Origin of the sequence: Stappia sp. MMSF_3263, assembly GCF_030733745.1 — a bacterium.
In the GTDB taxonomy this organism is placed as follows: domain Bacteria; phylum Pseudomonadota; class Alphaproteobacteria; order Rhizobiales; family Stappiaceae; genus Stappia.
On sequence record NZ_JASHIK010000012.1, the window covers coordinates 57,672 to 161,903 of the forward strand.

General features: G+C 65.7%; 94 protein-coding genes and 1 riboswitch. Of the genes, 48 read left to right on the plus strand and 46 right to left on the minus strand.

Annotated elements, in window-relative coordinates:
- The first annotated feature begins 171 nt into the window (after positions 1 to 171).
- The 6 genes from RBB46_RS14190 to RBB46_RS14215 all read left to right on the plus strand — a co-directional run bounded on the left by RBB46_RS14190 (position 172) and on the right by RBB46_RS14215 (position 5,278).
- Entirely contained in the window at positions 172 to 1,338 is a 1,167-nt protein-coding gene (locus tag RBB46_RS14190; protein WP_306029663.1) for an ABC transporter substrate-binding protein, read from the plus strand.
- A 94-nt stretch (positions 1,339 to 1,432) separates the two neighbouring features.
- Entirely contained in the window at positions 1,433 to 2,356 is a 924-nt protein-coding gene (locus RBB46_RS14195) for a branched-chain amino acid ABC transporter permease (RefSeq protein WP_306029664.1), read from the plus strand.
- Between the two features lie 76 nt (positions 2,357 to 2,432).
- Entirely contained in the window at positions 2,433 to 3,404 is a 972-nt protein-coding gene (locus tag RBB46_RS14200) for a branched-chain amino acid ABC transporter permease (protein WP_306029665.1), read from the plus strand.
- Positions 3,397 to 4,152: an ABC transporter ATP-binding protein gene (locus tag RBB46_RS14205; protein WP_306029667.1), complete on the plus strand. Its 756-nt coding sequence runs from the start codon at positions 3,397 to 3,399 to the stop codon at positions 4,150 to 4,152. The genes RBB46_RS14200 and RBB46_RS14205 overlap by 8 nt, the downstream gene beginning before the upstream one ends.
- Complete coding sequence (locus tag RBB46_RS14210; protein ID WP_306029668.1) at positions 4,149 to 4,859, plus strand: ABC transporter ATP-binding protein; 711 nt, start codon at positions 4,149 to 4,151, stop codon at positions 4,857 to 4,859. The genes RBB46_RS14205 and RBB46_RS14210 overlap by 4 nt, the downstream gene beginning before the upstream one ends.
- A 41-nt stretch (positions 4,860 to 4,900) precedes the next feature.
- Complete coding sequence (locus tag RBB46_RS14215; protein ID WP_306029669.1) at positions 4,901 to 5,278, plus strand: DUF1636 domain-containing protein; 378 nt, start codon at positions 4,901 to 4,903, stop codon at positions 5,276 to 5,278.
- A 13-nt stretch (positions 5,279 to 5,291) separates the two neighbouring features.
- Here the strand turns inward: RBB46_RS14215 and RBB46_RS14220 are convergent, their stop codons facing one another.
- The 3 genes from RBB46_RS14220 to RBB46_RS14230 form a co-directional block, all read right to left on the minus strand.
- Complete coding sequence (locus tag RBB46_RS14220) at positions 5,292 to 5,813, minus strand: hypothetical protein (protein WP_306029670.1); 522 nt, start codon at positions 5,811 to 5,813, stop codon at positions 5,292 to 5,294.
- A gap of 98 nt (positions 5,814 to 5,911) precedes the next feature.
- On the minus strand, positions 5,912 to 6,613 hold the full coding sequence (locus tag RBB46_RS14225) for a CbtA family protein (RefSeq protein ID WP_306029671.1): 702 nt from the start codon (positions 6,611 to 6,613) through the stop codon (positions 5,912 to 5,914).
- A 3-nt stretch (positions 6,614 to 6,616) separates the two neighbouring features.
- A complete protein-coding gene (locus RBB46_RS14230) occupies positions 6,617 to 6,790 on the minus strand; it encodes a CbtB domain-containing protein (protein ID WP_306029672.1) in 174 nt (57 codons plus the stop codon).
- A 33-nt stretch (positions 6,791 to 6,823) separates the two neighbouring features.
- A riboswitch (cobalamin riboswitch) is annotated at positions 6,824 to 7,043 on the minus strand.
- A gap of 200 nt (positions 7,044 to 7,243) precedes the next feature.
- Here RBB46_RS14230 and ilvD point away from each other — a divergent pair.
- Together ilvD and RBB46_RS14240 are read left to right on the plus strand one after the other, a co-directional pair.
- A complete protein-coding gene (gene ilvD, locus RBB46_RS14235) occupies positions 7,244 to 9,088 on the plus strand; it encodes a dihydroxy-acid dehydratase (RefSeq protein WP_306029673.1) in 1,845 nt (614 codons plus the stop codon).
- Positions 9,089 to 9,274: 186 nt separating this feature from the next.
- A complete protein-coding gene (locus RBB46_RS14240; protein ID WP_306029674.1) occupies positions 9,275 to 9,421 on the plus strand; it encodes a hypothetical protein in 147 nt (48 codons plus the stop codon).
- 284 nt (positions 9,422 to 9,705) lie between these two features.
- Here the strand turns inward: RBB46_RS14240 and RBB46_RS14245 are convergent, their stop codons facing one another.
- Together RBB46_RS14245 and RBB46_RS14250 are read right to left on the minus strand one after the other, a co-directional pair.
- A complete protein-coding gene (locus tag RBB46_RS14245) occupies positions 9,706 to 10,179 on the minus strand; it encodes a DUF1203 domain-containing protein (RefSeq protein ID WP_306029675.1) in 474 nt (157 codons plus the stop codon).
- 100 nt (positions 10,180 to 10,279) lie between these two features.
- Positions 10,280 to 12,619 (minus strand): bifunctional salicylyl-CoA 5-hydroxylase/oxidoreductase, encoded by a 2,340-nt coding sequence (locus RBB46_RS14250; RefSeq protein WP_306029676.1) that lies wholly within the window; start codon positions 12,617 to 12,619, stop codon positions 10,280 to 10,282.
- A 203-nt stretch (positions 12,620 to 12,822) separates the two neighbouring features.
- On the opposite strand from RBB46_RS14250, the gene RBB46_RS14255 reads away from it, so the two are divergent.
- The 7 genes from RBB46_RS14255 to RBB46_RS14285 all read left to right on the plus strand — a co-directional run bounded on the left by RBB46_RS14255 (position 12,823) and on the right by RBB46_RS14285 (position 19,231).
- The gene (locus RBB46_RS14255; protein WP_306029677.1) at positions 12,823 to 13,596 is read left to right on the plus strand and encodes an SDR family NAD(P)-dependent oxidoreductase; all 774 of its coding nucleotides are present in this window, start codon (positions 12,823 to 12,825) and stop codon (positions 13,594 to 13,596) included.
- A gap of 7 nt (positions 13,597 to 13,603) precedes the next feature.
- Positions 13,604 to 14,203: a MarR family winged helix-turn-helix transcriptional regulator gene (locus tag RBB46_RS14260; protein WP_306029678.1), complete on the plus strand. Its 600-nt coding sequence runs from the start codon at positions 13,604 to 13,606 to the stop codon at positions 14,201 to 14,203.
- Positions 14,196 to 15,062, plus strand: a complete 867-nt coding sequence (locus RBB46_RS14265) for an enoyl-CoA hydratase family protein (RefSeq protein WP_306029679.1) — start codon at positions 14,196 to 14,198, stop codon at positions 15,060 to 15,062. The genes RBB46_RS14260 and RBB46_RS14265 overlap by 8 nt, the downstream gene beginning before the upstream one ends.
- 7 nt (positions 15,063 to 15,069) lie before the next feature.
- Positions 15,070 to 16,269: an acyl-CoA dehydrogenase family protein gene (locus RBB46_RS14270; RefSeq protein ID WP_306029680.1), complete on the plus strand. Its 1,200-nt coding sequence runs from the start codon at positions 15,070 to 15,072 to the stop codon at positions 16,267 to 16,269.
- Positions 16,270 to 16,325: 56 nt separating this feature from the next.
- Positions 16,326 to 17,978, plus strand: a complete 1,653-nt coding sequence (locus RBB46_RS14275; protein WP_306029681.1) for a benzoate-CoA ligase family protein — start codon at positions 16,326 to 16,328, stop codon at positions 17,976 to 17,978.
- A 33-nt stretch (positions 17,979 to 18,011) separates the two neighbouring features.
- Entirely contained in the window at positions 18,012 to 18,449 is a 438-nt protein-coding gene (locus RBB46_RS14280) for a RidA family protein (RefSeq protein WP_306029682.1), read from the plus strand.
- Between the two features lie 92 nt (positions 18,450 to 18,541).
- On the plus strand, positions 18,542 to 19,231 hold the full coding sequence (locus RBB46_RS14285) for a nitroreductase (RefSeq protein ID WP_306029683.1): 690 nt from the start codon (positions 18,542 to 18,544) through the stop codon (positions 19,229 to 19,231).
- A 48-nt stretch (positions 19,232 to 19,279) separates the two neighbouring features.
- On the opposite strand, the gene RBB46_RS14290 is transcribed toward RBB46_RS14285, so the two are convergent.
- Complete coding sequence (locus tag RBB46_RS14290) at positions 19,280 to 19,498, minus strand: hypothetical protein (RefSeq protein WP_306029684.1); 219 nt, start codon at positions 19,496 to 19,498, stop codon at positions 19,280 to 19,282.
- A gap of 240 nt (positions 19,499 to 19,738) precedes the next feature.
- Between RBB46_RS14290 and RBB46_RS14295 the strand changes: the two genes are divergently transcribed.
- A complete protein-coding gene (locus tag RBB46_RS14295) occupies positions 19,739 to 21,523 on the plus strand; it encodes a hypothetical protein (protein ID WP_306029685.1) in 1,785 nt (594 codons plus the stop codon).
- A 13-nt stretch (positions 21,524 to 21,536) separates the two neighbouring features.
- On the opposite strand, the gene RBB46_RS14300 is transcribed toward RBB46_RS14295, so the two are convergent.
- The 3 genes from RBB46_RS14300 to gstA all read right to left on the minus strand — a co-directional run bounded on the left by RBB46_RS14300 (position 21,537) and on the right by gstA (position 22,855).
- The gene (locus RBB46_RS14300; protein WP_306029686.1) at positions 21,537 to 21,755 is read right to left on the minus strand and encodes a 4-oxalocrotonate tautomerase family protein; all 219 of its coding nucleotides are present in this window, start codon (positions 21,753 to 21,755) and stop codon (positions 21,537 to 21,539) included.
- A 30-nt stretch (positions 21,756 to 21,785) separates the two neighbouring features.
- Positions 21,786 to 22,169 (minus strand): nuclear transport factor 2 family protein, encoded by a 384-nt coding sequence (locus RBB46_RS14305; protein ID WP_306029688.1) that lies wholly within the window; start codon positions 22,167 to 22,169, stop codon positions 21,786 to 21,788.
- Positions 22,170 to 22,234: 65 nt separating this feature from the next.
- The gene (gene gstA / locus RBB46_RS14310; RefSeq protein WP_306029689.1) at positions 22,235 to 22,855 is read right to left on the minus strand and encodes a glutathione transferase GstA; all 621 of its coding nucleotides are present in this window, start codon (positions 22,853 to 22,855) and stop codon (positions 22,235 to 22,237) included.
- Positions 22,856 to 23,112: 257 nt separating this feature from the next.
- Between gstA and RBB46_RS14315 the strand changes: the two genes are divergently transcribed.
- The gene (locus RBB46_RS14315; protein ID WP_306029690.1) at positions 23,113 to 23,496 is read left to right on the plus strand and encodes a helix-turn-helix domain-containing protein; all 384 of its coding nucleotides are present in this window, start codon (positions 23,113 to 23,115) and stop codon (positions 23,494 to 23,496) included.
- 40 nt (positions 23,497 to 23,536) lie between these two features.
- On the opposite strand, the gene RBB46_RS14320 is transcribed toward RBB46_RS14315, so the two are convergent.
- From RBB46_RS14320 to RBB46_RS14335, 4 genes are all read right to left on the minus strand, one after another.
- Positions 23,537 to 25,732, minus strand: a complete 2,196-nt coding sequence (locus RBB46_RS14320; RefSeq protein WP_306029691.1) for an anthranilate synthase component I — start codon at positions 25,730 to 25,732, stop codon at positions 23,537 to 23,539.
- A gap of 250 nt (positions 25,733 to 25,982) precedes the next feature.
- On the minus strand, positions 25,983 to 26,954 hold the full coding sequence (locus RBB46_RS14325) for a succinylglutamate desuccinylase/aspartoacylase family protein (protein ID WP_306029692.1): 972 nt from the start codon (positions 26,952 to 26,954) through the stop codon (positions 25,983 to 25,985).
- A gap of 61 nt (positions 26,955 to 27,015) precedes the next feature.
- Positions 27,016 to 28,182, minus strand: a complete 1,167-nt coding sequence (argE, locus tag RBB46_RS14330) for an acetylornithine deacetylase (protein WP_306029693.1) — start codon at positions 28,180 to 28,182, stop codon at positions 27,016 to 27,018.
- Between the two features lie 23 nt (positions 28,183 to 28,205).
- Entirely contained in the window at positions 28,206 to 29,168 is a 963-nt protein-coding gene (locus tag RBB46_RS14335) for a LysR family transcriptional regulator (RefSeq protein WP_306029694.1), read from the minus strand.
- Between the two features lie 179 nt (positions 29,169 to 29,347).
- On the opposite strand from RBB46_RS14335, the gene RBB46_RS14340 reads away from it, so the two are divergent.
- The 7 genes from RBB46_RS14340 to serA all read left to right on the plus strand — a co-directional run bounded on the left by RBB46_RS14340 (position 29,348) and on the right by serA (position 37,198).
- Positions 29,348 to 30,940, plus strand: a complete 1,593-nt coding sequence (locus RBB46_RS14340) for an ABC transporter substrate-binding protein (protein WP_306029695.1) — start codon at positions 29,348 to 29,350, stop codon at positions 30,938 to 30,940.
- A gap of 100 nt (positions 30,941 to 31,040) precedes the next feature.
- Positions 31,041 to 32,018 (plus strand): ABC transporter permease, encoded by a 978-nt coding sequence (locus RBB46_RS14345; protein ID WP_306029696.1) that lies wholly within the window; start codon positions 31,041 to 31,043, stop codon positions 32,016 to 32,018.
- A gap of 7 nt (positions 32,019 to 32,025) precedes the next feature.
- Complete coding sequence (locus RBB46_RS14350) at positions 32,026 to 32,955, plus strand: ABC transporter permease (protein ID WP_306029697.1); 930 nt, start codon at positions 32,026 to 32,028, stop codon at positions 32,953 to 32,955.
- A 7-nt stretch (positions 32,956 to 32,962) separates the two neighbouring features.
- Complete coding sequence (locus RBB46_RS14355; RefSeq protein WP_306029698.1) at positions 32,963 to 33,958, plus strand: ABC transporter ATP-binding protein; 996 nt, start codon at positions 32,963 to 32,965, stop codon at positions 33,956 to 33,958.
- Positions 33,955 to 34,953: an ABC transporter ATP-binding protein gene (locus RBB46_RS14360; protein WP_306029699.1), complete on the plus strand. Its 999-nt coding sequence runs from the start codon at positions 33,955 to 33,957 to the stop codon at positions 34,951 to 34,953. The genes RBB46_RS14355 and RBB46_RS14360 overlap by 4 nt, the downstream gene beginning before the upstream one ends.
- A gap of 7 nt (positions 34,954 to 34,960) precedes the next feature.
- Entirely contained in the window at positions 34,961 to 35,833 is an 873-nt protein-coding gene (locus RBB46_RS14365; RefSeq protein WP_306029700.1) for an N-formylglutamate amidohydrolase, read from the plus strand.
- Between the two features lie 120 nt (positions 35,834 to 35,953).
- Entirely contained in the window at positions 35,954 to 37,198 is a 1,245-nt protein-coding gene (gene serA, locus RBB46_RS14370; RefSeq protein WP_306029701.1) for a phosphoglycerate dehydrogenase, read from the plus strand.
- Between the two features lie 3 nt (positions 37,199 to 37,201).
- Here serA and RBB46_RS14375 read toward each other — a convergent pair whose 3' ends face one another.
- The 5 genes from RBB46_RS14375 to RBB46_RS14395 form a co-directional block, all read right to left on the minus strand.
- Positions 37,202 to 37,795, minus strand: a complete 594-nt coding sequence (locus RBB46_RS14375) for a YceI family protein (RefSeq protein WP_306029702.1) — start codon at positions 37,793 to 37,795, stop codon at positions 37,202 to 37,204.
- 115 nt (positions 37,796 to 37,910) lie between these two features.
- Positions 37,911 to 38,813: an ROK family protein gene (locus RBB46_RS14380; protein WP_306029759.1), complete on the minus strand. Its 903-nt coding sequence runs from the start codon at positions 38,811 to 38,813 to the stop codon at positions 37,911 to 37,913.
- Between the two features lie 25 nt (positions 38,814 to 38,838).
- Complete coding sequence (locus tag RBB46_RS14385) at positions 38,839 to 40,491, minus strand: ABC transporter ATP-binding protein (RefSeq protein WP_306029703.1); 1,653 nt, start codon at positions 40,489 to 40,491, stop codon at positions 38,839 to 38,841.
- On the minus strand, positions 40,488 to 41,348 hold the full coding sequence (locus RBB46_RS14390) for an ABC transporter permease (RefSeq protein ID WP_306029704.1): 861 nt from the start codon (positions 41,346 to 41,348) through the stop codon (positions 40,488 to 40,490). Before RBB46_RS14390 ends, RBB46_RS14385 begins: the two co-directional genes overlap by 4 nt.
- A 4-nt stretch (positions 41,349 to 41,352) precedes the next feature.
- A complete protein-coding gene (locus tag RBB46_RS14395) occupies positions 41,353 to 42,297 on the minus strand; it encodes an ABC transporter permease (protein WP_306029705.1) in 945 nt (314 codons plus the stop codon).
- Positions 42,298 to 42,443: 146 nt separating this feature from the next.
- Between RBB46_RS14395 and RBB46_RS23310 the strand changes: the two genes are divergently transcribed.
- Both RBB46_RS23310 and RBB46_RS14400 read left to right on the plus strand, forming a co-directional pair.
- The gene (locus RBB46_RS23310; RefSeq protein ID WP_369293115.1) at positions 42,444 to 42,665 is read left to right on the plus strand and encodes a transposase; all 222 of its coding nucleotides are present in this window, start codon (positions 42,444 to 42,446) and stop codon (positions 42,663 to 42,665) included.
- 171 nt (positions 42,666 to 42,836) lie between these two features.
- Entirely contained in the window at positions 42,837 to 43,673 is an 837-nt protein-coding gene (locus RBB46_RS14400; protein ID WP_306029706.1) for a hypothetical protein, read from the plus strand.
- A 120-nt stretch (positions 43,674 to 43,793) separates the two neighbouring features.
- On the opposite strand, the gene RBB46_RS14405 is transcribed toward RBB46_RS14400, so the two are convergent.
- Both RBB46_RS14405 and RBB46_RS14410 read right to left on the minus strand, forming a co-directional pair.
- Entirely contained in the window at positions 43,794 to 44,189 is a 396-nt protein-coding gene (locus RBB46_RS14405; protein ID WP_306029707.1) for a VOC family protein, read from the minus strand.
- Between the two features lie 3 nt (positions 44,190 to 44,192).
- Positions 44,193 to 44,492, minus strand: a complete 300-nt coding sequence (locus RBB46_RS14410; protein ID WP_306029708.1) for a helix-turn-helix transcriptional regulator — start codon at positions 44,490 to 44,492, stop codon at positions 44,193 to 44,195.
- Between the two features lie 280 nt (positions 44,493 to 44,772).
- Between RBB46_RS14410 and RBB46_RS14415 the strand changes: the two genes are divergently transcribed.
- Together RBB46_RS14415 and RBB46_RS14420 are read left to right on the plus strand one after the other, a co-directional pair.
- Positions 44,773 to 45,726, plus strand: a complete 954-nt coding sequence (locus tag RBB46_RS14415; RefSeq protein WP_306029709.1) for a TAXI family TRAP transporter solute-binding subunit — start codon at positions 44,773 to 44,775, stop codon at positions 45,724 to 45,726.
- 145 nt (positions 45,727 to 45,871) lie between these two features.
- Positions 45,872 to 47,629 carry a TRAP transporter fused permease subunit gene (locus tag RBB46_RS14420; protein ID WP_306029710.1) on the plus strand — a complete coding sequence of 586 codons (1,758 nt, stop codon included), beginning with the start codon at positions 45,872 to 45,874 and terminating at the stop codon, positions 47,627 to 47,629.
- A gap of 82 nt (positions 47,630 to 47,711) precedes the next feature.
- Here the strand turns inward: RBB46_RS14420 and RBB46_RS14425 are convergent, their stop codons facing one another.
- From RBB46_RS14425 to RBB46_RS14440, 4 genes are all read right to left on the minus strand, one after another.
- Complete coding sequence (locus RBB46_RS14425; protein ID WP_306029711.1) at positions 47,712 to 49,025, minus strand: TadE/TadG family type IV pilus assembly protein; 1,314 nt, start codon at positions 49,023 to 49,025, stop codon at positions 47,712 to 47,714.
- A 551-nt stretch (positions 49,026 to 49,576) separates the two neighbouring features.
- A complete protein-coding gene (locus RBB46_RS14430) occupies positions 49,577 to 50,323 on the minus strand; it encodes a hypothetical protein (protein WP_306029712.1) in 747 nt (248 codons plus the stop codon).
- A gap of 253 nt (positions 50,324 to 50,576) precedes the next feature.
- On the minus strand, positions 50,577 to 52,088 hold the full coding sequence (locus tag RBB46_RS14435) for an ABC transporter substrate-binding protein (RefSeq protein ID WP_306029713.1): 1,512 nt from the start codon (positions 52,086 to 52,088) through the stop codon (positions 50,577 to 50,579).
- 36 nt (positions 52,089 to 52,124) lie between these two features.
- A complete protein-coding gene (locus RBB46_RS14440) occupies positions 52,125 to 53,396 on the minus strand; it encodes an acetylornithine deacetylase/succinyl-diaminopimelate desuccinylase family protein (RefSeq protein WP_306029714.1) in 1,272 nt (423 codons plus the stop codon).
- Positions 53,397 to 53,531: 135 nt separating this feature from the next.
- On the opposite strand from RBB46_RS14440, the gene RBB46_RS14445 reads away from it, so the two are divergent.
- The gene (locus tag RBB46_RS14445) at positions 53,532 to 54,518 is read left to right on the plus strand and encodes a DUF6030 family protein (protein ID WP_306029715.1); all 987 of its coding nucleotides are present in this window, start codon (positions 53,532 to 53,534) and stop codon (positions 54,516 to 54,518) included.
- Here the strand turns inward: RBB46_RS14445 and RBB46_RS14450 are convergent.
- On the minus strand, positions 54,496 to 55,422 hold the full coding sequence (locus RBB46_RS14450; protein ID WP_306029716.1) for a pirin family protein: 927 nt from the start codon (positions 55,420 to 55,422) through the stop codon (positions 54,496 to 54,498). The two genes, RBB46_RS14445 and RBB46_RS14450, sit on opposite strands and share 23 nt — an antisense overlap.
- A 237-nt stretch (positions 55,423 to 55,659) precedes the next feature.
- Between RBB46_RS14450 and RBB46_RS14455 the strand changes: the two genes are divergently transcribed.
- Positions 55,660 to 57,210 carry an alkaline phosphatase family protein gene (locus RBB46_RS14455; RefSeq protein ID WP_306029717.1) on the plus strand — a complete coding sequence of 517 codons (1,551 nt, stop codon included), beginning with the start codon at positions 55,660 to 55,662 and terminating at the stop codon, positions 57,208 to 57,210.
- 109 nt (positions 57,211 to 57,319) lie between these two features.
- Positions 57,320 to 57,580: a hypothetical protein gene (locus tag RBB46_RS14460; RefSeq protein WP_306029718.1), complete on the plus strand. Its 261-nt coding sequence runs from the start codon at positions 57,320 to 57,322 to the stop codon at positions 57,578 to 57,580.
- Positions 57,581 to 58,187: 607 nt separating this feature from the next.
- On the opposite strand, the gene RBB46_RS14465 is transcribed toward RBB46_RS14460, so the two are convergent.
- Positions 58,188 to 59,222, minus strand: coding sequence for a LysR family transcriptional regulator (locus RBB46_RS14465; RefSeq protein ID WP_306029719.1), 1,035 nt, complete (start codon positions 59,220 to 59,222; stop codon positions 58,188 to 58,190).
- 172 nt (positions 59,223 to 59,394) lie between these two features.
- Here RBB46_RS14465 and RBB46_RS14470 point away from each other — a divergent pair, with 172 nt between their 5' ends.
- The 4 genes from RBB46_RS14470 (at position 59,395) to RBB46_RS14485 (ending at position 64,541) form a co-directional block, all read left to right on the plus strand.
- Entirely contained in the window at positions 59,395 to 59,853 is a 459-nt protein-coding gene (locus tag RBB46_RS14470; RefSeq protein ID WP_306029720.1) for a (2Fe-2S)-binding protein, read from the plus strand.
- Between the two features lie 4 nt (positions 59,854 to 59,857).
- Entirely contained in the window at positions 59,858 to 62,077 is a 2,220-nt protein-coding gene (locus tag RBB46_RS14475; protein WP_306029721.1) for a xanthine dehydrogenase family protein molybdopterin-binding subunit, read from the plus strand.
- 357 nt (positions 62,078 to 62,434) lie between these two features.
- Positions 62,435 to 63,082, plus strand: a complete 648-nt coding sequence (locus tag RBB46_RS14480; RefSeq protein ID WP_306029722.1) for a hypothetical protein — start codon at positions 62,435 to 62,437, stop codon at positions 63,080 to 63,082.
- Complete coding sequence (locus tag RBB46_RS14485; protein WP_306029723.1) at positions 63,072 to 64,541, plus strand: DUF4422 domain-containing protein; 1,470 nt, start codon at positions 63,072 to 63,074, stop codon at positions 64,539 to 64,541. Before RBB46_RS14480 ends, RBB46_RS14485 begins: the two co-directional genes overlap by 11 nt.
- Positions 64,542 to 64,612: 71 nt before the next feature.
- Here RBB46_RS14485 and RBB46_RS14490 read toward each other — a convergent pair whose 3' ends face one another.
- Entirely contained in the window at positions 64,613 to 65,020 is a 408-nt protein-coding gene (locus RBB46_RS14490) for a hypothetical protein (protein ID WP_306029724.1), read from the minus strand.
- Between the two features lie 284 nt (positions 65,021 to 65,304).
- Between RBB46_RS14490 and RBB46_RS14495 the strand changes: the two genes are divergently transcribed.
- The 6 genes from RBB46_RS14495 (at position 65,305) to RBB46_RS14520 (ending at position 72,875) form a co-directional block, all read left to right on the plus strand.
- Positions 65,305 to 66,453, plus strand: coding sequence for an iron-containing alcohol dehydrogenase (locus RBB46_RS14495; protein WP_306029725.1), 1,149 nt, complete (start codon positions 65,305 to 65,307; stop codon positions 66,451 to 66,453).
- Between the two features lie 101 nt (positions 66,454 to 66,554).
- Positions 66,555 to 67,502, plus strand: coding sequence for a LysR substrate-binding domain-containing protein (locus RBB46_RS14500; RefSeq protein WP_306029726.1), 948 nt, complete (start codon positions 66,555 to 66,557; stop codon positions 67,500 to 67,502).
- 123 nt (positions 67,503 to 67,625) lie between these two features.
- On the plus strand, positions 67,626 to 68,885 hold the full coding sequence (locus RBB46_RS14505) for a sarcosine oxidase subunit beta family protein (RefSeq protein ID WP_306029727.1): 1,260 nt from the start codon (positions 67,626 to 67,628) through the stop codon (positions 68,883 to 68,885).
- Positions 68,886 to 68,900: 15 nt separating this feature from the next.
- A complete protein-coding gene (locus tag RBB46_RS14510) occupies positions 68,901 to 69,194 on the plus strand; it encodes a sarcosine oxidase subunit delta (protein WP_306029728.1) in 294 nt (97 codons plus the stop codon).
- A complete protein-coding gene (locus RBB46_RS14515; protein WP_306029729.1) occupies positions 69,191 to 72,175 on the plus strand; it encodes a sarcosine oxidase subunit alpha family protein in 2,985 nt (994 codons plus the stop codon). Before RBB46_RS14510 ends, RBB46_RS14515 begins: the two co-directional genes overlap by 4 nt.
- Positions 72,168 to 72,875 carry a sarcosine oxidase subunit gamma gene (locus tag RBB46_RS14520; protein ID WP_306029730.1) on the plus strand — a complete coding sequence of 236 codons (708 nt, stop codon included), beginning with the start codon at positions 72,168 to 72,170 and terminating at the stop codon, positions 72,873 to 72,875. Before RBB46_RS14515 ends, RBB46_RS14520 begins: the two co-directional genes overlap by 8 nt.
- A gap of 49 nt (positions 72,876 to 72,924) precedes the next feature.
- Here the strand turns inward: RBB46_RS14520 and RBB46_RS14525 are convergent, their stop codons facing one another.
- From RBB46_RS14525 to RBB46_RS14560, 8 genes are all read right to left on the minus strand, one after another.
- Positions 72,925 to 74,145, minus strand: a complete 1,221-nt coding sequence (locus RBB46_RS14525) for a M24 family metallopeptidase (protein WP_306029731.1) — start codon at positions 74,143 to 74,145, stop codon at positions 72,925 to 72,927.
- Positions 74,146 to 74,401: 256 nt separating this feature from the next.
- The gene (locus RBB46_RS14530; protein WP_306029732.1) at positions 74,402 to 74,767 is read right to left on the minus strand and encodes a hypothetical protein; all 366 of its coding nucleotides are present in this window, start codon (positions 74,765 to 74,767) and stop codon (positions 74,402 to 74,404) included.
- 107 nt (positions 74,768 to 74,874) lie between these two features.
- On the minus strand, positions 74,875 to 75,729 hold the full coding sequence (locus tag RBB46_RS14535; RefSeq protein ID WP_306029733.1) for an ABC transporter permease: 855 nt from the start codon (positions 75,727 to 75,729) through the stop codon (positions 74,875 to 74,877).
- Between the two features lie 16 nt (positions 75,730 to 75,745).
- Positions 75,746 to 77,047, minus strand: coding sequence for an ABC transporter permease (locus RBB46_RS14540; RefSeq protein ID WP_306029734.1), 1,302 nt, complete (start codon positions 77,045 to 77,047; stop codon positions 75,746 to 75,748).
- Between the two features lie 410 nt (positions 77,048 to 77,457).
- Entirely contained in the window at positions 77,458 to 78,366 is a 909-nt protein-coding gene (locus tag RBB46_RS14545; RefSeq protein WP_306029735.1) for an extracellular solute-binding protein, read from the minus strand.
- Positions 78,367 to 78,464: 98 nt separating this feature from the next.
- Entirely contained in the window at positions 78,465 to 79,559 is a 1,095-nt protein-coding gene (locus RBB46_RS14550) for an ABC transporter ATP-binding protein (protein ID WP_306029736.1), read from the minus strand.
- 322 nt (positions 79,560 to 79,881) lie between these two features.
- The gene (locus RBB46_RS14555; RefSeq protein WP_306029737.1) at positions 79,882 to 81,423 is read right to left on the minus strand and encodes a trimethylamine methyltransferase family protein; all 1,542 of its coding nucleotides are present in this window, start codon (positions 81,421 to 81,423) and stop codon (positions 79,882 to 79,884) included.
- A 210-nt stretch (positions 81,424 to 81,633) separates the two neighbouring features.
- Positions 81,634 to 82,224, minus strand: a complete 591-nt coding sequence (locus RBB46_RS14560) for a hypothetical protein (RefSeq protein ID WP_306029738.1) — start codon at positions 82,222 to 82,224, stop codon at positions 81,634 to 81,636.
- Between the two features lie 248 nt (positions 82,225 to 82,472).
- Here RBB46_RS14560 and RBB46_RS14565 point away from each other — a divergent pair, with 248 nt between their 5' ends.
- From RBB46_RS14565 to RBB46_RS14575, 3 genes are all read left to right on the plus strand, one after another.
- Positions 82,473 to 85,034 carry an FAD-dependent oxidoreductase gene (locus tag RBB46_RS14565; RefSeq protein WP_306029739.1) on the plus strand — a complete coding sequence of 854 codons (2,562 nt, stop codon included), beginning with the start codon at positions 82,473 to 82,475 and terminating at the stop codon, positions 85,032 to 85,034.
- Between the two features lie 12 nt (positions 85,035 to 85,046).
- Entirely contained in the window at positions 85,047 to 86,069 is a 1,023-nt protein-coding gene (gene bmt / locus RBB46_RS14570) for a betaine--homocysteine S-methyltransferase (protein WP_306029740.1), read from the plus strand.
- A 111-nt stretch (positions 86,070 to 86,180) separates the two neighbouring features.
- The gene (locus RBB46_RS14575) at positions 86,181 to 87,713 is read left to right on the plus strand and encodes a leucine-rich repeat domain-containing protein (RefSeq protein ID WP_306029741.1); all 1,533 of its coding nucleotides are present in this window, start codon (positions 86,181 to 86,183) and stop codon (positions 87,711 to 87,713) included.
- On the opposite strand, the gene RBB46_RS14580 is transcribed toward RBB46_RS14575, so the two are convergent.
- From RBB46_RS14580 to RBB46_RS14610, 7 genes are all read right to left on the minus strand, one after another.
- The gene (locus tag RBB46_RS14580; RefSeq protein WP_306029742.1) at positions 87,695 to 88,300 is read right to left on the minus strand and encodes an AAA family ATPase; all 606 of its coding nucleotides are present in this window, start codon (positions 88,298 to 88,300) and stop codon (positions 87,695 to 87,697) included. The genes RBB46_RS14575 and RBB46_RS14580 overlap by 19 nt on opposite strands.
- Before the next feature lie 79 nt (positions 88,301 to 88,379).
- Positions 88,380 to 88,979 carry a hypothetical protein gene (locus RBB46_RS14585; protein WP_306029743.1) on the minus strand — a complete coding sequence of 200 codons (600 nt, stop codon included), beginning with the start codon at positions 88,977 to 88,979 and terminating at the stop codon, positions 88,380 to 88,382.
- A 2-nt stretch (positions 88,980 to 88,981) separates the two neighbouring features.
- Complete coding sequence (locus tag RBB46_RS14590; RefSeq protein ID WP_306029744.1) at positions 88,982 to 89,587, minus strand: hypothetical protein; 606 nt, start codon at positions 89,585 to 89,587, stop codon at positions 88,982 to 88,984.
- Between the two features lie 53 nt (positions 89,588 to 89,640).
- Complete coding sequence (locus tag RBB46_RS14595) at positions 89,641 to 91,185, minus strand: ABC transporter substrate-binding protein (RefSeq protein ID WP_306029745.1); 1,545 nt, start codon at positions 91,183 to 91,185, stop codon at positions 89,641 to 89,643.
- A 1-nt stretch (position 91,186) separates the two neighbouring features.
- Positions 91,187 to 91,987, minus strand: coding sequence for an ABC transporter permease (locus RBB46_RS14600; RefSeq protein WP_306029746.1), 801 nt, complete (start codon positions 91,985 to 91,987; stop codon positions 91,187 to 91,189).
- Between the two features lie 54 nt (positions 91,988 to 92,041).
- Positions 92,042 to 92,980 carry an ABC transporter permease gene (locus RBB46_RS14605; RefSeq protein WP_306029747.1) on the minus strand — a complete coding sequence of 313 codons (939 nt, stop codon included), beginning with the start codon at positions 92,978 to 92,980 and terminating at the stop codon, positions 92,042 to 92,044.
- A gap of 242 nt (positions 92,981 to 93,222) precedes the next feature.
- Positions 93,223 to 94,101, minus strand: a complete 879-nt coding sequence (locus tag RBB46_RS14610) for a LysR substrate-binding domain-containing protein (protein WP_306029748.1) — start codon at positions 94,099 to 94,101, stop codon at positions 93,223 to 93,225.
- A 150-nt stretch (positions 94,102 to 94,251) separates the two neighbouring features.
- Between RBB46_RS14610 and RBB46_RS14615 the strand changes: the two genes are divergently transcribed.
- Positions 94,252 to 95,490 (plus strand): aromatic ring-hydroxylating dioxygenase subunit alpha, encoded by a 1,239-nt coding sequence (locus RBB46_RS14615; protein ID WP_306029749.1) that lies wholly within the window; start codon positions 94,252 to 94,254, stop codon positions 95,488 to 95,490.
- A gap of 4 nt (positions 95,491 to 95,494) precedes the next feature.
- The gene (locus RBB46_RS14620; protein ID WP_306029750.1) at positions 95,495 to 96,556 is read left to right on the plus strand and encodes a hybrid-cluster NAD(P)-dependent oxidoreductase; all 1,062 of its coding nucleotides are present in this window, start codon (positions 95,495 to 95,497) and stop codon (positions 96,554 to 96,556) included.
- Positions 96,557 to 96,616: 60 nt separating this feature from the next.
- On the opposite strand, the gene RBB46_RS14625 is transcribed toward RBB46_RS14620, so the two are convergent.
- From RBB46_RS14625 to RBB46_RS14635, 3 genes are all read right to left on the minus strand, one after another.
- Positions 96,617 to 98,650: a TRAP transporter fused permease subunit gene (locus RBB46_RS14625; protein ID WP_306029751.1), complete on the minus strand. Its 2,034-nt coding sequence runs from the start codon at positions 98,648 to 98,650 to the stop codon at positions 96,617 to 96,619.
- 68 nt (positions 98,651 to 98,718) lie between these two features.
- Positions 98,719 to 99,723: a TAXI family TRAP transporter solute-binding subunit gene (locus RBB46_RS14630; protein ID WP_306029752.1), complete on the minus strand. Its 1,005-nt coding sequence runs from the start codon at positions 99,721 to 99,723 to the stop codon at positions 98,719 to 98,721.
- A 37-nt stretch (positions 99,724 to 99,760) separates the two neighbouring features.
- On the minus strand, positions 99,761 to 100,471 hold the full coding sequence (locus RBB46_RS14635; protein WP_306029753.1) for a GntR family transcriptional regulator: 711 nt from the start codon (positions 100,469 to 100,471) through the stop codon (positions 99,761 to 99,763).
- Between the two features lie 143 nt (positions 100,472 to 100,614).
- Between RBB46_RS14635 and RBB46_RS14640 the strand changes: the two genes are divergently transcribed.
- Complete coding sequence (locus RBB46_RS14640) at positions 100,615 to 101,340, plus strand: SDR family oxidoreductase (RefSeq protein ID WP_306029754.1); 726 nt, start codon at positions 100,615 to 100,617, stop codon at positions 101,338 to 101,340.
- A 67-nt stretch (positions 101,341 to 101,407) separates the two neighbouring features.
- On the opposite strand, the gene RBB46_RS14645 is transcribed toward RBB46_RS14640, so the two are convergent.
- The gene (locus RBB46_RS14645; RefSeq protein ID WP_306029755.1) at positions 101,408 to 102,028 is read right to left on the minus strand and encodes a TetR/AcrR family transcriptional regulator; all 621 of its coding nucleotides are present in this window, start codon (positions 102,026 to 102,028) and stop codon (positions 101,408 to 101,410) included.
- Positions 102,029 to 102,162: 134 nt separating this feature from the next.
- Here RBB46_RS14645 and RBB46_RS14650 point away from each other — a divergent pair, with 134 nt between their 5' ends.
- The gene (locus tag RBB46_RS14650; protein WP_306029756.1) at positions 102,163 to 104,199 is read left to right on the plus strand and encodes an NADH:flavin oxidoreductase; all 2,037 of its coding nucleotides are present in this window, start codon (positions 102,163 to 102,165) and stop codon (positions 104,197 to 104,199) included.
- Positions 104,200 to 104,232: the final 33 nt, after the last annotated feature.

Genomic DNA, 104,232 nt, shown 5'->3' on the forward strand with positions numbered 1-104,232 from the left:
AGGCTGCATGACGGGGCTTCACAGAGGAAATATTTTAGGCTTAAACTATTTCCTGGCCGCCGGGAGAGCGGGGCAGCGCCGCACGGCGCTGCGACAACGACAAGTCAAACTATCCAGATGCGCGTGCCGGGCGACAAGACCGGGCGCGGGCGGTCCTGAGGGGAGAATGCAATGAAGCGTATGGTAACGGCGGCACTGGCCGCGGCGGCTTTCGGCCTTTCCGGCATGGCCGCGCAGGCGGACAGCCTGAAGATCGGTTTCCTCGCCACCTTGTCCGGTCCGCCGGCATCGCTTGGCGTCCACATGCGCGACGGTTTCCTGCTTGGCGTCAAGCAGGCCGGCGGCAAGCTCGGCGGTCTCGACACCGAGGTGCTGGTCGTCGATGACGAGCTGAAGCCGGATGTCGCCCTGACCAAGGTGCGCGGCCTGCTGGAGCGCGACCAGGTCGACATGATGGCCGGCATCGTCTTCTCCAACGTGATGATGGCGGCCTACAAGCCGATCATCGACAGCGAGACGATCTTCGTCGGCGGCAATGCCGGTCCCTCGCCGATCGCCGGCAAGGCCTGCTCGCCCTACTTCTTCACCACGTCCTACCAGAATGACCAGAACCACGAGGCGATGGGCAAATACGCCGAGGACGCCGGCTACAAGCGCATGATCATCATGGCGCCGAACTACCAGGCCGGCAAGGACTCGCTCGCCGGCTTCAAGCGTCACTTCAAGGGCGAGGTCGTGGACGAGATCTACACCAAGCTCGGCCAGCTCGACTTTTCCTCGGAGCTGACCAAGATCGCCGCCGCCAAGCCGGATGCCGTGTTCGTCTTCATGCCCGGCGGCATGGGCGTGAACCTGGTCAAGCAGTACGCCCAGGCCGGCCTGTCCGGCAGCGTGCCGTTCCTGTCCGCCTTCACCGTCGACGAGACGACCCTGCCGGCGACCCAGGACACGGCCCTTGGCCTTCTGTCGGGTGCACAGTGGGCGCCGAACATCGACAACGAGGCCAACAAGGCCTTCGTCGCAGCCTTCGAGGCGGAATACGGCTATGCCCCGTCGATCTACGCCTCGCAGGGCTACGACGCGGCACGTCTCATCGACGGCGCGCTGACGCAGGCCGGCGGCAAGGCCGACAAGGCCAAGCTGATGGCCGCCCTCAAGGACGCGCCCTTCGACAGCGTGCGCGGCGACTTCAAGTTCAACACCAATCACTTCCCGATCCAGGACGTGTATGTGGTGAAGGCGGTGAAGCGCGCCGACGGCAAGTATGTCACCGAAACGGTCGAGAAGGTCTTCGACGACAAGGTCGACGCCTATGTCGGCGAGTGCTCGATGAACTGATGCTGCCCGCCCGCCGGCACCCGCAAAGGGGCCGGCGGGTTTCGCCCGATCACGCCCCCATCGCAAAGCTTGCGCAACCGACGAGGCCGGTCCGTTGAGCGCCACCCTTTTTGCCGTCCAGACGCTGAACGGCCTGCAACTCGGCATCCTGCTGTTCCTGATCGCCGCCGGCCTGACGCTGGTCTTCGGCGTCATGGATTTCATCAACCTGGCGCATGGCGTCCAGTACATGCTCGGCGCCTATCTGGCGGTCGCCGCCTATGCCGTGACCGGCACCTTCTGGGGTGCCCTCGTGCTCGGCCTTGCCGGCGCGCTCGTCATAGGCCTGCTGCTGGAGGTGCTGGTCTTCCGACACCTTTACGACCGGGACCATCTCGACCAGGTGCTCGCCACTTTCGGCATCATCCTGTTCCTCAACGAGGCGGTGAAGGCGATCTGGGGTTCGACGCCGCTGACCCTGCCGATGCCCGAGGTGCTCGACGGCTCGTTCGAGCTGATGGACGGGCTGCTCTATCCCGTCTACCGCATCGCGCTGATCGTCGCCGGCCTTGCCGTTGCCGTGCTGCTCTACGTACTGGTCAGCAAGACAAGGGTCGGCATGCTGGTGCGGGCAGGGGCCACCAACGCGCCCATGGTGGCGGCACTCGGCGTCGACATTCGCCGCCTGTTCATGCTGGTCTTCGGTTTCGGTGCGATGCTCGCCGGTTTCGCCGGCATTCTCGCCGCGCCGATCCTGGTGGTCGAGCCGGGCATGGGCGACAACCTGCTGATCCTTGCGTTCGTCGTCATCGTCATCGGCGGCATCGGGTCGATCCGCGGCGCCTTCCTGGCGGCCCTCATCGTCGGCCTTGTCGACACGCTGGGACGCGGCTTCGCGACGGACATCGCCAAGCTTGCCCTTTCGCCCTCGGCGGCCAATGACGTGGGACCGGCCATCGCCTCGATGCTGATCTACGTGCTGATGGCCGCTGTCTTGTTCTTCCGCCCCTCGGGGCTGTTCCCGGCGCGTGGCGGGTGAGGCGGCAATGACAACGATCCCCCCGAAAACTCCTCCCCAGACGTCCCCGCAGGCGCCCGTTGAGGCCCCGGCCGGGATGGCGACGGCTCCCGTGGCGGCCTCGCGGCGCTGGACGCGCGAGACGCTGATCGCGCTCACGGCCTTTGCGCTCTTCGCCCTGCTGCCGGTTCTGGCCGCCGGTCTCGAAGACACGTTCATGGTGTTCTTCGCCATCCGCGTCATGGTCTTCGCCATTGCCGCCGTCAGCCTGTCGCTGATCCTCGGCTTCGGCGCGCTGGTCAGCTTCGGCCATGCCGCCTATCTTGGCCTTGGCGCCTATTCGGTCGCGATCCTGGCCGAGCACGGCTACTGGGACGTGACGATATCGCTGCCGGTGACGTTGCTCGTCTGCGGCCTTTTCGCCGCGGTCACCGGCGCGATCTGCCTGAAGACGCGCGGCGTCTACTTCATCATGATCACGCTGGCCTTCGGCCAGATGGCCTACTACACGGCGACGTCGCTGTCCGCCTATGGCGGCGATGACGGGCTGACCATGTGGGGCCGCACGGAAATCCTCGGCTCCGGCATGCTCTCCGATCGCACCACCTTCTACTACGTGGTGCTCGGTGTGCTGATCTTCTGCTATGTCCTTGCCCGCATGATCGTCGCCTCGCGCTTCGGCCGGGTGCTGCAGGGCGCCAAGCAGAGCGAGATGCGGCTGCGCGCCATCGGCATCGATCCCTACTGGTACCGGCTTGTCGCCTATGTGATTGCCGGCATGATGGCGGGCCTTGCCGGGGCGCTGCTCGCCAACGCCGCCGAGTTCGTCTCGCCGGCCTACATGACCTGGCACCGCTCGGGCGAACTCATCGTCATGGTCGTGCTCGGCGGTCTCGGCTCGCTCGCCGGCTCGATCATCGGCGCGGCCAGTTTCCTCGTGCTCGAGGAGCTGCTGTCCCATGTCACAGAGCATTGGCGGCTGATCTTCGGACCCTTCCTCGTCCTCGTCGTGCTGTTCGGCAAGGGCGGGCTGATGGCGCTGATCCCGGGAGGCCGCAAGAATGACTGAGCCGATCCTCCAGCTCGACGACCTGACCAAGGCCTATGGCGCCCTCAAGGTGACCGATCACGTCTCGATCGACGTGCTGCCCGGCGAGATCCACGCCGTGATCGGTCCGAACGGCGCAGGCAAGACGACCCTGATCGGGCAGATATCCGGCGCCTTGCGGCCCGATGGCGGGCATGTGCGCTTCGACGGGCGCGATGTCACGGCTTTGCCGATGCATGCCCGTGCCCGTGCGGGTCTTGCCCGCTCCTTCCAGATCACGGAGATCCTGCCGGCCTTCACGGCGCGGGAAAACGTCGCCCTGGCCCTGCAGGCCCGGGCCGGCCATTCGTTCCGCTTCCTGCGCAATGTCTCCCGCGACCGCGATCTCAACGAGCGGGCCGGCCAGTGCCTTGCCGAACTCGGCCTGGCGGAGCGCGCCGACATTCCGGCCGGCATCCTCTCGCATGGCGAAAAGCGGGCTCTGGAGCTTGCCATCGCCATTGCCTGCAAGCCCAAACTGCTGCTGCTCGACGAGCCGATGGCCGGCACGGGGCGGGAGGAGACCGACCGGCTGGTGGAGGTGCTGCAGGCGATGAAGGGACGCTACGCCATGCTGCTCGTCGAGCACGACATGAGCGCCGTCTTCGCGCTCGCCGACCGCATTTCCGTGCTGGTCTATGGCCAGATCGTCGCCACCGGCACGCCGGAGGAGATCCGCTCCAGCGCGCGGGTGCGCGAGGCCTATCTGGGCGAGGAGGCCGCGGCATGAGTGCATTGCTCGAGATCGAGGGGCTGGAAGCCTCCTATGGCGCGGCCCAGGTCCTGTTCGGCATGACGCTTTCCGTCGGCGCCGGCGAGGTCGTCACGCTGATGGGTCGCAACGGCATGGGCAAGACCACCACCATCCGCACGCTGATGGGAATGATGGCGGCTTCCGCCGGCCGTATCCGCTTCGATGGCGAGGACATGACCGGCATGCCCGCCTACCGGATCGCCCAGGCGGGCATCGGCCTGGTGCCGGAGGGGCGCCAGATCTTTCCGACGCTCTCCGTGGAGGAGAATCTCGTCGCCACCTCGGCCAACCGTCGTGCCGCCACGCCCGGCTGGTCGCTGGAGCGCGTCTACGGGTTCTTCCCGCGCTTGAGGGAACGGCGGGGCAACATGGGCAACCAGCTTTCCGGCGGCGAGCAGCAGATGCTGGCCATCGGCCGGGCGCTGATGACCAATCCCAAGCTTGTCATCCTCGACGAGGCGACCGAAGGGCTCGCCCCGCTCATCCGCGCCGAGATATGGGCCTGTCTCGACCGCCTGAAAGGCGAGGGGCAGGCGATCCTGGTCGTCGACAAGAATGTCGACGCGCTGGAGGCACTTGCCGACCATCACGTCGTGGTGGAAAAGGGGCAGGTCGCCTGGACGGGCACCAGCGCCGAGCTGAAGGCCGACGCATCGATCCGGGAGCGCTATCTGAGCGTTTGAGGCCGGTTCGCGGCCGGACGGCGCGAGACCGGGGAGAAGCCATGCGGGAAAGCGCCAGCGAGCGGATGCGGATCGTGGTCTGCGCGACCTGCGCTCCCGACAAGGGCGGCGAGGGGGGCGAGACGTTTCTTCGCACCCTGCGCGAGGCCATTGACCGGGACGGGCTGGGCGATGCCGTCGACCTTGCTTCAGCCGACTGCATGGGCGCCTGCGCCGAGCCGGTCTCGCTCGCCCTGCAGGGCGAGGGGCGGGCCAGCTACCTGTTTTCCGGTGTTTCGCCCATGGAGGATGTCGCCGACATCCTCGCCACCTGCCGGGAATATCTCGCCGCGCCCGGTGGCTGGATTGTCGATGCGCGCCCCTGTGGACGGCTGCGCCTGTGCCTGAAGGGCCGGATCCCGGCCTTGCCGCGCGACTGACGGCAGCGTCCGCCTATTCGACCGTCACTGTTTGTGCCGCCCGCAAAGGCGTGTCGTCGATGGCGAGGGCGCGGTGGTCGTTGGCGTTCAGGCTCACCTCGATGGTGTTCTCGCCGGACGGCAATGCGGCAATGTGGAACCATTCGCTGTAGTGGCGGGCAACCTTCTCACCGTTGACATAGACATGGGCATGGCCCTCGCCGGCGACATGGGCGCCGCTGGCATGTTCGGGCGCGAAGCGGAAATTGCGCGTCCCGATCCGCAGGTTCCAGCCCGACATGGGGTCCGGCATCACCGCGATATCGAGGGCGGGTGCATCCGGTCCGGCGGCCAGGGACAACATCTCGTCGTGGCCGTGCATGCCGTGCCCTCCCGGCATTGCCGCATGCGCTCCGCCTTGCGGGGCTCCGCCGTGATGCGCGGGATCCGAGTGGTCGTGGCCGTCGATGGCGACATTGCTCGTCGCGGCGACGGTGAAGCCGATCCCGGCGCCGAAAAACAGGCCGAGAAGGAGCATGGGGATGGAGCGGTCCATGGCTGCCGTTCAGATGAAGGTCAGTGGGAAGACCGGGCACCGCACGCGGTGAGATGCCCGGTCGCCGGATCGGTTGCACCCGGGTCAGGCCGTCCGTCTCAGGCCGTCCGGGGCACGCTTTCCGTTGCCGTCTGGCTCGACCAGAAATGGCCGGCGAAACAGCCGACCAGGGCCCAGGCGGCCATGCCGACGCCAAACGCGCGCGCGGCGAAGAGCGCGCCGAGCTCGGTCGGAACCGGTCCGGTGAAGACCTCCGGTTCGGGAGCTCCGATCACATGCGGCGCGAGCAGCAGCACCGCGGCGATGCCATAGGACGCCCAGTTCCGCACGAAGGCAATCAGCCACAGGGCGACGCCGGTGGCGGCGACGGTGGAGAACCACCAGACCTGCCGCGCATAAACGTCGGCCGCCGCCACGCCTGGAACTTCCGGCGCCAGTGTGAAGCCGGGCGCGAGATGGACGGCGATGAAGCCGGCGATGCCCCATATGATCCCGGTGCGGGCCGAGATCACGGCACCGCGCGCCTCGGCAAGCGACATCAGCGCGACGAGCATCAAGGCGTAACCGCAATAGACCAGCATGGTGAAGAAGATGCTGAGCCCGTCGCGGACCACGTCGATGCCGCCAAGGTTCTGGATGGCCGAAACCGTGGACTCAGTCCCGAAATGCACCAGGTCGCCGCCCTCGTAGAGTTCGGCATGGAGCAGCACGGGCTGGACGAAATAAAGCTGTAGCAGGGCCGCGATAAGCCCCGCCGCAGCGCCAGCGAACAGGGCGCTGGTCAGGATGCGTGTGAACATGGCTCAGTGGCAGGGGAAGCCGGTGGCGTGACGCACGTCATGCGCCGCGTCATGCAAGGCTCCGGCCTGCACATGGCCCGCGACGAAGATGACGGCAAAGCCGAGCACCAGGGCAATGAGCGCCGGGATCGCCTGAGTCGATACGGACTTGGCCGCAACCTGTGTTCCAGTCGTCATGTGATTCACTCCTTGGCCGTCTCTCCCGACGGTTGGTTGAAGAGTCTTGATGGCAGGTCTCCTGACTTGCGGGTCGTCGCGATCCTGACACCTTCCCGGGCCAGCATGGCCCAGTGGATATCGTCGAGGATGCTCTCCGCCTACAGTTGCGGGGGCAGTCACGGACTCGGCGCCTGTTGGCTACACCTTACCGTGTTCCCTTTTCATCCAGCCTGCCGCCGGCACGGCTGGAACCATCGCCACAGACCGTCTACCCTTGAGGTGCGCCTGTCAAGGACGGCGAAACGTCGGCGACCCCGGGGGAAGGCTGGACGCGGCGCCCGGGCCTGCCTGGCGACGGTCGCCGGGATGCGGCGGCACAGGCCCTCATGCTAAGCAATTTCCTTGCGTCGGCGCGTGCGATCCCGTACCCCATGCTCCGGATAATTGTCATACGAACTGATCGAGGCGAGCATGCCGACTTACCGCTCCAGAACCACCACCCACGGACGCAACATGGCGGGCGCGCGCGGCCTTTGGCGCGCCACCGGCATGAAGGACGGCGATTTCGGCAAGCCGATCATCGCGGTGGTGAATTCCTTCACCCAGTTCGTGCCGGGCCATGTGCACCTGAAGGACCTTGGCCAGCTGGTCGCCCGCGAGATCGAGGCGGCCGGCGGCGTTGCCAAAGAGTTCAACACCATCGCGGTGGACGACGGCATCGCCATGGGCCATGACGGCATGCTCTATTCGCTGCCGTCCCGCGAGATCATCGCCGACAGCGTCGAGTACATGGTCAACGCCCATTGCGCCGACGCCATGGTCTGCATCTCCAACTGCGACAAGATCACGCCCGGAATGCTGATGGCCGCCATGCGTCTCAACATTCCGGCGGTGTTCGTCTCCGGCGGGCCGATGGAGGCCGGCAAGGTCAAGCTCGCCGACGGCACCGAGCGCGCCCTCGACCTCGTCGACGCCATGGTCGCGGCCGCCGACGACAAGATGTCGGAGGAGGACGTTGCGACGATCGAGCGTTCCGCCTGCCCGACCTGCGGCTCCTGCTCGGGCATGTTCACCGCCAACTCGATGAACTGCCTGACCGAGGCGCTCGGCCTGTCGCTGCCGGGCAACGGCTCGACGCTCGCCACCCATGCCGACCGCAAGCGCCTCTTCATCGAGGCCGGCCACCTGATCGTCGATGTCGCCCGCCGCCACTACGAGCAGGACGATGCAAGCGTGCTGCCGCGCGCCATCGCCAACCGCGCCGCGTTCCACAACGCGATGGCGCTCGACATCGCCATGGGTGGCTCGACCAATACCGTGCTGCACCTGCTGGCCGCCGCGCGCGAGGGCGAGATCGACTTCACCATGGCCGACATCGACAAGCTGTCGCGCAAGGTCCCGGTGCTCTGCAAGGTCGCTCCCTCGGTGCCGGACGTGCACATGGAAGATGTCCACCGCGCCGGCGGCATCATGGGCATCCTGGGCGAGCTCGACCGCGCCGGGCTTATCGATAGCAGCCTGCCGATGGTGCACTCGCCGAGCATGGCCGATGCGCTGGACCGCTGGGACATCAAGCGCACGACCAGTGCGAGCGTCCACGATTTCTATCGCGCCGGTCCTGCCGGCATCCCGACGCAGACGGCGTTTTCCCAGGATTGCCGCTATGACAGCGTCGATGACGACCGCGAGAACGGCGTTATCCGGACGAAGGAGAAGGCCTTCTCCCAGGATGGCGGTCTTGCAGTCCTTTATGGCAACATCGCGCGCGACGGCTGCATCGTGAAGACCGCGGGCGTCGACGAATCGATCCTGAAATTCACCGGCCGTGTGCGCATCTTCGAAAGCCAGGACAGCGCCGTCAGCGCCATCCTGACCGGCAAGGTCGTCGCCGGCGACGTGGTGCTGATCCGCTACGAGGGACCGCGCGGCGGGCCGGGCATGCAGGAAATGCTCTATCCGACCAGCTACCTGAAGTCGAAGGGCCTCGGCAAGGCCTGCGCGCTGGTCACGGACGGCCGATTCTCCGGCGGTACTTCGGGTCTCTCGATCGGCCATGTCTCGCCGGAAGCGGCGGAAGGCGGCGAGATCGGCCTTGCCCAGGAAGGCGATATGCTCGAGATCGACATCCCCGGCCGTACCATCCATCTCGCCGTCTCCGACGAGGAGATGGCGGCGCGCCGCGCCGCGATGGAAGCGAAGGGCGAGGGCGCCTGGAAGCCGCTGGAAAAGCGCACCCGCAAGATCACGACGGCGCTCAAGGCGTATGCGCTGCTGACCACGTCGGCAGCCGAAGGAGCGGTGCGCCGCGTCGACTGACCGCCGGACGGGCTTTGCAAATGCATTCGGGCGGCCATTGGCCGCCCGTTTTCTTTGGCGCTGTGCCTGGTTCCCTCCGAAGCTCGCAAACCTTGCGACGTTCGATGGTGCCGTCGCCTTTGCCTTTCGCGGGGAACGGCACTACGGTCGCCGGCCCGTGCATATGCCTATCGAAAGGAATTCAAGGTGAAGCGAAACGGTCTTTACGCGATTATCGCTGTCCTGGCCGTCGTGGCCGGCGTGCTGGGCTACAAGGTCTACCAGGACCAGCAGCGCAGCACCGGCATAGATATCCGGATCGGCGAGCAAGGAGTTTCCGTCGAGACGAACTAGGGTCAGGACCCATTAAGTTGGCGGATATGGTCGGAGCGAATTTGTGCGGAGGCAAGGAGCAAGGCCGAAGGAAGGCTGAAGCCTTTCAAGGGTTTGCGACGCTGACGCCCGTGCAAATTTGCCCGATCCGAAGGACGTTCGATCTGACGGCGATCTGCCGCGTCAAAACTCTCGACCGGGGCCCGACCCCGCTCTTCGAGCCTTTCCTAGCATCTCTTGTCATATCAAACGCCATCTTCTTCAATTTAATGGGTCCTGACCCTAGGGCTTGTCCGCGTGAACGTTCACTCGCGCTCGATACGGCCCTGGTAGCAATTGTTGCGGGCCGAACGCAGGTGCACGTAGGCGATGTCCTCGCGCTTCAGCAACTCGCCGGCGCGCGCCTCGATCTCCGGCGTCTCGACCACGCCGCCGGTGCCGTAGACGATCCGTTCGTCATGGCCGTAGCCACGCACGATCAGGCTGTCCATGTCGGCGAACATGTCCGGCAGCTGCGCGCTTTCCGGGTGCCGCTCGCACGGATCGGCACACAGGAAGATCGGGCCGATCTCGGCATAGGGCTGGGCCTGCGGAAACGGACGGTGGGCGAGGATGAGGAAGGGCATGCCTTCCGGTATCTGCCGCAGGCAGTGCCGGCAGGGAACCCCGCTGCCGCCGGAAATCTTCCGCTCCGGCGTCTGGCCGTTGGCGTCGAGCCCGCCCGCCTGGTAGTGGCGCACGGTGTCGGTGTCGAGGGCAAGGAAGCGAAGCCCGGTCATGGTCTGTCTCCGTCTGGTGATCACTGCACCAGACGGATAACCCTGGCCAGGGCACGCGGACGACCCGATTTGCGAGCCGCCCGCGCTTGACTGCCGGCTTTTACTCCGCTGCTTCGCGCAGGGCCGGATTGTGTGTCTTCGGCTTGGCCTTCAGCTTCAGTTCCTTCAGCTCCTCGCGGGCGCGCTCGGCGTTCCGCAGAAGCTGGAACTTGCCCGGCTGGTACTGTTTCGGCGCGAAGATCTCGCCGGCGCCATAATCGCCCGCCGCCCGCAAGGTGAAGGCCGGATCGGCCAGGTGCGGCCGTCCGAGCGCGATCAGGTCGGCGCGGCCGGCGGCCAGGATCGTGTTCGCCTGGTCGGCCGAGGTGATGGCGCCCACCGCCATTGTAGCAGTGCCCGCTTCGTTGCGGATCTGGTCGGCGAAGGAGGTCTGGAACATGCGGCCGTAGACCGGCGCGCTTTCCGGACTGGTCTGGCCGGTGGAGACGTCGATGAGATCGGCGCCGGCTTCCGCGAAGGCGCGGGCGATGACGACGCTGTCGTCGCCGGTGATGCCGCCGGCGATCCAGTCGGTGGCCGAGACGCGCACCGACATCGGCTTGTCGCCCGGCCAGGCCTCGCGCATCGCCGCAAACACTTCCAGCGGGTAGCGCAGCCGGTTCTCGATCGACCCGCCATATTCGTCGTCACGGGTATTGGTGACCGGCGAGAGGAAGCTCGCCAGCAGGTAGCCATGGGCGCAATGCAGCTCGATCATGTCGAAGCCGCAGGCGATCGCCCGTTTGACACTGGCAACAAAGTCCGCCTTGACCGCGTCCATGTCGGCCCGGTTCATCGCCTTCGGGGTCTGGCTTTCGGGATAATAGGGCAGGGCCGAGGCGGAAAGGATCGGCCAGGCTTCGTCTTTCGGCAGCGGCCGGTCCATCCCCTCCCACATCAGTTTCGAGGCCCCTTTTCGCCCCGCATGGCCGAGCTGCAGGCAGATCTTCGCCTCAGACTGGCCATGGACGAAATCGACGATGCCGCTCCAGGCGGTCTGCTGGTCGTCGTTCCACAGCCCGGTGCAGCCGGGCGTGATGCGTGCCGTCGGCGAGACGCAGGTCATCTCGGTGAAGACGAGCCCGGCGCCGCCCATGGCGCGCGATCCGTAGTGGACCAGGTGGAAGTCCTGCGGCATCCCCTCGACCGCCGAATACATGCACATCGGCGAGACGACGAAGCGGTTGGCAAGTTGCATGTCGCGCAGGCGGAATGGCTGGAAGGCGGGCACGACCGGGTTCTTGACGTCGACGTCGAGGCCTGATGCGCGCACCTTTTCAGCAAAGGCGCGGGTTGCGTCCGCCACGAATTCCGGCGCGCGCAGCTCCAGATTGTCATAGGTGATCGCCTTGGAGCGGGTCATCACCCCGAACGCGAAGGTCACCGGATCCATGTGCCAGTAGCGCTTGACGTGCTCGAACCACACGAGCGAGACGTCGGCTGCGTGCTGGGTCTTTTCTACCTCCTCGCGGCGCGTTTCCTCGAAATCGGAGAGTGCCGCCGGGATGCTCGTCGTGCGCCGAACGCTCTCGTAAAGAGCGATCGCGTCCTCCATGGCAAGCTTTGTGCCCGAGCCGATGGAGAAATGCGCCGTCGACTTGGCATCGCCCAGCAGCACCACGTTGCCCATTGTCGTGCGGGCGTTGCGGATCATCGGGAAGTTGCGCCACATCGACCGGTTGATGAGCAGCTTGTGGCCATCCAGCTCGTCGGCGAAGATCCGCTCCATGTAGTTGGCGGATTCCTGCTCCGACATGGCCCCGATGCCGGCCTTCTCGAAGGTCTCCGGATCTGTTTCCAGCACCCAGGTCGAGCGGCCCGGCTCGTACTGATAGGTGTGGGCGATGAAGATGCCGTGCTCGGTTTCCTTGAAGTAGAAGGTGAAGGCATCGAGCGGCTTGGACGAGCCCATCCATGTGAACTTGTTCGGCCGCAGGTCGACCGACGGCTGGAAATGATCGCGATGCGCCTCGCGCACGGCGGAATTGATGCCGTCGGCGGCGACGATCAGGTCTGCGCCCGCGAACTGCTCGATGCCCTTGATATCCGCCTCGAAATGCATCTCGACGCCGAGCTGGCGGGCGCGCTCCTGCAGGAGCAGCAGCAGGGTGCGCCGCGAGCAGCCGCAAAAGCCGTTGCCGCCGACGCGGAAGCTCGCGTCCTTGTAGTGGATCGCGATGTCGTCCCAATAGGCGAAATTCTCGGTGATCGCCCGATAGCTCTCCCGGTCGTATTTCTCGAAGGTCTCCAGCGTCTGGTCGGAGAAGACCACGCCGAAACCGAACGTATCGTCGGCGCGGTTGCGCTCATGCACCGTGATTTGCGCCCCCGGTTGGGCCTTCTTCATCAGGATGGCGAAATACAGGCCCGCCGGGCCGCCGCCGATCACCTCGATACGCATGACCTGTTCCTTCCCTGTCGTGTCGCTGGGCGGATCGCCCGCGGTGCTGTCGGCACGTCGCGGTCCCCCGTCGGGTCGGTGCCGCTCCCTCTGGCGGGGCGTTCACCCGGGATGCGCGATGGATGCGCTTGCGTCCCTCTCGTAGATATTTTAAGCTTAAAATAATTCGGGACGCAACGCCGTTCTGGCCATCAGGGAGAGGCATGGTGACACAGGGTCCGTTCCACGGTCGTCACGCTCTGGTTACGGGCGGAACGCGCGGCATCGGCCTCGCCATCGCGCGGCGGCTGATCGCGGAAGGTGCGCCGGTCACCATCCTTGGACGCAACGCGGTGCGTGCCGAGCAGACGGCGCGCGAGATCGGTGCCGCGGGCTTTGCCGCCGCCGACGTTACCGACCGCGACGGCTTCATCGCCGCGATACGCGAGGCGGAGGAGCGCCACGGCGGGATCTCGATCCTGGTCAACAATGCCGGCCAGGCGGAGAGCGCCCCCTTCCTCAAGACGGCCCCGGAACAATTCTCGCGCATGTTCTCGGTCAATCTGGAGAGCGTCGTCACGGCCTGCCAGGCCGTGCTTCCCGGCATGGTCGCGGCCGGTTCGGGGCGCATCGTCAACGTCGCCTCCACCGCTGGCCTCAAGGGCTATCGCTATGTCTCGGCCTATGTCGCGGCAAAGCATGCGGTCGTTGGCCTGACCCGTGCGCTGGCGCTGGAGACGGCCGAGACCGGCGTCACGGTCAACGCCGTCTGTCCGGGTTTTGCCGACACCGATCTGGTGCGCGAGAGCGTTGCCCGCATCCGCGAGAAGACCGGGCGCGAGGAGGCGGAAATCATCGCCGACATGGTGCGCGACAATCCGCAGAAGCGCTTGATTGACCCGGACGAGGTGGCCGATGCCGTCGTGTGGCTTGCCGGGGAGGGCGCGCGGTCCGTCACCGGGCAGGCGCTCGCCGTCGCCGGCGGCGAGGTGATGTGAGGACGAGATGAGCGACGAGACCCGGAATGGCGGAACCGGCCGCCCTTCAGCCGGCGCGGATACCGCGTCCATCCTGCTCGATGCGGAAACCCGACTGCATGGCGGCGGTGATCACCGCTCGGAACTGCGCTTGTGGCTGCGCCTGCTGACGCTGACCAATCTGATCGAGAGCGAGATCCGTTCGCATCTGCGGGCCGAGTTCGACGTCACCCTGCCGCGTTTCGACCTGATGGCACAGCTCGAGAAGGCCGCCGAAGGCCTGACGCTGGGCGAGCTCTCCCGTCGCATGATGGTTTCGGCCGGCAATGTCACCGGGCTTGTCGAGCGGCTTGTCCAGGACGGGTTGGTCGAGCGCCGGCCCGCACCGGGCGACCGGCGGTCCGCTCTGGTCAGCCTGACGCCCGCCGGCCGCGCCGGCTTCGAGGCGATGGCCCATGCCCATGGCGACTGGGTCGGCGATCTCTTCTCCGACCTGACGCCGGTCGACATCGAGGCGCTGATGGTGCTGCTTGCCCGCGCCAAGGCGTCCGCCCGCACCTCCGCGCAGCGGCAGGAAGGTGTCTCCGCGACTTCCCACAAACTGTCCAAGGAACCGTCAAATGTCTGACGCCGCCTCCGTTTCCGCCGCAGCGCCGCAGGAAACCTTTTCGATCACGCTGCCGCTGCGCGACTATCGCCCGGTGCATTTCAAGCTCGAGGTGGACGGCAAGACGGCCGTCGTCACGCTGAACCGTCCGGAGCGGAAGAACCCGCTCACCTTCCAGTCCTATGCCGAGCTGCGCGACATGTTCCGCGCGCTGCAGTTCGAGGAGGAGGTGAAGACCGTGGTCGTCACCGGCGCCGGTGGCAATTTCTGCTCCGGCGGCGATGTCTTCGAGATCATCGAGCCGCTGCTGTCGCGCGACATGCCCGGCATCATGCAGTTCACCCGCATGACCGGCGAACTGGTCAAGGCCATGCGCGCCTGCCCGCAGCCCATCGTTGCCGCCATCGACGGCGTGTGCGTCGGCGCCGGCGCCATCATCGCCATGGCCTCGGACCTGCGCATCGGCACGGCCGGCGCCAAGGTCGCCTTCCTCTTCAACAAGGTCGGCCTTGCCGGCTGCGACATGGGCGCCTGCGCCATCCTGCCGAGGATCATCGGCCAGGGACGTGCGTCCGATCTGCTCTACACCGGCCGCGTCATGGGCGGCGAGGAGGCCGAGCGCTGGGGCTTCTTCAACCGCCTGGTTGAGCCGGATGCGGTGCTGGAGCAGGCCCGCGCGCTCGCCGACACGCTGTCGGCCGGTCCCACCTTCGCCAACTCGGTCACCAAGCGCATGCTCCACATGGAGTGGGACATGTCGGTCGACCAGGCGATCGAGGCCGAGGCCATGGCCCAGGCCGTTTGCATGAAGACCGAGGACTACCGGCGCGCCTTCGAGGCCTTCGCCGCCAAGCAGAAGCCGGTCTTCGAGGGCAATTGAGGCGGACATGACCGACAAGAGCTTTCTCGACTGGCCCTTCTTCGAGGATCATCACCGCGCCTTCGCCGCCCGCGTCGAGGCCTTTGCCGCTGCCGAGGTGGCGGGGCTTTCCGACCATCACGATGTCGACGGCTCCTGCCGGGCGCTGGTCGCTGCGCTGGGCAGGTCCGGGCTCCTGAAGGCGGCGGTGCCGGCCTCCCATGGCGGGCTGCACGAACGGCTCGACGTGCGCACCCTGTGCATCGCTCGCGAGACACTGGCCCGTCACGGCGGGCTGGCGGATTTCGCCTTCGCCATGCAGGGGCTCGGCACCGGCTCGATCACGCTTGCCGGCTCCGACGCGCTCAAGGACCGCTACCTGCCGCCGGTGGCGCGCGGCGACAAGATCGCCGCCTTCGCGCTGTCCGAGCCGGAGGCGGGTTCGGATGTCGCAGCGCTCGCGACCCTGGCCGAGCCCGACGGGCCGGATCATGTGCGCATCACCGGCGAGAAGACCTGGATCTCCAACGGCGGCATTGCCGACCACTACGTCGTCTTTGCCCGCACCGGTGAGGCACCGGGCGCGCGCGGTCTTTCCGCCTTCGTCGTAGATGCCGACGCTGCCGGTTTCTCGGTGAAGGAGCGCATCGACACGGTCGCCCCGCACCCGCTGGCAACGCTCGCCTTCGACGCCGTGCGTGTGCCGGTCTCCGCCCGCCTCGGCAAGGGCGGTGAGGGCTTCAAGGTGGCGATGTCAACGCTCGACATCTTCCGCTCAACCGTGGGCGCGGCGGCGCTCGGTTTTGCCCGCCGGGCGCTCGACGAGACGCTGCAGCACACCACCACGCGCCAGCTCTTCGGTGCGCCGCTTGCCGATCTCCAGATGACGCAGGGCGCGCTTGCCGACATGGTCGCCGACGTCGATGCGGCGGCGCTGATGGTCTACCGCGCCGCCTGGACCAAGGACATGGGCGCTCCCCGCGTCACCCGCGAGGCGGCGCTCGCCAAGATGGTGGCGACGGAAAACGCCCAGAAGGTCGTCGACCGCGCCGTGCAGCTGCATGGCGGCAGCGGCGTGCGCGTGGGCACCAAGGTAGAGGAGCTCTACCGCGACGTGCGTGCGCTCCGCATCTACGAGGGCGCCACCGAAATCCAGAAGATCGTGATCGCCCGTCAGGCGATTTCCGACCATGCCGCCCGCCGTTCCTCCTCGGCGGCGGCTGAATGACAAGACCTGAAAACGCGCCGGAAACCGGCCGACCCAACCTTCCAGAGGAGTGCCGCATGGCCCGCTCAGCACATCTCGACACCTTCGCGGCGGACAACCTGCCGCCCCGGGACCTTTGGCCCGAATTCGTCAATCTCGACCGTCTCGGCTATCCCGAGCGGATGAACTGCGCCGTCGAACTGGTCGACCGCAATGTCGAGGAGGGGCGCGGCGACAAACTGGCGCTCGTCTCCCCGTCCGAGCGCTGGACCTATGGCGAGCTTGCAGGGAAAATCAACCGCATCGCCAACGTGCTGGTCGACCGCTTCGGCCTGAAGCCGGGCAACCGGGTGCTGCTGCGCTTCCCCAACACGCCGATGATGACGGCGGTCTATTTCGCGATTCTGAAGGCCGGCGGCATCGTCGTCGCCACCATGCCGCTGCTGCGCGCCAAGGAACTCGCCGTCATCACCGACAAGGCCGAGCTGTCCTTTGCCATTTGCGACCATCGCCTCAAGGAGGAGATGGAACTGACGCGATCGCGCACCTCGCGGCTCGAGACCGTTCTCTATTCGGGCAGTCGTTCGCCGGACGCGCTCGAAGCGTTGATGGAGGCGGCCTCGCCCGAGTTCGCCGCCTGCGACACGGCGGCCGACGATGTCTGCCTGCTCGGCTTCACCTCCGGCACCACCGGCGAGCCGAAGGCGACCATGCATTTCCACCGCGACATGCTGGCGATCTGCGACTGCTATTCGCGCGAGATCCTGCGCCCGGTCGAAAGCGACGTGTTCATCGGCTCGCCGCCGCTGGCCTTCACTTTCGGCCTAGGCGGACTTGTGCTGTTTCCCTTCCGCGTCGGCGCCACTGCGATCCTGCTCGAGCGCGCCGGTCCGGATGACCTCATCAAGGCGATCCCGGAGATGCGCCCCAGCGTCGTCTTCACCGCGCCGACCGCCTATCGCGCCATCCTGGCAAAGCGCGGCGACGCGGACCTGTCCTCCTTGCGCAAATGCGTCTCGGCCGGCGAGGCGCTGCCCAAGGCGACCTGGGACGACTGGCTGGCGGCGACCGGCATCCGCATTCTCGATGGCATCGGCGCCACCGAGATGCTGCATATCTTCATCGCCGCGCGCGAGGAGGACGTGCGTCCCGGCGCGACCGGCAAGCCCGTGCCGGGCTACGAGGCGAAGGTGATCGGTCCTGACGGGAAGGAAGTGCCGGACGGTACGCCCGGTCGTCTTGCCGTGCGCGGGCCGACCGGTTGCCGCTATCTTGCCGACAGCCGCCAGACGAAATACGTCATCGACGGCTGGAACGTCACCGGCGACACTTATATCCGCGATGCCGAGGGCTATTTCTGGTATCAGGCGCGCTCCGACGACATGATCGTCTCCTCCGGCTACAACATCGCCGGGCCCGAGGTCGAGGGCACGCTGCTGGCTCATCCGGCGGTTGCCGAGTGCGGCGTCGTCGGTGCGCCGGACCCGGATCGCGGCCGCATCGTCAAGGCCTATGTGGTGCTGAAGCCGGGCGTCACCGGCGACGCGACGCTGGTCAAGACGCTGCAGGACTATGTCAAGGCCGAGCTTGCGCCTTACAAGTATCCGCGCGCGATCGAGTTCGTGGATATCCTGCCGCGCACGGAGACCGGCAAGCTGCAGCGTTTCGCCCTGCGCGAGATCGCGGCATCCGAAAGCGACACCCGCGCGGCGCCGCCCGCCGCATCGTGACGACAAACTGAAGACCCGGACGTGGAAGACCGAATGACCAAGATCGCCGAAACCGCCGCCCGCGAGGTTCCGCCCTCGCCATTGACCGCTGTTCATCCGGAAGGCTGGCCGGCACCGAAGGGCTATGCCAACGGCATGGCGGGGGAGGGCCGCATGGTGCTCACCGGCGGCCAGATCGGCTGGACGCCGGACGGGGTCTTCCCGGACGACTTTCTCGGACAGGTGCGCCAGACGCTGGACAACGTCGTCGCCGTCGTGCGCGCCGCCGGCGGCGGGCCGGAGCATATCGCCCGGCTGACCTGGTATGTGACGGATATCGAGGCCTATCGCTCCTGCCTGAAGGACCTCGGCCCGGTTTACCGCTCGGTGATGGGGCGCAACTTCCCCTCGATGGCGGTCGTGCAGGTCCTGGCGCTGGTCGAGCGCGAGGCGATGGTCGAGATCGAGGGCACGGCGATCCTGCCGGCCTGACCGGTTGGGTGCCCTCGCACTGACCTCTTGATCGGGACCGAACGTGCGGGCAGGGTGTGCGGCCCTTGCAACAAAGCCGGACCGCCGCCCGCATGCATGTTCTTCACGCGCTCGACAGCCGCTTCTCCTGCCGCGCCTTCCTGCCCGATCCCGTACCGCTGGATACCGTTCGCGCGATCCTGGCCGCCGCGGCCCGGGCTCCGTCCGGCGGCAATCTCCAGCCCTGGCATGTGCATGCGCTTGCCGGCCCCGCGCTCGCGGCGCTTGTTTCCGCTGTCGAGGACCGCATGCGCGACCTGCCGCGCGGCGAGGTGCCGGAATACCGCGTCTATCCGCAGGACCTGAAAAACCCGTACGAGGCACGCCGGCAACGCGTCGGCGAGGCGCTTTATGCGGCGCTCGGCGTGACGCGCGAGGACAAGGCCGGGCGCGGCCGCCAGTTCCGCCGCAACTTCCGCCTGTTCGACGCGCCGGTCGGCCTCTTCGTCTATCTCGACCGGACCATGGGCCCGCCGCAATGGGCCGATTGCGGCATGTTCCTGCAATCGGTGATGCTGGCGGCGCGCGCCCACGGGCTGCATACCTGCGCGCAGGAGGCCTGGGCGCAGTGGCACGGGCTGGTCGGCGAATATCTCTCGCCGCCGCCGGAACACATGCTCTTCTGCGCCATCGCGCTCGGCCACGCCGACATGAGCGCGCCAGTCAACGACTGGCGCAGCGACCGCGCAAGTCTCGACGCGTTCGCGGAATTCAGGGGGTTCGCGGATGAGCAAGGGGCCTGACAGGCGCCCCGCCAGATAGATGGGGGGCGCAGCCGGTGGCGCCGACGATCAGCTCAGTTCGGAGAAGCGCTGGGCGACCTGCTCGCGCAGCCGCTGGCGGCTTTCCGGCTCCAGGCGATACTTCTGGTCTTCGGGCGCGTCGGGGGTCAGCACGTCGGCGAGATAGGCTTCATAGCACTCGGTCAGAAGGTTGATGCCTGCTTCCCGTTTATCGGGCGCGACTTCGCGCTCCAGAGCCCACAGCGCCTCCGATTTCTGGTAGGGCATTTCAAGACTCCAGTAACAAGATCCCGTTCGCTTGCGGTGCGGTAAGATCTTGAAAGGTCAGTGTTGTTGACGCTCGTTGGGAGGGTCCTGACACTATAACCCTCTTTACGGTAGATGGGTATAGCGGAAGTGTCTTTCAATTTCCATCCGTGTTTCTCGTCATGGTGAACATATTCGGGGCTTGCAACCTCTCTGACGCTGCGCCAGTCTGGCTAAAAGATTGGGAAACAGGATTTTTCAGTGAATTCGACCAGCCAGAAAGTCGGGCAGGTGATTGCGACCGTCCTGCCCGGCGGGACAGTGCCCGAGGAATATTGGCGGCAGTATCAGGCGAAGAGGCCCGGCCTCGCGCTTGACGACGAGTCGGCCATGTACGCGCTGCCGCCGATCGTTCCCACCGATCTGTTCGCCGCCGCCGGTTATCTCGCCAGGGTGTCCGGCCTTGTCGCCTTCTTCGACCCTTCGCCCTATTGCCGCGACCGACGGCAGTGCCGTTTCTTCCTCGGCATCGATGACCGGCGCGCGCTTGACCGGGTGGCGGAGAAGTGGCGCGAAAGCCGGCGCGGTGCACCGCCGCGCGAGGTGCGCGATCTCTGGGACATCCTGCGCGCCGCCTGGGATGAGCCGATCACGTCGGGCTCCTACCTGCAAAACGGCGGCGAGGCGCCGGACTGGTGGGTCGCCACCTTCAAGCTGGTGATGCTTGCCGACATGGCGCTGAACAGGCTCCTGCGCGACCCTCTCTCCTCGGAAAAATACGGCGGCGCCGTCTGGGAAAACATCATCCGCACCATGTATCGACGGCCGCCGCGCGAGGACGGCAGTCCGGAGCCGCCGCCGGCCTCGCTCACATACCTCGCCGACAGCAGCGTCGTGTGCGTGCTGCCCAAGGTGCGGGTGGCACCTGTCGGGGCGACCCTGCGCAACGTCACCCGCAACCTGTCCCTGCTGCCGGGACGCGGGGAGGTGCGGTGCTACTGGGACCTGTCGGTCGAGGCGCCGCCGAGCGAGGATCGCGAGACACTGGACATCCTCCTGGTACCCGCACCGGTATCGCTCTCCGGGCGGGATTTCGAGCCAAACATCGAGGACGGTTGTCCTCCGCATGAACTGCATACCTACAAGAAGAACTGGGAGAGTTTCGACCTCAAGCAGAACTGGATCGCGGACGACACGGCGCGGGCCGGCTTCATCCGCGATTGCTGCCGTCTGGTGTCGGAGGCAAAGCGCGAGTCCGGCTGCGTCAACGGCGTCGTCCTGCCGGAATATGCGCTTGACTGGAAGCTGTTCGAGGAACTTTGCGACGCGCTCAAGGAGCACGAGCCGAAGCTGGAATTCGTCATCTCCGGCAGCAGCAACAACTGTTACGACACCCGCGGCAATCACGTCCTGACGAGGGTCTGGTATCACAATGCGGATCCGACGAAACACATCACCAACAGCCGTGGCAAGCACCACCGCTGGCGCATGGACCGCAATCAGGTCGAGACCTACGCGCTCTCCGCCGCGCTCAACCCGAAGATCCGCAACTGGTGGGAAAACACGCCGCTCGGCCGGCGCGAGATTCATTTCCAGCGCTTTCGCAAGAAGTCGGTCTTCTCCGTCCTGATCTGCGAGGAACTGGCTCGCTCCGACCCCTGTCACGAGATCCTGCGCGCGGTGGCGCCGAACCTGATCTTCGCCCTGCTTCTCGACGGGCCGCAGATCCGCAACCGCTGGCCTGCGCAATATGCCTCCAACCTTGCCGACGATCCGGGAAGCTCGGTGTTGACCTTCACTTCATACGGGCTGATCGACCGCTCGAACCGGCAGGGCCGCTTTCCCGCGAACCACTCGATTGCCATGTGGAAGGACGATGGTGGCCATTTCCTCGAGATCCCGATGCCGGCCGGCAAGGGCATGCGCGGCGTGCTCCTGTCGCTCTGGTCGGAGCACGTCGTCGACATGACCATTGTCGGCAAGCAGTCGGAGGCCCGTGCCTGGCGTTATTCCAGCCACTATCCGATCTGCCTGCCGGACGCGTGAAATCGGGGCGGCGTCAGCCCTGCGCCTCTGCCTTCTTGCGGGCGCGGTAGACATCCGTCTGCACGCCGGCGATCCCCCAGTTCTCGATCTCGACCTCGTCGATGACGACGAAGGTCGTCGCCGGATCCTTGTCGAGCACCTCGACCAGCAGGTCGGTGACGCCGGCGATCAGCCGCGCCTTCTGCTCGCGCGTGACGCCTTCGCGGGTCACCTTGATGTTCACATAGGGCATGTCCTTCTCCTCGTATCCTGATCGGCTGGTTCAGCCGGTCGGCCTCGTGACGTAGTCGAAGACCTTGGCAGCGATCAGCCAGGCCCCGCCGATCTTCACCAGCGACAGGAAATCGGTGAAGAAGCGCTCGCCGATGGAACTCTGCACCTGGGCAAGCGCCGCGTTGGGCCCGGCGAAGGTGATGGCGAGAACCCGCCCGTCCGGGGTTTCCCCGCGCGAGGCGGGCGAGGGGCGGTCCTTCACGATCGGCAGGTAGTGGTCCATCGACCAGAAGCGGATATCGCCGTCGGTCGTTGCCGCGTAGAGCGCCTTTTCGTGGAAGAGGCTGCCGAGCAGCTCCGCATCGCTTCTGTGAAGCGCGTCGTGATAGCGGGCGCACAGCGCCAGGATCTCGGTGTAGTCGCTGTCTTGCATGATATGCGTCCTGCTGCCGGTCGGGACCGGGCGGACGTGCCACCCGGCCCCCTGGAAGGCGTCGATCAGGCGGCCTTCAGCAGCCCTTCGGCCGTCAGCGCGGCGCGGGTCGCCGGACGTGCGGCCACACGCGCGACGAAGGCCTTGGCATGCGGGTAGCCGTCGAGCGAAACGCCGACGAAATTCGTCCAGTTGAGCACCGTGAAGAGATAGGCATCGGCGATGGAGAACGTCTCGCCCATCAGATAGGCCCGGCCGTCGGCGAGGATCCGCTCGAAATGCGCGATCTTGCCGGCGATCTTCTCGACGGCGGCCTCGCGCGCGGTGCCTTCCGCGGCCGGCTTGGCGAAGAGCGGCGAGAAGGACTTGTGCAACTCGGCCGAGATGAAGTTGAGGTGACGGTGCAACTGGGTGCGCTCCCACGAGCCTGGTGCCGGTGCAAGGCCCGCATCCGGGTGCGCGTCTGCAAGATACTGCAGGATTGCTGCGCCCTCGGTCAGCACGTTGCCGTCGGCAAGCTCGACCGCCGGCACATAGCCGTCCGGATTGATCTGGAGGAAGTCGCGGCCCGTCGCGGTGGTCTTCGCCGACGTGTCGACGCTCTCGATCTCGAAGGGCAGGTCGAGTTCGTGCAGGACGATGTGGGTGGCGAGCGAGCAGGCGCCGGTCTTGTAGAAGAGTTTCATCGATGTCTCCCGATTGCGTCGGTGACCCCCTTGGGATCGCGACGGTGGTTGCCTTGCGCGGCGATCGCCGCGCTCGGAAGGCATCTAGGATTTCGTGGTTACCTTTGTAAACCTGCAAACCTTATGTTATGTAAGAATGAGATTTCCGATTGGTAACCTCCTGTAACTGGAACGCGCGGGAGGCATATCGCCTTGCGAGGGGGCTCCTTGCAGGTGCGGGCAGGTGCTGCCTTCGAAACAAGCTGGAAGATCGCCGGATGGCATTGAAGATACGCAAGAACCAGAGCCCTCCGCCGCCCAATGGCTGCCCGCTCAGCCACTGCATGGAGATCCTCAAGGGTGCCTGGACGCCCAATGTGATCTGGCATCTCTCGGCCGGACCGCGGCGCTTTTCCGAGCTGCGGCTGGACATCCCGGCCGTTTCCGCCAAGGTTCTGACCGCAAGGCTGAAGGACATGGAGCGCAAGGGGGTCGTCCATCGCGAGGTCCGGCCGACCTCGCCGCCCTCGGTCGAATACTCGCTGACGGATCTTGGCTCCGAGCTTCTGCCGGCGATCAGCGCAATCGTCGAGGTCTCGCACAAGCTGAAGACCCGCATGCATTCCGCTTGCCGCGGCGCGCGGGGCGAGGCGGCGGAATAGCTCCGCCACCTGCCGTGTTCCGTCTATCCCTGTCCGCGCTTCAGCCGGTGGCCGCCGCCGCCGGCAGGGCCGCGCCGCGCGCCTTCACCAGCTTCGTCACCACGTTGTGGATGATCCGGTGGCCGGCATCCTGGTCGAGCGACATGATCGATTCAGGATGGAACTGGACGGCGGCGATGGGCTCGGCCTCGTGCTCGATAGCCATCACCACCCCGTCCTCCGTCTGCGAGGTGACGCGGAAGCCCGCCGGCAGCGCCGCGCGCAGCGCATGCAGCGAATGGTAGCGCCCGACCGTCACTGGTGACGACAATCCCTCGAACAGCATGGAGTCCGCCTCGAAGGCGACCGGCGACGGCTTGCCGTGCATCGGCACGTCGAGCTGGCCCAGCGTGCCGCCAAGGCTTTCGGCCAGCGCCTGCAGGCCCAGGCAGACGCCGAAGATCGGCAGGCCCCGTGCCCGCGCCCGGCCGATGGTCGCGGCGCAGTCGAAATCCTTCGGACTGCCCGGTCCCGGCGACAGCACGACGAGATCGGGTGCGACGTCGTGGAAGACATGGTCGGCGACCGGCGAGCGGTAGGTGACGACCGTGGCGCCCGTCTGGCGGAAATAGTTGGCGAGCGTGTGGACGAAGCTGTCCTCGTGGTCGACCAGCAGGATCTTCAGCCCCTTGCCCGGTTCTGCCTGGCTCGGATCGACGGCCTTCTCGCGCAGGATGCCGGCCTCGCGCACGGCGGCGCGCATCGCCTCCGCCTTCAGCTCGGTCTCGGCCTCTTCCTCTTCGGGGATGCTGTCGTAAAGCAGCGTCGCGCCGGCACGGATCTGGGCGACCCCGTCCTTGATCCGCACGGTCCTGAGCGTCAGTCCGGTGTTCATGTCGCCATTGAACAAAACCGCGCCGATGGCCCCGCCATACCAGGCGCGCGGGCTCTTCTCGTGGCGCTCGATGAAGTCCATGGCCCAGCGCTTCGGCGCGCCGGTAACCGTCACCGCCCAGGTGTGCGAAAGGAAGGCGTCGAGCGCGTCGAGATCGTCGCGCAGGATGCCCTCGATATGGTCGACCGTATGGATCAGCCGCGAATACATCTCGATCTGGCGCCGGCCGATGACCCGCACGGAGCCTGGCACGCAGATGCGGCTCTTGTCGTTGCGGTCGACGTCCGAGCACATGGTCAGCTCGGCCTCGTCCTTGGCCGAATTGAGCAGCTTGCGGATCTGTGCCTCGTCCTCGATGGCGTTCTTGCCGCGCCGGATCGTTCCGGAGATCGGGCAGGTTTCCACCCGCCGTCCGCCCGACACGCGCACATACATTTCCGGGCTGGCGCCGACCAGGTATTCCCCCTTGCCGAGATTGATCAGGAAACCGTAGGGGGAGGGGTTGATCTCCGAAAGCCGCCGGCTGACGGCCGAGGGCGGGGCAGGGCAGGCCTCGTAGAAGACCTGGCCCGGCACGGTCTCGAACAGGTCGCCGCGCCGGAAGTAGTCCTTGGCCTTTTCCACCAGGCGCGCGTATTCGCCCGGCGTGTGATCGCCGCGCCCGGGATCCTCGTTGGCCGGCCGGTAGGCCTGACTGCCGCCATCGCGCGGCATGTCATCGGTGCTCTTGCCCTCGACCTCGAACTCGTAGGCGCGCACATGCGCCTTGCGGCCGTAATGGTCGACCAGCAGGATCTCGTCGGGCATGTACAGAACGACGTCGCGCTGGTCGGCCGGGCGTTCCAGCACCAGCTCGATCGGCTCGAACTGGAAGGCAAGGTCGTAGCCGAAGGCGCCGTAGAGGCCCAGGTGGCCGTCGTCGCAGGCAAACAGCTCGTTGATGGCGCGGATGACGGAGAAGACGGAAGGCTGGCGCGAACGCTCTTCCTCGGCAAAGGCGCGCGAGGGCCGCGCGACGCGCATGGCGAGTTCGTCGCCCCGGCGCGTCAGGCCCTCGATATCGGCAAGGCCGGCAAGGGCCTGTTCGATCACCGGCAGCAGCAGCCGGCCGCGATCGTTCAGCGCCTCGATGCGCACGTCCGCTCCGCGCGATTCCAGCACCAGCGGCGGGTTCACCAGCGCCATGTCCCAGCGCGTGTAACGGCCCGGATACTCGTAGGAGGAGGAGAAGACCGCGCCGCGCTCGCTGTCGAGCCGGTCGATCCAGGGCGAGGTGCCCTTCGCATAATCGGCCGCGTGCGTGGTGACCCTCACCCCGATGCCGCCCCTGGTGACGAAGGCCTGTTCCTGTCCCGTCAGCATTCTTTCTCTCCTCCGCGCGGCCGTCGGGCCCTCCCGGATATGACAAAGCCGCCGGCGGGACCCCGCGGCGGCTTTCCTCATGATCCGGTGACGTCATGTCACGCGCTGTCGGTTGCCGCCTGTTACGAGGGGCGCCACCACCAGCCGTTGTTCGTGACAATCATCTTGCTCATGACAAATTCAGTAGCCCATGCGCGCGGCATCCGCAACGCGGAAAGTGGCGCTGCGGAACCTGCCTGGCACGGCGGCCTCAGGCGCCTTCGACGAAACGTCCGAGCCGCACCGCCGTCAGGCCCTTGCCCGGGCGCCGGTTGGGCATGATCAGCACCGTGTCGTCATGCGGCGTGACCACCGGCTTGCCGCCGTCATGGGCAATCACCGTGCCGGCGCTGGCGATCACTTCCTGGCCGAGGAAATTGTCGGTGAAGCGGAAGTCGTCGGTTGCGATGGTGACCGGCGCGACGATCTCGACAAAGCTTTGCGGGGCGGGGGCGGGGAAGCGCGCCAGTTCGGAGGCGAAGGCATCGGGCGCAACGGCGCCGGTCGCCTGCAGGAAGCGAAGGCTCGTCTCCAGTGCAACATCGGCGCTCGCCTTTTCCCAGTGCTGGCCGCATTCCACCAGCAGCGCGTTTTTCTCGCTCGCCGGATCGCCGAAGCCGGCATAGTCGCGCATCCGCTTGCCGGCCGCGTGTCCCTCGTCGCTGACCACAAGCGCCGGCGTTCCGACCGCGCGTGCCAGCGCCCGGCCCTTGGTCAGCGGCCCGGCGATATAGAGCGGCGCCGTGGCGTTCTGCATCGAATGCAGGTCGAGCAGCAGATCGACGCTGTCGATGAAGGGACGCAGTTCCTTCGCCCGCCGGCGCTCCAGCGTGTCGCCGCCGTTCAGCGTCTCGTCCTGCCACAGCCGGTTCATGTCCTCGTCCGCCCAGCGCGAGGCGAAGGGATCGGCCGGGTCGTAGCGGTCATAGGCATCGAGATTGACGAAGGCGAGCGACAGCTTGCCCCGGACCGGTCGCACGCCCCTGGCGAACAGCCAGTCGAGCGCGATCGGGCCGCACAGCTCGTTGCCGTGAACGATCGCCGTCACAGCCACATGCGGACCGGCGACGCCGCTGTCGAAAGTGGTGACGCCGCGAATGCCCGTATTGCCGGCGAGATAGGGCGTGATGTCGGTTTTCTCCAGCTCGACGGGGGGCACGGGCGGGGTGGCGGCGTCGGTCATGGGTGTGTCTTCCTGCGTGCAATCAATGGTTTGAAACGGGTCTTGCCAGTTCGGCTGCGCATCAGGCCGAGGCTTCCTCGATCAGTCGGTCGAGAAAGGCCTCGCATTTCACCAGTTCGGACACCTCGATGAACTCGTCCGCCTTGTGGGCCTGGCCGATCGAGCCGGGGCCGACGACGACGGTCGGGATTGCGCCGATCTCGACGAAACGCCCGCCTTCCGTGCCATAGGCGACCTTGGCATGGTCGTTGCGCCCGGCGAGCCGTTTGGCCAGCCGGGTCACCTCCGCGTCGGCCGCCGTGTCGAGGCCCGGGAAGCTCGAGATCTGTTCGAAGGCGATCCCGGTCTCCGGCGCGCGCGCCTTCATCTCCGGCTCGATGACCTCACGAGCGAAACGCATCACTTCGTCGACCAGCGCATCGGCGTCCTCGCCGGGCAGCACGCGGAACTCGAAGGAGAGTTCGCAGCGGTCGGGCACGATGTTGAGCGCCGTGCCGCCGGAAACGGTGCCGGTATGCGAGGTTGTCACCGGCACGTCGTAGAGCGGGTCGCTGGGCCCCTGCGCCAGCTCGATTCCCATCTCGCGGATCTTCATGATCAGCCGGGCGGCATGCTCGACCGCGTTGACGCCCTCAGGTGCCAGCGAGGAGTGGCAGGTCCTACCCGTGACGATGGCGCGGTGGGAACGTTTCGCCTTGTGGCCGATCACCACCTGCATCTCGGTCGGCTCGCCGACGAAACAGGCGCGCGGGAGCGGATGGGTGGCGATCAGGTGTTCGATCAGGCTGGGCACGCCCTTGCAGCCCACTTCCTCGTCATAGGAGAAGGCGAAGTGGATCGGCGCCTTGAGATCCGCGGCCAGCATGTCGTCGACCTTGGCCATGATGCAGGCCAGGAAGCCTTTCATATCGCAGGAGCCGCGCCCGTAGAGCCTCCCGTCGCGCAAGGTGAGGGCGAAGGGATCGCTCGCCCAGTCCTGCCCGTCGACGGGCACCACGTCGGTGTGGCCGGACAGCACGAAGCCGGGCACGTCCTTCGGTCCGATCGTGGCGATCAGGTTGGCCTTCTCGCCGGTTTCGTCGGGGATGCGGGTCGTTGCCACGCCGCGCTTTGCGAAGAACGCCTCCACATGGGCGATCAGCGCCAGGTTCGAGTTGCGGCTGGTCGTGTCGAAACCGACCAGGTCCTTGAGGATTTCGGCCGAGCGCGGGGCCGCTGGCTGCAGCATGTCAGGTCCTTTCCTGGATCCGGTCAGGCCGGATGCGAATACGCGTCGGCGGGAACCGCGCGCCTTGCATATTCGATGAAGCGCTGGGCGATCGGGGCGACCGGCCCGGCGGGCACGAAGAATTGCGTCAGATAGTCGACGCGCGGGGTGAAGCGGCGGAAGACGACGCCTTCGAGCGGCCGAAGGCTCACCGGGAACGGGTTGACGAGGCCGATGCCCATGCCCTCGCGCACCAGCTCGCAGATGGCGATGCTGGTCGCCGTCTCGGCGCGGATCTTCCGCTCGATGCCGCGTTCGGCGAAGATCCGGTCAATGACATTGCGCTGGTGGAAGCGCCGGGTCAGCGCGATGAAGGGTTCTCCGGCAAGGTCTTCCGGCGTGATGTCTTCCTTGTCCGCCAGCCGGTGGTCGGCCGGGATCGCCGCATGGGCGATGGCATGGCGGAAGGGATACATGCGCAGCCCGTCATGCCGGGTGCGCGTGTCGCTGATGCCCAGGTCCGCGTTCTCGTCCGCGACCGCCGCCGTGGCATTGATCGACATGCCGATCTCCAGATGCACCGAGGCTTCCGGGTTTTCCTTGAGGAACCCGGCGATCAGTCGGGTCAGCAGCCGGTGCGAGAGGGTCGGCGGCGCGGCGATGCGCAGGCGCTTGGGATTGGTGTCCTCGCTGTCGGTGGCGTCGAGCCGGGCGAGGGTGGCGAAGATCGGCTCGATTTGCTCGTTGAGCGCAAGCCCTTCCGACGTCGGCTGGATCCTGTTTCCGCTGCGGTGGAAAAGCTGCCGGTTGAGCCGCGCTTCGAGCTGCGCGATCGCGCGACTGACCGCCGGTTGGGATATCCCCAGCCTGTGGGCGGCCGCCGTCGTCTTGCCCTCGGTGATGACCGCGCGCAGCACTTCGAGCTCGCGAAGCGTCAGCCCGTTGCGGTTTCCGCTGCTGCCGACTTGCCGGAACCCCGGCTGATCCATAACCTCTGTATTTGTCACGGGAATAGGTCTATGCGTTTAGGTTATCGTTTTTCGTTTGTCGATCATATAAACGCATAATAGCCTTTCCCACAAGCCATGGATGGCGGCAGCCAATCCGCAAAAGGCACCAGACGGGGACCGTGTCGATCCCGCCCCGCCTGCACAAGCTTCCAGGGATCCAGAGGGGAGTTGACCAGATGAAATTCACCAGGACGCCGCTCGTGCGCGCGCTCATGGGGGCGGCGTGCGCCGTTGCCGTGGGCTCCGCTTCCGCGGCCGCCGAGGAGATCGTGATCGGCCTTGATTCCGAGGCGACCTCGATTGATCCGCATTTCCACAATCTGGGGCCGAACAACCAGCTCGGCTTCATGATGTTCGACCGGCTCGCCAATCCGGACGAGCGGCAGAACTTCAAGCCGGGCCTTGCCGTTTCCTGGAAGCCCATCGACAGCACCACCTGGGAATTCAAGCTGCGCGAGGGCGTCAAGTTCCACGACGGCACGGACTTCAATGCCGACGACGTGATCTGCACCTTCGAGCGCGCGCCCAACGTGCCGAACTCGCCGGCCGGCTTCGGCACCTACACCAAGGGCAAGACCTTCGTGAAGGTCGACGATTACACCGTTCACGTGAAGACCGATTCCCCCTATCCGGTGATGGTCAACGATCTCGGCAATGTGGCGATCGTCTCCAACGAGGGCGGCTGCGACGGGGCGACCGAGGACTACAATTCCGGCAAGGCGGCGGCCGGCACCGGACCGTTCAAGTTCGCCGAATACGTACCCGGCGACCGCATCGTCCTGGAAGCCAATGCCGACTACTGGGGCGACAAGCCGATCTGGGACAAGGTCACGCTGAAGCCGATCAAGTCCGGCCCCTCGCGGGTCGCGGCGCTTCTGGCCGGCGATGTCGACATGATCAACGGCGTGCCGACGACCGACATCGAGACGCTCAAGGGCCGCGACAATGTCGTGCTCTCGCAGGGCGTGTCGAACCGCGTCATCTACCTGCATCTCGATCATTTCCGCGAGAACTCGCCCTTCGTGAAGGCGAATGGCGGGGGCGACATCAAGAACCCGCTGATGGACCTCAAGGTTCGCAAGGCGCTGTCGAAGGCGATCTCGCGCGAGCTGATCCGCGACCGCGTCATGGAAGGGCTTTCCATTCCCGCCGGCCAGTTGCTCCCCGAGGGCTTCTTCGGCGTGTCGGACAAGCTCGGGCCGGAGCCCTATGACGCGGAAGGCGCCAAGGCGCTGCTGGCGGAGGCAGGTCTTCCCGACGGGTTCGAGCTGACCATCCACGGGCCGAACGATCGCTATCTCAACGATGCCAAGATCGCCGAGGCCATCGCCCAGATGCTGACGCGCGTCGGTATCAAGACCCAGGTCGAGACGATGCCGCGCTCGGTCTACTTCACCCGTGCCTCGACGGGCGCCGACGGCCTGCCGGAATTCTCGCTCATCCTTGTCGGCTGGGGCGCGGGCTCGGGCGAGGCGTCCTCGCCGCTGCGTGCGCTCATCGCTTCCTATGACAAGGACAAGGGCATGGGCACCGCCAATCGCGGTCGCTATTCCAATCCGGAAGTCGACAAGCTGATCGAGGCGGCGCTGGCCGAGGTCGATGACGAGAAGCGTGCCGGCCTGCTGGCCGAGGCGACCGAGCTTGCCATCGGCGAACTGGCGATCATCCCGATCCACTACCAGGTCAACACCTGGGCGAGCCGTGCCGGCCTCAAGTACATCCCGCGTACGGATGAATACACGGTCGCCTATGGCGTGGTGAAGGAGTAACCCGACACGACATCGGGAGCCGCGGTGATCCCTGCGGCTCCCTCGTCGTCTTTCGTGTCGCGGGCCGGGCAACGGGCCCGGTGAGAACAGGGCACACGCCATGAGCGTCTTTATCCTCCGCCGCCTGCTGCAGAGCGCGCTGGTCATGGTGGCCATGGCGGTGCTGGTCTTTTTCGGTGTCCATCTGGTCGGCGATCCGGTCTACATGTTCATCACCCCGGACATGGATCAGGCCGACATCGAGAACGTCACCCGCGCGCTCGGCCTCGACCGACCGATCTGGGAACAATTCTGGATCTTCATGACCAATGCCGTGCGGGGCAATCTGGGCCAGTCGTTCATCTTCGGCGAGCCGGCGCTGGGCCTGATCTTGCAGCGCATGCCGGCAACGCTCGAGCTTGCCTTCGCGGCGCTTCTGATGGCCGTCGTCATCGGCATTCCGCTCGGTCTTTATGCCGGGCTTTATCCCGACGGAATTCCGGCCAAGACGATCATGGCCGGTTCCATTCTCGGGTTCTCGCTGCCCACCTTCTGGGTTGGCATCATGATGATCATGATCTTCGCGGTGATTCTCGGCTGGCTGCCCTCGACCGGGCGCGGCGACACGGTCGAGGTCTTCGGCCTGCACCTGTCCTTCCTGACGCTCGACGGCTTGCGGCATCTGGCGCTTCCCGCACTCAACCTGGCCCTGCTCAAGATCTCGCTGGTCATCCGCCTGACCCGTGCCGGCACCCGCGAGGCGATGTTCCAGGACTACATCAAGTTCGCCCGGGCCAAGGGCCTGTCGCGTCCGCGCATCGTCGGCGTGCACCTGCTCAAGAACATCCTCATTCCGGTAGTCACCGTGCTTGGCCTGGAGTTCGGTTCGCTGATCGCCTTCTCGGTCGTCACCGAGACGATCTTCGCATGGCCCGGCATGGGCAAGCTCCTGATCGAGGCGATCCAGCAGCTCGACCGGCCCATCATCGTCGCCTACCTGGTGATGATCGTCTTCCTCTTCGTCGTCATCAATCTGGTGGTGGACATCCTCTATTCGATCCTCGATCCGCGCGTGCGGCTCGGCGATCGCGGACAGTGAGCCGGCGATGACCAGTCTCGATCCCGCCTCCAGGGCGGACCCCGTGCCCGCGGTTCCCAAGGCGGCGGAAACGCCGTTGCGCCGCTTCGTCTCCGACTATTGCGACAGCCGGCTCGCCGTCGGTGCGGCCTTGCTGCTCGCCGTCATCGTCCTTGTCGCGCTTCTCGCGCCCTGGATCGCGCCGCAGGACCCGTACGACCTGGCCGTCGTCTCGATCTTCGACGCGCGCCAGCCGCCAGGTGCGCAAAGCATGGACGGCTACACGTTCTGGCTGGGCACGGACGGTGCCGGCCGCGACCTGCTGTCGGCGATCATCTACGGCCTGCGCATCTCGCTTTCCGTCGGCGTCGCCTCCGGCGTCATCGCCATCATCGTCGGCATGACGGTCGGCCTGCTCGCCGCCTATGCGGGCGGGCGCACCGAAAACCTGATCATGCGCGTCGTCGACATCCAGTTGTCGCTTCCCGCCGTCCTGATCGCGCTGATCCTGCTCGCGATTCTCGGCAAGGGAATCGACAAGATCATCATCGCGCTGGTGATCGCCCAGTGGGCCTACTACGCCCGTACGGTCAGGGCCTCGGCGCTGGTCGAGCGACGGCGCGAATATGTGGAGGCGGCCGCCTGTCTCGGCCTCTCGCATGCCCGCATCGTCTTCCGCCACATCCTGCCCAACTGCGTCGCGCCGCTGATCGTCGTGGGCACCGTGCAGACGGCGCATGCCATCGCGCTCGAAGCGACGCTCTCCTTCCTCGGCGTCGGCCTGCCACAGACCGAGCCCTCGCTCGGCCTGCTGATCTCCAACGGGTTCGAATACATGCTTTCGGGCAAGTACTGGATCGCCGTCTTCCCGGGCGTTGCCCTCCTGATCACCATCGTTTCGATCAATATGGTCGGCGACCAACTGCGCGACGTGCTCAACCCGCGCCTGCAGAAATGAGGTCCCGATGATCCGCGAAACCGTGCTCGAGGTCAGCGACCTCAAGACCCATTTCTTCACCAAGGCCGGCGTCGCGAAGGCCGTCGACGGCGTCTCCTTCTCGCTCGGCCGCGGCGAGGTGCTGGGCCTTGTCGGGGAGAGCGGGTCCGGCAAGACGGTCACCGGCTTCTCGCTGATGGGGCTGGTCGACCCGCCCGGGCGCATCGTTTCCGGCTCGATCCGCCTCGGCGGGGAAGAACTCGTCGGCCGGCCGGAGGAGGCCTGGCGCACCCTGCGCGGCCGGCGTATCGCCATGATCTTCCAGGACCCGATGATGACGCTCAATCCGGTCCTGCGCATCGACACGCAGATGATCGAGGCGATCCGCGCGCATGAGGACATCTCCCGCGAGGCGGCGCGCGAGCGGGCCCGCGAGGCGCTGGCCCGCGTCGGCATCCCTTCGCCGGACGAACGGCTCGCCGCCTATCCGCACCAGTTCTCCGGCGGCATGCGCCAGCGCGTCGCCATTGCAATCGCGCTGCTCAACGAGCCGGAGGTGATCGTTGCCGACGAGCCGACAACGGCGCTCGACGTCACCATCCAGGCGCAGATCCTCTACGAGGTGCAGAAACTGTGCGCCGATACCGGGCTTGCGATGATCTGGATAACCCATGACCTTGCCGTCGTCGGCGGCCTCGCCGACCGGGTGGCGGTCATGTATGCCGGTCGTATCGTCGAGCAAGGGCCGGTTGACGCCGTGCTCGATGCGCCCTTCCATCCCTATACGCACGGGTTGATCGGCTCGGTGCCGAGCCACAATCGGCGCGGGCACAGGCTCACGCAGATACCTGGCATGGCGCCCTCGCTCCTGCATCTGCCGCCGGGCTGCAGCTTCGCCGCGCGCTGCCCGCGCGCAGACGCCGCCTGCAACGAGATGCCGGCGCTCACCGAGCTATCGCCCGGACGCGGTGCCCGTTGCCATCATCCGCATCTTGCCGAGACCGCCACCGGAGGTGCCGCATGAGCGACGCGCCGCTGCTTGCGCTTGAAGACGTCTCCAAGCGCTTCGTCCGCCGCCTCGACGCGGCCGAGAAGATCGTCAACCTGCTCGGCGGCAATCGCCGGGAGGAAGTGGTTCACGCGGTCGACAGCGTTTCGCTCGGCATTCGCGAGGGTGAGGTCGTCGGCCTCGTCGGCGAGAGCGGTTGCGGCAAATCGACCCTCGGCCGGGTCGTTGCCGGCGTGCATGCGCCGAGCGCCGGCAAGGTTCTCTGGCGCGGCCGCGATGTTGCCACCATGTCCGGCGCGGAGCGGCGCGATGCGACGCTGAAGATCCAGATGATTTTCCAGGACCCGATGTCCTCGCTCAATCCGCGCATGCGGGTGCGCGACATTGTCGGCGAGGCGCCGCGCGTCCATGGACTGGTGTCGGGGGAAGAGGTTTCCGACTATGTCGACGCCATGCTGCTGCGCGTCGGGCTGGATCCGGCCATCAAGAGCCGCTATCCGCACCAGTTCTCCGGCGGCCAGCGCCAACGCATCGGCATTGCAAGGGCGCTGGCGGTGCGGCCGGACTTTCTTGTCTGCGACGAGAGCATCGCCGCGCTCGACGTCTCCATCCAGGCGCAGGTGCTCAACCTGTTCATGGACCTGCGCGAGGATCTGGGGCTGACCTACCTGTTCATCTCCCACGACCTTGGCGTCGTCGAACACCTCGCCGACCGGGTGGTGATCATGTATCTGGGCCGCGTCGTGGAAAGCGCGCCGGCGGCCGAGCTCTTCGCCGATCCGAACCACCCCTACGCCCGGGCGCTGCTCGACGAGGTGCCGCGCATCGATACGCGGAAACGCATCTTCCAGCCGGTCAAGGGCGAGATCCCGTCGCCCCTTACCCCGCCGACGGGTTGCCATTTCCACCCTCGCTGCCCGCATGCCAAGCCGCGCTGCAGCGCCGAGGCGCCGGCCCTGCGCGAGATCGCCCCGGGGCGCCTGTCCGCTTGCCACATGAACGACGGGTGAGGGCGGCATGACATCGAACGAGGCGGAGAACACAGCCGCTGAGGCGATGATCTCGGTCCTGCGGCCCGGGCGTCTTGCCGCGCCGCTGGTGCTCGACAGCCCCCATTCCGGCACGCTCTACCCTGCCGATTTCGACCCTGCCCAGCCGCCGGAGCGATACCGCCGGGCCGAGGACATGTATGTCGACGAGCTCTTCGGCGACGCGCCCGCCCTCGGTCTGCCGCTGCTGAAGGCACACTTCGGTCGCATCTATTGCGACGTCAACCGTGCCTTCGACGATCTGGACCCCTCGGTGCTCGACGATGCCTCGGGCCTTGCCCTTGCCCCTTCGGCCAAGGCGCGGCTCGGCAAGGGTGTCGTATGGACCGCGACGCCGCCCGACGGCGCGCCCTTGCTGGCAAGAGCGCTGCCGCGCGCCGCCTACGAGGCGCGGCTGGCCCGTTGCTGGCACCCCTATCACGAGGCGCTTGCCCGCCTTCTCAATGAGACGCGTGGTTCGGGTCAGGTCTTCCATCTCGACCTGCATTCGATGCAGCCCGTCGCCAATGCCATGCACGAGGATGCGACCGACTCGCCCCGCCCAGACATCGTCCTGTCCGACCGCGAGGGGACGAGTGCCGCTGCCGGCTTTCTCGATGCGGCGCTGGCAGCGCTCGACGGGTTGGGCTTTTCGGTGGCCATCAACGATCCCTTCAAGGGTGCGGAGATATTGCGCCGCCACGGAAATCCGGCGGCCGGCGTCCACTGCCTCCAGATCGAGGTCAACCGGGCCCTCTACATGGACGTCGAAGCCTATGGAAAGACGGCACAATTCGGCGACACAAGGCGGCATATGGCGGTCTTTCTCGCCCGCCTTCGCGACTGGTGTGCGGGGGCCTGAGCGGTCAACGCCCGGGTGCATTGCAAAAAGCGGCGGTTGAAATTTTCCCCCGGACAGGGCACCAGAGCGACAACGCGGGCGAGACTCGCGCACCCCTTCCTCTGTTTCCGGGATGACCGCATGAAGACCGGCCTGTCGCGCCCCAAGCATCAGATCCGCTGGCTGCTTCTGGAGGGCATCAGCCCGAGCGCGCCGGATGTGCTCGCCCAGGCGGGTTACACGAACGTCACCCAGATGAAGACGGCGCTCGACCGCGCCGCGCTGATCGAGGCATTGCAGGGCGTGCATATCCTCGGCATCCGCTCGCGCACCCAGGTCGACGAGGAAATCCTCAAGGCGGCGGGCACGCTGGTCGCCGTCGGCTGCTTCTCCGTCGGCACCAACCAGGTCGATCTCGTCGGTGCCAACCGGCGCGGCGTGCCGGTCTTCAACGCGCCGTTTTCCAACACCCGCAGCGTTGCCGAACTGACCATCGCCGAGATCGTCATGCTGGTGCGCGGCACCTTCACCAAGTCGATGGCGGCCCATTCCGGACGCTGGCTGAAGACGGCGGCGGGCAGCAACGAGGTGCGCGGCAAGACGCTCGGCATCGTCGGCTACGGCAACATCGGCTCGCAGCTCGCCATGCTCGCCGAGGCGATGGGCATGCGGGTCGTGTTCTACGATCACACCGACAAGCTGCGCCACGGCAATGTCGAGCCGGTCGGGTCGCTCGGCGAGCTTCTTGCCGTCTCCGACGTCGTTTCGCTGCACCTGCCGCAGACGCCGGAAACGCGCGGCATGATCGGCCGCGACGAGATCGCGGCGATGAAGAAGGGTGCCTATCTGATCAACAATGCCCGTGGCACCGTGCTCGACATCGATGCGCTTGCAGATGCGTTGAAATCGGGCCATCTGGCGGGTGCGGCCGTCGATGTCTTCCCGAGCGAGCCGAAATCCAACGACGAGGAATTCGTCTCGCCGCTGCGCGGGCTCGACAACGTCATCCTGACGCCCCATGTCGGCGGTTCGACGGAAGAGGCGCAGGAGCGCATCGGAGAGGAGGTGGCCCGCCGCCTGGTGGAGTATTCCGACGTCGGTTCGACCATCGGCGCGGTCAATTTCCCGCAGGTGCAGCTTCCCAAGGGCACCAGCAACACCCGCTTCATCCAGGTGCAGCGCAATACGCCGGGCGAACTCGGCAAGCTCAACGATCTCTTCGCCGCCCAGAAGATCAACATCGCCGCCCAGCATTACCAGACGGATGGCGAGATCGGTTATGTGGTGCTCGATGCCGACGGGCCGGTGGCAAACTCCGTCGAGGTGCTGGAGGGGATCCGCGATCTGTCCGGTACGATCCGCGCCCGCCTGCTCAACCGCGTGTGAGCGCTACTGCCGGATCGCCTCCAGGTCGATGCGGATCTCCACCTCGTCGCCGACGAGCCCGCCCTCCAGTGCATAGGTCGAGCCGAACTGCGAGCGCTTGAGTGTCGTTCTGGCGCTGATGCCGACCACATGGGTGCCACCGAACGGGTAGGGGCCGATCTTGTTGAGCGTGACGTCGAGCGTTACCGGCCGCGTCACGCCGCGCAGGGTCAGGTCACCGGTGATCTTGCCACGCGTCTCCGTCTCCGGATGTGCCTCCGTCATTTCGAACGTGATCGCCGGGTGTGCCTCCGCCGCGAGGAAGTCGTTCGAGCGCAGGTGTCCGTCGCGCCGCTCGTCGTTGGAAAAGACGCTGGCCGCCTCGATCTCCACCGTGAGGTCCGAGAGCGCCCGCGTGTCCTCGTCGAAGGTGAAATTGCCCTTGCCCTTCAGGAACATGCCCCAGGTTGGCGCGTAGCCGATATGGACGGCATTGAAGACGATGGAGAAATGCGCCGGGTCGATAGCATATTGGCGCGGTTCCGCGCGTGAAGGGCCGGCGCTCGCAAGCATAGCGATCAGGCCGAGCGCGATGGCGGGCAGGGAGGTCTGGCGCATGTCGGTCGTCCTTTCAAACAGAACCGGCGTTCAAACAGAACCGGACCTGCATATAGGCGAAAGCCCGGCCGCAGCGAGGGGCGCGCCGGTCCGCCCCGCTCTTGCCGCCGCCGCGTCAGGCCGCGTCGTTCCAAAGCCAGGCGGCGCCGCGCACGCCGGAACTGTCGCCATGCTTTGCCTTGCGCACCGGCACATCGTACTGGTCGGAAAAGACATGCTTGCGCATCTCGTCCGGCAGTCGCTCGTAGAGCTCGTCGATATTGGACATGCCCCCGCCGAGCACGAAGACGTCCGGGTCGAGGATGTTTGCGACCATCGCCATCGCCCGCCCGAGCCGCGAGACGTAGCGCTCGAACGTCGCCATCGCCTCCGTCTCGCCCGCCCGGGCCCGCGCCATGATCTGCGGGCCGGTCAGCTGCAGTCCTGTCGCCCTGGCATGATCCCACTGGAAGCCGGTGCCCGAGCACAGCCGGTCGATCGTGCCGCGCTTGCCGGTCCAGCACTCGGGACCGGGAAACTCCTCCGCGCTCATCCAGGGCACGGGGATGTTGCCCCATTCTCCGCCGATGCCGTTGGCGCCGCGATGCGCCCGCCCGTTGATGACGATGCCCGAGCCGCAGCCCGTGCCGACGATGATCGCGTGCACGATGGCAGCGCCCGCGCCCGCCCCGTCGGTCGCCTCCGAGACGGCGAGACAGTTGGCATCGTTCTGGATGCGCACGGCACGCGAAAGCGCTCCCTCCAGGTCGCGGTCCAGCGGCTTGCCGTTCATCCAGGTGGAATTTGCGTTCTTGACGAGGCCGGTCGCCGGCGACAGAGAGCCGGGAATGCCGAGGCCGACCGTGCCGCGCGCGCCGGTTGCCTCTTCCGCCGCGGCGACCAGCCCGGCCACCGCGCGGATGCAGCCGTCATAGTCGTCGCGCGGCGTCGCCACGCGCTTGCGGAAGCGCTCGCCGCCGCCGTGATCGAGCGCGATGATCTCCATTTTCGTGCCGCCCCAGTCGATGCCGAGGCGCAGGCCCGGTTCCGCGCTCATTGCCGTTTCATGGTCCTGTTCTTTCGTCCTCGATGGCCGCCCGGATGGCGAGCGCATCGGCAAGCCGGGGTGCGGCCGCGACCAGCATTCGCGTGTAGGGGTGGCGGGGATGATCGAAGACGCGGGCCGTCTTGCCGCGCTCGACGATCTTGCCGCCGTTCATCACCATGACGTCATCGGTGATCGCCCGCACGACGCTGAGGTCATGCGAGATGAACAGGTAGGCGAGCCCGTGCCGGGCCCTGAGGTCGGCGAAGAGATCGAGGATCTGCGCCCGGATCGAGACATCGAGTGCGGAAACCGGCTCGTCCGCGACGATCAGTTTCGGCCGCGTCACCAGCGCCCGTGCAATGGCGACGCGCTGCCGCTGCCCGCCGGAAAATTCGTGCGGGTATTTCGCCATGTCGGCTTCCGAAAGCCCCACCTCGACAAGGGCTTCCGCCACCCGCTCGCGCATTTCGCGCGCGCTGATCTCGCCGCGCAGCAGATGCAGGGGCTCGGCCACCACCCGGCCGATCCGGTGGCGCGGGTTGAAGCTGCCATAGGGGTCCTGGAACACCACCTGCACGGCCCGGTGCACGGCCTCGCGCGTTGCGCCGCGTGCCGCGTTCGGATCCTGCCCCAGCACCTCGATCGTGCCGCCATTGGGGGCCTCGAGGCCGAGCAGGGCGCGTGCCAGGGTCGACTTTCCGCACCCCGATTCCCCGACGAGGCCGACGCTTTGCCCCGCGCGGATCTCGAAGCTCACCTTGTCGACGGCGATGAACGGCTCGGCGGCGCGGAAAATACTCCGCCGCGGCTGCGGATAGCTGCGCACCAGCTCGCGGACGCTCAGGATCGGCAGGGTGCCGTGGCTTGCCGGGGTGCGCGGCGGCCCCTTCGGGCGCTTCGGCACGTGGTTCGACGCGGCCATCAGCGCCTTCGAATAGGGGTGTTGGAGATTGGCGAAAAGCGCGGCGGTCCGGCCGCTCTCGACGATCTCGCCGTCCTTCATGATCGCCACCCTGTCGGCCATTTCCGCGACCACCGCGAGGTCGTGGCTGATCAACAGGCAGCCCATCTTCTCGGTATCCGCGATTTCGCGGATCAGCGACAGGATCTGCGCCTGGATGGTCACGTCGAGCGCCGTCGTCGGCTCGTCGGCGATCAAGAGGTCCGGCCGGCAGGCGATCGCCATGGCGATGACGACGCGCTGCCGCTGGCCGCCGGAGAGCTGGTGCGGAAAGCGCTCGGGCGCGACTTTCGCCCGCGTCAGTCCGACCCGGTCGAGCAGTTGCCGGGCGCGCTCCATGGCGTCGGCCCGCGACAGGCGCAGATGCAGCACCAGCCCTTCGGCGATCTGCTCGCCGATGGTCTTGACCGGGTTGAGGGCTGTCATCGGCTCCTGGAACACCATGCCGATGCGCCGTCCGCGCAGCCGGCACATCGCCGCTTCCGACAGGCTCAGCACGTCCGCCCCGTCGAGCAGGATGCGGCCGCGCGCCTGCGCCCCGTGCGGCAGCAATTGCATCGCGGCAAGCGCCGTCATCGATTTGCCCGAACCGGATTCCCCGACAAGGCCGAATGTCTCGCCGCGCGCGATCTCGAGCGACACGCCCTTCAGGATCGGCGTGCCGTGGATCGCCACATCCAGTCCCTCGATGGCGAAGAGGCCGCTCATGCGACGCGCCTTTTCAGCCGCGGATCGAGCAGGTCGCGCAACCCGTCGCCCATCAGGTTGAGGCCGAGCACGGTGATAACGATGGCAAGTCCGGGATAGAGCGCCAGCGAGGGGGCGAGGGCCATCATCGTCTGCGCTTCGTTGAGCATCCGCCCCCAGGAGGCGAGCGGCGGCTGTGCGCCGAGCCCGACATAGGAAAGGCCGGCTTCGGCGAGAATGCCGAGTGAGAACTGGATCGTGCCCTGGACGATCAGGAGGTTGGCGATGTTGGGCAGGATGTGCTCGGCGATGATGCGGATCTCGCCCTTGCCGGCGACCCGGGCGGCGAGCACGAATTCCCGTGATTTCAGCGACAGCGCCCCGCCGCGCGCCACCCGCGCGAAGACCGGGATGTTGAAGATGCCGATGGCCAGGATCGCGTTGACCGCTCCGGGTCCGAGGATCGCGGTGATCATCACTGCCGAAAGCAGCGCCGGGAAGGCGAAGACGAGGTCGTTTGCCCGCATCAACCCCTCGTCCAGCCAGCCGCCGCGCGCCGCCGCCACCAGTCCGAGCGGCACGCCGACGAGGATGCCGATGCCCACGGCAACCAGCGCCACGGCGATCGATGTGCGCGCCCCGACCATCAGCATCGACAGCATGTCGCGGCCGAACTGGTCGGTGCCGAAGGGATGGGCGAGCGAGGAGCCCTGCAGCCGGTCGGGCACGCTGAGCACGTCGATCGGGTAGGGCGTCCACACCAGCGAGACGAGCGCTGCGGCAAGCACCAGCGCGACGATGGCCATCCCCAGCGCCAGCGCCTTGTGCGTTCTCAAAAAGCCGATCGTTCCCGCGCGCGTGCTGCTTCGTCCCGCCATCGCCTCAGTGCCTCCGCAGCCTGGGGTCGACGAGCGCGTAGGCAAGGTCGACGAGGAAGGTGACGAGAATGACGCTGGCGACGAGCAGCACGACGACGCTCTTCACCACGATCAGGTCGCGCTGGGTGATCGCCTGGAAGATCAGCCGGCCGAGGCCCGGCAGATAGAAGACGTTCTCGATGATGATCGTGCCGGCGATGAGGAAGGAGAACTGCAGGCCCAGGATGGTCAGCACCGGGATCAGCGCGTTGCGCACCGCGTGCCGCCACAGCACGGCCGTGCGCGTCAGTCCCTTGGCGCGGGCGGTGCGCACATAGTCCTCGTGCAGCGCGTCGATGAGGGATGAACGCATCACCCGGGCAAGGATCGCCGCCTGCGGCAGCGCGAGCGCCACCGCCGGCAGCATCAACGCCTTCAGCGCCGGCCAGATGCCCGCCTCCCAGCCGGGAAAGCCCCCCGAGGGCACCAGGCGCAGCGTCACCGCGAAGACGAAGACGAGCAGCATGGCGAACCAGAAATTGGGAATGGCGATGCCCACCTGCGTCAGCGCCATGATGCCGCTGTCCTGCCAATGGCCGCGCTTGGAGGCGGCATAGACGCCGACGGGAATGGCGATGAGCGTGGAAAGCGCCAGCGCCAGCAGGGCCAGCGGCAGCGACACGGTGATGCGCGCCGCGACGAGATCGGCGACAGGCACGGAATAGGTGTAGCTGGTGCCCAGATCCCCGCTGGCAAAGCCCGTGATCCAGTCGAGGTAGCGCAGCCAGGCCGGTCGGTCGAGGCCCATCTGGGAGCGCAGCGCGGCGAGCGTGTCCTCCTGCGCGTTGATCCCCAGCATCACCTGCGCCGGGTCGCCCGGAATGACCTCCAGCACGAGGAACACCAGCGCGGTCGCGACGAGCAGCGTCGCGGCAAGGCCGGCGAAACGTTTGGCGGCATAGACGAGCATCGGGCGCTGGCTGCTCCGGGCGGGAATCTCTTGTGCCGTCAGAGGTTATCGGGGAAGGGCGAAGCGGGGAAGGGGGAGAACTGAGTCCCTGAACCTCCTCCAGATTGTGGGAGCGCCCATCAATCACTCGTCTTGCAAATAGTTTCGTGCCTTCTATTTTCTATATCAATTTGATTGAAGGCGCGTGGTCGCACATCAATCGCCAGTTTTACGGCACCCATCGCTGGATTTCAGACAAGCACCTTGGCCGTTACGTCTCTAAAATGACATGGCGCTACAATCGCTGCGACATAGATGATAGCGTCCCACGAGTGCACTGCTTGGGCAGGTCGAGGGCCGCTTGCGGTATTAAGGAGCTGATCGCATGACCAGCAAGCAAAAAAAGGAAAATCCATTCGCGGAAATGGATTGCGATGAAGCGCTGAGCAGGCTCGCACAGACAGACGAGGGCGAGTTGGAAGAAGAGCTAGCTCATGACATACTCTCGCGGGCTGCCCGCACTAGAAAGCGGGTTCAGGAGGCGAGAGAGGGCATACAGCGTGGCGCGAGAAGTCGACCAAAGAACGACCGATTCCGTCTTTGATTTCCTATATGTGGACCATCGTAAGATCGGATTGTTTCTCTCTCAGTTTTCAGAGTTCGGCGACCTAACTGATATCGTCCATTCCACGAGCGTGACAGACGATTCTAAGCTTGCCGGAGGGCTAAAGGGTCTTGTGAGCGCAGAAAGCAAGACGGGCGAAAAAGAGGCGGTCGAGCGCCGATATCGTGCGCACTGGTCTCAGGCCCTCAATTTTCTTGATGAAGTTCACGCCAGGAAGATGATCGGAAAGGAGATTTCGGCCACTCGCCTAGGTCGGCTCGTCCTCGCGGACGGCGATCTGTTGGTGGCGAGTATGCAACCTTTCGCGAAGACATGGGGGGCAATTGCTCAAAATCAGAACGAACAGCGGCCACAGGGCAATAGGCATGCAAGGAGACGCGCTGGAAAAGCGCAAGACGCTCTTCAGTCAACCGAGGAGAGTAGCCAGGGCCTGAACATTCTTGGCTCCTTGGAGCAGCCTGTTTTCATGGTGCTTAAAGGTGATGGGAAAAAACTATGGTCCACATTGGAGCCTGATTTTTTGATCGGAGGATCCGCAGATCTAAACCTGAAGCATGGTCTTAGGTTGACGGGCAGATGGCACGTTTTGGGCATTCTTGACTGTGAACCTGGTCCGCAGGGAGACGCCGGCCCTGACAGGTTGTGTGGTGGCGGTTACAACGAATTAAGTGACAGTGTGAAGGAAATATGGCGTGAATTCGGGATGGTCTTCGGTCGTCCAGAAGACTGCTACGGCATCACTCCACTCATAATAATGCGTGAAATCAGCTAGGGTCAAATAGATACAAGTTCTTTTTTAAGTGGCCCTTAAGTTTGGCAAATCTTTTGTACTTGGCAAGCTGTGAGTATCGAGAAGGGGCCTTGCCGTCCCCGTCTCGCTTTCCGTTGCCGCTCACGCCGCTTTCGGGAATTCCACGAGCTGGATCAGGTTGCCGCAGGTGTCGTCGAAGACCGCCATGCGGACCGGGCCGGCATCCATCGGCGCCATGGTGAACGCCACCCCGAGTCCTCGCAGACGCGCGCATTCCGCGTCGAGATCCTCGACCTGGAAAGAAGTGGCCGGAATGCCGTCGGCGACAAGGGCGTCCCTGTAGGGGCCGACGGCGGGATGCCCGGCCGGCTCCAGCAGCAGTTCGACCCCGTCGGGATCCTCGGCCGGGACCACGGTCAGCCAGCGGGCGTCACCTGCCGGCACGTCCCTCTTGAGGCGGAACCCCAGCGTTCGCGTGTAGAAATCGAGGGCCTTCGCCTGGTCGTCGACGAAGACGCTGGTCACGTAGAGCCTCACGGTTCAGTCCTCCTGGATGAAGCGCCCGAGCCAGCAGCCGGCTACAAGGCGCAGCGGCGACAGGTCGGCGGTGTGGATTTTGGTCCGGCCTTTCCGGGCCGTGCGCACCAGACCGGCGCGCTCGAGAATGTCGAGATGCTGCGAAATCGTCTGCCGCGACAGACCGCTGCCGTCCTCGGCAAGCGTTGCGGCGCAGACCTCGAACAGTGTCTGGCCGGGATGGTCGTCGAGGCGCTCGATGATGCGCCGCCGTGTCGGGTCGGCCAGGGCCTTGAAGACGAGATCGAGCTCGGCGTCGGTCATCGGGACAAAATGCAGTAAAATGACTGCATGTCAAGCAAGGCAGGCCGGTGCCGCCGTTTCGCCCGCCCCTTCATCCCCACCCTCGTCAATTTCCCCGATCTTTGTCCGTGCAAGACGGGTGCGGGCGGATTAATCTCCCCCTCCCGGCCGGTCACCGATCCGCTGCGCTGGGCAGCCGGCGGTTCGCCTCGCAAGGGACGGACCTTTCCGGCGCCCGCGCGGCGCAACGCGGCGACCGCCCGCATCAGAAGATTTCAACGACGTTCCCCTGGGAGGACACATGACGATCTGGAGCAAACTCGCCATTGCCGGGCTCGCGGCCCTCGTGCCGCTCGCCGCATCCGCCGAGACCCGCGTGACCTACAAGTCCGCCTCGGCCGGCTCCTCCTATTACCAGATGGGCGTGCAGCTTGCCGAAGGCATCAAGGCCGGCACCGAAGGCGGCATCATCGTCACCCTGGAGGAGAGCCAGGGCTCGGTGCAGAACGTGATGGAAGCGGCCGTCCGCCCGGGCAATTACGTCTTCACCACGCCGCCGGCGCTGGTCGGGCTGGCCCAGGCCGGCAAGGCCATGTTCAAGGACAAGGGCAATCCGAAGTTCGACGAGATCCGCGCGCTCTTCCCGATCCCCTCGCTGACCATGCATTTCGTCATGTCGGCGGACAGCGGCGTCACCGATTTCGCCGGCATGGAGGGCAAGACCATCCTCATCGGCAAGGGCTCCTTCGGCGCGACGGAAGGCGCCAAGTATCTCGATCTCTTCGGCCTCAAGGACAAGGTGACGCTCGCCGACGTGGAGCTGTCCAATGCCGGCGCGGCGCTGAAGAACGGCCAGATCGACGGCTTCGTCACCGCCGGGTCCTGGCCGGCGCCGAATGTCATCGAGGCGGCCGCCGGCACGGGCGTGACGCTGCTCTCGCTCACCGACGAGCAGATCGCCGCGACCAAGCGCACGAAGCTCGTCATTCCCGCCGGCACCTATGCGGGCCAGGACAGCGACGTTGCCACCACCTCGCTCGACGTCGTCGCCTACACGACGGCGCAGATGGACGACGACACCGCCTATGCGATGACGAAGACCTTCTGGGAGCAGAAGGAGAAGATGGGCGCCGACGCGCCCTGGTGGAACGGCGTCTCCACCGACATGCTCGCCAGCATCAAGGGCAGGATCCATCCCGGCGCGCAGCGCTACTATGCGGAAAAGGGCGTTGCCCTCACCGACGCGCAGAAGTGATCGGCCTCGCGCGGAGTGCCGGCGACGGTCGCTGACCGCGGCCGGCTCCGCCCCCTGGAACATGCCCGGCCCGGATGATCGCGTCCGGGCCGCGGCATTTCCGTCCCCCCCGCAGGTTTCGACGGTTTCCCGAAGGCAGTACCTGATGTCCCTCACGGCCCGGCTGGTCTGGGCGGCGCTCGGCGCCGTTTCCATCGCCTTTCATCTCTGGCTGGTCTTTTCCGGCCTTGTGCCCAACCTGGTCAGCCGGCCGCTGCACATGGCGCTGGCGCTGCCCTTCGTGCTGATACTGGCCGCGAAAACACCATTCCAGCGCTGGAGCGGACCGCCGCTTGCAGCCCTTGGCGTCGCCGCCTGCCTTTGGGTCGCCTGGAACCATGACATGCTCGGCGACCAGTACGGCTATCTCGCCGGCGATTTCCAGATGGCGGTGGCCCTGCTGCTGCTCTTCGTGACGCTGGAAATGGCGCGCCGCGCCATCGGCTGGCCGCTGCCGCTGGTCGCCGGCCTGGCGCTCGCCTATGCCGTGTGGGGCGAGGCGATCCCGGGGGAGTTCGGCCATCCCGGCCTGCCGATGGCGAGCCTGTTCGGCACGCTGGCGATCGCCGAAGGGGGGCTGTGGGGCAAGCTCACCGGCGTCTCGGTCTCGGTCGTGGCGATCTTCGTCATCTTCGGCGCGGTGCTCAATGCCGGCGAGGCGGGCCAGGGCTTCATGAATGTCGCGGCGGCTGCTGCCGGCCGGCTGCGCGGCGGCGCGGCCAAGGTCTCGGTGCTCTCCTCCGCGCTCTTCGGCTCGATTTCCGGCTCAGCCTCGGCCAATGTCGCCTCCACCGGGGCGATCACCCTGCCGGCGATGACGCGGCTCGGCTATCCGCGCGCGCTTGCCGGCGCGGTCGAGGCGGTTGCCTCCTCGGGCGGACAGATCATGCCGCCGCTAATGGGGGCGGGCGCCTTCGTCATGGTCGAGCTCACCGGCACGCCCTATTCAGACATCATGATGGCGGCGATCCTGCCGGCCTTTCTATACTTCCTCGCCGTGTGGGTCGGCATCGACGCCTTCTCCCTGCGCCATGTGCTGAGGGGGCTTGCGCCGGAGGACCGGCCCGCCGCCCGCATCGTCATCATCACCTCCGGCTTCTTCCTGGTGCCGTTCGGCATCCTGCTCTGGGGCATGTTTGGGTTGGGCGTGACGCCGCAATACGCGGCCTCGCTGGCGATCCTGGCCGGCGCGTTGCTGCTTGCCCTCGATGCCCGGCTGACGCTCGACTGGCGACGCACTGCCCTGCGCGTCGAGGAGGCCTGCACCGGCGCCGGCCGCCAGATCGCCACCATCGCGGCGATCATCCTGTGCGCCTCCATCGTCATCGGCGTGCTCGGCCTGACGGGCCTTGGCGTCAAGATCACCTCGCTGATCCTGTCCGGCTCGGGCGGCTATCTCTGGCCGGCTCTGCTGCTGACCGCGCTTGCCTGCCTGATCCTGGGCATGGAGGTGCCAACGACCGCCGCCTATGTCATCTGCATCTCGGTCGCCGGTCCCGCGCTCACCGCGCTCGGCCTGCCGGTCCTGCAGGCGCATCTCTTCGTCTTCTGGTACGCGCTGCTGTCCACCATCACGCCGCCGGTCTGCGGCGCGGTCTTCATCGCCGCCGGCATGGTCGGCGAGAACTGGCTGAAGGTGGCGCTGTCGGCCATGGCGCTCGGCCTCGGCCTCTATCTCGTGCCGCTCGGCATGATCGCCAATCCCGACGTGATCGCGCTGGCCGCCGAACCGGGAGCCGCGCTCGTCGCCGGCGCCAAGATCGCGGCGGCCCTTTCGGCGATCTCCTTCGGCGTCATCGCGCCGCTCAACCCGCTCCTGCGCGCCGGCCTCGTCGCCGGCGGGGCGGTGCTGCTCTTCGTGTGAGGGGAGGGGGCGCTCCGCCCCCGGCCATTCGTGCGAGACGCTCCCGGCCCGCCGCCCCAGGCATCGTCGTCTTCAACTAGTATCAGTTCGATATTCTTACTCGTGAAGTAACAAACTTCTCCTTGAATTCCAGAAATTTAACCGGAACATCCTCGTGATTTTCCGCCTTGAAGTACCACCCCGGGGAAGCGCAGGACTCCAGCGCCGGACTGATCTTGTTCTTCACGGGTCTGACAGTGACATTGTATACAAAATTGTTCATGAGCTCAGGATACTGAATCTCAATAACAGCCAATTTGAACCCTCTCGATTTTATTTTGTCGCACAGTGAATTATCTATCGGCTTCTGTGAGTAGGAAAAGTCACGAGAGTTGACGCCATCGGTGATCAGAACGATCGTCTTGAGCGGTTCCGCCCTCGATCCGTCACCTTGCCTGCCCAAAAGCCTGGTCAGCCTGTTGAAAACCTGGCTGTAGTCCGTTTCATACCGGTCATGGTCCCGGAAACGTCCTAAAGCGGACTTGATGCTCGATGCGGACGTGGAAAGGCTTGCCAACTGCGTCGCGATGCTGCTGAAACCGATCACGGAAATACGCCGCAATCCACCCTTGGCTGCCGGGTCGGATGGATCCAACAGCAGATCGACCAGTTGATTGAACTGCAGAATGAGTTCGTCTTCCCTAAGCCTGATCCCGGCATCGCGGGCCATCTGATAGATGGTCTTGCCGGATGGTTCCCATCCCTGGCGGCGATGGCAGGCGAACTCGCAGCCTTGTGGCAGGTTATTGCCGAAGGTGGCTCTCATATAGGGGCGCGTCAGTGCCCCCAGTGCGGTACGGTCCCTCGGAGTAGCTCCGACGCCGGTTGAGCTCGAAAGATCGACCGAGAAGTAAATATCGTCATATGCCGGCTTTACGACAACAGATGTCGTAGATATCGGGATCTCGTTTATATGGAAAAATTTCGCGAATGTTGTTTCTAGAGAAAGATATCCTTCGGCTTCAAGTTCCGATCCGTCAAAGGAAATGACCTTTGCCTGAACGGAAGACCTACCGCGATTTTTCTCGTAATTTTCCTCAAGAAAATTTTGAAGAGACCTGCCAATCTCCGAGAGGCTGCTCTGGTGTATGGCAGCCAAAGCCGCTGCATCCAGAGCGTCTTGGAGCTTCTTCTTTGCCGAGACGGCTCTCGCCATGTCTATGGCAGACCCCACCGCGAGTATAATGCATGGGGCGGCAATCGCCGTGAAGATGGCGACGTTGCCGCTTTGATTTCGAAGCAGTCGCGGCACCGGTGTAGTGGCGGTGTCGGCCGTTCGCATGCAGACCTGTATAAACCGCTTCAGGATGCCGCGCAGGCACTGGCGGCATCTCATTAACATCCACAGATACACCACCACACCCTCCGAAAATCGGTATTTATTGTGGTGTTTATGGTATTTCTTGTATATTTAAGAATATATTTCTCGAACAATGAATTTTATGCAAATATAAGTGAAATAAAAACATGCAAATGAATATTTTTCATCGTATATAGAGTCGAGCGTCATTCGATTTTCGATCGGAAGTATATGACGAGCATGAGCAGTCTGGGTCTGCTTCTTGTCGTTATTTTTTGACAAGTGAAGGGCTTGCTGGATTGAGAGCCGTTCTGAATTGGAATTTTCCAATTATGATACCGTTGACGGGGGAAGGCGAGTTCCAGGAAGAAGCCGACATTCTCGGAGCCGCAGATTGCCTTCGTCCTGCCTCAGGACGATGAGGGAACATCGGTCGCTGAAGCGTGCTGCAAGGCCGGTCGGCCCGCCGCCCCACGCATCGTCGTCATTCCCGGCTTGCCCTGAATCCATTGCCGCCCTCGGCCGAACGTGATGGTTCCGGCTGCTTCTCGCTTGCTGGTGGCTTGACCGATGCTGCGGGGCGCAGAACTGGTTGCTTTGACGCAGAGCTACTTTAGTTTTTGAATGATTAACTTCAGCAATCTGATATCAATTTGACTGCTGGCTCCAGGTTTTTCTCTGAAAAATGGAAACATCAGCCACTTCTCGCCATTCCAGTGTTGTGAGAGTATTTTTAAGGCAGTCAGGTCCCTGTGCTTTTTCAGCGCCGCGTCAACCTTACGACGAACGATCCATGGCAGCGTTTCCACCATGTTGGCAGCGGTCTCATCGCGCAAGACGTTCTCGCGTTCCGACCGGCATTCGCCGTTTTCATCCCAGATGTACCACCGCTTCATCGTGGGGCCGATTTTCTCGGTCCATTTGAACTCGTCTTGCTGCTTCTCAGCAAAACCGTTGGCGGCCAATAAATTAGCTGCTCTGTTTAGATTGGGATGGACAGGAAAGCTGCGCCGCCCGCAACTTAAGGCGCTGTCATATGAGACATAGTTTTCGACAAAGGCCGAAAGCAATTCATTGAGCGCCTCCCGGGAAACGGTCTCCAGGCTGTCCATGTGCTGGTGCACGCCATCCACAGGAACAACGACCTTGTACAGTGTAAAGTGCTTTCCTTTTTTGTAGACGCCCACAAGGTTGAGGGCGAGACACCCGGCTTCATAGTTCGACTGCGCGAGATTGTGGACTTCGCCGGCGATTGTGTCGGCGCCGAGGTCTCGCCACATCTTGTCAGCCACGAGGTAGGCAAGCTCAGTTGCCAGCTCGCGCTCGGGAGGGGTGAGGGGAGAGTTGTCGCCCAAGTCGAGCAGCCTTTTCGAGTTCGATTTAGGAACCGGACCAGCCGTTTATGCGCAAGCAATGAGTATCGGTCAGCCTCTTCTGCGCTTGGCACGGCGGACGCGTCGATTGGACCCCGGCGCGGTGGCCGGGGTGACATCCGAGTGCGTTTCGGCGCGTCATTCCGACCTTCCCCTTGCGGAAGTGCCAACAAGGAAGGGCGGAGAACGATCATCCCCGCCCTTCGATTGTCGAACATGATGGTGCGAGGGCGTCCTACTCCCAGTAGACCCCGGTCAGGTCGTTCGCCTGGATCGGCGCGTTGACCCACATGCCCTTCAGGCCGGACGCCCACACACCCGCCTTGGCGAGCTGGAACAGGTACACGTTGACCGCGTCCTCCGTGATGATGCGCTGCGCCTGGCCAAGCAACTCGTAGCGCGCCTCCTGGTCGGCGGTGGTGTCGAGCCTGGCCATCACCTCGTCGAAGGCGGTGCTGTCATACTGGAAATAGTAGTCCTTGCGGCCATAGATGTTGATGTCCATCGGCTCGGTATGGGAGACGATGGTGAAGTCGAAATCCTTGCCCTTGAAGACTTCCGAGAGCCATTGCGCCCATTCAAGCGGCACGATCACCAGCTCGACGCCGATCTTCTTCAGGTCCGAGGCGATCAGTTCCCCGCCGCGCCGTGCATAGGTCGGCGGCGGCAGCTTGATCGTCGCCTTGAAGCCGTCCGGGTAGCCGGCCTCGGCGAGCAGTGCCTTGGCCTTGTCGAGGTCGAGCGGATAGGTGCCGGTCAGGTCCACATAGGCCGGGTGATGCGGGGCGAAATGGGTGCCGATCGGCGTGCCGTTGCCGAACATGGCCCCGTCGATGACCGCCTGCCGGTCGACGGCATGCGAGATCGCCTGGCGCACGCGCTTGTCGGCGAGCGGGCCCTTCTTGTTGTTCATGGCGAGGATCGTCTCGCCCTCGGTCGAGCCGACCGCCACCGTGAAGCGCGGATCCGTCTCGATCATCGGCAGGTTCTCGGTCGCCTGGAAGTTCGGGAAGGCGTCGATGTCTCCGGCCATCAGCGCGGCGAGTTCGGCCGCCGGATCGCCGATGATCTTGAAGGTCGCCTTGTCGAGAGTCGCCGGCTCGCCCCAGTATTCGGGGTTCTTGGCAAGCTCGATGCGGTCGCCCTGCACCCACTGGACGAACTTGAAGGGGCCGGTGCCGATCGGCTTCGACGTGTTGGAAACGGCCGTCTCCTCGGCCACCATCGCCGCATCGCCCCAGCCCAGGTTGAACAGGAAGGCGCCGTTCGGCTTTGTCAGCGTCACCTTCAAGGTCGTGGGATCGACGGCCTCGATCGTGTCGATGCCGGCGAAAAGCTGCTTCTGCGCGTTGGTGCTGAACTCGCCGCGGGCGCGGTCGAGGGCGAATTTCGCATCCGCAGAATCGAACTCCGTGCCGTCATGGAAGGTGACGCCGGATCGCAAGCGGAACGTGTAGGTGAGCCCGTCTTCGGAAACGTCCCAGCTCTCCGCCAGCCAGGGGCCGACCTCGCCGTTCCGGTCGATCCGCGTCAGCCCTTCGAAGATGTTGGCATAGGTGATCTCGTCGATCGCCGCGGCGGCCCCGCCGGTCGGATCGAGATGCGGCGGCTCCAGCCGGACGCCGATATTGACGTCGGTGCGCACGAGCTGTGCCTGTGCGGGCGTCGTCAGGGTGAGGGTTGCCCCCGCGAGCACCGCCGCCAGGGCGGTGCCCAGCACCATGCGCCGGTCGAAACGTTCGTTCATGCCATTGCCTCCATTTGGCAGCGTCTGCGCCGCAGCCTAACGCGTCCCGTTGAGCAGCGCCATTGTCGCCTGTGCCATGACCTTGGCGCTGTCGACCATGTCGTCGATGCCGACGAATTCGTCCGGCCGGTGCGCCATGTCGAGGATGCCGGGACCGTAGGCGATGCAGTCGTGCAGGTGGCCGATGCGGGCGATGTGCTTCTGGTCGTAGCTGCCCGGCGAGATGACGTAGTCCGGGCTTTTCGCCAGCACGTCGCGAATTCCGTCGGCAACGGCCCGAACCACCGGCGCGTCCCGGTCGGTCATCGTCGGGATGACCTCCATCAGGTCGCGGATGCGGTAGTCGAAATTCGGCCGCGTGCTGGCAAGGTGGTCGAGGATCGACATCACCTCCTCCTTGACCTCGGCAAGGTCCTCCTCGATCAGGTAGCGCCGGTCGATGATCATGCGGCAGCTGTCGGGCACGCAAGGGGAGGGCAACCCGTCGAAGCCTTCCGGCTGGCCGCCATGCACGGAGTTGATGTTCAGTGTCGAGGAACGCGCGCCTTCCGGCACGACGGGCATGTCCGTGTGCTTGGCGGCAAGCTTGGGGTAGAGCTCGCTCTCGAACCGGTCGAGCACGGCGCCCATGTGCCGCACGGCACAGTCGCCCAGGAACGGCATCGAGCCATGCGCGATGGAGCCCTTGGTCTCGATCTCCGCCCACCACACGCCGCGATGGCCGAGACAGATGCGGTCCTTGTTCAGCGGTTCGGGAATGATCACGTGGTCGACGCGCGGCTTGGAGAAGAGCCCGAGGCTCGCCAGGTAGGCAACGCCGCCGAAACCGCCGGACTCCTCGTCCACCGTGCCGGAAATCTCGATCGCGCCGGGAAAGTCCGGAAACGCCTCGAGGAGGGCCTCCACCGCGACGATGGAGGCGGCAAGCCCGCCTTTCATGTCGCAGGCGCCGCGCCCGTAGACCTTGCCGTCCTTCACCTCGCCGCCAAAGGGATCGACCGTCCAGCCCTGCCCCGCCTCGACAACGTCGATATGCGAGTTGAAATGGACGCAAGGTCCGGGACGCTTGCCCTCGATGCGGGCCACCACATTGGTGCGCGGGTAGCGGGCGCTGTCGCCCGGCGTGTCCTCGCCGCGCAGATAGCGCACATGGAAGCCGCGCCGCGCCAGCCTGTTGCCGATGAGTTCGGCGCAAGGCGTATACGCCTCGCCCGGTGGATTGACCGTGGGGATGCGGATCAGGTCCCGAGTGAGCTCGACGACATCTGCCCGCTTGTCCTCGACGCGCCGAAAAAGCGCCTCCAGCATGTGGCCTCCCGTGATAGGACTGACCGGAGAACCGGCCTTGGGCGGTCATCGTGCCCCAGCCGTGGTCCGGTTTCCAGCGCATAAGAGACGGATTTTGGTGAGTTTTCGGGCACTCGCCAGGCTCCGGGAGCAGTGATGGCGAAAGACGCTGCGTCACCAGGGCGCAAGAATGTCGGACCGCGCCCGGGCGCGCCCGGGCCTGTTACGGCGTCCGGTCCCGGGGCCTTGGCGCTTGCCGCGCTCAACCGCCGCCGCGCACGCCGCCGGCTGGCGATTCTGGCCGGCGCGGGGCTCGCCGTTGGTGTCGCCGCGGCGCTTGCCTGGATGGTCTCCGCCCCCTTGCCGCCGCCTGCCGAACCCGCTCCGCTCCCGGCCGCGTTGCCGTCGGACCCGCTCGCCGGCCTTGGAGAGGACGCCTTGAACCGGCTTCTGGTGGCGCGTCTCGACCGGCCGGCCGCCTTCAAGCGTGTCTTCGGCGGGCATCCGCGCGATCTGTGCGCGGCGATCGACCGGCTCGGCATTCCGATGGCCGAGTGGAAGCCAGATCCCTTCGTTGCCGGCTTCTGGTACTGCGCCAGCGATCTCGTCACCATCGGGCGGACCGCCGAGGACGGTCGCCGCTCCTCGCTTTTCGTCAACCTGCGCGGACAGGGCGAGGAGACGCTGAACACCGTCAGGATCAAGCTGAACGGCGACAATCCGGCAAGCGCGCCCGCCGCCCGCGCCGCGCTCCTGCGTGTCCTCGACGCCGTTGGCGAGCGCTACGGCTGGCCGTGGCCCGGCGAGGTCCGCACCGCGATCGAGGACAACATGCCGGCGGAGGTCGTCCAGTACGGCATGATCTCGCGGGTCGTCCCGGAAGATCCGCGGCTGACGGGAGACACACCCGATATCGTCCGGCTCAACGTGATCATCGACTTTCCGGTCGTCGACCTGGTCGCCCCGGCCGAGCTTTTCGCGCCCTTCGCATGGGAGGAGGAGGCACCGTCCGCGCGCCGCCGCAACCGGCCGGCCGGGGGCGACACATTGCGCGCCCCGGCCTCCGGCGACATCATCTACAGCACGCCCGACGAGACCCCCGAGACACCCGACCGGTGGCTCAGCGCTCCGGCAGCGGAATGAAATCCTCCGCGTCGCCCGGCACCGTGTCGAAGCGCATCCGCTTCCAGTCGTCCTTGGCCTGTTCGATCCGCTCCTTCGAGGAGGAAACGAAGTTCCACCAGATGTGGCGCGGCCCGTCCATCGGCTCGCCGCCGAGCACGAGGAAGCGCGCCGGAACCTGGCCCACCGCCTTGACGGTGATGTTGTCGCCCGGCTTGAACACCAGCAACTGGCCCTCCTCGAAGCGCTCGCCGGCGATTTCCACCGTGCCGCCGACCGTGTAGAGGGCGCGCTCCTCGTGGCTGGCGTCGACCGGCATCGCGCGGCCCGGCTCCAGCGACACATCCGCGTAGATCGTCTCGGACGCCGTTTCCACCGGCGAGCGGGCGCCGAACATCTCCCCGGCGATCACCCGCACGTTGATGCCGTGATCCTCCAGGAAGGGCAGCGCCTCGCGGCCGACATGCTCGAAGGCGGGAGCATTTTCCTCCGCATGTTTCGGCAGCGCCACCCAGCTCTGGATGCCGAACAGCTTGCGCTTGTGGCCCTTCACCTCGGGGTCCTCGCGCTCGGAATGGACGATGCCGCGTCCGGCGGTCATCCAGTTGAGTTCGCCCGGGCGGATCGCAAGGTCGGAGCCGAGGCTGTCGCGGTGGTGGATCTCGCCCTCGAACAGGTAAGTGACGGTGGCCAGCCCGATATGCGGGTGCGGGCGCACGTCGATGCCGCCGTCATGCAGGAACTCGGCCGGTCCCATCTGGTCGAAAAAGATGAAGGGCCCCACCATCTGCCGCTTGGCCGAGGGCAGGGCGCGGCGCACCTCGAAGCCGCCGAGATCGCGCGCGCGCGGCACGATCACCATGTCGATGAGGTCGCAGGCCCCGGCATCGCCGGGGGCAGGGTCGAGATCGGGCATCCAGGTCATCGCGGGTCTCCCTCTCGGCCCTTCGCGGGCCGTCTTGCGGACCGGCTCGGCATCCGTGCCGGGCTTGCGTCTCGCGTCTGTCATCCGCTACCAACATAATGCGCCGTCGGGAGGCTTCCAGCAAACCCCCGGTCGACGCACTGTTTCCCGATTGTCTACAATCCGGCGAGCGCTCTTGTGATTGTTCGTCCGGTTGCCGCCTGTTTCCCTTCCGCCTTCCGACAGGTTTCGCCCGCCATGCTCAACGTGCTTCTCATCACCGCCGACCAGTGGCGCGGCGACTGCCTCGGCCTTGCCGGCCACCCGCTCGTCAAGACGCCGAACATCGACGCTCTGGCACGCGAGGCGGTGTATTTCTCCCGCCACTACTGCCAGGCGGCGCCCTGCGCGCCGGCCCGCGCCTGCCTCTATACCGGCCTCTACCAGATGACCAACCGGGTGGTGCGCAACGGCACGCCGCTCGATGCCCGCCACGACACGATCGCGCTCGCCGCCCGCCGCGCCGGCTATGACCCGACCCTGTTCGGCTACACCGACCAGGCGGTCGACCCGCGCACCGTCTCGGGCGACGATCCCTGGCTGCGCACCTATGAGGGCATCCTGCCGGGCATGAGCGTGCGGGTGCGCGTGCCCGAGGATCACGGGCCGTGGCTCTCATGGCTCGCCGCGCGCGGCCATGACCTGCCCGATCCGCCGCGCGACATGTGGCTTCCTTCCGAAGGCCCGGCCGATCCGCCGTCCTGCAAGCCCGCCCGCTACGGGGCGGAGGAGACCGAGACCGCCTTCCTCGTCGAGGAGTTCCTGCGCTGGCTCGGCGAGGTAGAGACCGCCCCGCCGGCGCGCGCCAAGGCCGGCGGCCGGCCTTGGTTCGCGCATCTGAGCTTCATTCGCCCGCACCCGCCCTTCATCGTGCCGGAGCCCTACGCCTCCATGTACGACCCGGCCGAGGGGCCGGGCTTCCTCGGCGCCGCCTCGCCGGAAGAGGCGGCCAGCCTGCATCCCTTCCTCGATTATGCGGTCGACGCCCAGGACAAGGCGGACTTCGTCTGGGGGGCGAAGGGCAAGGTGCGCGACTGGGACGAGGCGACCCGCCGCCGCATCCGCGCCACCTATTGGGGCATGGTGTCGGAGGTCGACGCCCAGATCGGCCGCCTCATTGAGGGGCTGAAGGCGCGCGGCCAGTGGGAGAACACGCTGATCGTGCTCACCGCCGACCACGGCGAGATGATGGGCGACCACCAGCTCTTCTCCAAGCTCGGTTTCTACGATCAGGCCTATCACATCCCGCTGATCGTCCGCGATCCGCGCAAGCGGCAGGCGCACGGGCGCAAGGTCGAGGCCTTCACCGAATCCGTCGACGTCATGCCCACCGTGCTCGGCGCCATCGGGACGGAGGCCCCCGGCTGGCTCGACGGGGCGGCGCTGACCCCCTTCCTCGACGGCGAGACGCCGGCCGACTGGCGCGACGCCGCCCATTGGGAGTTCGATTTCCGCGAGGTCGCGACGAAGGAGGCGCAGGACCGGCTCGGCCTGCCGCTCGATGCCTGCTCGATGAGCGTCATCCGCGATGCGGACGTGAAATACGTCCATTTCGCCGGCCTGCCACCGCTGCTCTTCGACCTCGCCGCCGATCCGCACGAGACCCGCAACGTCGCCGACGACCCGGCCTATGCCTCGCTGCGCCTGCACTATGCGGAAAAGATGCTGGCCTGGCGCGCCCGCCATCTCGACCGGCGGCTGACCGGCATCGAACTCACCGAGGACGGCCCCGTCGACGCACGGGCGTAGCGTTGACGGGATGTCCCGGGATGCTTCAGTGTAAGGCGTTTACAAGCGGCCACAGTGCCGGCTTGCGCCAGACGCCGAGGGGTCGGGCGCCGGGAGATATTGCGCGGTCATGGTGGATATACTGACAACGGTTTTCGAGATTTTTGTTTTTCTGTCGAAGATCGCCGTAATTCTGGTTGCACCGGTTGTCTTCACTGTTGATAGCTTCCGGCGCTTCAAGGCTCACTATGGAAAGCGCACGTTTTTCCAATTCTACACGCGCCACGCGCGGTCCGAAACGGAAACGGAAGATCCCACCGGCTTGTTTTTGGCAAAGGGGGCAGCCATGTTGGTTTGGATGGGGTTTTTTATAATAGTGAGTAATATTTGATGATTATGGCAATATTCGTTCCCGTCTTTCTGTTTCTTCTTTTTCTTCCCTTTTTGGCTTGGTGGGGGGTTTCTTTTCTTGCTGCTGTATTCTTTTATTTCGTATATATGTTCAGTAGATTTTTTGCGTCAAGAGTAGAAAATAAGTACATAAGTACTGCGATATTTTTGACGATTTTCACGCTTTTGCCGTTGGCGTTTTCATACTGTCAGGCAAAAAAATTCAGATTAACTATGGGGTCTTCAGGGAATTATGCTTTTTTTGAGGGGGTCATGACGTTGCATGCCGCCATGGAGTTGGCTGCATCCTTTTTTGTTGTCGGGGTATTGGTTTTCCTTGCATCGGAGTTTGTTTTGTTTCTTTCGAGAAAAAGGTGAAAAACGCCAGTCCAAGCACAGCGTTCACCAGATTCTGTCGCCCCGGAAAAGATACGCACAACTCGGGCTCATCTCCTGACCAGAGCTGTGTCCGGGTCGGATTCCCCCTGTTTTCCCTTGGGCCCTGCAAGGGTGTTTATCATCCGGTGCTTGATCCTCGTTGCGGTTCCGGCACGATACGTCGCCGTGCACGGCGGACCCGCCTGCCCCCCCGCCATCCACCGGTCCCCTCACTCTCCGGCGGGGACGGGTGCGCGCCGCTTCTGCGCCGGGGCTTGCGGCGTCGGTTCCGGCAGTGGCTCCGGCGCGCCATCGCCCATCATCGCCCGGCACATCGGCCAATGCACGGTGTCGCCCAGTTCCGTCACCTCGCGCACCACGTCGCTCACCGTCTCGCGCAGCCAGCGATGGGCGGGTTCCGCGTCGTCGCGCCCGTGCCAGATCAGCGAGACGGTGAAATCCGGCACCTCGACCGGCGGGTCGAAGATTTCCAGGTCGAGCATCTGCGCCTTGGCGAGCGCGATGCGCGCCGGCAGGCAGGCGACGAGGTCGGCCTTGGCCACCGCATAGGGCGCCATGATGAATTGCGGCAATGTCAGGAACACCCGGCGGGTCAGGCCCAGGTTGGCCAGTTCCCGGTCGACCACGCCTTCCGGTCCGCTGCGCGGGGTGACCAGGACGTGCTCGGCGGCCACGAAACCCTCGAGGCTCGGCCCGGCGGGGCCGAAACGGCCGCGTTTCGCGACCCCCACGATGCGGTCGGAGTAAAGCGGCAGCGCCCGGTGGCGCGCTTCCAGTTCGCCGGCCACCCCGATCGCCATGTCGATCTCGCCGTCGTCGAGCATCGGCGTCATGCCGGCGGCGCGGGAGTTCTTGATATGCAGGTCGAGCTTCGGCGCCGCCTGGCGGAAGCGGCCGATCAGCGCCTCCAGCAGCACCGCCATGGAATTGTCGGTCATCGCGATGCGCATTTCGCGATCGAGATTGGCCGGGTCGAAGGCAAGCGCCGGGGCGAGTGTCTCCTCGATCCGGCGCAGCGCCTCGGAAACGGGCATCGCCAGCGACTGGGCCCGCGCCGTCGGCTCCATGCCTCTCCCTGAGCGCACGAAAAGCTCGTCGTCGAACAGCGCTCTCAGCCGCGACAAGGCGTTGGACATGGCCGGTTGCGACAGGCCGATGCGGCGCGCGGCGCGTGTGACGTTGCGCTCGCTCATCAACGCGTCGAGCGCCACCAGCAGGTTCAGGTCGATGGACGATATATTCATCGGATCAATTTTCCCGGATATCCAAAATCAATTGGACGATTGTCGGAGCCTGCCCCACCTAAGGCCTTGTGGCAATCTTTCAAGACCGCCCGCGTCTTGCCCGCTGCGGAAGACGCGGCGTCCTGACGGGTCGCCACGCAAGGTTTTGACCCCGTTTTTTCAGGAGGGACGGATGGTTCGTCTGAACATCAATGGCGAGGACCGCGAGATCGATGTCGATCCCGATACCCCGCTGCTCTGGGTCCTGCGGGACGAATTGCAGATGACCGGCACGAAGTTCGGTTGCGGCATCGCCGCCTGCGGTGCGTGCACCGTGCATCTCGACGGCACGCCGGTGCGCTCCTGCCAGACCATGGCGAGCGATGCCGAAGGCATGTCGATCGTCACCATCGAGGGCGTCGATGGCAAGGCGGCAAAGGCCGTGCAGGCCGCCTGGCGCGATCTCGACGTGCCGCAATGCGGCTACTGCCAGTCCGGCCAGATCCTCGCGGCCACCGCGCTTCTTGCCGAGACGCCGAAGCCGAGCGACGAGGACATCGACATGGCGATGAGCGGCAATGTCTGTCGCTGCGCCACCTACACCCGTATTCGCGCCGCGATCCATCGCGCCGCAGAAACGATGGAGGGCTGAGCGCATGCTTCACATGATGCAGAGACTTCAACAGCAGGCGATCCGTCCGACGCGGCGGTCCTTCCTGAAAATGTCGGCGGTTGCCGCCGGCGGGCTCGTCATCGGTTCGCACTTGCCGTTCTCTCCCGCCCGGGCCGCTGCCGGGGCGGGCGACGACATGTTCACCCCCTTCGTGCGCATCTCCACCGACGGCATCGTCACGGTGCTCAACAAGCATCTCGACATGGGGCAGGGCAACGCCACCGGCCTTGCAACGCTTGTTGCCGAGGAGCTGGACGCGGCGCACGGGCAGATGCGGGCGGAGTTCGCGCCCGCCGATGTCGAGCGGTACAAGAACCTCGCCTTCGGCATGCAGGGAACCGGCGGCTCCACCGCGATCGCCAATTCCTTCGAGCAGTACCGCAAGGCCGGGGCCACGGCGCGGGCCATGCTGGTCGCGGCGGCGGCCGAGGCCTGGGGCGTGCCGGTCGCTGAAATCACCGTCTCCGGTGGCCGGATCTCGCACGCATCTGGCAAGTCCGCCGGCTTCGGCGAGTTCGCGGAAGCGGCGGCGAAGCTCGAGGTGCCGGCCGAGGTAACGCTGAAGTCGCCGGACCGGTGGGTCTATATCGGCAAGTCCTTCCCGCGCCTCGACGTGCCCAACAAGACGGTCGGCGCGCCGCGCACCTACGGCATGGACGTCCAGCGCGACAACATGCTGGTTGCGGTGCTGACCCGTCCGCTCGCCTTCGGCGCGAAGGTGAAGTCCTTCGAGGCCTCCGCGGCGAAGGCGGTGAAGGGCGTCGTCGACGTCATCGAGGTGCCGGGTCACGGCGTCGCCGTGCTCGCCACCTCCACATGGCCGGCGATCAAGGCGCGCGACCTCCTCGAAATCGAGTGGGACGAGACCGGCGCGGAGACCCGCTCCTCCGACGCGCTCTATGCCGAATACCGGGAGATGGCCGAGGCCGACGGTCCGGTCTTCCGCGACGACGGCGATGTCGCCGCCGCGCTCGAAGGGGCTGCCACGGTGGTGGAGGAGACTTTCCAGTTCCCCTACCTTGCCCATGGCATGATGGAGCCGATGGTCCTCACCATCCATGTGGAAGGGGACAGGGCGACGCTCTGGTACCCGTCCCAGTTCCAGACTGTCGACCAGGGCACGGCCGCGGCCGTTCTCGGCATCCCGCAGGAAAATGTCACCATCGAGACACTCTATGGCGGCGGCTCCTTCGGCCGGCGCACCTCGCCCGATGCCCGCCATATCGTCGAGCTGGCGACCATTGCCAGGCTCTGGGGCAAGTCGCAGCCGATCAAGCTCGTCTACACCCGCGAGGACGACACCCGCGCCGGCTACTACCGGCCGATGGGCGTCCACAAGGTGCGCGCCGGGCTCGATGCCGACGGCAATCTCGTCGGCTGGCATCACCGCATCGTCCAGCAGTCGCTGATGACCGGCACGCTGTTCGAGCAGTACATGGTCCATGACGGCATCGACGAGACCTCGGTCGAGGGCGTCAAGGATGCGAGCTACGCCATCCCTGCCTTCAAGGGAGAGCTGCACTCGCCGAAAGTCGGTGTGCCGGTGCTGTGGTGGCGTTCGGTCGGCCACACCCAGACCGGCTATGTGGTCGAGGCGATGATCGACAAGGCGGCCCGCGCCGCCAGCGCCGATCCGCTCGCCTTCCGCCGCAGGCATCTGGAGAAGCCATCGGGCGATGCAGCGCGCGACAAGGACAATGTCCGCAAGCTCGGCGTCCTGAACAAGGTGGCGGAGATGGCCGGCTGGTCGGGTCCGGTGAATGGCGACCGCTTCCGCGGCATCGCCGTGCACAAGTCGTTCAACACCTATGTGGCGGAAGTCGCCGAGGTCAGCCGCCGCGACGACGGCACCTTCAAGGTCGAGAACGTCTGGTGTGCGGTCGATTGCGGCATCGCGGTCAACCCGGACAACGTCAAGGCGCAGATGGAAGGGGGCATCGGCTACGGCCTTGCGGCCGTCCTGTTCAGCGAGATCACGCTGACGGACGGTCACGTCGACCAGCTGAACTTCGACACCTACCGGCCGCTGCGCATCGACGAGATGCCGCGTGTCGAGGTCGAGGTCCTGGCTTCGGCCGAGGCGCCGTCCGGTGCCGGCGAGCCCGGTACCCCGCCCGTCGGCCCGGCGGTGGCGAACGCCATCCTCGCCGCCACCGGCGAGGTTCCGGCAACGCTGCCGCTGACCAATCACGGCCTCGCCTGACGAAAACGAAAACGAACCCGGCCCGCTCCCCTTTCGGAGTGGGCCGGGCGTCTTGTGCCGGAAAAAAATCGCGCCGGTGCCCCGGTGCGGTCTTTTGCTTTGCGCCCGTGCATGGAGAGAACTACGCAGGATCTCCTCTCCAAGGGTGTTACCATCCTTGGCGGTCCTGTTGAAACTGCAACACGGCCTCGCCTGTCGGTAGCCTTTGGCAGCTGAATCGGCTTTTATCCCGAACGTGCATTGCGTTTTCCCGGGAAAGGCGAGAGCTCGGATATGCCGGAAGGCCTGAATGTCATCCTGCCGGCCGCGGGTGCCGGTACCCGCCTCGGACTGCCTTATCCCAAGGAACTGCACCGGGTGGAGGAAGGGGGCAGCCTCATCGACTATTCCCTTCGCCACATATGGCAGGCGGGTGAGGCGATCGGCAGTGTTACGCTCACCATCGTGCCGGGCAAGGAGATGGTCGCCGACTATGTCCGTTCCGTTCTTCCGGGAGTTGATGTCCGGACATGCCAGTTCAATCCCGCATACAGTGAGTGGCCGGGCAGCATTCTCTCCTCGGAACAGCTGTTCGCGGGCCGGAATGTCGTCCTTCTGCCGGATTCGGTGATAGTGATGCGCTCTGGCGAAGTCTTGTTCGAACGCTACCGCGAGGCTTTTGAAGCCGGCGAGGAGGTGGTTTTTGCCTACAAGGCCGTTGGACCAGCCGATCCGATCACATCGCTTGGAGCATTGAGGGTCGAGGGGGCATGTGTCACTGATTTCTGCGACAAACCGGATGCGGGTATCGCTTCGGACTTCAACGCGTTCTGGGCCAGCTTTGGCTTCACCGGGCCGGTCGGTCCAGGGCTGCTGGCGATGATGATGCGCTCGGTCGCAAGGGAGCGTGTCGATATCGCCGCCCTCGACGCGCGGGTCGGCGCCTTTCCTGTCGCCGACTATCTCGATCTCGGCACTTGGCCTTCCATTCGGCGGTTCCTGAAGGGACGCGCCGATGCGGACTAAGATATTCATCGCCGACCATCAGGGACGAGGCCGGCTCGCGTCCGAATTGTTTCAGCCGGTGCACATCGGTGCCGCGCTGTATCGGAGCGGAAGTGAGGCGGCAGAACGTGATGACGGATATGCCGGATCGCTTTCGGCACTGGAATCCTACGCCGACCTGCGTTGCCTGAATCACGTTCGTCGCGTGTATTCCGATGATCTGGACATAATCGGAATCCAGCAATACCGACGTGTTTTTCATTTTCCCCCGCATGCGGGAGTGCTGCCGGACGGCGTGCTGGAGGAGGTGCATCGCACCACTCGGCTGCAGCCTTCCTATGAACTGCATGTCTCGCCTCCTGAGTTCGAGATCTGCCTTGATCGACTACGGGAGATGACGTCATCGGACATTGAACGTCTGCTTGACGGTTGCTGCATGGTGGTCAACCGACTGCAGAGCTTGGGTGAGGAAACGCTCGAGAGCCAGTACCTGCGGACGATCTCGGCGATCTATCCCGGCGACATGCGTTATCTCGACGCCTGGTGGGACCTTAAGGAGGTTTTGCGCGAGATGCTGCCAGGGGCGGATGTCGACCTGCTTTGCGATGAACCGACAGGCTATTTCAACAATGTGATGATTGCCCGCCGAGACGAGTTCAACGCCTACTGCGATTTCCTGTTCGCGGCGTTGGCGCGGCTTGATCGCTGGGCAGGCGTCTATCGCCTTTTCGGGTATCTGGGCGAGCGTATCTTCACCCTCTACCTCAAGCATCAACTCGCCATGCGGCCTGACTTCCACTTGCGTGAGTTGCCGGTTCTGGTCGAGACGGAGCACTCTCATCTTGCTCGCTTGCGGGTGCTGCCGTCTCGCCACGGTGCCACCTACGGTCTTGATGGTGCATCTGTGACACTGCACCCGTTGAACGAAGCCGGCCGGGTGCGTCTGAGTTCGGGACGGACACATGCGGTCGTCGATGTCCGGGCCGATACACCCGATCTACCGGCATTGTCGGTGTCCTTCCAGGGGCCGGAACCGGCGCGTGTCTGTTTTCGTCTTTGGTCCACCTGCCCGGGAAAGGATGTTGATGTCGATATCCGGTCTCATGCAGGGCAGCATGCCGTCCGGGTTCTGCCAGGTGCCGGGTATCACGATTTCGCCCTTTGCGCGGCTTCCACGGCGCGGTTTGATATCCGCTTTCGTTTGAGCAGGGCGGGCTCGCCGGAGGAAAGACACACACAGGTGGATATGCAGGTTGTCGGCCTCGACAGGCTGAACATCGTTCCGCAATCCGACCTGCCGCCCGGGCTGCGGGTCGCCACGCTTGCCTCCTTCGATGAGCCGGCATACCTCGCCGCCAACCCGGACTTGGCTGGAGTGTTGGCCACCGATACGACCTTCGACCCTCATCTGCATTTTCGCCAGCACGGCTTTATCGAGGGCCGCGTCCAGTCGGCGCCAGGCCAGCCGTCAGGTTCATGAAGCTCTGATCGGCTCGACCAGCTTTACCGGGAGGCATGTCCGAATGAGGCTTGTCTGCCGCGGGGGGGATCTCAGCCCGGTATCTCGACCCGGATGAACGTTATCTGGCCGCCGCGCGCGAAGATCGACACGTAGACGAGCGCGTCCTGCCGCTCGATGATCCTGGCCTCGTCCGCCGAGACCACGATCAGCGATTCCATCGCCTGCCGGTGTCCCGGGTTGCCGAACCATCGGTCGTTTTCGTCCCCGGCGTGACGGATCCCGAACCGGTGGAAGTTTGCCCGGTCCTGTCTGACGATGGCTGCTGCGCTGGCAAGTCTTGTTCCTCTGGAATTGACCCTGTCCTCGGGACCCAGATAGGCCATGTAGCCGCCAATCATCCTGTCCTGTGCCCCTGCGGTCGCCGGCAACAGCAGGACGCCTGCCACAAATGCGGCAGCCGCGGTTCGGAACTCCGCTTTTCCAAAGAACATGCTCATTCAAACCCCTCGCGTTGGAAGCATTCGCTCCCGGTCTTGTGAAGAATGACCCAAAGTGCCGGAATCATACCGAAATCCGCTCGACGCCGCGAGACGGACAGTGCCGGCCGGTCCCGAGCCTGCCATGTCAGTGCGCCTCGCCAGCGGTTCGTCTCCCGACTTAATCTCATCGGCCGATGGCTTTTTTGCATTTCCGCAAGCACCCGTCCCCGACCTAGCATTGCGGCGGGCGTCCGCCCGCGCCAGCCGGCTGTCGGGCGGAACAGGGCGCTCGCGGAGGGGGAATGCTGTCTTTCACCACCAACCAGGTGCCGCGCATCGTCTCCGGGCCCGGCCGCAGCGCTGAGCTCGGCGCCATCGTCGCGGGCCTTGCCGGGGAGGGGGCCTGCGTCCTGCTCGTCGCCGACAACGGCCTTGGCGCGCTCGGCCTCACCTCCCATGTCGCCGAGGCGCTGAAATCCGGCGGTCACCGCGTCATCACCCATGACGCGATCCTCAGCGATCCGAAGGAGCCCTGCATCGTCGCGGCGGTCGAGGAGGCGCGCACCGAGGGCGTCGAGGCGGTTGTGTGCCTGGGTGGCGGCTCGGCTCTCGACGCCGGCAAGCTGATCGCCGCGATGATCGGGGCTAAGGGGCGTCTTGAGGACTATCGCCTTGCGGCCAACGCGCTTCCCGTTGCCCGGGTGCCGCTCGTCTGCGTGCCGACCACGGCCGGCACCGGCTCGGAGGCGACCGCCGTCTCGGTCATCTCGGATGCCGCCGGCACAAAATACTGGTACTGGGCGCCGGCGCTGAAGCCCGACGTGGCCCTGCTCGACGCGCGGTTGACCACCGGCCTGCCGCCGCAGCTGACCGCCGCCTGCGGGGTCGATGCCATTGTTCACGCCATGGAGGCGGCGACCGGGCGCTCGGCCTTTGCCGAGAATTCCCGCGTCTGCCACGAGGCGATCCGCCTTGCCACCTCCCATATCGACCGCGCCGTCGCCGAGCCGGATGACCTGGAGGCGCGCGGGGCCATGCTGCTTGCCGCGACCTGGGCCGGCGTTGGCATCGACAATGCCGGTACGGGCATGGCCCACAACATCGCCCATGCGCTGGCGAGCCTGGTGCCGATCCATCACGGCCGCGCTGTTGCAATCGGCATGTCCGCCTCTCTCGGCTGGTCCATGGAGGGTCATGAAAAGGACTGGAGCGAGGTCGCCCGTGCCTTCGGCTGTGCCCATTACGGCGAATTGCCGATGGCCTTTTCCGGGCTGGTTCGTCGCCTCGGCATCCGTCTGTCGCTCGCCGCCGATACCAACCGCATCCCGCCGGAGCGCCTCGCCGCCCAGATGGCGGCGGCGCAGAACGCGCCGATGCGCGCGGCCAGCCGCCGCGAGGTCACCGACGAGGATCTGCTGCTGCTCGCCGAGCGAACGCTCGGCTTCTCCTGAAATCGGCCCCGATGGCACCCGACGCCCCTTTCCAGCCGCCTCCCGCCGACGTAGCCTTGCAGCCTTGGACAAGGGACCGCGAGCGCGGCCGGGACGGGCGCATGACCACCAATCCGATCGACCGGCGACGTCTGCCGCTGAACTCCCTGCGTGCCTTCGAGGCGGCGGCGCGGCAGATGAGCTTCACCCGCGCGGCCGAGAGCCTTGGCGTCACCCAGAGCGCCGTCAGTCGCCACGTCCTCAACCTGGAGGAGGTCGTCGGCGCACAGCTGTTCGAGCGCCGCGGCTCGTCGCTGGCGCTTACCCATGCCGGCCAGGACCTGATCGGCAATGTCACCCCGGCGCTCGACCGGCTCCAGGCCGGGCTCAACGCCATCTGCGAGATCGACCGCGGCGGCACGCTGCGCCTTGCCCTGCCGCCGTCCTTTGCCATTCGCATGGCCACCCCGATCATCGAGACTTGCCGGGCCGAGGGCGGCGTCGCCATCGAGATCGACACGCCCTATGTGCTGGAAAGCCTCGACAGCACCGCCCATGACGCGGCGGTCGTCTTCTCCCGCCCGCGCGTCACCGACCAGGTGATGGACCTGCTGTGGATGGAGGAACTGACGCTCTTGTGCCGTCCCGACATGGCCGCGCGTCTGCGCGAGGAGGGGATCGCGGCGGCGCTTTCCCGCGAGACGGTCATCCATATCCGCAACGAGGCGGGCCGCCACACCGCCTGGGCCGAACTGCTGCGCGCCGCCGGCATCGCAGCCACCCTGCCGCAGGGCATCGTCTTCGACACCGCCCACATGGCGCTCGATTTCGCCGCGCGCGAGGGCGGTCTCGTTGTCGCCGACCGCCGGCTTGCAGCGCGCGACATCGCCGAAGGCCGGCTTGCCGCCCCCTTCGACATCTCGGCCGCCTCGGGCTTCGGCTATTTCATGCTCTTCCGCCCGGACGACCTGCAGCGCGAGGCGGTGCAGATCTTCCGCCGCCGCATGCTGACGGAGTTTGCGCCCTCGCTGGAGCCGGCGAGGGTGGCGGCGCAGTCGGGCGTTGCGTGAGACGGCGGACGAGGTCGCATCCGCGACAGCGCCGCGCCGCTTTTCCCCGCTTGGGGGCGGCAGGCGCGCGGGATAGGCTTTGCGGCGCCGGTTCGGCGAAAATTCGGTTGGGGTATCAGCACCGTGCAGAAATATTCGGCCCTTTCGCTCCTGAAGAACGCGTTCAGCGGCCATCGCCACTGGCAGCCGGCCTGGCGCAAGGCGGAGCCGAAGCCGGCCTATGACGCCATCATCGTCGGCGGCGGCGGCCATGGCCTGTCGACCGCCTACTACCTGGCGAAGGAGCATGGCCTTACCAACATCGTTGTGCTGGAAAAGGGCTGGCTCGGTTCCGGCAATATCGGCCGCAACACCACCATCGTGCGCTCCAACTACATGCTGCCCGACAACAACCGCTTCTACGAATGGTCGATGAAGCTGTGGGAGGGCCTGTCGCTCGACCTCAACTACAACGTCATGTTCTCCCAGCGCGGCGTGCTCAATCTGGCCCACACCCCCGCCCAGCTCGACGACTATGCCCGTCGCGGCAATTCGATGCGCCTGGAGGGGATCGACGCCGAACTGCTCGGCCCGTCCGAGATCGCCGCGCTCGTGCCCGGGCTCGATCTTTCCGGCAGCGCCCGTTTTCCTGTCGTCGGCGGGCTCTTGCAGCCGCGTGCCGGCACCGCCCGCCATGACGCGGTCGCCTGGGGCTATGCGCGCGCGGCCGACGCGCGCGGCGTCGACATCGTCGAGAACTGCGAGGTCACCGGCTTCCTGCGCGAGGGAGAGCGCATCGTCGGCGTGACGACCACGCGCGGCGAGATCCGCGCCCCCAAGGTGGGCGTCGCCGTCGCCGGCAGCACATCGCAGGTGCTGGCGCTCGCCGGCGTCTCCCGCCTGCCGATCGAAAGTCACGTGCTGCAGGCCTTCGTCTCCGAGCCGGTCAAGCCCATCCTCGACGGCGTCGTCACCTTCGGCGCCGGCCATCTCTACATCTCCCAGTCGGACAAGGGCGGTCTCGTCTTCGGCGGCGACATCGACAAGTACAATTCCTACGCGCAGCGCGGAAACCTGCCGGTGGTCGAGCATGTCATGTCCGAGGTGACCGCCATGCTGCCCTTCGTCTCGCGGCTGCGGCTGCTCAGGAACTGGGGCGGCATCATGGACATGAGCATGGACGGCAGTCCGATCATCGCGCCCGGCCCGCTGCCCGGCCTCTATCTCAATGCCGGCTGGTGCTACGGCGGCTTCAAGGCGACGCCCGCCTCGGGCTGGTGCTTCGCCTGGACGATGGCGAAGGACGAGCCGCATCCGCTCAACGCCCCTTTCACGCTGGACCGCTTCCGCAACGGCGCCTCGATCGACGAGCGCGGCGCCGGTCCCTATCCCAAGATGCACTGACGAGGACGCCCGCCCATGCGCATCGATTGTCCCTGCTGCGGACCGCGCGGCGTCGCCGAGTTCTCCTATGGCGGCGACGGGACCCTTCGCCGGCCGGATCTTGCGACCCGCGAGGCTGAGCCTTTCTCCGCCTATGTCTATGACCGCGAAAACCCGCGCGGGCCCCATGTCGAGCTCTGGCACCACATTGCCGGCTGCCGCCACTGGCTGCGCGTCACCCGCAACACGCTCACCCACGAGATCCTGGGCGTCGAGATGGCCGGCCGTTTCGCCGGTGATGCAGCCCGTATCGAGGGGCAGGGCGCATGAGCGGCTACCGGCTTCCCCGTGGCGGCGCTCATGTCGAGCGCGACCGCCCTTTTTCCTTCCGCTTCGATGGCGAGCAGATGCATGGCCTTGCCGGCGATACGCTCGCTTCGGCGCTGCTTGCCTCCGGGCGCGTTCTGGTCGGCCGTTCCTTCAAGTATCACCGGCCGCGCGGTGTCATGAGCGCCGGGCCGGAGGAGGCGAACGCGCTGGTCGAGATGCGCGCCGGCGCCCGCCACGAACCCAACACCCGCGCCACCATGGCCGAGCTCTACGAGGGGCTGGAAGCGGCGAGCCAGAACCGCTGGCCCTCGCTCGCCTTCGACATGATGGCAGTCAACGACCGGCTGTCGCCGCTGTTTTCGGCCGGCTTCTACTACAAGACCTTCATGGGCACCGGCCAGGCGACTTGGCATTTCTGCGAGCGCTTCATCCGCAAGGCGGCCGGGCTCGGGCGCGGCACCCATCTCGCCGATCCCGACCGCTACGAGAAGCGCAACGCCTTTTGTGACGTGCTCGTCGTCGGCGCGGGGCCTGCCGGGTTGATGGCAGCGCGTGCCGCCGCCGCCTCCGGCCTCAGGGTCGTCCTTGCCGACGAGAACGCCCGCCCCGGTGGGCGGCTGCACGAGGACGGCGCGAGCCTTGACGGGCGCACCGCCGCCGACTGGATCGCGCATGAACTGCACGAACTGGAACGGCACGGCGTCCGCATCATGCCGCGCACCACGGTCTACGGCTATTTCGACGGCAACGTGCTGGGCGCGGTCGAGCGGGTCGCCGATCACAAGCCTTTGCCGGAACCCCACGAACCGCGCCAGCGCCACTGGACGATCCATGCCCGCCGCGTGGTGCTGGCCACCGGCGCCATCGAGCGCCCGCTGGTCTTTTCCGGCAATGACGCGCCGGGCGTCATGCTCGCCTCCGCCGGCCTTGCCCATGCGCAGCGCCATGGCGTTGCCGTCGGGCGCTCGGTCGTCGTTTTCGCCAACAATGACGGCGGCGCGCGCACCGCCCTTGCGCTCGATCGGCTCGGGGTCTCGATCAAGGCCGTCGTGGACATCCGGCGCGAGATCCCGACAGCGCTTGCGGCCGAGCTCGGCGCGCGCGGCATCCGGCTTGAGACCGGTGCCGTTGTCGCCGCGACGCGGGGGCGCAAGGCGCTTTCCGGTGTCGATATTCGCGGTTTCGATCCGGCCTCCGGTGCGCTTGGCGCCAACATCATGCAGCCCTCATGCGATGCGCTGCTGGTCGCCGGCGGCTGGACCCCAAGCGTCCACCTTGCCAGCCAGGCGGGAAGCGCGCCGGTCTATGACGAGCAGCTGCAATCCTTCGTGCCGGGCAGTCCGCGCGAGGCCTGGACCGCTTGCGGCGCTGCTGCCGGCATGCTCGACCTTGCCGCCTGTCTGAAAGGTGGCCGCGATGCCGGCCTCGCTGCGGCTGCCGCTTGCGGTGCGGGCGAGGGGAGCCTGCCGCCGTTGCCGGTGCTGGAGGGCGCGGCCGGGGCCGAACACCCGTTCCCCGTCTTCGACGTGCCGGCGACGGGCGGTGCCAAGCGCTTCGTCGACTTCCAGCACGACGTCACCGCCGACGATATCGAACTGTCGAACCGCGAGGGCTTCCGCTCCGTCGAGCACCTGAAGCGCTACACGACGCTCGGCATGGCCGCCGACCAGGGCAAGACCTCGAATGTCAACGCCATCGCGCTGATGGCGCGGGCGCGGGGCCTGAGCGCGCCGCAGGTTGGAACGACCCGCTTCCGGATGCCCTATACGGCGGTCGCCATCGGCGCGCTTGCCGGGCGCGAGACCGGCCATCATTTCGCGCCGACGCGCCGCACGCCGATGCATGACTGGCATCTTGCCCATGGCGCGGAAATGATGCCGGCCGGCATCTGGATGCGCCCGCGCGCCTATTTCCGGGATGGAGAGACCTTGCGCGATGCCTATGTCCGCGAGGCGACCATGGTGCGCGAGGGTGTCGGCCTTGTCGATGTGTCGACGCTGGGCAAGATCGACGTGCAGGGCCCGGACGCGGCCGAATTCCTCAACCGCCTCTATGCCAACGGCTTCGCCAAACTTCCCGTCGGCAAGGCGCGCTACGGCGTGATGCTGCGCGAGGACGGCATCATGTTCGACGACGGCACCGCCTGGCGGCTTGCCGAACACCGTTTTCTCGTCACCACGACGACGGCCAATGCCGGGCCGGTGCTTGCCCATATGGAGCACTACCTCGAGGTCGTCTGGCCGGAACTGCGCGTCCATGTAACATCCGTCACCGACCGGTTCGCGGCCATGGCGATTGCCGGCCACGCCGCGCGCAAGGTGCTGCAGGCGGCCCTTGCCGAGGGCGACGTCTCCAACGAGGCCTGTCCGCATATGGGCATCGCGCAAGGGCGCATCGGCACGCACCGGGTGATGATCGCGCGGCTTTCGTTCTCTGGCGAGCTTGCATACGAGGTTTTTTGCGACTGGCCGGCCGGCCTTGCCGTGTGGGAGGCGTTGCTGGAAGCCGGCCTGCCGGAGCGAATCGCGCCCTACGGGCTGGAGGCGCTCGGCACGCTGCGCATCGAGAAGGGGCACATTACGGGCGCGGAAATGGACGGCCGCACCACCCTTGCCGATGTCGGGCTTGGCGGCATGGCGTCGCAGCGCAAACCCTATATCGGCTCGGCGATGACCTCGCGTCCCGCTTTCGTCGATCCGGCCCGCCCCGTCATGGTCGGATTGGTGTCAACGGACGGCGCCCCCATCCGCGCCGGCAGCCACTTGACCGCGCGCGGTGGAGGGGCGAGTCTGGGGCATGTCACCGCCGTGACCTGGTCGCCGGCCCTAAAGGCCCATATCGCGCTTGCCTTCCTCTCCGGCGGGCGCGGGCGCCACGGCGAAGCGCTCGAGGCGGCCTTTCCGCTCAAGGACGAGCGTGTGGCGGTGACGGTCACTGATCCTTGCTTCTACGACCCCGACGGGAGCCGAATGCATGTCTGACGTCGAGAATGGCGCGCCCAACGCGCCGCAAGACGCCGATACCACCGCCGCACCGCAAGCGGAAGCGCCGTCCGGCGCGGCCGCGCAGACCGACAAGGGCACGCCTGCGGCGCGTCCCGTGGTCGGGCGGCTCGTGCCGGGCGAAACCGCCGGCGCCGCCGAACCCGCAATCCTGCTGCGCGAGTTGCAGATCGCCGCCGTGCTCGAGGTCGGCGCATGGCCGAACCGGCTGGAGCCGGTCGCCAACCGCCTATCCGAGCTTGCCGGCACGATCCTGCCGGGGCGTCCGGGTCGCTTCAGCGAGAGCGATACGGCACTGGTTGGTTGGGTCGCTTTCGGCCGCTTCATCTATGTCGCCGCCTCGTCCGAGGAGACGGCCCGCGTCGACGAGGCGCTCGACACCGACGATGCTGCGGTGGTCGATCTCGGCCCGGCCCGCCGCGCGCTGCATGTTGGTGGCTCCGAGGCGGCAGCTCTCCTCAACAAGGCCGTGGCGATCGACTTCGACCCGCGTGCCTTCCCTCCCGGCTCGCTCGCCCAGGCCGTCATCCACCAGATCCCGGTCATCATCCTGCGTCGCAACGAGGACGGCTTCGACCTGCTGGTGCCGACCAGTCTCGCCGATGCGCTGATCGAATGGCTGACCGATGCGGCGCTTGAATTCGGCTATCGCGTCGCCGAACCGGTCGCGATGATGTGAGGGTGGGGCAACGCCCCGCCCCGCGTTCTGCCGGTGATCCCGTCGGGCTTTATCCGCCTTTGCCGACGATGTTGTGCTCCGGGCCGAACGGGAAGCCGGTGATGTTTTCCGCGCCGTCCTCCTGGACGATCAGGATGTCGTGCTCGCGATAGCCGCCGGCGCCGGGCAGTCCCTCCGGGACCATGATCATCGGTTCCATCGACACCACCATGCCCGGCTCGAGCACCGTGTCGATGTCTTCCCGAAGCTCCACCGCCGCCTCGCGTCCGTAATAGTGGCTGAGCACCCCGAAGGAATGGCCGTAGCCGAAGGAGCGGAAGCGCAAGAGGTCGTGCGAACGGTAGATCTCGTTGAGTTCGGCGGCGATGTCGCGGCAGCGCGCGCCGGGGCGGATCAGCTCCAGCCCGCGCCGGTGCACCTCGCAATTGATCTCCCAGAGCCTGAGATGGGCATCGGGCACGAAGTCACAGAACAGGGTGCGCTCCAGCGCCGTGTAGTAGCCGAAGATCATCGGGAAGCAGTTGAGCGACAGGATGTCGCCCGGTTGCACGATGCGGTTGGTCACCGGATTGTGGGCGCCGTCCGTGTTGGGGCCTGACTGGAACCAGGTCCAGCTGTCCATCAGTTCGGCAAAGGGAAAGCTTGCCGCGATCTCGCGCACCATCGCCTGTGTTCCCGCCAGTGCCACCTCGTGCTCGGGCACGCCGGCGGCGACCGCCTGCACCACCGCCGCCCCGCCGATGTCGCAGATCCGCGTGCCCTCCCGGATCAGCGCCTGTTCCTCTCCCGACTTGATCGTGCGCAGGCGCATCGCCTCATTGGCGATGTCGACCAGTTCGACACCGGGCAGGGCGGCTTCCAGCATGGCCAGCGTTTCCAGCGTCACATGGTCGAACTCGATCCCGAGCCGGCGCACGCCCGGCGTCAGTTGCCGGACGGCGTGGAAGTAGTTGTCGCGCTGCCAGTCGGTATAGGTGAGCGCGTCGCCGTGGCTGCGCCGCCAGGGCTGGCCGCCGTCAATGGCCGCCGCGATGGTCGTAGCCTGCCTCTGGTCGAGCACCAGCCCGTAGCGCCGGCCGAACTGGCAATAGAGGAAGCCGGTGAGATAGCAGATGTTGTGATAGGAGGTGAAAAGCGCCGCGTCGATGTCGCGCCTGGCCATCACCGCCCGCATCGCCGCCTGCCGTCCGTCCATCTCGGCCGGCGAAAACGGCGACCACGCCTTCTCGCCATTGTGCCAGCGCATCGTCCTTGCCAGATCGTCATTCATCGCCTTCTCCTTTCATGGCTGTCCCCGTTTCCCGGGCCGCCAACAAAAAGGCGGGCCGGTTCGCGAGGAACCGGCCCGCCAGGCCTTGTGTCTTCTGTCGGGGCGCGCCGCCGGACCCTTGCCTGCCGGCTTGCGGGTCGCCCGGCGACTGGCGTTCCGTCACCGGCTCGGAGAAGAGGAGGGCGCGTGACCCGTTTTCGGTCGGCCGGCATTTTGCCGCCGGACCATCGTTCGCTTTGCCAGTCCCTTCGGCGGCCTACCGCACCGTGATCGAAACCGGGTCCCTGAGGATCGTCAGCCGCTCCTGGCCGCGCGTTCTCGCCGTGAAGCGCACGCCGCGGGCAGCAACGCGCTTGATGTCGTGCCGCTCGCGGCAGAAATTGCTTTGCACCGTGCCGGTGCCGCCATCCGAGAAACTGCCGAGCTTGCTCTTCGGCAGCTGGCGCTGGATCGAGGCCCAGCCGGGCGGCCGTGTCCCGCAATTGTGGTTGCGCACGCCCTTCAGCACGATCGACTGGCCGACCTTGAGACTGACGCTGCGGTGATAGGCGAAGTCGCCTGCCGCCGCCGGTTGCGCCAGCAGGATGCCGAGCGCCAGTCCGAGAATGCCGATCCGCTTCATCCTGTTGTCCCGCAAGTGACTCATGTTTGCGCAAATTCGGTGAGAAACTTGTGCAAGTTTTGTAGAATCTTGCGTCAAAATTGTCGCAAGCCGCCGGAATGCTCCGGCTAGGACGGAGTGAGGCCGCGCAGCCGTTCGGAGCGCCGGCGCAGCAGTTCCAGCACCGTCAGCAGCGCGATGGAGATCGCCACCATCAGCGAGGCAACGGCCAGGATGGTCGGGGAAATCTGCTCGCGCAACCCGGTAAACATCTGCCAGGGCAGGGTTTTCTGTCCGGCCGAGCCAAGGAACAACACCACCACGACCTCGTCGAACGAGGTGATGAAGGCGAACAGCGCACCGGACACGACGCCGGGCACGATCAGCGGCATCTGCACCTTGAAGAAGGTCGTCACCGGATTGGCGCCAAGGCTCGCCGCCGCCCGCACCAGGCTTCGGTCGAAGCCGACCAGCGTCGCCGTCACGGTGATGATGACGAAGGGCGTGCCGAGCGCCGCGTGGGCAAGCACCACGCCCACATAGGTTCCCTGCAGACCGATGCGGGAATAGAAGAAATACATGCCCGCGGCCGAGATGATCAGCGGCACGATCATCGGCGAGATCAGCACCGCCATGATCGCCGAGCGGTAGGGCACGTGGCTCTGCGACAGGCCGATGGCGGCGAGCGTCCCGAACGAGGTCGCAAGCAGCGTCGCCACCGGCGCGATGGCGAAGGAATTGCGCATCGCCTGCTGCCAGTCCGGATTGGTGAAGAAGTCCTCGTAATGCTTCAGCGAGTAACCGGCAGGGTCGAACGCCAGCATCTCCTTGGTGAAGGTAAAGAAGTCCTGCGCGTTGAACGACAGGGGCAGGATCACCAGGATCGGGAAGATCAGGAAAAAGAAGATCAACCCGCAGATGGTGCGGAACGTGTAGTGCCAGACACGCTGGCCCGTGGACGCATAGGCTGGAAGAGCTGACATGTTCTTCTTGGTCTCCTCAACCGAGCTTGACGTTATCGATGCCCACGATCTTGTCGTAGACGTAGAACAGCAGCATCACCGCACCGAGCAGGATCACGCCGAGCGCGGCCGCCAGTCCCCAGTTCAGCGACGACGAGATGTGGTAGGCGATGCGGTTGGAGATGAAGATGCCGCTGGTGCCGCCCACCAGTTCCGGCGTGATGTAGTAGCCGATCGCCAGGATGAAGACGAGGATCGAGCCGGCGCCGATGCCCGGCACCGTCTGCGGGAAATAGACCCGCCAGAAGGCCGTCCAGTCGGTCGCGCCGAGGCTCTTGGCCGCCCGTACATAGGTCGGTGAGACGGTCTTCATCACCGAATAGAGCGGCAGGATCATGAAGGGCAGCAGGATATGCGTCATGGCGATGACGGTGCCGGTCTGGTTGTTGATCATCACCAGCCGGTTGGCATCGCCCACGATGCCGATCGCGACGAGGAAGTCGTTGATCACCCCCTGCTGCTGCAACAGCACCTTCCAGGCTGAGGTGCGCACCAGCAGCGATGTCCAGAAGGGCAGAAGCACCAGGATCATCAACAGGTTGGCCGAGCGCGCCGGCAATGCCGCCAGCAGGAAGGCCACCGGATATCCGAGCAGCAGGCATGAGAAGGTGATGGTGAGCGACAGCAGCAGTGTGCGCCAGAACAGGTAGAGATAAATGCGCTCGTTTTCCGGCTTCATCGAGACGCCGTCGGCGGTCAGTTCCATGTCGGCGGCGTTGAGGAAGTAGCCGGATGTAATGGTCGGCGAATAGCGCTTCAGCACCTGCCAGGTTTCAAGCTCGTCCCAGCCGTCGTCGACATCGATGAACTGCTCCTTGAACGGTCCGGCCTCGTCCATCCTGTCGACGCGCCGTCCGGTCTTGCGGAACAGGCTCGACATGCCCGAGGCCTCGTAGTTCAGCCGCGAGCCGAGCCGGGTGTGGGTCTTCTGCTCGGTGGCGACCAGAAGATCCTCGTAGAGCGCCTTGAACACCGGCTCGCCGGGTGTCTGAGGCGAATCCGCCTCCCATGACGACAGCGCCTGCACGGTTTTCGGCAATGTGTCGGAAACGATGCCGTTTTCCACCGAGCGGAACAGCATGTCGGCGATCGGCGCGGCGAAGGTGATCAGGATGAAGACCAGCAGCGGCGCGATGAGCGCCAGCGAGCGCAGCTTCTCCCGCCTCAACGCCTTGGCGAGGCTGACCTTGAGCGGGATCCCGTCCCGGGTGGTCAGCACTTCCGTGTGCGTGCCGTTGCCGTTGCCGGCGTCAGTGTTCGCTGTGGTGTCGCTCGTCATCATCCGTGTCCGTTTCGGCCGCGGTCGGCGCGTCGGCAGAACGCGCCGGTGGAAGGCGGGAGCGGGCCTGTCGGCTCCGCTTGTGCCTGGTCCCGGAAGAGCTTGCGCAGGGCTTGGCGCGCAGGCTTGTCGGGGAACAGGGGATCGGGGGCCGCGGCGGACGGATCCGCCGCGGCAGGTTTGGCAAATGAAGGGGCTAGCGCCCTTTCATCAAGGGCTTAGCCGGCGAGCCAGGCCTGGAACTTGGCGTCCAGGTCATCGCGATAGTCCGCCCACCACTCGTAATTGTAGAGGAACGTGTTGGTAGCGTTGGCCGGATCGGTCGGCATGTGCGGACCCATCTCGATGCCGAGTTCCGCATGCTTGCCGACAAGCGGGGCGGAGGACTTGCGGGCCGGGCCGTAGGAGATTTACTTGGCCTGGTCGGCGAGGCGCTGCGTGTCGGTGGCGAAGTGGAGATACTTCATCACCGCGTCGAGGCGCTCCTTCGGCAGTCCGGCCGGGACGATCCAGCCGTCAAGATCGAACACCTGCGCGTCCCACAGCATCTTGACCGGCTGCTTCTGCTCCTCGATCAGCGAGAACAGGCGACCGTTGTAGGTCGAGCCGATCACCACTTCGCCGTCGGCGAGAAGCTGCGGCGTCTCGGCGCCGGCCGACCACCAGACCGTCTGGTCCTTGATGGTGCCGAGCTTGGCAAGCGCGCGGTTCACGCCTTCCTCGGTCTCCAGCACCTTGTAGACGTCTTCCTTGGCGACGCCGTCGCACAGGAGGGCCCATTCCATGTTGTTGATCGGGCGCTTCTCGAGCGAACGCTTGCCCGGGAAGTTCTCCAGGTCGAACACGTCGCAGATGTCGTCCGGCTCCTTGCCGTTCCACTCGGCAACGTCGGTGCGGTAGCCGAACGTCGTCGAGTAGACGATCTGCGGAATGTAGCAATCGGAGACGATCAGGTCGCCGAAGTCCTCGGAGGCCGGGGTGCCGTCCGGCGCCTTGGCCAGCATCTCGTCGTGGTTGATTTCCATCGCCAGGCCTTCGTCGCACAGGCGAATGGCGTCGGAAGCCACCACGTCGACGAGATCCCAGGTGATGTTGCCGGCCTCGTTCATGGCGCGCAGCTTGGCCACTGCCTCGTTCGAGCTTTCGTCATTGATGATCGTGACGTCCGGGTTCGCAGCCATGTAAGGCTTGTGATAGGCCTCGTTCTGCGAGTTCGAATAGGCGCCGCCCCACGAGACGATGGTGAGGTCGATGGCGCTGGCGCCCGTCGTCATCATCGCCGTCGCAGCACCTGCGAGCAGGAGTGTCTTGAAGGTCATATTGATCCCCTGGTTTCTTGAGTTCGCCCGGGGCAGTGCCCCGGGAAATGAGCGGCGGCCCGGGTCGGGCGCCGCGGTCTTTCGATCCGGGTCGCGCATCAGGCGACGGCGTCAAGCGCCTTGCAGTCGCCCGCGGCCCAGCCGATCTCCACTGTCTGACCGGTTCGCAGGTCGCGCTTTTCACCGCGATTGCGAACCTTGACAATGAATTCCGTGTTGCCGGCGACATTCATCCGCACGCGGATGTGGTCGCCGAGATAGATCATTTCCTCGATGCGGCCCTTGACCAGATTGTCCATCTGTTCGTGCGTGTCGAACTCGACACGTTCGGGGCGCAACGAGATCGTCGTGCGCGATCCGACGCCGTCGATGTTGACGGCATCGGCCTTCAGCATCGTGCCGTCGTCGAGCTTCACCGCGCAGGTGTCTCCGGCAACCTCGGTCACCGTTCCCGAGAGCTTGTTGTTCTCGCCGATGAACTGGGCGACGAAGGAATTCTGCGGGTTCTCGTAAAGCGCATCCGGGCTCGACAGCTGCTGGATGATGCCGTCGTTGAACACCGCGACCCGGTCCGACATCGTCAGGGCCTCGGTCTGGTCATGCGTCACGTAGACGATCGACACGCCGATATTCTCGTGGATGTGCTTGATCTCGTACTGCATCTGCTCGCGCAGCTGCTTGTCGAGCGCGCCCAAAGGCTCGTCCATCAGCACGAGCTCCGGCTCGAAGACCAGGGCGCGGGCAACCGCCACGCGTTGCTGCTGGCCGCCGGACAGCTGTGCGGGACGACGCGAGCCGAAATGGCCGAGCTCGACCATCTCCAGTGCCCGCTGCACCTTCTTTTCCTGATCCGCCCTGTTCATGCCGCGCACCTGCAGCGGGAACGCGAGGTTTTCCGCAACGCTCATATGCGGAAACAGGGCGTAGTTCTGAAACACCATCCCGATGCCGCGCTTGTGCGGCGGCACGTTGTTGATCGGGCTGTCGTTCAGGAAGATTTCGCCGTGGGTGGCGGGCTCGAAACCCGCCAGCATCATCAGGCAGGTGGTCTTTCCGGAGCCGGACGGGCCGAGCATGGTGAGAAATTCGCCCGGCGGAATGTCAAGGTTCAGATTTTTGACGACGAGCGTTTCCCCGTCATAGCTTTTTTGAACGTTCTCGTAACGGACTGAAGCGCCGCGTGTCTCTGTCATCGTTGCCCCTAAGCAAAAGTCGGAAAGGGGCAGGCATTCGCGCCGAATTGACGGCGCGTTCGCTCCTGATCCCCTCTTGCGAACTCTTTTCGGCCCGCTTCTCTACCCTGTCGGTGGGCTTACATAAGCAAATAATGACAGGGATTGAAAGGGGGTGTGTAAAAAAATATTTGAAATGCATTGAAAAAACAAAGCGCTCTTGCAGCGCAGCGAAAACCGCCATGCTGAAGAGCGCTCATGTGATGTTCATTTTATGTATATTTGACGCTATCTTTGATCGCGCGGAGCTTCCTTGTAAAGGGAGTGTTTGTTGTTTGCTTTCCTAGACGTTGCTGTCGGGAAATTCAGCTTTGCGCGCCGCCATGAAAGAGATCAGCGCTTCGTCGATACCCGGATCGAGCGGCGGCGCCTCGTAGGACGCCAGCATCTGCTTCCACTTGCGATTGGCGCGCCATGCGGCGTCGAGGCCGCCATCGGCGCTCCATTGCTCGAACGAGTTGTTGTCGGCGATTTCCGAGCGGTAGAAGGCGGTCTCGAAATTGCGCTGCGTATGCGCCGCGCCGAGGAAATGGCCACCGGGTCCGACTTCCGCGAGCGCATCCATCGCCTGTGCCTCGTCGGACAGGTCGATGCCCTTGGCAAGCACGTGCATCATGCCGAGCTGGTCGGCGTCCATGACGAACTTCTCGTAGGAAGAGCAGAGCCCGCCTTCCAGCCAACCGGCGGCATGCAGGCAGAAGTTCACTCCCGAAAGCAGCGTTGCCAGGATGGTCTGGGCCGATTCCTGCGCCGACTGGGCATCCGGCGTCTTGGAGGCGGTGAAGGAGCCGCCCGAGCGGAACGGCAGCCCGGCGCGGCGCGCCAGCTTGGCCGCGCCATTGAGCAGCAGGCTGCCTTCCGGCGAACCGAAGGTGGGGGCGCCGGACTGCATCGAGATCGACGACACGAAGGCGCCGAAGACCACCGGTGCGCCGGGACGCACAAGCTGGGTCAGCGCGCAGCCGGCCAGCGCTTCGGCCAGCACCTGCGACAGCGTTCCGGCCACGGTCACCGGGCTCATGGCGCCGGCCAGGATGAACGGCGAGACGATGCAGGCCTGGTTCGCCGCCGCATAGACCTTCAGCGCTCCGAGCATGGTGGCGTCGAAGACGAGCGGGGAGTTGGCGTTGATCAGCTGGATCATGACGCAATTGTTGTCGACGAACTCCTCGCCGAAGACGAGCTGGGCCATGCGGACCGAATCGCTTGCGCGCTCCGGTGCCGTCACCGAGCCCATGAACGGCTTGTCCGAATACTTCAGATGCGCATAGACCATGTCGAAATGCCGTTTGTTGACCGGCAGGTCGACGGGCTCGCACACGGTGCCGCCCGAATGGTGCAGCCAGGGCGAGGCATAGGAGAGCTTCACGAAATTGCGGAAGTCCTCGATGGTGCCGTAGCGCCGACCGGCATCCAGGTCGGTCACGAAGGGCGGGCCGTAAACGGGCGCAAACACGGTATTGTTGCCGCCGATGACGACGTTGCGCTCCGGGTTGCGCGCGTGCTGGACGAATTGTGCCGGCGCGGTCTTCACCAGTTCGCGCAGCATGCCCTTGGGAAACCGCACACGCTCGCCGGAGACGTCGGCCCCGGCCGCCTTCCAGATGGCGATCGTTTCGGGATCGTCGCGGAACTCGAGACCGATCTCGGCCAGCAGCCGGTCGGCATTCGCCTCGATCAGCTCCGCCCCCTCGTCGCTGAGAATGTCGTAGACGGGCAGATTGCGCGAGATGTAGGGCAGGGCGCCTGCCGCCTGCGATCCGCGCCGTTTCTCCGTCCGGGCTGCCCGTCCGCGCCGTGCCGCGCGCGCTTCCTGTTCACTCATCCGCTGCAAGCCCTTTGTTGTCGCTGCTTTCGCATCGCCCGCCCTGTGCCCGCCTCGCGGATTGGCAAGGGGCATGGCGCGGGCGGCTCTCCGCGTCACTTTGCGCCCGGGCGCGAGGGGGCTGCGGCGCGAATGCGTCGTCCGATTCTCTAAAAGCGTCATGGCAAGAGCAGCGGCAAGAGCGGGTGGTGCCGCGCGGAGGCGCCCCGACTACTGGGCTCGGCAGCCGAGCGTGGAGCTGTCGCAGTCTTCCCGGTTCATGACCACGGAGACCAGCGGATACTTGAAATCGTCATTGTCTTCGGAATTGGCGGCGTCGATGATCGCCGCCGTCATCAAGCCGACCAGCCCGGCGCCCGAGCCGCTCCGGTAGATTTTCTTGCGCGTCTCGTTCTCGGCGCTGGCATTGGCGAAGCCTGTCTTGTAGCCGGGCGCGTCGCAGCGCACCGAGACCGGGCGGGACGCATAGCCGTAGTTCGGTACCTTGACCTGGGCCGGTGTGCGGAAACTTGCGGTGTAGCCGTCGCTCTCCAGCCCGCACTCCGCGCCGGTCATCTCTTCCTTGACGCCTGTGCCGCTCTCCTTGTGCAGGGTGTAGTGATAGCTGCGCACGGTGATGAATTCCGTGCCCCTGAGCTGCGGAATGTTCTGCCCCTGGGCGCGGGCCTCCGCCAGCACGTCGCCATGCGTCGCGGTCGGGTTGGTCGGCTGGTAGCTGACGCTCATGGCGATCGGCTTGGTCGTCTGGCAGGCCGCAAGGCCAACGGCAGACGCGATCATGGCGGCACGTCGAAAAATCATCTGTTCAGCCCCTTCAACCAGCAATTGCCGGATAGGTCAGGCCGGCTTGCCTGTCAACCGGTTCCGTCCCGGTCGGAGGTCGCGGCCGTCCATGCTTCGGTTCCGGAAATTTGGCGGGTGCGTGTCGTCGCGGCGATGCCTGCATGACGCAATCAGGCCACTGGGCGTCGCGCTCCGTGGCGATACTCGCTGGCGAGGGAGCGCGTCGGCAGGCCTGCCGCGCCGCGTCCATGCAAGAGGGATGAAGGATGTCAGCGTTTCCTGACAAGGCACAAATCGTCATCGTCGGTCTGGGTGGCATCGTCGGCGCGTCGATCGCGCACCACCTCATCGGGCGCGGCTGGACCGACATTGTCGGCATCGACAAGTCGGGCATTCCGACCGACATCGGCTCGACCGCACACGCGTCCGACTTCTGCTACACGACCAGCCACGACTTCCTGTCGACCTGGACCTCGCTCTACTCGGTCGATTTCTTCGACAGGATGGGCCACTACGCGCGTATCGGCGGGCTGGAAGTGGCGCGAACCGGCGACGACACCTGGATGGAGGAGATCCGGCGCAAGGTCACCTCTGGCAAGGCCTTCGGCACAAGGGCCCGCCTTGTCACTCCGGCGGAGATCAAGGCACTGTTCCCGCTGATCGAGGAGGACCAGGTCCAGGGCGGGTTGTTCGATCCCGATGCCGGTCTCGTCATTCCGCGCTCGCAGACCGTTGCCGGAAAGCTTGTCGACGAAGGCGAGAAGACCGGCAAGCTGAAGGCCTTCGCCAACACGCCGGCCAAGTCGCTCGTCGTGGAGGACGGCCGCATTGCCGGCGTCGTCACCCATCGCGGCACGATCCGCGCCGATCATGTCATCGTCTGCGCCGGCCTGTGGGGGCGTCTCATTGCCGAAATGGTCGGCGAGGACCTGCCGGTGATGCCGGTCGACCATCCGCTCACCTTCTTTGGCCCCTTCAACGAGTTCGAGGGGACAGGCAAGGACATCGGCTACCCGCTGCTGCGCGACCAGGGCAACTCCGCCTATATGCGCGACACCGGCGACCCGAAGACTGCCGAGGGCGGCCAGATCGAGTGGGGCTATTACGAGACCACCCATCCGCGCATGTGCCATCCGCGCGACCTGCTGGAAAAGGAGGAGGCGCGCCTGTCTCCCTCCCAGCGCGACCTGGAGATGGAGCAGGTCATCGAGCCGCTTGAGCGCGCCATGGAACTGACGCCGATCCTCGGCGAGCTGGGCTACAACGAAGGCCACTCCTTCAATGGCCTACTGCAGGTCTCCGCAGCCGGCGGCCCGTCCTGCGGCGAGAGCCAGAAGGTGCGGGGCCTTTGGTACTGCGTCGCCATCTGGGTCAAGGACGCGCCTGGCTACGGCAAGCTGATCGCCGACTGGATCACCGACGGGCGCACCGGTATCGACCATGCGGCGATCGACTATTCGCGCTTCTACCCGCACCAGCTGAGCGAAGGGTTCATCGAGGGGCGCTGCTTCGAGGCGGCGCAGAAGATCTACTTCCCCGCGATCCATCCGCGCGAGCCCTATGCGAGCGGGCGCGGCGTCAAGCGCTCGCCCTTTTACGAGCGCGAGGTGGAGCTTGGCGGCCACTTCATGGAACTCGGCGGCTGGGAGCGCGCCCACGGATATGCCGCAAACGCGCATCTGCTGGAAAAATACGGCGACCAGATTCCGACGCGCGAGAACGAGTGGGACAACCGCCATTTCTGGCGCGTGTCGAATGCCGAGCACCTGGCCTTGAGCGAGGATTGCGGGATCATCAACCTCTCGCATTTCTACATGTTCGAGGTCGCGGGGCCGGATCACGTCGAGCTGCTGGAATGGCTCTGCGCGGCAAAAATCGGCGGCGACGGCAATATCGGCAAGGGCATCTACACCCATTTCCTCGACGACGAGGGCATGGTGCGCGCGGATCTCACCGTCTTCCGCATGGCCGACCGTTGTCGCATCGTCGACGGTGCGGATGCCGGGCCGCGCGACTTCCACTATGTGAAGCGCGTGGCGCAGGACAAGGGCTTTGACGTCACCGTCACGGATGTCAGCGAGCACTACACGACCATCGGCATCTGGGGGCCGAACGCCCGCGAGAAGCTGAAGCAGGCCGTCGCCGACCCGGCCGGCCTCGAGCAGGACGCCTTCCCCTTCGCCGCCATCCGCGAGATCGAGATCGCCGGGCGCAAGGTGATGGCACTCAGGCTCTCCTATGTCGGCGAGCAGGGCTGGGAATTGCACATGAAATACGAGGACGGCCTTGCCGTCTGGGATGCGCTGCGGGCTTTGGGCGTCACTGCCGTCGGCGTCGAGACCTACGCCAATTCGCGCCGCCTGGAGAAGTCGCTGCGCTTGCAGAATGCCGACCTTTTGACCCAGTACAACCTTTACGAGGCGGATCTCGCCCGCCCGAAGGTCAAGGAGGCCGACTTCCGCGGCAAGGCGAAGCATCTGGAGTATCGCGCCCGCGACCGCCAGCCGGCCATGCTGTGCACGCTGGTGATGACCGACAATGTGGACGCAAGCGGCACTGCCCGCTTTCCGGTCGGCACCCTGCCGGTGATGGACCCGGAGACCGGCGAGACGCTGGTCGACGAGTTGGGTCGGATCTCCTACACGACCTCCCTCGTCTACGGTCCCACCATCGGAAAGAACATTGCGCTCGCCTACCTGCCGCATGACTATGCCGAAGTCGGCCGCAAGCTCAGCCTGGAGTATTTCTCTGAAAGCTATCCGGTCGAGGTTGCAGGCGTCGGCTACGCGCCGCTCTACGATCCGCAGAACCTGAAGCCGCGCAGTTGAGGCTGGAAAGGAATGACGATGAACGCGCTTGAAGCGTTGCTTGCGGAAAAGGGCACGCTGCTCGCCGACGGGGCGACCGGCACGAACCTCTTCGACATGGGGCTGACCTCCGGCGATCCGCCGGAGGAGTGGAACGTCACCCAGCCGGAGAAGATCCGCACCCTGCACCGCAAGTTCGTGGAGGCCGGCGCCGACATCATCCTGACCAACACGTTCGGCGCCAACCGTCACCGGCTGAAGCTGCACAAGCTGGAAGGCCGCGTGCACGAGCTCAACAAGGCGGCGGCCGAACTTGCCCGCGAGGTTGCGGACGCTTCAGGTCGCGATGTGGTCGTCGGTGGCTCGGTCGGCCCGACCGGCGAACTCTTCGTGCCGCTCGGCGCCATGACGCATGAGGAGGCCGTCGAGGCGTTCGCCGAGCAGATCGAGGGACTGAAAGCGGGTGGTGCCGACGTCGCCTGGATCGAAACCATGTCTGCGGGCGAGGAGATGCGCGCCGCAGCGGAGGCCGCGGCGAAAGTCGACATGCCCTTCGTCGTCACCGCCAGTTTCGACACGGCCGGCCGCACCATGATGGGCCTGCCGCCGGCCGGCCTCGGCCAGCTTGCCGGCGAGTTCGCCTGCGCGCCCGTCGCCTACGGGTCGAATTGCGGTGTCGGCGCCTCGGACCTGCTCGCGGCCGTGCTCGAGATCACCGCCGCCTATCCAGGCGCCGTCGTCGTCGCCAAGGCCAATTGCGGCATCCCGGTCATTCGCGGTGACGAGGTGGTCTATACCGGCACACCGGAGCTGATGGCCGACTATGCTCAGCTCGCGATGGATGCCGGCGCGCGCATCATCGGCGGCTGCTGCGGCACGTCCTATGCCCACCTTGCGGCCATGCGCGGGGCCATCGACACGCATGAAGCCGCCGCACGGCCGAGTGTTGCCGAGGTGATCGCCCGCATCGGACCGCTGGTCTCCCCGCCTGCTGCCGAGCGCGACGGCGATGGCGGTGAGGGCGACGGCGGGCGGCGACGCCGGCGACGGGGATAGGCGTCTCTCTCGACGGCCGCTTGTCGCCACAATAGGCTGCAACCCTGGCGCAAGTGGACAGTGAGTCGGCTTCCCCTGCCGGGCAGGCCGTCAGCGGACAGATGCCCACCCATGACACGGTCGCAGGCAACAGATCAGGCTTGGCGCAAGGACCCGGAGGCAGCCTTCGCCGAGGCGCAGCGACGGATTGCCGATTGTGCAAAGGCCGGCGGCGAGGCGCTTTATCTCGGGGATCTTCCTCTCGACCGGCTTCCTGGCGAGATCTCCGCGCTGTCGGAACTGCGCCAGTTGCGCATGTATGGCGGATCGATTTCCGACTTCGCCCCGCTCTCCCCCCTTGGCGCGCTGGAGCTGTTGGAAATAGGCTCGCTGAACTGCGCTTTTCCGGGCCTCGACTTCATGGATGGCTGGAGCGCGCTCACCAGTCTTGGGATCATCGCGCCGACGGCCATCGACCTCGCCCCGCTTGCCGCATGCACCGGACTTGCCCGCCTGAGGATCTGGTCGACGAAGGAAAAAGTCGATCTCGTCCACCTGGACACGCTCAAGGAGCTGCCTGCTCTCGAAAGCCTCTCCTTGTGGGGCATGCAGTCGGACCGCTTCGACATGATCGGCCGCTGGACGCGTCTCGGCTTCATCCAGCTCATCGACAGCAATCTGGGGAGCCTTGACGGGTTCGAGACCCTTGAGAGGCTGGAAACGTTGAGCGTTCGCGGAGCCCCGGTGGCCGACCTCGCGCCGCTCGCAGGCCTGAAGGGCCTGCGGGAGCTCGATGTCGGCGCGACCCGCGTCCGCGACCTGTCGCCGCTTGCGCGCCTTGCCCGACTGGAAAGCCTCGTCATTGCCGCAACGCCGGTTGCCGATCTCGGGCCGCTCGCCGATCTCGCGGGCCTGCAGGAAGAAACGGGCCGCGCCTTGCGCGTCGAAAGACCCTTCCTGCACGGCACGGGCCTCAGCCATCTTGATATCTCGGGCAGCGGCGTGAAGAGCCTCGAACCACTGGCGCGGGTCGGCACGCTGCAGCGTTTGGAATTGCGCGACACTGCCGTCACATCGCTGGCGCCGCTTCATCGGCTCGGCGCCCTACGCTCACTCGACATTGCAACATCGAGGGTCGTAGATCTGGGGCCGCAGGGTGCGCTGTCGGGGCTCCAGATCCTGAATGCGGCGCAGACGCCGCTCGAAAGCCTTGCCGCCCTCTATCCGGCAAGGTCCCTGATGTCGCTCAACATCGGCGGTACCCGTGTCTCCGACCTTGCACCGCTGCGCCTTGCACACGAATGCCGGACGCTTTCGCTACGCGGGTCGCAGGTTGCCGATCTGCGTCCGATCGTCGAGGCGGGCTTGCACCCGGCCGATCACCGCTATCCGCAGGAAGCGCTCGACTTTCGCGATACGCCGGCGGCACACGCCAGCCCACGACTTGCCGAGCTTGCCGCCCTGGCGGACGAAAGCCCGTCGCAATGCTTCTTCGAGACGCGCGCCTACTTGCGCGAACAGACCGGCTGGACCGCCAGGGCGAAGACGGTGTCACAAGGCGGCACGCAAGATGGACTGCGCCGGCCAAGTCGGACGGCGCAAAGGCTTGCCAATGTCTCACTGGTCGTCATCTGCCTCGCCGTCCTCTACCTGGTGTTCGGATAGCGGCTCACGGTGCGCGCACCTTCAGGAACGCGGAACTGTCCCACAACCCCCTCCACCAGCTCCTCAACGCTGCGGCTGCCGTCGAGGCGCAGGACGGGGGCGGTCTGGGCGACAAGCCACGCCTCGTGGCGGGCGCGGTTGCGGCCCGAAAAACCCGGTTCGTCGTAACGCGAGGCCCAGTCGGCGAAGGCGACATGGATCTCGTGCATGTCGCCGCCCGGATCGATCCTGTCGCCAAAGCGCTCACGCTCACGCGCCTTGAGGCGCTCCATGCGCAGTGGCGTCGGCGTCGTCACGAAGGCGATGAGATCGATATCCTCGACCAGCGCATCGCCCCAGCCGTCGAAAGAGCCGGTCAGCACCCAGCCACGTCCCTTTGCCTTCTCCGCCTCCGCCATGTCGGCGGCGATCAGGCGCAGGCGCTCCTGCGGCGGGCGTTTCTGCGTGAAGGGCGGTTCGGTCGGCAGCCAGTAATAGGCGTCGACATCGAACTGCGGGACGCTGAGGCGGGCGGCGAGCGCCGCGCCAAGCGTGGTGACGCCGGCGCAGGAGGCGCCGGTGATGTAGATGCGGGGCGAACGGGTCATCGTCCTGTCCTCGGTCAAGCGGAGCCGGCCGCGGTTCTGCGACGGCCAATGAAGGGCGCACCGCAGACAGCGTGACGGTTCAAAGGCTCTTCAGCCAGGGCAGGAAACCGTCGAGGAAGCGGGTGGTGGCCGGCATGAAGTGGCTACCGTGGTGATACATCGGGTCGAGTGCCGTGACCAGCATGCGTCCGGCCGTCGTCACCTTGTCGTCGTAGAGCACTGAGCCCTTGCCGGCGACATCGATCAGGCTGGTCGCACCCGCCGGCACGTCGAAATGGCCGTGATGGTGCCAGGTGGCGTCGTCCAGTGTGATGTGGGTAAACAGCGGATGGCCGGGCGCGGTGACTTCGAGCCCCAGGTTGCCGCCCTCCTTCCACCACCAGAAATTCGTCGGCGTGTCGTGCCAGGAAATGCCGGGCAGCCAGGCAGGCTGGCCGGTCGAACCCATGGCAATGACCGTGCCGCCGCCGGCGAGATAGTCGGCGAACTGCTGCCGGCAGGGGATCAGTTGCGACGGGTCGGTGCGGCAGGAGACGAGGACCAGTTCGTGCGCCGAAAGATCGGTTTCGGCGAGATCGCGGATATAGACGATCTCGTCGAAGAAATCGCGGTAGCGCGGCTCGTGCAGCGTGCGGTGATGGTAATAGGTGCCGCTGTCGAGGGCGGTGATGCGCGCCATGGTCAGGCCTCCCGTCCGGCCGCCCAGCGGCAGAGTTGCGGTACGATGCGGGCGGTCGTGTCGGCGGCACCGGCATACATCCAAAGGTCGTTGCCGGCATGCATGAGGATGCGACCGCCGGCGGGGCGGTGGTAGAGCCAGTCGCAGGGCACGCGCTCCGGCCCCAGGCCGTTGAGCGCGACGGCGCCTTGCGGCGGCGGGTTGTGACCGCGCGCGTAGAAGCCGGCGACACCGCGCCGGTAGGTCAACTGGCGCGGGTCGACGCCCTCGAAGACGGGATGGTCGGCCAACCGGTGCACCTCGAGCGTCTCCAGCGTCACCTTGGGCAGGACCACGAAGGGCGAGAATTCGGGCAGCATCGGCCAGGCGACATGACCGTTGAAGACCAGCGTGCCGCCGCCATCGAGAAAGGCGGAGACCTTGGCCGTCAGCGTGCCGAAGAAGCGCTGGTCGAGATGGGCGGGAACGAGCAGCGCCCGGTAGGCGGAAAGGTCGGCCGTTTCCAGCGCGTAATGCTCGATCTCGTCGATGTCGTCGACGAAGCCCGTGATGTCGGGCAGGTCGCCGCCGGCACCCTTGATCGGCTTGAGAAAGAGGCAGGAAGCCATGGCTTGCTCCGGATGGTCCGGCCGGCGGAACGTCCGCCGGCCGGCGAGGGCGGTCACTTCTTCGACACGGCCTTGAAGTTGTAGAAGAAGCCGGACGGGTGCACCCGGAAGCCTTCGACCCCGGCCCTGGAGGCGGCGACATAGACCTTGTGCACCAGCGGGATGATCGGCGCGTCCTCCTGCAGGATCTGCTGGGCGCGGACATAGGTCGCGAGCGCCTCCGGACCCGGATCGAGGGTACGGCCCTTGTCGACCAGCGCGTCGAACTCCTCGTTGACCCAGAACTGGTGGTTCAGCCCGGCCCTGGAGTGGAACTGCGACTTCAGGTGCAGGTCGGGATGGCCGGTCATTTCCGGCGTCCAGAAGACGACGGAGACGTCGTACTCGCCCTTCTTGACGAGGTCGAGCATGCCTTCCCAGGTGAACATCTGGATCTCGGTGGCGATGCCTTGCTGCTGCAGCAGGATGGCGAGCGCCTCGGTGATCGTCGCCATCTCGGCGCGGCTCGAATAGCTGAGCAGGCGCAGGGTCAGCGGCGCGCCGTCCTTCATCCACTTGCCGTCGGCCTTCTCGTAGCCGGCATCGCGCAGCAGGCCTGCCGCCGCCTCCGGATCGACCTTGTGCGGGGTGACGTCCTCGTTCGTCCAGGGGAAGGCGGCGGGGAAGAAGGTCCAGGCCGGATTGCCGATACCGTCGAGCGCGCCCTTGACGACGATCTCGCGGTCGACCAGCAGGTTCACCGCGCGGCGGATGCGGGCGTCGCTCAGGACGCTCTTCTCGCCGGCATTGAAGGCGCCGTAATAGACGCCGGCGCTTTCCTCGGCATGAACCTTGAACGCCTCGTCGCGCGACAGGCGGGCGACATCGGAGGGCAGCAGGTGGACGACGAAGTCGACCTCGCCGGTCTCCAGCGCCAGGGCGCGCGCGTTGTGATCGGGAATATAGCGGTACTCGATCGTCTTCAGCGACGGCGCCTTGCCCCAGTAGTCGTCGAAACGCTCGACAATGGTGCGGTCCTGCTTGCGGTAGTCGGCGAACTTCCACGGGCCGGTGCCGACCGGCGAGACGAACTCGCCAGCCGCATCGAAGGAGGCCTTGCCGTAGATGCCGGTGATCGCGTCGGTGAGCTGGTTCGGCAGCGCGGCGAAGGGCTCGGAGGTCTCGATCTCCAGCACCTGCGGCGAGACGGCGCGAATCTCGGTGATGTTGAGGAGGTCGGCCGCATAGGGCAGCAGCGCGATGACCCGCTCCAGCGAGAACTTCGCCGCATCCGCATCGAAGGGCGAGCCGTCATGGAAGGTGACGCCCTCGCGCAGGGCGAAGCGCCAGGTGTTCGGTTGCGGCCGCTCCCAGGACGTGGCGAGGCCCGGGATCAGGTTCATCTCGAAGTCGAGCTTGACCAGCGTGTCGAGGATCTCGCTCTCATTGAAGAAGCGGCTGCGACGCGGCTTCATGGACAGCGGCAGCGCCTCCCACATGGTGGCGACGACAAGCGTGTCGCCGGACGTCTCGGCGAGGGCCGGCGCCGGGGCGGCGAGCAGCGTCGCGGCAAGGGCAGCGAGCGCCGTTCTGCGCAGTCGGGACAGAAGGAAGGACATGTCAGCTCCTTGTGGTCAGGTAGTTGGCGCGGCCTTCGCGCATTCGGTCCCCGAGGGCATCGCCCAGCAGGTTGATGAGGATGACGAAGGCCATGATGGTGAGCCCGGGAACGAGAACGAGGCGCGGATATTCGCGCAGGTGACTGCGCGCCTCGGCGACCATCCGCCCCCATTCGGCCGCGCCCGGCTCGACGCCGAGGCCGAGAAAGCTCAGGCCGGCGAAGGCCAGGATCACCCAGGACAGCGAATAGCTGCCCATGGCGAGCAGCGGCGCGACGACATTGGGCAGCAGGTGGCGGCGGATGATGGTTGTCCTGGGCACGCCGAGCGCCTCGGCGGCCATCACATAGGCCTTCGAGCGCTCGACCATGATGACGTTGCGCACCAGCCTCGCGTAGTCGGTCCAGTGGACACAGGCGAGCGCCAGCACGACCGCCTTGAGGCCAAGCCCCAGAACACCGGCAATGACCATGGCAAGCGCCAGCGCCGGAATGACCGAGACGCCTTCGGTAAGGCGCATCAGCGCCCGGTCGCACAGGCCGCCGAAGTAACCGCTGAGCGCGCCGATGAGCGTGCCGAGACCGGCGGCGGCAAGGACGACGGCAAGGGCCGCGCCGGTCGTCAGCTGCGCGCCGTGGAGAAGGCGGGAGAGCAGGCAGCGGCCCATCGCGTCGGTGCCGAGCGGGTGGGTGAGGCTTGGCTCGGCCAGCCGGTTGAGGATGTTGGCCTGATACGGATCGTGCGGTGCAAGCCAGGGGCCGGCCAGGATCAGGAGCAGCACGCAGCCCGCGGCGATCGCCATGCCGCTGCGGTGCCGTTGCAGATACCTGCCCAGCGGAGTTGCGCGGGCGTCCATCTAGACGACCCCGCGGGTGCGCGGATCGTAGAGCGCGATGATGTAGTCGACGGCGAGATTGACCAGCACATAGCCGCTGGCGACGACGAGAAACGTCGCCTGGATCAGCGGATAGTCGCGCGCCAGCAGCGCCTCCACCATCAGCCGGCCGATGCCCGGCCAGCCAAACAGCGTCTCGACGATGATCATGCCGTCGAAGATGCGGGCGAATTGCAGGCCGGTCAGGGTCAGCACCGCCGGGAAGACGTTCGGCGCGGCATGGCTGAGAAGCACGCGCGCACCCGAAAGCCCCTTGGCGCGCGCGGTGCGCACATAGGGTTGCGACAGTTCTTCCAGCAGGCAGCCGCGCACATAGCGGGCGAGCACGCCGGTGATCGAGGTGGCGATCACGAGCGCCGGAAGCACCATGTGGGCGGGTGTGCCGTAGCCGCCGCTCGGCAGCCAGCCGAGCACCAGCGAGAAGAGCAGGGCGAGCAGCAGCGCATACCAGAAATTCGGGATCGACATGCCTATGACGGCAAGGCCGGCAAGCGCCCGGTCGAGCCAACCGCCGGGAAAGGCCGCGCAGAGCGCCCCGACCGGCAGGGCTAGCGCGAGGCCGAGGAGAAGGGCCGTCATCGCCAGTTGCGCCGAGGCGCCGAGGCGCAGGGCGATGTCGTCGACAACCGGTTCGCCGGTGACGAAGGAAGTGCCGAGATCTCCGGAGAGCACGCCGCCGAGCCAGGCGAGATATTGCATCGGCAAAGGCCGGTCGAAGCCGTTCTCGGCGGAAAACCGCGCGACGGTCTCCGGGTCGGGCAGGGTTCCGTCCATCTGCGACATCAGCAGCACTTCGGCAAAGTCGCCGGGCAGCAGCCGCAGCAACGCGAAGCCGGCGAGGGAAATCACCAGGAGCAGGAAGCAGGCCGAGAGGAGTCGCAGGGAGAGTTGTCGAGCCATGACCGGATGCGCGGGTGCCAGCGCCCGTCGCAGGCGCCTTCAAAACATGAGTGTAGAAATCATGATTTAAGGCGGGCGTCCATGCGATGGCCGAAGAAAGATGAGTTTTTGCTTCAATAAAACCCGCAGTGGCCACCACGGGTTTCAGGGTTGGAGGGATCGTCTACCCAGGGGTGAGAGCTGCAATGCGGCGGCGGCATCGCCCGTCTGCGCCGGCATCCGTTCGAGCCCGCTTCGAGGCGTCAGGAACTGGCCACCAGCCAGTCCGCGAAAAGGCGTGCCTTCGACGAGGCGCGGGGAAGGATCTTCAGGGAAAAGGCCACGGGCGAGGGGATGCTCTCCGGCACGAGCGTCACGAGCCGGCCTTCCTCCATCAGCTTGCCCACCAGCCCGTCCCAGCCGAGTACGGCGCCGACATCCTCCTGCGCGGCCTGGAGCGCGATCATGTAATTGTTCACATGAAGCCTGCGCCGCTTGGGGGCCGGCATGTCGAGGGCGGCGAACCAGTCATCCCACGAGGTCCAGCCGGTCTCCTTGCCGCTTGAATGGATGAGGGGGGCCTTGTGCAGGTCCTCGAGACCGGAGATGCCGTATTCCTCGGCGAAACACGGCGTGCCGAGCGCGACGATCCGGTCCTGGAAGAGCTCGCGATATTCGACGCCGCTTTCATGCGCGCTGCCGTAATGGATGGCGAGGTCGCATCTGGCCGTCATGCCGGGAACGTCGCTGATGATCTGCGACACCGTGATGGCCGGATGGATCTTCCAGAATGCGGTGATCTTGGGTGTCAGCCAGAGTGCGCTGAAGGCCGTGGTCGTCCCGATCGTGACATCGACGGTTTCCGGACGGTCGCGAATCTGGGTGACGGCGTCGGAGATCGTCTCGAAGCCGCGCTGGATCGCGAGGAACAGGAAAGCGCCTTTTTCCGTCAGTTCCACACCTCGGTGATGACGCAGGAACAGGCTGCAGCCCAGATCCGTTTCCAGCGCCTTGATCTGGTGGCTTATGGCCGCCGGCGTGACGTTCATCTCCCGCGCGGCGTTCTTGAAGCTCGTGTTGCGGGCGGCGGCCTCGAAGCAGATGAGAGCGGTCATCGAGGAGAAATCGTAAGGGTGCGACATGGGGCTTCGCCTGCGTCCGCGCTGCGGGCTTTTTCAAGGAGATACGGATTATTTCAAGTAATCCATGATGAAGTTTATTGATATTGTCAAAGCCGGATTTCGGGCGAATTAATTTATCTCAGTTGAACACAGTGAGCCTGGGTGACGACAATGACGATCCATGCGCCTTCCGTCCGGGAGCTTCTTGCTCGCCGCGCGCCCGGCTTCAGCCTTGAGCAGCCCTTCTACGTTTCGCCAGAGATCTACGAGCTCGATCTGCAGGCGATTTTCTACCGCGACTGGCTCTACGCGATCCCGGCCTGCCAGCTCGGGAAGACGGGCAGCTATGTGACGCTGCGCATCGGTGCCTACGAGGTGGTCATCGTGCGCGGCCGCGACGGAGAGATCCGCGCGTTCCACAATTCCTGCCGTCATCGCGGGTCGCTGATCTGCGCCGCGCGTGAGGGACAGGTGGCCAGGCTCGTCTGCCCCTATCACCAGTGGACCTACGAGCTCGACGGCAAGCTGATCTGGGCCAATGACATGGGACCGGGTTTCAATGCGTCCGACTACGGGTTGAAGCCTGTCAGCCTGCGGAACCTTGGCGGGCTGATCTATATCTGCCTGTCGGACAGCCCGCCCGACTTCGACCTCTTCGTGCAGCGGATTCTGCCCTATGTCGAGGTGCATGACCTTGCAGATGCCAAGGTGGCCTTCACCTCGACCATTGTCGAGAAGGGCAATTGGAAGCTGGTGTGGGAGAACAACCGCGAGTGTTACCACTGCAGCAGCAATCATCCCGCGCTGTGCCGGTCCTTCCCGCTTGATCCCGAGATTGCCGGCGTTCAGGCGGATGGCTTCGTCTCGGAGCGGTTGCAGGCGCATTTCGACCGTTGCGAGGCCGCCGGCGCACCGGCGCAGTTCCACTTGTCGGCGGACGGCCGGTACCGGGCCGCGCGGATGCCGCTTCAGGGGCGGGCGGTCAGCTACACGATGGACGGCAAGGCGGCCGTTGCCCGCAACCTCGGCCGCGTCGCGCCGAGCGACGCCGGGACGCTGCTGCTGTTCCACTATCCCTCGACCTGGAATCACTTCCTGCCGGATCACTCGCTGACCTTCCGCGTCACCCCGGTCGGTCCGACCGAGACCGAGGTCACGACCACCTGGCTCGTGAACAAGGACGCGGTGGAGGGTGTCGACTACGATCTCAAGCGCCTGACCGAGGTCTGGATCGCGACCAATGACGAGGACCGCGAGATCGTCGAGACCAACCAGAAGGGGATCCTGTCTCCGGCCTATGGCCCCGGTCCCTATTCTCCCGGGCAGGAGAGCGGGGTGAGCCAGTTCGTCGACTGGTACGCCGAAACGCTCCAGCGCGCGCTTGCCCCGCTCCAGGTGGCGGCGGAGTAAACCGATGGCCCGCCCCGCACAGCTCGCGTTCTGGACGGATGCCGAGCCGCTCGAATGCGTCTCGCGCACGCCGGAAGCGCCCAACGTGGTGACGTTCAGCTTCCGCAGCCCGACGGGCGCGCTGTTCAATCACGATCCGGGACAGTTCATCACGCTGGAACTGCCGGTTCCCGGCGGTCCGCTTTACCGCACCTACACGGTGTCGTCCTCGCCCTCGCGGCCGATGGCCCTGACGGTGACCGTCAAGGCGCAGCCGAATTCCATCGGCACGCGCTGGATGATCGAGAACCTGCAAAAGGGAATGCGCCTCAAGGCGATAGGCCCCTTGGGCAAATTCACCATCGCCGAATATCCGGCCGAGAAATACCTGTTCATCTCCGCCGGCTCCGGCATCACGCCGATGGTGGCGATGACCACCTGGCTCTACGATTCGGGACGCGAACCGGACGTCGTCTTCATCAATTGCGCCCGCCGGCCCTCGGAGATCATCCTGCGCGAGCGGGTCGAACTGATGGCGTCGCGCATCGCCGGCATCGACGTGAAATGGGTTGTCGACGAACCCGACCTGTTCCGCCCCTGGGTCGGCTACAGGGGGGCATTCAACCAGATCATGCTCGGCCTGATGGCGCAGGATTACCTGGAGCGGGAGGTGTTCTGCTGCGGTCCTGAACCGTTCATGCTGGCGGTGCGCGAAGCGCTTGCCGCGCTCGGTTACGACATGAACCGCTACCACCAGGAGAGCTTCTCCGGCGAACTGGAAAGCGCCGAAGAGGTTCCCGAGGATGTGTTGCCCGACGAGCAGAACCAGGCGGAGATCGCGTTCTCGATCTCTGGCGTGACCGCCCGCTGCAGCGAGGCCGACACCATCCTTGCGGCCGCGAAGGGGGAGGGGCTCGTCATACCGTCCGGTTGCTCGATGGGAATTTGCGGCACCTGCAAGGTGCTCAAGACCGAAGGCCAGGTGCACATGGTGCACAATGGCGGCATCACCGAGGAAGATATCGAGGACGGCTACATCCTTGCCTGCTGCTCGCGGCCGATGGGCCGGGTCGCGATCGACGCCTAGAGCCTTTGCAAGAGCGCCTGCGGGTGCGCTTTCCCGCAGGTGCAAGGGGGTGCGGCCCTGTCAGGCGGCGGCGGCCCGCGCCCGCCTTTCCTTCACCTGGAGCAGGACAACCGGTGCGAGAAGGGCGAGCCCCGCCGCCATTGTCGCCAGTCCCGGGGCGATGAACAGGAAGGCAACGGCGCCGGTCCACCAGCGCTCCCATTTGCCCATCGGGGCCAGGAGATAGCCTGAAAAGGCGACGCCGAGACAGCCGATGCCGAGCATCGCCCCTGTCAGCGTCACGGCGAAGGCCGACCAGCTGAAGTCCGCCGCCACCAGCAGGAGCGAGGGCGAATAGACGAAGACGAAGGGCACCAGCGCCTTGGCGATACCGAGGCGAAAGGCGGTGTTTCCGGTCTGGAACGGGTTGGAGCCGGCAATGCCGGCCGCGGCATACGCGGCGAGCGCGACCGGTGGCGTGATGTCCGCAAGGACGCCGTAGTAGAACACGAAGAAATGCGCCACCAGCGGTTCCACCTGCTGCACCGCCAGCGCCGGCGCGGCGACCGCGACCAGGATGATGTAGGTCGCGGTGGTGGGGATGCCTGCACCCATGATGATGCAGGAGATGGCGATCATGATCAGCGAGACGAACAGGGTCCACTGGGCGACGGTGAAGGCCGACAGGGGCCAGAGGCCGCCGAAGACCGTGCCGATGTCGCTGGCGGCCTGGACGATCATGTAGCCGAGACGGAAGCCGACACCGGTCAGCGTCACCACGCCGACGACGATGCCGACGGTCGCCGCCGCCGCACCGACGGCGAGCGTGTTCTTGGCGCCCGAGGCGAGCGCGTTCCACAGGTCGAGTGGCGTGAGGCGGTTGACCGGGTTGAGCACGCCGACGACGACGCAGGCTATGATCCCGTAGACAGCCGCATAGTCCGGGGTCCGGCCGGAAAGGATCAGGTAGACGAGGATCACCAGAGGGATGATCGACAGCCAGTGCTGCTTGACGACGACGCCGAGCTTCGGCAGCTCCGCCGCGCTGAGGCCGCGCAGGCCGAGGCGCTTGGCCTCCAGATGCACCATCGTCAGGATGCCGAAATAGTGCAGGAGCGCGGGAAACAGCGCCGCCGCCAGCACGTCGCGCAAGGGGATCTGCAGGTATTCCACCATGATGAAAGCGGCTGCGCCAAGGATCGGCGGCGTGATCTGGCCGCCCGTGGAGGCGGTCGCCTCGACAGCCGCGGCGAAGCGCGGCGGATAGCCGACACGCATCATCGCCGGGATGGTCAGGGCGCCGGTCGTCACCGTGTTGGCGATCGAGGAGCCGGAAATCGTGCCCATGAAGGCGGAGGAAAAGACCGCCACCTTGGCCGGGCCGCCGGAATAGCGGCCGGCGACGACCATGGCGATGTCGATGAACAGCTGCCCCAGGCCGATGCGGGTGGCCAGCACGCCGAAAACGATGAACAGGAACACGTATTTGGCCATCACGCCGATGGCGATGCCGTAGATGCCCTGGTTGGTCATGTAGAGATGGTTGACGAGGCCGAGCCAGGACGTTCCGCCATGCTTCAGAGGGCCCGGCATCCAGGGGCCGAACAGGGCGAAGCCCATGAACAGCAGCGCGATGATCGGCAGGGTGATGCCGACGGAGCGCCGGGTCGCCTCGAGCGTCAGCAGGATCAGGGCCGATCCGAAGAAGATGTCGACGGGAGCCGGATTTCCGACGCGGATCGCCAGCGTCTGAGGCGATTGAAGCGGCAGGTACATGGCCGCACCGACCGCGAGCATGGCCAGAAGCATGTCGAGATAGGGAATGCCCTCGACGCGATACCAGCGGTTGGGCAGGAGCTCGCTTTGCGAGGACTTGCGCCAGGAAAACAGCAGGAAGACGAGCCCCAGGACGAAGGAAAGATGGATCGCCCGATGCATCAGTTCCGGGATCAGGGCGAAGCCCGATGCATAGAAATGATAGATCGACATGATCGCCAGCAGGCCCGTTATCAGCGGCCCGATGCGCGGTCCGACCGGACGGAAGGCCGTTTCCGGATCGAACTTGCGTTCGATCTCGGCAAGCTCTGCGGCGGAAAGGGTGGGGGCGGAGACCATGGTCGATCCTTCTCAAGGAAAACCCCGGAAACGCGGCGCGCTTCCGGGGTCATCCGGTCTTTGGACGGTTACTTCAGCAGGCCGGCTTCGCGGTAGAACTTCTCGGCACCGGGGTGAAGCGGGATGCCGATGCCGTTCAGGGCCGTCTCCTTGGTGATCGCCTTGCCCTTGGCGTGGCCGGTGTCCAGCAGCTTGCGGGTGTTGTCGTTCCACAGCGCCTTGGTGATTCCGTAGATCAGCTCCTCGGACTCGTCCGCGCTGGTGATCCACTGCGCGCCGACGGCGACGGTCGTGGTTGCCGGCACGCCCTCGTAGGCCCCCTCCGGAATGTCGGAGGACGAGAAGAAGCCGTACTTGCCGATGAGCGCGTCGGCGCCTTCGCCCTTGATCGGGACGAGTTTGATCTTGACGGCGGAAGCCAGCTCAACGATGGCGCCGGTCGGGTAGCCGCCGACAAAGAAGAATGCGTCGATCTGGCCGTTGCGCAGGGCATCGCCCGCCGCGTCCGGCTTGAGGGCCTCCGCGCTGATGTCGTCGACACCGAGACCGGCCGACTCGAGGATCAGGTTGGCGTCCACATAGGTGCCCGAGCCCGGCTCGTCGAGCGAGACGCGCTTGCCCTTCAGGTCGGCGACGGAATCGATGCCGCTGTCGGCCAGCGCCACAAGGTGGATATGCTCGGGAAACAGCGCGGCGATGGCCCGCAGCTTCTCGGCCGGCGCCTGGCCGTCCATCGTGCCGGTGCCGGTAAAGGCCCAGTAAGCGACGTCCGACTGGGCGAAGCCCGAGTTGCGCAGGCCCGAGGAGATGGCGTTGAGGTTGTCGACGGAGCCACGCGAGGACACGGCCGAGGCGATCAGGCCGGGCACGCCGCAGCTGCCGCCTTCCTCGCAGGGACGCGAGCCGGGCGGGTTGGAAATCGCGTTGGCGATGACGCCGCCGACCGGATAGTAGGTCGCGGCCGTGCCGCCGGTGCCGATGGTGAAGAACTGGAGGTCCTGCGCGTTGGCGGCGCCCGCCGTCGCAACCACGGCCGCGAAAGCCGCGGTCTTCAGGAATTTCGAAATGTTCATGCTGTCGTCCTCTCTTCAGGTTTGCGTCGATATGCCGTCATTCGACGTTCTTTGAGCTGCTCATCGAAAGTATGAGTGCGGAGTACTTGTTGGCGCTCTTGGTGATGTGGTTTCGCAACAGGCTCTGGCCTCTCGCGATGTCACTCTCGAGCGCGGCATCCTTCAGTTCGGCATGCTCCTGCGCACTCGTTTCGACCCATGATCGCCTCTCGTCTTCCGGGATGGCGAGGGCATGGGCAGTCAAACGGTGGCGTCGTCCAAGCTCGTAATGCTGGGCAACGAGGTCCAGCAGGCGAGGCGAGCCGCAGTTCTGTGTCAATGCGATGTGAAAGTTGGCGTTGCGTTCGTCCCACTCCAGCGCGAAGCCGACGGGATCGAGTATCAGTTCCTGCTCCACCTCCTGCAAGGCATGATGCGCGGCGACGATCGCGGCCCGCCAGTTGCGATCGCTCGCCTTGACCGACCAGGCGAAGGCGAGGCACTCGAGCTCGGCGCGCACCCGTGCGATGTCGCTTTGTTCCTCGGGGGAGAAGTCCAGGACGAAGAAGCCCTTGCCGTCGGCGGCACCGACAATGCCCTCCCCCACGAGCATCGACAGTGCCTCGCGCACGGAAGGATGGGAAATCTTGTGCTCCCGCTTCAGCGCGTCGATGTTCAATCGCGAGCCCGCGGGGATGATGCCGAGCGAGATGTCTCGCCGGATGCGGTCCGACAGCGCCGTGCTCACCGATTTGCGTTGTTCGCCCATCGAGGCTGTTCCCCCCACGATGGATCATCATCTAACATCACGGCCTCCCACCGTCCAACTTTCTGAAAGTATGATGATGAGAATTTTATGTAAAGATATATAGGATCGTATTATGATTCATGGATTGAGAGTGGACTCCCTCGATGCTCAGATCGGTGATTTTCGGTGCGGCGGGCGAATTAGGCTCGGCAATCGCCGCTTCGTTGAGAGCGCGCGGCGACAGGATCGCCTTGCTGGACCTGGATGCGATGGCGCCTTGCGGCCGCGCGGGCGACTGGATGGGGAAGGCGAATCTTTCCTCCGACCGTTCCGTCGCCGAGGCGCTGACGGGAGCCCGCGCGCATCTTGGCGGCATCGATGTGGTGGTCAATGCGGCCGGCATCGTCTCGCGGTCCCGCATCGAGGATCTTGAGGCGCAGGAATTCGCCCGCGTCCTTGACGTCAACCTTGTCGGCGCGTTCCGGGTGACCAAGGCGGCAAGCGAGATGATGTCGGCCGGCGGAGCCATCGTTCATCTGTCGTCCTGCCACGGGCAAAGAGGAGGACCTGGCCGCGCCGCCTATGCCGCATCCAAGGGCGGGCTCGAGGCCTTCATCCGGGCGGCGGCGACGGAACTCGGGCCGCGGTCGATCACCATCAATGCCGTCGCGCCGGGCCCGACCGGACGTGGAATGGGCAACCGGAACCCCGCCCGCGACGTGTTCGTCGCGGCCGCGCCGATGCGCCGGGCGGGTGAGGGCAGGGATGTGGCGGAGGCCGTGGCCTTCCTGACCGGCCCTTGCGCGCATTACATCACCGGGCATGTGCTGCCGCTCGATGGCGGCGCATCCGCCACCAGCGACCTGTCGATGTTTGCCGTCCGCTCCTGACCTTGGCGGAGACGACCGCCCGGCCGGATTTCGGCCGGGTTCAGTGTTCCGGCGCGGTGCGGCGGGATCAATGGGCGTGCCGCGCGAAGAAGCGGTCGAGTTCGCGCTGCTGCGGCGCCTGCCCGGTGAAAATCTCCACATAATCGGCGATCCGCCTCAGCCGCTCGGCGCTGTCTTCCTGCGTCTGCATGGAGATGTAACCGATCTGGGTCAGGTAGACGGCCCGTGCGCGGACATCGGCGCGCGCCGCGTCCTGGCCAAAACGCCGGAACATGCACGTCAGTGCCTCGATGCGCTGCGTGTCCGCCTTGTGAACCTCGTCCGCTATCCCGGGCGATTGCAGCGCCCAGCTCCTGATCGCGAATTCGAACCTGGAATCGAACAATCCGCTGTCGAGCCAGCAGTCGCAGACGTTGAGCATCGCCTCGGCGACGGTCTCCGCATAGGCCTGGGTGCGTTCGGCCAGGTTGCCGGTGTTCTTCTGCCGCCAGCGCGCGATCAGGGCGTCGAGCAACTCCTCGCGGTTCTTGAAGAACCAGTAGAAGCTTGTGCGCGACAGGTTGAGCGACTTGGCGAGCGGCTGGATCTTCACAGCGTCCACGCCGGCCTCGAGCAACGTCTCGTAGGCGGCCTCCAGCCACAGGTCCGCGGATCCGCGCCAGCCACTGTCTTTCGAAGTCTGGTTCATGGCCGTTTCCTACGGAGGAGCGACAGGCAAGTCAATTTCATTGACGCATATGAACATGAAATTGACACTAGTGAACATTTCTAGGTACCCTGCCTCCGCAGTCGTCATTCCGAGCCAGACAGCGGAGCCAGGCCATGTCGAGCGATCCCCTTCTGCAGCCCTATCAGCTCAAGCACCTGAAGCTGCGCAACCGCATCATCGTCACCTCGCACGAGCCGGCCTATCCGGAAGACGGCATGCCGAAAGGACGTTACCGCGCCTATCACGCGGAGCGGGCCAGGGGCGGTGTCGCGATGACCATGACGGCGGGGTCGGCCGCCGTTTCCAGGGACAGTCCGCCGGTCTTCAACAACATCCTCGCCTGGAAGGACGAGGTCGTGCCCTGGGTGAGGGAACTCACCGACGCGGTGCACGAGGAAGGCGCCGCGATCATGATCCAGCTGACCCATCTCGGCCGGCGCACCCGCTGGGACAAGGCCGACTGGCTGCCGGTCGTCTCGCCCTCGCACAGCCGCGAGCCGTCGCATCGCGCCTTCCCCAAGAAGGCCGAGGACTGGGATATCGCGCGCATCGTCAAGGACTATGCGGACGCGGCGGAGCGCATGCAGGCGGGTGGCATGGACGGCATCGAGTTGCAGGCCTACGGCCACCTGATGGACCAGTTCTGGTCGCCGCTGACGAACGAGCTTGATGGCCCCTATGGCGGCTCTCTCGACAACCGGCTGCGCTTCACCTTCGATGTGCTCTCTGCGATCCGCGAGCGAACCGGACCCGACTTCATCGTCGGCGTTCGCTATACCGGCGACGAGATGTCGGAAGGCGGCCTGACGAAGGCGGACGGGATCGAGATATCGAAGCGCCTCAGGGACAGCGGTCTGGTGGATTTCCTCAACGTCGTCAGGGGGCACATCGACACCGATGCCGGCTTGACCGACGTCATCCCGATCCAGGGCATGGCCGGCTCCCCGCATCTCGACTTCGCGGGGGAGATCCGGGCCGCCACCGGCTTCCCGACTTTCCATGCAGCCAGGATCCCGGACGTGGCGACCGCGCGGCATGCGATCGAAAGCGGCAAGCTCGACATGGTCGGCATGACCCGCGCCCACATGACCGATCCCCATATCGTGCGCAAGATCATCGAAAAACGGGAAGACGAAATCCGTCCTTGCGTGGGAGCGAATTACTGCCTCGACCGGATCTATCAGGGTGGCGCGGCCTATTGCATTCACAACGCGGCGACAGGCCGCGAGGAGACCATGCCGCATGTGATCCCAAAGGCAGCCGCGCGGCGGAAGGTCGTCATTGTCGGGGCCGGTCCCGCCGGCATGGAGGCGGCGAGGGTCGCAGGCGAGCGCGGTCACGAGGTCGTCGTCTTCGAGGCGGCCAATGTCGCCGGCGGCCAGGTGCGCCTGACGGCCCTGAGCGCGCGTCGCCGCGAGATGATCGGCATCATCGACTGGCGCATGGCGCAATGCGAGAGGCTCGGGGTGAGCTTCCGGTTCGACACCTGGGCCGAGGCGGAGACCGTGCAGGCGGAACATCCGGACGTGGTCGTCATCGCCACCGGCGGCATGGCGCATACCGAGGTGCTGAAAGAGGGCAACGAACTCGTCGTCTCCTCCTGGGACATCATTTCCGGGGACGTGAAACCCGGCGCCAATGTTCTCGTCTTCGATGACGCGGGAGACCATGCCGGGCTCCAGGCGGCGGAAATCGTCGCCGGCACCGGGGCGAAGGTGGAAATCATGACGCCCGACCGCTCCTTCGCGCCCGAAGTGATGGCGATGAACCTGGTTCCCTACATGCGGTCGCTTCAGAAACTGGATGCCACCTTCACCGTCACCTACCGTCTGGAGGCGGTCGAGAGGAACGGGAACCGGCTGATTGCCCATGTCGGCAGCGACTATGGCGGCGTGTTGAAGCAGCGCCACGTCGATCAGGTGGTCGTCAACCACGGCACGATCCCGCTCGATGATCTCTATTTCGAGCTCAAGCCGCTGTCCCGCAATCTGGGGGAGGTCTCGCATGACGACCTGATCGCGGGAAAGCCGCAATCGGTGATGCGCAATCCGGACGGTGCGTTCCAGCTTTTCCGCATCGGCGATGCGGTCGCGGCGCGCAACACCCACGCCGCGATCTATGACGCGCTGCGGCTGGTCAAGGACATCTGACTCCGGAGCAGGGGCGCAGGGCGCAGGGGGCAG

Bases quoted from the DNA above. Each gene is read 5' to 3' on its own strand.
- RBB46_RS14290 (WP_306029684.1), bottom strand. From the start codon at position 19,498: ATGCCCTACCAGAAATCGGAGGCGCTGTGGGCTCTGGAGCGCGAAGTC.
- RBB46_RS14350 (WP_306029697.1), top strand. From the start codon at position 32,026: ATGACCAGTCTCGATCCCGCCTCCAGGGCGGACCCCGTGCCCGCGGTT.
- RBB46_RS14385 (WP_306029703.1), bottom strand. From the start codon at position 40,491: ATGAGCGGCCTCTTCGCCATCGAGGGACTGGATGTGGCGATCCACGGC.
- RBB46_RS14245 (WP_306029675.1), bottom strand. From the start codon at position 10,179: ATGACCGGGCTTCGCTTCCTTGCCCTCGACACCGACACCGTGCGCCAC.
- RBB46_RS14585 (WP_306029743.1), bottom strand. From the start codon at position 88,979: ATGGCGCGCATCACCGCCCTCGACAGCGGCACCTATTACCATCACCGC.
- RBB46_RS14605 (WP_306029747.1), bottom strand. From the start codon at position 92,980: ATGGCTCGACAACTCTCCCTGCGACTCCTCTCGGCCTGCTTCCTGCTC.
- RBB46_RS14560 (WP_306029738.1), bottom strand. From the start codon at position 82,224: ATGATTTTTCGACGTGCCGCCATGATCGCGTCTGCCGTTGGCCTTGCG.
- RBB46_RS14500 (WP_306029726.1), top strand. From the start codon at position 66,555: ATGACCACCAATCCGATCGACCGGCGACGTCTGCCGCTGAACTCCCTG.
- RBB46_RS14590 (WP_306029744.1), bottom strand. From the start codon at position 89,587: ATGGCTTCCTGCCTCTTTCTCAAGCCGATCAAGGGTGCCGGCGGCGAC.
- RBB46_RS14440 (WP_306029714.1), bottom strand. From the start codon at position 53,396: ATGCTGGAGGCGCTTTTTCGGCGCGTCGAGGACAAGCGGGCAGATGTC.
- RBB46_RS14625 (WP_306029751.1), bottom strand. From the start codon at position 98,650: ATGGTCTCCGCCCCCACCCTTTCCGCCGCAGAGCTTGCCGAGATCGAA.
- RBB46_RS14550 (WP_306029736.1), bottom strand. From the start codon at position 79,559: ATGACAGAGACACGCGGCGCTTCAGTCCGTTACGAGAACGTTCAAAAA.
- RBB46_RS14300 (WP_306029686.1), bottom strand. From the start codon at position 21,755: ATGCCCTATGTGAACATCAAGGTGACCCGCGAAGGCGTCACGCGCGAG.
- RBB46_RS14215 (WP_306029669.1), top strand. From the start codon at position 4,901: ATGCGGGAAAGCGCCAGCGAGCGGATGCGGATCGTGGTCTGCGCGACC.
- RBB46_RS14230 (WP_306029672.1), bottom strand. From the start codon at position 6,790: ATGACGACTGGAACACAGGTTGCGGCCAAGTCCGTATCGACTCAGGCG.
- RBB46_RS14450 (WP_306029716.1), bottom strand. From the start codon at position 55,422: ATGACCTGGATGCCCGATCTCGACCCTGCCCCCGGCGATGCCGGGGCC.
- RBB46_RS14545 (WP_306029735.1), bottom strand. From the start codon at position 78,366: ATGACCTTCAAGACACTCCTGCTCGCAGGTGCTGCGACGGCGATGATG.
- serA (WP_306029701.1), top strand. From the start codon at position 35,954: ATGAAGACCGGCCTGTCGCGCCCCAAGCATCAGATCCGCTGGCTGCTT.
- RBB46_RS14365 (WP_306029700.1), top strand. From the start codon at position 34,961: ATGACATCGAACGAGGCGGAGAACACAGCCGCTGAGGCGATGATCTCG.
- RBB46_RS14390 (WP_306029704.1), bottom strand. From the start codon at position 41,348: ATGGCGGGACGAAGCAGCACGCGCGCGGGAACGATCGGCTTTTTGAGA.
- RBB46_RS14395 (WP_306029705.1), bottom strand. From the start codon at position 42,297: ATGCTCGTCTATGCCGCCAAACGTTTCGCCGGCCTTGCCGCGACGCTG.
- RBB46_RS14535 (WP_306029733.1), bottom strand. From the start codon at position 75,729: ATGTCAGCTCTTCCAGCCTATGCGTCCACGGGCCAGCGTGTCTGGCAC.
- RBB46_RS14320 (WP_306029691.1), bottom strand. From the start codon at position 25,732: ATGCTGACGGGACAGGAACAGGCCTTCGTCACCAGGGGCGGCATCGGG.
- RBB46_RS14510 (WP_306029728.1), top strand. From the start codon at position 68,901: ATGCGCATCGATTGTCCCTGCTGCGGACCGCGCGGCGTCGCCGAGTTC.
- RBB46_RS14610 (WP_306029748.1), bottom strand. From the start codon at position 94,101: ATGTCGCACCCTTACGATTTCTCCTCGATGACCGCTCTCATCTGCTTC.
- ilvD (WP_306029673.1), top strand. From the start codon at position 7,244: ATGCCGACTTACCGCTCCAGAACCACCACCCACGGACGCAACATGGCG.
- RBB46_RS14460 (WP_306029718.1), top strand. From the start codon at position 57,320: ATGGTGGATATACTGACAACGGTTTTCGAGATTTTTGTTTTTCTGTCG.
- RBB46_RS14525 (WP_306029731.1), bottom strand. From the start codon at position 74,145: ATGAATGACGATCTGGCAAGGACGATGCGCTGGCACAATGGCGAGAAG.
- RBB46_RS14355 (WP_306029698.1), top strand. From the start codon at position 32,963: ATGATCCGCGAAACCGTGCTCGAGGTCAGCGACCTCAAGACCCATTTC.
- RBB46_RS14360 (WP_306029699.1), top strand. From the start codon at position 33,955: ATGAGCGACGCGCCGCTGCTTGCGCTTGAAGACGTCTCCAAGCGCTTC.
- gstA (WP_306029689.1), bottom strand. From the start codon at position 22,855: ATGAAACTCTTCTACAAGACCGGCGCCTGCTCGCTCGCCACCCACATC.
- RBB46_RS14635 (WP_306029753.1), bottom strand. From the start codon at position 100,471: ATGGGCGAACAACGCAAATCGGTGAGCACGGCGCTGTCGGACCGCATC.
- RBB46_RS14250 (WP_306029676.1), bottom strand. From the start codon at position 12,619: ATGCGTATCGAGGTGATCGGCGGCGGCCCGGCGGGCCTGTATTTCGCC.
- RBB46_RS14465 (WP_306029719.1), bottom strand. From the start codon at position 59,222: ATGAATATATCGTCCATCGACCTGAACCTGCTGGTGGCGCTCGACGCG.
- RBB46_RS14375 (WP_306029702.1), bottom strand. From the start codon at position 37,795: ATGCGCCAGACCTCCCTGCCCGCCATCGCGCTCGGCCTGATCGCTATG.
- RBB46_RS14580 (WP_306029742.1), bottom strand. From the start codon at position 88,300: ATGACCCGTTCGCCCCGCATCTACATCACCGGCGCCTCCTGCGCCGGC.
- RBB46_RS14325 (WP_306029692.1), bottom strand. From the start codon at position 26,954: ATGACCGACGCCGCCACCCCGCCCGTGCCCCCCGTCGAGCTGGAGAAA.
- RBB46_RS14285 (WP_306029683.1), top strand. From the start codon at position 18,542: ATGCATGTTCTTCACGCGCTCGACAGCCGCTTCTCCTGCCGCGCCTTC.
- RBB46_RS14555 (WP_306029737.1), bottom strand. From the start codon at position 81,423: ATGAGTGAACAGGAAGCGCGCGCGGCACGGCGCGGACGGGCAGCCCGG.
- RBB46_RS14575 (WP_306029741.1), top strand. From the start codon at position 86,181: ATGACACGGTCGCAGGCAACAGATCAGGCTTGGCGCAAGGACCCGGAG.
- RBB46_RS14470 (WP_306029720.1), top strand. From the start codon at position 59,395: ATGGTTCGTCTGAACATCAATGGCGAGGACCGCGAGATCGATGTCGAT.
- RBB46_RS14485 (WP_306029723.1), top strand. From the start codon at position 63,072: ATGCGGACTAAGATATTCATCGCCGACCATCAGGGACGAGGCCGGCTC.
- RBB46_RS14410 (WP_306029708.1), bottom strand. From the start codon at position 44,492: ATGACCGACGCCGAGCTCGATCTCGTCTTCAAGGCCCTGGCCGACCCG.
- RBB46_RS14190 (WP_306029663.1), top strand. From the start codon at position 172: ATGAAGCGTATGGTAACGGCGGCACTGGCCGCGGCGGCTTTCGGCCTT.
- bmt (WP_306029740.1), top strand. From the start codon at position 85,047: ATGACGATGAACGCGCTTGAAGCGTTGCTTGCGGAAAAGGGCACGCTG.
- RBB46_RS14225 (WP_306029671.1), bottom strand. From the start codon at position 6,613: ATGTTCACACGCATCCTGACCAGCGCCCTGTTCGCTGGCGCTGCGGCG.
- RBB46_RS14445 (WP_306029715.1), top strand. From the start codon at position 53,532: ATGGCGAAAGACGCTGCGTCACCAGGGCGCAAGAATGTCGGACCGCGC.
- RBB46_RS14520 (WP_306029730.1), top strand. From the start codon at position 72,168: ATGTCTGACGTCGAGAATGGCGCGCCCAACGCGCCGCAAGACGCCGAT.
- RBB46_RS14595 (WP_306029745.1), bottom strand. From the start codon at position 91,185: ATGTCCTTCCTTCTGTCCCGACTGCGCAGAACGGCGCTCGCTGCCCTT.
- RBB46_RS14475 (WP_306029721.1), top strand. From the start codon at position 59,858: ATGCTTCACATGATGCAGAGACTTCAACAGCAGGCGATCCGTCCGACG.
- RBB46_RS14260 (WP_306029678.1), top strand. From the start codon at position 13,604: ATGAGCGACGAGACCCGGAATGGCGGAACCGGCCGCCCTTCAGCCGGC.
- RBB46_RS14540 (WP_306029734.1), bottom strand. From the start codon at position 77,047: ATGACGAGCGACACCACAGCGAACACTGACGCCGGCAACGGCAACGGC.
- RBB46_RS14600 (WP_306029746.1), bottom strand. From the start codon at position 91,987: ATGGCGATCGCCGCGGGCTGCGTGCTGCTCCTGATCCTGGCCGGCCCC.
- RBB46_RS14650 (WP_306029756.1), top strand. From the start codon at position 102,163: ATGTCGAGCGATCCCCTTCTGCAGCCCTATCAGCTCAAGCACCTGAAG.
- RBB46_RS14315 (WP_306029690.1), top strand. From the start codon at position 23,113: ATGGCATTGAAGATACGCAAGAACCAGAGCCCTCCGCCGCCCAATGGC.
- RBB46_RS14455 (WP_306029717.1), top strand. From the start codon at position 55,660: ATGCTCAACGTGCTTCTCATCACCGCCGACCAGTGGCGCGGCGACTGC.
- RBB46_RS14620 (WP_306029750.1), top strand. From the start codon at position 95,495: ATGGCCCGCCCCGCACAGCTCGCGTTCTGGACGGATGCCGAGCCGCTC.
- RBB46_RS14340 (WP_306029695.1), top strand. From the start codon at position 29,348: ATGAAATTCACCAGGACGCCGCTCGTGCGCGCGCTCATGGGGGCGGCG.
- RBB46_RS14275 (WP_306029681.1), top strand. From the start codon at position 16,326: ATGGCCCGCTCAGCACATCTCGACACCTTCGCGGCGGACAACCTGCCG.
- RBB46_RS14490 (WP_306029724.1), bottom strand. From the start codon at position 65,020: ATGAGCATGTTCTTTGGAAAAGCGGAGTTCCGAACCGCGGCTGCCGCA.
- RBB46_RS14415 (WP_306029709.1), top strand. From the start codon at position 44,773: ATGACGATCTGGAGCAAACTCGCCATTGCCGGGCTCGCGGCCCTCGTG.
- RBB46_RS14515 (WP_306029729.1), top strand. From the start codon at position 69,191: ATGAGCGGCTACCGGCTTCCCCGTGGCGGCGCTCATGTCGAGCGCGAC.
- RBB46_RS14280 (WP_306029682.1), top strand. From the start codon at position 18,012: ATGACCAAGATCGCCGAAACCGCCGCCCGCGAGGTTCCGCCCTCGCCA.
- RBB46_RS14530 (WP_306029732.1), bottom strand. From the start codon at position 74,767: ATGAAGCGGATCGGCATTCTCGGACTGGCGCTCGGCATCCTGCTGGCG.
- RBB46_RS14420 (WP_306029710.1), top strand. From the start codon at position 45,872: ATGTCCCTCACGGCCCGGCTGGTCTGGGCGGCGCTCGGCGCCGTTTCC.
- RBB46_RS14640 (WP_306029754.1), top strand. From the start codon at position 100,615: ATGCTCAGATCGGTGATTTTCGGTGCGGCGGGCGAATTAGGCTCGGCA.
- RBB46_RS14615 (WP_306029749.1), top strand. From the start codon at position 94,252: ATGACGATCCATGCGCCTTCCGTCCGGGAGCTTCTTGCTCGCCGCGCG.
- RBB46_RS14255 (WP_306029677.1), top strand. From the start codon at position 12,823: ATGGTGACACAGGGTCCGTTCCACGGTCGTCACGCTCTGGTTACGGGC.
- argE (WP_306029693.1), bottom strand. From the start codon at position 28,182: ATGCTGCAGCCAGCGGCCCCGCGCTCGGCCGAAATCCTCAAGGACCTG.
- RBB46_RS14305 (WP_306029688.1), bottom strand. From the start codon at position 22,169: ATGCAAGACAGCGACTACACCGAGATCCTGGCGCTGTGCGCCCGCTAT.
- RBB46_RS14435 (WP_306029713.1), bottom strand. From the start codon at position 52,088: ATGAACGAACGTTTCGACCGGCGCATGGTGCTGGGCACCGCCCTGGCG.
- RBB46_RS14565 (WP_306029739.1), top strand. From the start codon at position 82,473: ATGTCAGCGTTTCCTGACAAGGCACAAATCGTCATCGTCGGTCTGGGT.
- RBB46_RS14220 (WP_306029670.1), bottom strand. From the start codon at position 5,813: ATGGACCGCTCCATCCCCATGCTCCTTCTCGGCCTGTTTTTCGGCGCC.
- RBB46_RS14200 (WP_306029665.1), top strand. From the start codon at position 2,433: ATGGCGACGGCTCCCGTGGCGGCCTCGCGGCGCTGGACGCGCGAGACG.
- RBB46_RS14210 (WP_306029668.1), top strand. From the start codon at position 4,149: ATGAGTGCATTGCTCGAGATCGAGGGGCTGGAAGCCTCCTATGGCGCG.
- RBB46_RS14270 (WP_306029680.1), top strand. From the start codon at position 15,070: ATGACCGACAAGAGCTTTCTCGACTGGCCCTTCTTCGAGGATCATCAC.
- RBB46_RS14265 (WP_306029679.1), top strand. From the start codon at position 14,196: ATGTCTGACGCCGCCTCCGTTTCCGCCGCAGCGCCGCAGGAAACCTTT.
- RBB46_RS14205 (WP_306029667.1), top strand. From the start codon at position 3,397: ATGACTGAGCCGATCCTCCAGCTCGACGACCTGACCAAGGCCTATGGC.
- RBB46_RS14495 (WP_306029725.1), top strand. From the start codon at position 65,305: ATGCTGTCTTTCACCACCAACCAGGTGCCGCGCATCGTCTCCGGGCCC.
- RBB46_RS14345 (WP_306029696.1), top strand. From the start codon at position 31,041: ATGAGCGTCTTTATCCTCCGCCGCCTGCTGCAGAGCGCGCTGGTCATG.
- RBB46_RS14645 (WP_306029755.1), bottom strand. From the start codon at position 102,028: ATGAACCAGACTTCGAAAGACAGTGGCTGGCGCGGATCCGCGGACCTG.
- RBB46_RS14630 (WP_306029752.1), bottom strand. From the start codon at position 99,723: ATGAACATTTCGAAATTCCTGAAGACCGCGGCTTTCGCGGCCGTGGTT.